The 110054-nt window shown below is 62.2% G+C and carries 113 protein-coding genes, 4 tRNA genes and 2 pseudogenes (1 of these 119 only partly in view); 57 read left to right on the forward strand and 62 right to left on the reverse strand.

Going from position 1 to position 110054, the window contains the following annotated elements; all coding sequences use genetic code 11:
• The 6 genes from B9A31_RS05505 to B9A31_RS05530 form a co-directional block, all read right to left on the reverse strand.
• A protein-coding gene (locus tag B9A31_RS05505; protein ID WP_016711508.1) for a ribosomal protein uL16 3-hydroxylase crosses the window boundary here: on the reverse strand, positions 1-871 show its 5' portion. It extends 296 nt beyond the left edge of the window; 871 of the gene's 1167 nt are visible here — the first part of the coding sequence; it begins with the start codon at positions 869-871; its stop codon lies off the left edge, out of view.
• 81 nt (positions 872-952) lie between these two features.
• Positions 953-2323 (reverse strand): adenylosuccinate lyase, encoded by a 1371-nt coding sequence (gene purB, locus B9A31_RS05510; RefSeq protein ID WP_033693092.1) that lies wholly within the window; start codon positions 2321-2323, stop codon positions 953-955.
• 103 nt (positions 2324-2426) lie between these two features.
• Positions 2427-3053 carry a high frequency lysogenization protein HflD gene (gene hflD / locus B9A31_RS05515; protein ID WP_016711506.1) on the reverse strand — a complete coding sequence of 209 codons (627 nt, stop codon included), beginning with the start codon at positions 3051-3053 and terminating at the stop codon, positions 2427-2429.
• Positions 3050-4174, reverse strand: coding sequence for a tRNA 2-thiouridine(34) synthase MnmA (gene mnmA / locus B9A31_RS05520; RefSeq protein ID WP_016711505.1), 1125 nt, complete (start codon positions 4172-4174; stop codon positions 3050-3052). Before mnmA ends, hflD begins: the two co-directional genes overlap by 4 nt.
• Before the next feature lie 59 nt (positions 4175-4233).
• Positions 4234-4674 carry an NUDIX hydrolase gene (locus B9A31_RS05525; RefSeq protein ID WP_016711504.1) on the reverse strand — a complete coding sequence of 147 codons (441 nt, stop codon included), beginning with the start codon at positions 4672-4674 and terminating at the stop codon, positions 4234-4236.
• A 103-nt stretch (positions 4675-4777) separates the two neighbouring features.
• Positions 4778-7003: an NADP-dependent isocitrate dehydrogenase gene (locus tag B9A31_RS05530; RefSeq protein ID WP_019096725.1), complete on the reverse strand. Its 2226-nt coding sequence runs from the start codon at positions 7001-7003 to the stop codon at positions 4778-4780.
• A 414-nt stretch (positions 7004-7417) separates the two neighbouring features.
• On the opposite strand from B9A31_RS05530, the gene icd reads away from it, so the two are divergent.
• Positions 7418-8674, forward strand: coding sequence for an NADP-dependent isocitrate dehydrogenase (gene icd, locus B9A31_RS05535; RefSeq protein WP_027608788.1), 1257 nt, complete (start codon positions 7418-7420; stop codon positions 8672-8674).
• A 69-nt stretch (positions 8675-8743) separates the two neighbouring features.
• Here icd and cspD read toward each other — a convergent pair whose 3' ends face one another.
• Positions 8744-9004, reverse strand: coding sequence for a cold shock domain-containing protein CspD (gene cspD / locus B9A31_RS05540; RefSeq protein ID WP_019096726.1), 261 nt, complete (start codon positions 9002-9004; stop codon positions 8744-8746).
• Between the two features lie 230 nt (positions 9005-9234).
• Here cspD and clpS point away from each other — a divergent pair, with 230 nt between their 5' ends.
• Both clpS and clpA read left to right on the forward strand, forming a co-directional pair.
• Positions 9235-9597, forward strand: a complete 363-nt coding sequence (gene clpS, locus B9A31_RS05545) for an ATP-dependent Clp protease adapter ClpS (RefSeq protein ID WP_013973290.1) — start codon at positions 9235-9237, stop codon at positions 9595-9597.
• A gap of 30 nt (positions 9598-9627) precedes the next feature.
• Positions 9628-11898, forward strand: a complete 2271-nt coding sequence (clpA, locus tag B9A31_RS05550) for an ATP-dependent Clp protease ATP-binding subunit ClpA (RefSeq protein WP_019096727.1) — start codon at positions 9628-9630, stop codon at positions 11896-11898.
• Between the two features lie 158 nt (positions 11899-12056).
• On the opposite strand, the gene infA is transcribed toward clpA, so the two are convergent.
• From infA to aat, 3 genes are all read right to left on the reverse strand, one after another.
• Entirely contained in the window at positions 12057-12275 is a 219-nt protein-coding gene (infA, locus tag B9A31_RS05555; RefSeq protein ID WP_002553999.1) for a translation initiation factor IF-1, read from the reverse strand.
• A gap of 101 nt (positions 12276-12376) precedes the next feature.
• Positions 12377-13084, reverse strand: a complete 708-nt coding sequence (locus B9A31_RS05560) for an arginyltransferase (RefSeq protein ID WP_016711499.1) — start codon at positions 13082-13084, stop codon at positions 12377-12379.
• 56 nt (positions 13085-13140) lie between these two features.
• Positions 13141-13821: a leucyl/phenylalanyl-tRNA--protein transferase gene (aat, locus tag B9A31_RS05565; protein ID WP_019096728.1), complete on the reverse strand. Its 681-nt coding sequence runs from the start codon at positions 13819-13821 to the stop codon at positions 13141-13143.
• A 297-nt stretch (positions 13822-14118) separates the two neighbouring features.
• Between aat and B9A31_RS05570 the strand changes: the two genes are divergently transcribed.
• The 6 genes from B9A31_RS05570 (at position 14119) to cysG (ending at position 21781) form a co-directional block, all read left to right on the forward strand.
• Entirely contained in the window at positions 14119-16683 is a 2565-nt protein-coding gene (locus B9A31_RS05570) for a DNA translocase FtsK (RefSeq protein ID WP_371059034.1), read from the forward strand.
• Between the two features lie 62 nt (positions 16684-16745).
• Entirely contained in the window at positions 16746-17369 is a 624-nt protein-coding gene (gene lolA, locus B9A31_RS05575) for an outer membrane lipoprotein periplasmic chaperone LolA (RefSeq protein ID WP_019096729.1), read from the forward strand.
• Between the two features lie 12 nt (positions 17370-17381).
• Positions 17382-18707: a replication-associated recombination protein A gene (locus tag B9A31_RS05580; RefSeq protein ID WP_025753662.1), complete on the forward strand. Its 1326-nt coding sequence runs from the start codon at positions 17382-17384 to the stop codon at positions 18705-18707.
• Entirely contained in the window at positions 18704-19078 is a 375-nt protein-coding gene (gene crcB, locus B9A31_RS05585; RefSeq protein WP_019096731.1) for a fluoride efflux transporter CrcB, read from the forward strand. The genes B9A31_RS05580 and crcB overlap by 4 nt, the downstream gene beginning before the upstream one ends.
• 30 nt (positions 19079-19108) lie before the next feature.
• Positions 19109-20389 carry a serine--tRNA ligase gene (gene serS, locus B9A31_RS05590; protein ID WP_084296727.1) on the forward strand — a complete coding sequence of 427 codons (1281 nt, stop codon included), beginning with the start codon at positions 19109-19111 and terminating at the stop codon, positions 20387-20389.
• Complete coding sequence (cysG, locus tag B9A31_RS05595) at positions 20390-21781, forward strand: siroheme synthase CysG (protein ID WP_016711492.1); 1392 nt, start codon at positions 20390-20392, stop codon at positions 21779-21781.
• A gap of 33 nt (positions 21782-21814) precedes the next feature.
• Here the strand turns inward: cysG and B9A31_RS05600 are convergent, their stop codons facing one another.
• The 8 genes from B9A31_RS05600 to B9A31_RS05640 form a co-directional block, all read right to left on the reverse strand.
• Positions 21815-22774 carry a glutathione S-transferase family protein gene (locus B9A31_RS05600; RefSeq protein ID WP_027615035.1) on the reverse strand — a complete coding sequence of 320 codons (960 nt, stop codon included), beginning with the start codon at positions 22772-22774 and terminating at the stop codon, positions 21815-21817.
• Between the two features lie 96 nt (positions 22775-22870).
• Positions 22871-23872, reverse strand: a complete 1002-nt coding sequence (locus B9A31_RS05605; RefSeq protein WP_084296728.1) for a glycosyl transferase family protein — start codon at positions 23870-23872, stop codon at positions 22871-22873.
• Positions 23869-24204 (reverse strand): TusE/DsrC/DsvC family sulfur relay protein, encoded by a 336-nt coding sequence (locus B9A31_RS05610; protein WP_025753665.1) that lies wholly within the window; start codon positions 24202-24204, stop codon positions 23869-23871. Before B9A31_RS05610 ends, B9A31_RS05605 begins: the two co-directional genes overlap by 4 nt.
• Entirely contained in the window at positions 24201-24497 is a 297-nt protein-coding gene (gene tusB / locus B9A31_RS05615) for a sulfurtransferase complex subunit TusB (protein ID WP_019096733.1), read from the reverse strand. Before tusB ends, B9A31_RS05610 begins: the two co-directional genes overlap by 4 nt.
• Positions 24497-24856 carry a sulfurtransferase complex subunit TusC gene (gene tusC, locus B9A31_RS05620; protein ID WP_027608790.1) on the reverse strand — a complete coding sequence of 120 codons (360 nt, stop codon included), beginning with the start codon at positions 24854-24856 and terminating at the stop codon, positions 24497-24499. The genes tusB and tusC overlap by 1 nt, the downstream gene beginning before the upstream one ends.
• Position 24857: 1 nt before the next feature.
• Positions 24858-25250, reverse strand: coding sequence for a sulfurtransferase complex subunit TusD (tusD, locus tag B9A31_RS05625; RefSeq protein WP_084296729.1), 393 nt, complete (start codon positions 25248-25250; stop codon positions 24858-24860).
• A 96-nt stretch (positions 25251-25346) separates the two neighbouring features.
• Positions 25347-26726 (reverse strand): nucleobase:cation symporter-2 family protein, encoded by a 1380-nt coding sequence (locus B9A31_RS05630; RefSeq protein ID WP_019096736.1) that lies wholly within the window; start codon positions 26724-26726, stop codon positions 25347-25349.
• A 204-nt stretch (positions 26727-26930) separates the two neighbouring features.
• Positions 26931-27602: a Bax inhibitor-1/YccA family protein gene (locus tag B9A31_RS05640; protein ID WP_003251184.1), complete on the reverse strand. Its 672-nt coding sequence runs from the start codon at positions 27600-27602 to the stop codon at positions 26931-26933.
• Positions 27603-27736: 134 nt separating this feature from the next.
• Between B9A31_RS05640 and B9A31_RS05645 the strand changes: the two genes are divergently transcribed.
• From B9A31_RS05645 to arfB, 3 genes are all read left to right on the forward strand, one after another.
• Positions 27737-27824: transfer RNA gene (locus B9A31_RS05645), tRNA-Ser, on the forward strand.
• 90 nt (positions 27825-27914) lie between these two features.
• Positions 27915-28163, forward strand: coding sequence for an entry exclusion lipoprotein TrbK (gene trbK / locus B9A31_RS05650; protein ID WP_019096737.1), 249 nt, complete (start codon positions 27915-27917; stop codon positions 28161-28163).
• Between the two features lie 342 nt (positions 28164-28505).
• Positions 28506-28919, forward strand: a complete 414-nt coding sequence (arfB, locus tag B9A31_RS05655) for an alternative ribosome rescue aminoacyl-tRNA hydrolase ArfB (protein WP_016711483.1) — start codon at positions 28506-28508, stop codon at positions 28917-28919.
• 143 nt (positions 28920-29062) lie between these two features.
• Here the strand turns inward: arfB and B9A31_RS05660 are convergent, their stop codons facing one another.
• Both B9A31_RS05660 and B9A31_RS05665 read right to left on the reverse strand, forming a co-directional pair.
• A complete protein-coding gene (locus B9A31_RS05660) occupies positions 29063-29704 on the reverse strand; it encodes a 3-oxoacid CoA-transferase subunit B (protein WP_084296730.1) in 642 nt (213 codons plus the stop codon).
• 8 nt (positions 29705-29712) lie between these two features.
• A complete protein-coding gene (locus tag B9A31_RS05665) occupies positions 29713-30408 on the reverse strand; it encodes a 3-oxoacid CoA-transferase subunit A (protein ID WP_026020319.1) in 696 nt (231 codons plus the stop codon).
• A gap of 1904 nt (positions 30409-32312) precedes the next feature.
• Here B9A31_RS05665 and B9A31_RS27670 point away from each other — a divergent pair.
• From B9A31_RS27670 to B9A31_RS05680, 3 genes are all read left to right on the forward strand, one after another.
• Positions 32313-32972, forward strand: coding sequence for a methyl-accepting chemotaxis protein (locus B9A31_RS27670; RefSeq protein ID WP_371104840.1), 660 nt, complete (start codon positions 32313-32315; stop codon positions 32970-32972).
• 17 nt (positions 32973-32989) lie between these two features.
• The gene (locus B9A31_RS05675) at positions 32990-33169 is read left to right on the forward strand and encodes a hypothetical protein (protein ID WP_016711479.1); all 180 of its coding nucleotides are present in this window, start codon (positions 32990-32992) and stop codon (positions 33167-33169) included.
• Positions 33170-33286: 117 nt separating this feature from the next.
• Entirely contained in the window at positions 33287-34177 is an 891-nt protein-coding gene (locus B9A31_RS05680) for a LysR substrate-binding domain-containing protein (RefSeq protein ID WP_025753674.1), read from the forward strand.
• 53 nt (positions 34178-34230) lie between these two features.
• Here the strand turns inward: B9A31_RS05680 and B9A31_RS05685 are convergent, their stop codons facing one another.
• On the reverse strand, positions 34231-35451 hold the full coding sequence (locus B9A31_RS05685; protein ID WP_019096742.1) for an amidohydrolase family protein: 1221 nt from the start codon (positions 35449-35451) through the stop codon (positions 34231-34233).
• 286 nt (positions 35452-35737) lie between these two features.
• On the opposite strand from B9A31_RS05685, the gene B9A31_RS05690 reads away from it, so the two are divergent.
• Positions 35738-36892: an MFS transporter gene (locus B9A31_RS05690; protein WP_019096743.1), complete on the forward strand. Its 1155-nt coding sequence runs from the start codon at positions 35738-35740 to the stop codon at positions 36890-36892.
• A 30-nt stretch (positions 36893-36922) separates the two neighbouring features.
• Here the strand turns inward: B9A31_RS05690 and B9A31_RS05695 are convergent, their stop codons facing one another.
• From B9A31_RS05695 to B9A31_RS05705, 3 genes are all read right to left on the reverse strand, one after another.
• A complete protein-coding gene (locus tag B9A31_RS05695; RefSeq protein ID WP_084296732.1) occupies positions 36923-37816 on the reverse strand; it encodes an SMP-30/gluconolactonase/LRE family protein in 894 nt (297 codons plus the stop codon).
• 26 nt (positions 37817-37842) lie between these two features.
• Positions 37843-38661 carry an NAD-dependent epimerase/dehydratase family protein gene (locus B9A31_RS05700; protein WP_019096745.1) on the reverse strand — a complete coding sequence of 273 codons (819 nt, stop codon included), beginning with the start codon at positions 38659-38661 and terminating at the stop codon, positions 37843-37845.
• 75 nt (positions 38662-38736) lie between these two features.
• Entirely contained in the window at positions 38737-39462 is a 726-nt protein-coding gene (locus B9A31_RS05705; RefSeq protein ID WP_016711473.1) for an oligogalacturonate-specific porin KdgM family protein, read from the reverse strand.
• Between the two features lie 343 nt (positions 39463-39805).
• Here B9A31_RS05705 and B9A31_RS05710 point away from each other — a divergent pair, with 343 nt between their 5' ends.
• The 8 genes from B9A31_RS05710 (at position 39806) to B9A31_RS05745 (ending at position 49829) form a co-directional block, all read left to right on the forward strand.
• Complete coding sequence (locus tag B9A31_RS05710; RefSeq protein ID WP_019096746.1) at positions 39806-40960, forward strand: mandelate racemase family protein; 1155 nt, start codon at positions 39806-39808, stop codon at positions 40958-40960.
• Positions 40961-41028: 68 nt separating this feature from the next.
• The gene (locus B9A31_RS05715) at positions 41029-42639 is read left to right on the forward strand and encodes an ABC transporter substrate-binding protein (protein WP_027615028.1); all 1611 of its coding nucleotides are present in this window, start codon (positions 41029-41031) and stop codon (positions 42637-42639) included.
• A gap of 68 nt (positions 42640-42707) precedes the next feature.
• The gene (locus tag B9A31_RS05720) at positions 42708-43721 is read left to right on the forward strand and encodes an ABC transporter permease (RefSeq protein WP_016711470.1); all 1014 of its coding nucleotides are present in this window, start codon (positions 42708-42710) and stop codon (positions 43719-43721) included.
• Between the two features lie 50 nt (positions 43722-43771).
• The gene (locus tag B9A31_RS05725; RefSeq protein ID WP_019096748.1) at positions 43772-45382 is read left to right on the forward strand and encodes an ABC transporter substrate-binding protein; all 1611 of its coding nucleotides are present in this window, start codon (positions 43772-43774) and stop codon (positions 45380-45382) included.
• Positions 45383-45444: 62 nt separating this feature from the next.
• On the forward strand, positions 45445-46359 hold the full coding sequence (locus tag B9A31_RS05730; RefSeq protein ID WP_016711468.1) for an ABC transporter permease: 915 nt from the start codon (positions 45445-45447) through the stop codon (positions 46357-46359).
• An 11-nt stretch (positions 46360-46370) separates the two neighbouring features.
• Complete coding sequence (locus tag B9A31_RS05735) at positions 46371-47210, forward strand: ABC transporter ATP-binding protein (protein ID WP_025753683.1); 840 nt, start codon at positions 46371-46373, stop codon at positions 47208-47210.
• A gap of 11 nt (positions 47211-47221) precedes the next feature.
• Complete coding sequence (locus B9A31_RS05740; RefSeq protein WP_025753685.1) at positions 47222-47998, forward strand: ABC transporter ATP-binding protein; 777 nt, start codon at positions 47222-47224, stop codon at positions 47996-47998.
• A gap of 28 nt (positions 47999-48026) precedes the next feature.
• Positions 48027-49829: a glycosyl hydrolase family 28 protein gene (locus tag B9A31_RS05745; protein WP_027608842.1), complete on the forward strand. Its 1803-nt coding sequence runs from the start codon at positions 48027-48029 to the stop codon at positions 49827-49829.
• A 2-nt stretch (positions 49830-49831) separates the two neighbouring features.
• Here the strand turns inward: B9A31_RS05745 and B9A31_RS05750 are convergent, their stop codons facing one another.
• Complete coding sequence (locus B9A31_RS05750; RefSeq protein WP_019096750.1) at positions 49832-50578, reverse strand: FadR/GntR family transcriptional regulator; 747 nt, start codon at positions 50576-50578, stop codon at positions 49832-49834.
• A 96-nt stretch (positions 50579-50674) separates the two neighbouring features.
• Here B9A31_RS05750 and B9A31_RS05755 point away from each other — a divergent pair, with 96 nt between their 5' ends.
• Positions 50675-51382 (forward strand): FadR/GntR family transcriptional regulator, encoded by a 708-nt coding sequence (locus tag B9A31_RS05755; RefSeq protein ID WP_027608843.1) that lies wholly within the window; start codon positions 50675-50677, stop codon positions 51380-51382.
• 98 nt (positions 51383-51480) lie between these two features.
• Here the strand turns inward: B9A31_RS05755 and B9A31_RS05760 are convergent, their stop codons facing one another.
• A complete protein-coding gene (locus tag B9A31_RS05760; protein WP_027608844.1) occupies positions 51481-52443 on the reverse strand; it encodes an XdhC family protein in 963 nt (320 codons plus the stop codon).
• A 105-nt stretch (positions 52444-52548) separates the two neighbouring features.
• Between B9A31_RS05760 and B9A31_RS05765 the strand changes: the two genes are divergently transcribed.
• Positions 52549-53187, forward strand: coding sequence for a TetR family transcriptional regulator (locus B9A31_RS05765; RefSeq protein WP_019096753.1), 639 nt, complete (start codon positions 52549-52551; stop codon positions 53185-53187).
• A gap of 3 nt (positions 53188-53190) precedes the next feature.
• Here B9A31_RS05765 and B9A31_RS05770 read toward each other — a convergent pair whose 3' ends face one another.
• The 4 genes from B9A31_RS05770 to B9A31_RS05785 all read right to left on the reverse strand — a co-directional run bounded on the left by B9A31_RS05770 (position 53191) and on the right by B9A31_RS05785 (position 58989).
• Entirely contained in the window at positions 53191-56754 is a 3564-nt protein-coding gene (locus B9A31_RS05770) for a molybdopterin cofactor-binding domain-containing protein (protein WP_084296733.1), read from the reverse strand.
• The gene (locus B9A31_RS05775) at positions 56751-57224 is read right to left on the reverse strand and encodes a (2Fe-2S)-binding protein (RefSeq protein ID WP_019096755.1); all 474 of its coding nucleotides are present in this window, start codon (positions 57222-57224) and stop codon (positions 56751-56753) included. The genes B9A31_RS05770 and B9A31_RS05775 overlap by 4 nt, the downstream gene beginning before the upstream one ends.
• A 165-nt stretch (positions 57225-57389) precedes the next feature.
• Positions 57390-57866, reverse strand: a complete 477-nt coding sequence (locus B9A31_RS05780) for a MarR family winged helix-turn-helix transcriptional regulator (RefSeq protein WP_019096756.1) — start codon at positions 57864-57866, stop codon at positions 57390-57392.
• A 70-nt stretch (positions 57867-57936) separates the two neighbouring features.
• A complete protein-coding gene (locus tag B9A31_RS05785) occupies positions 57937-58989 on the reverse strand; it encodes a 2,5-dihydroxypyridine 5,6-dioxygenase (RefSeq protein WP_016711459.1) in 1053 nt (350 codons plus the stop codon).
• Between the two features lie 330 nt (positions 58990-59319).
• Between B9A31_RS05785 and nicC the strand changes: the two genes are divergently transcribed.
• From nicC to B9A31_RS05815, 6 genes are all read left to right on the forward strand, one after another.
• Positions 59320-60468 carry a 6-hydroxynicotinate 3-monooxygenase gene (gene nicC / locus B9A31_RS05790; RefSeq protein ID WP_019096757.1) on the forward strand — a complete coding sequence of 383 codons (1149 nt, stop codon included), beginning with the start codon at positions 59320-59322 and terminating at the stop codon, positions 60466-60468.
• Positions 60465-61271, forward strand: coding sequence for an N-formylmaleamate deformylase (nicD, locus tag B9A31_RS05795; RefSeq protein WP_019096758.1), 807 nt, complete (start codon positions 60465-60467; stop codon positions 61269-61271). The genes nicC and nicD overlap by 4 nt, the downstream gene beginning before the upstream one ends.
• 13 nt (positions 61272-61284) lie before the next feature.
• The gene (locus B9A31_RS05800; protein WP_019096759.1) at positions 61285-62037 is read left to right on the forward strand and encodes a maleate cis-trans isomerase family protein; all 753 of its coding nucleotides are present in this window, start codon (positions 61285-61287) and stop codon (positions 62035-62037) included.
• Between the two features lie 15 nt (positions 62038-62052).
• The gene (locus B9A31_RS05805) at positions 62053-62694 is read left to right on the forward strand and encodes an N-carbamoylsarcosine amidohydrolase (protein WP_016711455.1); all 642 of its coding nucleotides are present in this window, start codon (positions 62053-62055) and stop codon (positions 62692-62694) included.
• 208 nt (positions 62695-62902) lie between these two features.
• A complete protein-coding gene (locus tag B9A31_RS05810; RefSeq protein WP_019096760.1) occupies positions 62903-64216 on the forward strand; it encodes an MFS transporter in 1314 nt (437 codons plus the stop codon).
• Positions 64217-64355: 139 nt separating this feature from the next.
• Positions 64356-65648 (forward strand): OprD family porin, encoded by a 1293-nt coding sequence (locus B9A31_RS05815; protein ID WP_084296734.1) that lies wholly within the window; start codon positions 64356-64358, stop codon positions 65646-65648.
• Between the two features lie 92 nt (positions 65649-65740).
• Here the strand turns inward: B9A31_RS05815 and B9A31_RS05820 are convergent, their stop codons facing one another.
• Both B9A31_RS05820 and B9A31_RS05825 read right to left on the reverse strand, forming a co-directional pair.
• Positions 65741-65926 (reverse strand): hypothetical protein, encoded by a 186-nt coding sequence (locus tag B9A31_RS05820; RefSeq protein ID WP_019096762.1) that lies wholly within the window; start codon positions 65924-65926, stop codon positions 65741-65743.
• A gap of 290 nt (positions 65927-66216) precedes the next feature.
• Entirely contained in the window at positions 66217-67260 is a 1044-nt protein-coding gene (locus tag B9A31_RS05825; RefSeq protein WP_019096763.1) for an alpha/beta fold hydrolase, read from the reverse strand.
• A 207-nt stretch (positions 67261-67467) separates the two neighbouring features.
• Here B9A31_RS05825 and B9A31_RS05830 point away from each other — a divergent pair, with 207 nt between their 5' ends.
• Positions 67468-67824 (forward strand): SH3 domain-containing protein, encoded by a 357-nt coding sequence (locus tag B9A31_RS05830; protein ID WP_019096764.1) that lies wholly within the window; start codon positions 67468-67470, stop codon positions 67822-67824.
• A gap of 334 nt (positions 67825-68158) precedes the next feature.
• Here the strand turns inward: B9A31_RS05830 and B9A31_RS05835 are convergent, their stop codons facing one another.
• Positions 68159-69064 (reverse strand): LysR family transcriptional regulator, encoded by a 906-nt coding sequence (locus tag B9A31_RS05835; RefSeq protein WP_019096765.1) that lies wholly within the window; start codon positions 69062-69064, stop codon positions 68159-68161.
• Between the two features lie 100 nt (positions 69065-69164).
• Between B9A31_RS05835 and B9A31_RS05840 the strand changes: the two genes are divergently transcribed.
• Positions 69165-69926, forward strand: coding sequence for a sulfite exporter TauE/SafE family protein (locus B9A31_RS05840; RefSeq protein ID WP_084296735.1), 762 nt, complete (start codon positions 69165-69167; stop codon positions 69924-69926).
• A gap of 1 nt (position 69927) precedes the next feature.
• On the opposite strand, the gene B9A31_RS05845 is transcribed toward B9A31_RS05840, so the two are convergent.
• The 4 genes from B9A31_RS05845 to B9A31_RS05860 form a co-directional block, all read right to left on the reverse strand.
• On the reverse strand, positions 69928-71352 hold the full coding sequence (locus B9A31_RS05845; protein WP_025753698.1) for a GGDEF domain-containing protein: 1425 nt from the start codon (positions 71350-71352) through the stop codon (positions 69928-69930).
• A 137-nt stretch (positions 71353-71489) separates the two neighbouring features.
• On the reverse strand, positions 71490-73319 hold the full coding sequence (locus B9A31_RS05850; protein WP_016711447.1) for an SLC13 family permease: 1830 nt from the start codon (positions 73317-73319) through the stop codon (positions 71490-71492).
• Between the two features lie 138 nt (positions 73320-73457).
• Positions 73458-73847 (reverse strand): glycine zipper domain-containing protein, encoded by a 390-nt coding sequence (locus B9A31_RS05855; RefSeq protein WP_025753699.1) that lies wholly within the window; start codon positions 73845-73847, stop codon positions 73458-73460.
• Positions 73848-73920: 73 nt separating this feature from the next.
• Positions 73921-74112, reverse strand: coding sequence for a hypothetical protein (locus tag B9A31_RS05860; protein ID WP_016711445.1), 192 nt, complete (start codon positions 74110-74112; stop codon positions 73921-73923).
• A 224-nt stretch (positions 74113-74336) separates the two neighbouring features.
• On the opposite strand from B9A31_RS05860, the gene B9A31_RS05865 reads away from it, so the two are divergent.
• Positions 74337-75497 (forward strand): GGDEF domain-containing protein, encoded by a 1161-nt coding sequence (locus tag B9A31_RS05865; protein ID WP_025753701.1) that lies wholly within the window; start codon positions 74337-74339, stop codon positions 75495-75497.
• Between the two features lies 1 nt (position 75498).
• Here the strand turns inward: B9A31_RS05865 and B9A31_RS05870 are convergent, their stop codons facing one another.
• Complete coding sequence (locus tag B9A31_RS05870; protein WP_019098348.1) at positions 75499-75789, reverse strand: RcnB family protein; 291 nt, start codon at positions 75787-75789, stop codon at positions 75499-75501.
• Between the two features lie 114 nt (positions 75790-75903).
• Between B9A31_RS05870 and B9A31_RS05875 the strand changes: the two genes are divergently transcribed.
• Both B9A31_RS05875 and B9A31_RS05880 read left to right on the forward strand, forming a co-directional pair.
• The gene (locus B9A31_RS05875) at positions 75904-76254 is read left to right on the forward strand and encodes a hypothetical protein (RefSeq protein ID WP_016711442.1); all 351 of its coding nucleotides are present in this window, start codon (positions 75904-75906) and stop codon (positions 76252-76254) included.
• 226 nt (positions 76255-76480) lie between these two features.
• The gene (locus tag B9A31_RS05880; protein ID WP_019098346.1) at positions 76481-77302 is read left to right on the forward strand and encodes a class I SAM-dependent methyltransferase; all 822 of its coding nucleotides are present in this window, start codon (positions 76481-76483) and stop codon (positions 77300-77302) included.
• Here B9A31_RS05880 and B9A31_RS05885 read toward each other — a convergent pair whose 3' ends face one another.
• From B9A31_RS05885 to B9A31_RS05900, 4 genes are all read right to left on the reverse strand, one after another.
• Complete coding sequence (locus B9A31_RS05885) at positions 77303-78070, reverse strand: SDR family oxidoreductase (protein WP_016711440.1); 768 nt, start codon at positions 78068-78070, stop codon at positions 77303-77305. It lies immediately after the preceding gene.
• A 36-nt stretch (positions 78071-78106) separates the two neighbouring features.
• Positions 78107-79174: a phosphotransferase family protein gene (locus B9A31_RS05890; RefSeq protein ID WP_025753702.1), complete on the reverse strand. Its 1068-nt coding sequence runs from the start codon at positions 79172-79174 to the stop codon at positions 78107-78109.
• 184 nt (positions 79175-79358) lie between these two features.
• A complete protein-coding gene (locus tag B9A31_RS05895; RefSeq protein WP_016487959.1) occupies positions 79359-79676 on the reverse strand; it encodes an SCP2 sterol-binding domain-containing protein in 318 nt (105 codons plus the stop codon).
• A 57-nt stretch (positions 79677-79733) separates the two neighbouring features.
• A complete protein-coding gene (locus B9A31_RS05900; RefSeq protein WP_025753703.1) occupies positions 79734-80444 on the reverse strand; it encodes a histidine phosphatase family protein in 711 nt (236 codons plus the stop codon).
• A gap of 197 nt (positions 80445-80641) precedes the next feature.
• Between B9A31_RS05900 and sohB the strand changes: the two genes are divergently transcribed.
• Entirely contained in the window at positions 80642-81661 is a 1020-nt protein-coding gene (gene sohB / locus B9A31_RS05905; RefSeq protein WP_019096524.1) for a protease SohB, read from the forward strand.
• Positions 81662-81815: 154 nt separating this feature from the next.
• Positions 81816-81889 (forward strand) — tRNA-Cys (locus tag B9A31_RS05910).
• Between the two features lie 97 nt (positions 81890-81986).
• On the opposite strand, the pseudogene B9A31_RS05915 reads toward B9A31_RS05910, so the two are convergent.
• Positions 81987-82202, reverse strand: a pseudogene (locus tag B9A31_RS05915) (integrase); the annotation flags it as partial.
• 45 nt (positions 82203-82247) lie between these two features.
• Positions 82248-82364 (reverse strand): annotated as a pseudogene (locus B9A31_RS26925) (DUF159 family protein); the annotation flags it as partial.
• A gap of 239 nt (positions 82365-82603) precedes the next feature.
• Here B9A31_RS26925 and B9A31_RS27675 point away from each other — a divergent pair.
• Positions 82604-82789, forward strand: coding sequence for a hypothetical protein (locus B9A31_RS27675; protein WP_016711433.1), 186 nt, complete (start codon positions 82604-82606; stop codon positions 82787-82789).
• A gap of 516 nt (positions 82790-83305) precedes the next feature.
• On the opposite strand, the gene B9A31_RS27390 is transcribed toward B9A31_RS27675, so the two are convergent.
• The 3 genes from B9A31_RS27390 to adhP all read right to left on the reverse strand — a co-directional run bounded on the left by B9A31_RS27390 (position 83306) and on the right by adhP (position 85113).
• Positions 83306-83542 (reverse strand): hypothetical protein, encoded by a 237-nt coding sequence (locus tag B9A31_RS27390; protein WP_081717231.1) that lies wholly within the window; start codon positions 83540-83542, stop codon positions 83306-83308.
• 264 nt (positions 83543-83806) lie between these two features.
• Positions 83807-84013 carry a DUF6434 domain-containing protein gene (locus B9A31_RS05930; protein ID WP_019096526.1) on the reverse strand — a complete coding sequence of 69 codons (207 nt, stop codon included), beginning with the start codon at positions 84011-84013 and terminating at the stop codon, positions 83807-83809.
• Between the two features lie 89 nt (positions 84014-84102).
• Complete coding sequence (gene adhP, locus B9A31_RS05935; protein WP_019096527.1) at positions 84103-85113, reverse strand: alcohol dehydrogenase AdhP; 1011 nt, start codon at positions 85111-85113, stop codon at positions 84103-84105.
• 383 nt (positions 85114-85496) lie between these two features.
• Here adhP and B9A31_RS05940 point away from each other — a divergent pair, with 383 nt between their 5' ends.
• Positions 85497-85694, forward strand: coding sequence for a hypothetical protein (locus B9A31_RS05940; RefSeq protein WP_016711430.1), 198 nt, complete (start codon positions 85497-85499; stop codon positions 85692-85694).
• Between the two features lies 1 nt (position 85695).
• Here the strand turns inward: B9A31_RS05940 and B9A31_RS05945 are convergent, their stop codons facing one another.
• Positions 85696-86109, reverse strand: coding sequence for a DoxX family protein (locus B9A31_RS05945; protein WP_027615020.1), 414 nt, complete (start codon positions 86107-86109; stop codon positions 85696-85698).
• 104 nt (positions 86110-86213) lie between these two features.
• Positions 86214-86298: transfer RNA gene (locus tag B9A31_RS05950), tRNA-Leu, on the reverse strand.
• Positions 86299-86499: 201 nt separating this feature from the next.
• On the opposite strand from B9A31_RS05950, the gene B9A31_RS05955 reads away from it, so the two are divergent.
• The 4 genes from B9A31_RS05955 (at position 86500) to B9A31_RS05970 (ending at position 89831) form a co-directional block, all read left to right on the forward strand.
• Complete coding sequence (locus tag B9A31_RS05955; protein WP_019096529.1) at positions 86500-86769, forward strand: hypothetical protein; 270 nt, start codon at positions 86500-86502, stop codon at positions 86767-86769.
• A gap of 84 nt (positions 86770-86853) precedes the next feature.
• On the forward strand, positions 86854-88014 hold the full coding sequence (locus B9A31_RS05960) for a two-component system sensor histidine kinase NtrB (protein ID WP_019096530.1): 1161 nt from the start codon (positions 86854-86856) through the stop codon (positions 88012-88014).
• 5 nt (positions 88015-88019) lie between these two features.
• A complete protein-coding gene (locus B9A31_RS05965; RefSeq protein ID WP_019096531.1) occupies positions 88020-89465 on the forward strand; it encodes an ATPase domain-containing protein in 1446 nt (481 codons plus the stop codon).
• Positions 89466-89477: 12 nt separating this feature from the next.
• Positions 89478-89831 (forward strand): response regulator, encoded by a 354-nt coding sequence (locus B9A31_RS05970; RefSeq protein ID WP_016711425.1) that lies wholly within the window; start codon positions 89478-89480, stop codon positions 89829-89831.
• A 45-nt stretch (positions 89832-89876) separates the two neighbouring features.
• On the opposite strand, the gene csrA is transcribed toward B9A31_RS05970, so the two are convergent.
• The 8 genes from csrA to B9A31_RS06005 all read right to left on the reverse strand — a co-directional run bounded on the left by csrA (position 89877) and on the right by B9A31_RS06005 (position 95640).
• On the reverse strand, positions 89877-90074 hold the full coding sequence (csrA, locus tag B9A31_RS05975; RefSeq protein WP_004375914.1) for a carbon storage regulator CsrA: 198 nt from the start codon (positions 90072-90074) through the stop codon (positions 89877-89879).
• 253 nt (positions 90075-90327) lie between these two features.
• Positions 90328-91350 (reverse strand): DNA topoisomerase IB, encoded by a 1023-nt coding sequence (locus tag B9A31_RS05980; RefSeq protein WP_019096532.1) that lies wholly within the window; start codon positions 91348-91350, stop codon positions 90328-90330.
• Positions 91351-91407: 57 nt separating this feature from the next.
• Positions 91408-92499: a molybdenum ABC transporter ATP-binding protein gene (modC, locus tag B9A31_RS05985; protein WP_025753707.1), complete on the reverse strand. Its 1092-nt coding sequence runs from the start codon at positions 92497-92499 to the stop codon at positions 91408-91410.
• A 1-nt stretch (position 92500) separates the two neighbouring features.
• Positions 92501-93181: a molybdate ABC transporter permease subunit gene (gene modB / locus B9A31_RS05990; protein ID WP_016487935.1), complete on the reverse strand. Its 681-nt coding sequence runs from the start codon at positions 93179-93181 to the stop codon at positions 92501-92503.
• Positions 93181-93939, reverse strand: coding sequence for a molybdate ABC transporter substrate-binding protein (gene modA, locus B9A31_RS05995; RefSeq protein WP_025753708.1), 759 nt, complete (start codon positions 93937-93939; stop codon positions 93181-93183). Before modA ends, modB begins: the two co-directional genes overlap by 1 nt.
• A 70-nt stretch (positions 93940-94009) precedes the next feature.
• Positions 94010-95107: an NAD(P)H-dependent flavin oxidoreductase gene (locus B9A31_RS06000; RefSeq protein ID WP_019096534.1), complete on the reverse strand. Its 1098-nt coding sequence runs from the start codon at positions 95105-95107 to the stop codon at positions 94010-94012.
• Positions 95108-95158: 51 nt separating this feature from the next.
• A complete protein-coding gene (locus B9A31_RS27240) occupies positions 95159-95329 on the reverse strand; it encodes a hypothetical protein (RefSeq protein WP_012051910.1) in 171 nt (56 codons plus the stop codon).
• A gap of 8 nt (positions 95330-95337) precedes the next feature.
• The gene (locus B9A31_RS06005; protein ID WP_003250918.1) at positions 95338-95640 is read right to left on the reverse strand and encodes a DUF1883 domain-containing protein; all 303 of its coding nucleotides are present in this window, start codon (positions 95638-95640) and stop codon (positions 95338-95340) included.
• A 159-nt stretch (positions 95641-95799) separates the two neighbouring features.
• Between B9A31_RS06005 and B9A31_RS06010 the strand changes: the two genes are divergently transcribed.
• From B9A31_RS06010 to B9A31_RS06045, 8 genes are all read left to right on the forward strand, one after another.
• Positions 95800-96159: a hypothetical protein gene (locus B9A31_RS06010; RefSeq protein ID WP_019096535.1), complete on the forward strand. Its 360-nt coding sequence runs from the start codon at positions 95800-95802 to the stop codon at positions 96157-96159.
• A gap of 77 nt (positions 96160-96236) precedes the next feature.
• On the forward strand, positions 96237-96887 hold the full coding sequence (locus B9A31_RS06015; protein ID WP_027608852.1) for a c-type cytochrome: 651 nt from the start codon (positions 96237-96239) through the stop codon (positions 96885-96887).
• On the forward strand, positions 96884-97798 hold the full coding sequence (locus B9A31_RS06020) for a c-type cytochrome (protein WP_027608853.1): 915 nt from the start codon (positions 96884-96886) through the stop codon (positions 97796-97798). Before B9A31_RS06015 ends, B9A31_RS06020 begins: the two co-directional genes overlap by 4 nt.
• A 251-nt stretch (positions 97799-98049) precedes the next feature.
• Positions 98050-98889: a UTP--glucose-1-phosphate uridylyltransferase GalU gene (gene galU / locus B9A31_RS06025; RefSeq protein ID WP_016711416.1), complete on the forward strand. Its 840-nt coding sequence runs from the start codon at positions 98050-98052 to the stop codon at positions 98887-98889.
• 97 nt (positions 98890-98986) lie between these two features.
• Entirely contained in the window at positions 98987-100342 is a 1356-nt protein-coding gene (gene gorA / locus B9A31_RS06030; RefSeq protein ID WP_084296737.1) for a glutathione-disulfide reductase, read from the forward strand.
• 206 nt (positions 100343-100548) lie between these two features.
• Entirely contained in the window at positions 100549-101112 is a 564-nt protein-coding gene (ahpC, locus tag B9A31_RS06035) for an alkyl hydroperoxide reductase subunit C (RefSeq protein WP_003250537.1), read from the forward strand.
• Between the two features lie 126 nt (positions 101113-101238).
• A complete protein-coding gene (gene ahpF, locus B9A31_RS06040) occupies positions 101239-102801 on the forward strand; it encodes an alkyl hydroperoxide reductase subunit F (protein ID WP_025753711.1) in 1563 nt (520 codons plus the stop codon).
• Between the two features lie 155 nt (positions 102802-102956).
• Complete coding sequence (locus B9A31_RS06045; RefSeq protein WP_016711413.1) at positions 102957-103145, forward strand: hypothetical protein; 189 nt, start codon at positions 102957-102959, stop codon at positions 103143-103145.
• Between the two features lie 4 nt (positions 103146-103149).
• Here the strand turns inward: B9A31_RS06045 and B9A31_RS06050 are convergent, their stop codons facing one another.
• The 3 genes from B9A31_RS06050 to nhaR all read right to left on the reverse strand — a co-directional run bounded on the left by B9A31_RS06050 (position 103150) and on the right by nhaR (position 106082).
• Positions 103150-103797 carry a YceH family protein gene (locus B9A31_RS06050; RefSeq protein ID WP_025753712.1) on the reverse strand — a complete coding sequence of 216 codons (648 nt, stop codon included), beginning with the start codon at positions 103795-103797 and terminating at the stop codon, positions 103150-103152.
• Positions 103798-103886: 89 nt separating this feature from the next.
• A complete protein-coding gene (sstT, locus tag B9A31_RS06055; RefSeq protein WP_019096847.1) occupies positions 103887-105098 on the reverse strand; it encodes a serine/threonine transporter SstT in 1212 nt (403 codons plus the stop codon).
• 90 nt (positions 105099-105188) lie between these two features.
• Positions 105189-106082 carry a transcriptional activator NhaR gene (gene nhaR / locus B9A31_RS06060; protein ID WP_019096846.1) on the reverse strand — a complete coding sequence of 298 codons (894 nt, stop codon included), beginning with the start codon at positions 106080-106082 and terminating at the stop codon, positions 105189-105191.
• 131 nt (positions 106083-106213) lie between these two features.
• Between nhaR and B9A31_RS06065 the strand changes: the two genes are divergently transcribed.
• Both B9A31_RS06065 and B9A31_RS06070 read left to right on the forward strand, forming a co-directional pair.
• A complete protein-coding gene (locus tag B9A31_RS06065) occupies positions 106214-106453 on the forward strand; it encodes a hypothetical protein (RefSeq protein ID WP_019096845.1) in 240 nt (79 codons plus the stop codon).
• Between the two features lie 29 nt (positions 106454-106482).
• The gene (locus tag B9A31_RS06070; protein WP_019096844.1) at positions 106483-107235 is read left to right on the forward strand and encodes a TerC family protein; all 753 of its coding nucleotides are present in this window, start codon (positions 106483-106485) and stop codon (positions 107233-107235) included.
• Positions 107236-107280: 45 nt separating this feature from the next.
• Here the strand turns inward: B9A31_RS06070 and B9A31_RS27245 are convergent, their stop codons facing one another.
• Complete coding sequence (locus tag B9A31_RS27245) at positions 107281-107457, reverse strand: hypothetical protein (protein WP_019096843.1); 177 nt, start codon at positions 107455-107457, stop codon at positions 107281-107283.
• A gap of 223 nt (positions 107458-107680) precedes the next feature.
• On the opposite strand from B9A31_RS27245, the gene B9A31_RS06075 reads away from it, so the two are divergent.
• Positions 107681-108358, forward strand: coding sequence for a peptidase C39 family protein (locus tag B9A31_RS06075; RefSeq protein ID WP_084296738.1), 678 nt, complete (start codon positions 107681-107683; stop codon positions 108356-108358).
• A 58-nt stretch (positions 108359-108416) separates the two neighbouring features.
• Here B9A31_RS06075 and B9A31_RS06080 read toward each other — a convergent pair whose 3' ends face one another.
• Positions 108417-109700 (reverse strand): NAD(P)/FAD-dependent oxidoreductase, encoded by a 1284-nt coding sequence (locus B9A31_RS06080; protein WP_009682777.1) that lies wholly within the window; start codon positions 109698-109700, stop codon positions 108417-108419.
• A 203-nt stretch (positions 109701-109903) separates the two neighbouring features.
• On the opposite strand from B9A31_RS06080, the gene B9A31_RS06085 reads away from it, so the two are divergent.
• Positions 109904-109980, forward strand: a tRNA-Val gene (locus tag B9A31_RS06085).
• Positions 109981-110054 lie beyond the last annotated feature (74 nt).

The raw sequence follows: 110054 nt of genomic DNA on the forward strand, positions 1-110054 counted from the left end.
TCTGCTCGGGGTAACGCGGCTCGGTCATGAACTGACCGAACCAGGTCAGCAGCAGGTCCTTGTCGTTCATGTGCTTGTCGAGCAGCGCCTTGAGGCGGTCGAGGGCGTCGTGCTGGATCTGGTGCGGGTCGCTGGCCGGCTGGGCGTCGGCATCGCTGTAGCGCTCTTCGTCAGGCAGGAACTGGCCCAGGAAGTCGGTGAAGTGGGTCAGCACTTCGGCGGCGCTTGGGGCGCGGAAGCCGACCGAGTAGGTCAGGCAGTCGTCCACGGCCACGCCGTAGTGGGCCAGGCGCGGTGGCAGGTAGAGCATGTCGCCTGGCTCCAGGGTCCATTCTTCGCTCTGCTCGAACTCGGCCAGGATACGCAGGTCGGCGTGCTCCAGCAGCGGGCTGTCGCTGCTGCACATCTGGCCGATCTTCCAGTTACGCTGGCCGTGGCCCTGCAGCAGGAAGACGTCGTAGTTGTCGAAATGCGGGCCAACGCTGCCACCCGGGGCGGCGAAGCTGATCATCACGTCATCGATACGCCAGCTGGGCAGGAAGCGGAAGTTTTCCAGCAGTTCGGCCACTTCCGGGACGAACTGGTCCACGGCCTGTACCAGCAGGGTCCAGTCTTTTTCTGGCAGCTCGGCGAAGGTGTCTTCGTTGAACGGGCCGCGGCGCAGCTCCCACGGGTGGGCGCCGTGCTCCAGCACGATACGCGACTCGACTTCGTCTTCCAGGGCCAGGCCGGCCAGTTCGTCGGGGTCGATGGGGCTGATGAAGTCCGGGAAGGCCTGGCGCACCAGCAGCGGCTTCTTCTGCCAGTAGTCGCGCATGAATTCGCGGGCCGAGATGCCGCCGAGCAGCTGCAGTGGAGTATCAGGATTCATGTTCAACCTATTGAAAAAACGTAATTTTCGTACGGGAATAAAAACGCCCGGCCAGGCCGGGCGTTGTACGCGACGGTCAGCTTAGATGCGTTTGGCCTGTGCTGCCGCGTTACCGATGTAGGTAGCGGGGGTCAGCAGCTTGAGCTCGGCCTTGGCGTCGGCTGGCATGTCCAGGCCGTCGATGAAGGTCAGCAGTGCGTCCGGGGTGATGCCCTTGCCACGGGTCAGCTCTTTGAGCTTCTCGTAGGGGTTTTCGATGTTGAAGCGGCGCATCACGGTCTGGATCGGCTCGGCCAGCACTTCCCAGCAGGCGTCCAGGTCGGCGGCGATGCGGGCTTCGTTCACTTCCAGCTTGCCGATGCCTTTCAGGCTGGCTTCGTAGGCGATGACGCTGTGGGCAAAGCCCACGCCCAGGTTACGCAGCACGGTGGAGTCGGTCAGGTCACGCTGCCAGCGCGAGATCGGCAGCTTGCTGGCCAGGTGCTGGAACAGCGCGTTGGCGATACCCAGGTTGCCTTCGGAGTTTTCGAAGTCGATCGGGTTGACCTTGTGCGGCATGGTCGACGAGCCGATTTCGCCAGCGACGGTCTTCTGCTTGAAGTAGCCCAGCGAGATGTAGCCCCACACATCACGGTCGAAGTCGATCAGGATGGTGTTGAAGCGGGCAATGGCGTCGAACAGCTCGGCGATGTAGTCGTGCGGCTCGATCTGGGTGGTGTACGGGTTGAACTGCAGGCCCAGCTCGTCTTCGATGAAGGCGCGGGCGTTCTGCTCCCAGTCGATCTGCGAGTAGGCCGACAGGTGGGCGTTGTAGTTGCCCACGGCGCCGTTGATCTTGCCCAGCAGCGGCACGGCGGCAACCTGGGCGATCTGGCGCTCCAGGCGGTACACCACGTTGGCCAGTTCTTTGCCCAGGGTGGTCGGCGAGGCTGGCTGGCCGTGGGTGCGCGACAGCATCGGCACGTCGGCGTGGGCGTGGGCCAGGGCACGGATGGCGTCGGCGATCTGGCGCATCAGCGGCAGCAGCACGTCGTCACGGCCGGCGCGCAGCATCAGGGCGTGGGACAGGTTGTTGATGTCCTCGCTGGTGCAGGCGAAGTGGATGAATTCGCTGACCTTGGCCAGCTCAGGCAGCTTGGCGGCCTGCTCCTTGAGGAGGTATTCGATCGCCTTGACGTCGTGGTTGGTGGTGCGCTCGATTTCCTTGACCCGCTCGGCGTGTTCCAGCTTGAAATCGGTGGCCAGGCTGTCCAGCAGGGCGTTGGCTTCGGCGGAGAACGCCGGCACTTCGCCGATCTGCGGGTGGGCGGCCAGGCGCTGCAGCCAGCGCACTTCGACCAGGGCGCGGAAACGGATCAGGCCGAATTCGCTGAAAATGGGGCGCAAGGCCTGGGTTTTGCCGGCATATCGGCCGTCTACAGGGGAAACCGCAGTGAGCGAAGAAAGCTGCATGGGGTGTTCTCGGACAGTCAGGCTTTTGGAAGGGCGCATATCATACATGAAAATCGCGCCCGAGTCGGGTGGCTGACCAAAGGTCGGGCCTATAAAAGCGTCTTCAGGAAGGCGAACGCATCATGTCGTACAGTTCGTTCAGCAACTTGCGTCGGCTGAACACCAGCTGCCAGCGGTGCCCGCCCAGCTGGCGCCACAGGCGCGCGGCGCGGATGCCGGCCAGCAGCAGGGCACGGATCTTGGAAGCGTTGCTGGCCTGCTGCAGGAAACGCATGTCGCCATGCACCTGGATGCGCTGGCGCAAGGTGCTGAGCGTGTCCTGGTACAAGGCTCCACTGGAAGCAATGACGTTTTCATGAACCAGGCCGAAATGCTCGGCCTGGGACTGGATTTGCGGCAAACGGTTGCCGATGGTGTCGAGCAGGTCGCCACGCTTGTTCAGCTGACGCTCCAGGCCCAGCATCGACAGGGCATAGCGCAGCGGCTCGCGCTGCAGGCTGCTGGGGTCGCGCTCCAGGGCGCCTGCCAGTGCACGGTAGCCGTCGCGCAGGTTCAGGTCGTCGCCGCCGAACACCTCCAGGGTGTCCTTGGGGTCACGCACCAGCAAACTGCCGAGCATGCAGCCAATGTTGGCCTCGCTGGCCTGGCCGGTGCGGGCGATACGGTCAACCAGCACGGCAGCCTGGAATACACCGCCCAGGGCAATCAATTGCTCCTGCAGGTTGCTCATGCGCGCGGGCTCCACGGCTCGGCGGCTTCGATCACACCACCGCCCAGGCACACTTCGCCGTCGTAGAACACCACCGACTGGCCCGGGGTGACGGCGCGCTGCGGCTCGTCGAACACGGCGCGGTAGCCGGTTTCGGTCAGCTCAAGGGTGCATTGCTGGTCGCTCTGGCGGTAACGCACCTTGGCAGTCAGCTGGCGTGGGCGGCTGAGGTCGATCGGGTTGACCCAGAAAATTTCCGAGGCGAGCAGGGCGCGGGAGAACAGCCATGGGTGTTCGTTGCCCTGGCCGACCACCAGCACGTTGCGGGTCAGGTCCTTGTGCAGCACGTACCACGGCTCGTCACCGGCGTCTTTCAGGCCACCAATCCCCAGGCCCTGGCGCTGGCCGATGGTGTGGTACATCAGGCCATGGTGGCGGCCGATCACTTCACCTTCGGTGGTTTCGATATCGCCCGGCTGGGCCGGCAGATACTGCTTGAGGAAGTCGCTGAAACGGCGCTCGCCAATGAAGCAGATGCCGGTGGAGTCCTTTTTCTTGGCGGTGGCCAGGCCGTGCTTTTCGGCGATGGCGCGCACCTCGGGCTTTTCCAGTTCGCCGACCGGGAACAGGGTGCGGGCGATTTCCTTGCCGCCGACGGCGTGCAGGAAGTAGCTCTGGTCCTTGTTCGGGTCCAGGCCCTTGAGCAGTTCGGTGATCTCACCGGTGTCGCGGCGGCGTACGTAGTGGCCGGTGGCGATCAGGTCGGCACCCAGCGACAGGGCGTAGTCGAGAAACGCCTTGAACTTGATTTCGCGGTTGCAGAGGATGTCTGGGTTGGGCGTGCGGCCAGCCTTGTACTCTTCAAGGAAGTGCTCGAACACGTTGTCCCAGTATTCGGCGGCGAAGTTGGCGGTGTGCAGCTTGATGCCGATGCGGTCGCACACGGCCTGGGCATCGGCCAGGTCTTCGCGGGCGGTGCAGTATTCGGTGCCGTCGTCTTCTTCCCAGTTCTTCATGAACAGCCCTTCCACCTGGTAGCCCTGCTCCATGAGCAGAAGGGCGGAGACGGAAGAGTCCACGCCGCCGGACATGCCGACGATGACGCGGGTCTTGGCGGGGTCTTTGAGTGCTGGGCTGGTCATGGGTACCGGTGTGTATCAGAGGGGAAAAACGCCGATTCTATCAAACCCGCGACGTTGCGTCAGTCGCGTAGCAATTCGAGGCTGTGCAAGGGGCCTTTGAGGTAGTCGTCGAGGCAGCGCGGCACCAGCTCGCTGCGCCAGCGCGTGGGGTCGGCCAACAGTTCGTCTTGGCTCAGCCACACGGCGCGGACGATGTCGCTGTCCAGGGCCAGGTCGGCATGGTGGCGCACGGGGCGGGCGGCAAAGCAGATGCGCTGGTAGGTCACGCCGTTGCTGGGGGCGGTGTAGAGGTAGATGCCGACTACACCGGTGAGCTCGACTTCCCAGGCGGTTTCTTCCAGGGTTTCGCGCAGGGCGGCCTGGGGCAGGGTCTCGTTGGGTTCCAGGTGGCCGGCGGGTTGGTTGAAGACGTGCTGGTTGGCTTTGAATTCTTCGACGAAGAGGAACTTGCCTTCGTGTTCGACGATAGTGGCGACGGTGATGTGGGGTTGCCAGGTCATTGGTGAGTCCTTTTGCATGATTGGGCCGCAAAGCGGTCTCATTTCCCAGAAAGCACAAACCCCGGTGCGTGGCCGGGGTTTGCGTTGTTACTTCAAGCGAACCTTACAGGGCGGCAATGGCGCTGTTCAGGGTCTGGCTTGGGCGCATCACCTTGGCGGTCAGCTCGGCATCCGGGGCATAGTAGCCACCGATGTCGGCTGGCTTGCCCTGAACGGCGTTGAGCTCGGCGACGATAGTCTCCTCGTTCTCGGTCAGGGTTTTTGCCAGCGGGGCGAAGCGTGCCTGCAGGGCAGCGTCGTCAGTCTGGGCAGCCAGGGCCTGGGCCCAGTACAGGGTCAGGTAGAAGTGGCTGCCGCGGTTGTCGATACCGCCAACTTTGCGCGAAGGCGACTTGTTGGTGTCGAGGAACTTGCCGGTAGCCTGGTCCAGGGTGTTGGCCAGAACCTTGGCACGCGGGTTGTCGTAGGTGTTGCCCAGGTGCTCCAGGGAAGCGGCCAGGGCCAGGAACTCACCCAGCGAGTCCCAACGCAGGAAGTTCTCTTCAACCAGCTGCTGCACGTGCTTCGGAGCCGAACCGCCGGCGCCGGTTTCGAACAGACCACCGCCGTTCATCAGTGGCACGATCGACAGCATCTTGGCGCTGGTGCCCAGTTCCATGATCGGGAACAGGTCGGTCAGGTAGTCACGCAGCACGTTGCCGGTCACCGAGATGGTGTCCTTGCCTTCGCGGATGCGGGCCAGGGAGAACTTGATGGCGTCGACCGGAGCCAGAACGCGGATGTCCAGGCCGGTGGTGTCGTGATCTTTCAGGTACTTCTGCACCTTCTCGATCATCACGCCGTCGTGGGCGCGGGCCGGGTCCAGCCAGAACACCGCAGGGGTGTTGCTCAGGCGGGCACGGTTGACGGCCAGCTTGACCCAGTCCTGGATCGGCGCGTCTTTGGTCTGGCACATGCGGAAGATGTCGCCAGCTTCGACGTTCTGCTCAAGTACGACGTTACCTTTGCCATCGACCACGCGCACAACGCCGTCGGCCTTGATCTGGAAGGTCTTGTCGTGGGAGCCGTACTCTTCGGCCTTTTGCGCCATCAGGCCAACGTTCGGCACGCTGCCCATGGTGGTTGGGTCGAAGGCGCCGTTTTTCTTGCAGTCTTCGATGGTGGCCTGGTAGATGCCAGCGTAGCAACGGTCCGGGATCACGGCCTTGGCGTCTTGCAGTTCGCCAGCGGTGTTCCACATCTTGCCCGAGTCACGGATCATGGCCGGCATCGAAGCGTCGACGATGACGTCGCTCGGTACGTGCAGGTTGGTGATGCCTTTGTCGGAGTTGACCATGGCCAGGGCTGGGCGCTGGGCGTACAGGGCCTGGATGTCGGCTTCGATTTCGGCCTGCTTGTCGGCTGGCAGGTCCTTGATGCGGGCGTACAGGTCGCCGATGCCGTTGTTGGCGTTGAAGCCTACTTCAGCCAGTGCGGCGGCGTGTTTGGCCAGCACGTCGTTGTAGAACTCTTCTACGATGACGCCGAACATGATCGGGTCGGAAACCTTCATCATGGTCGCTTTCAGGTGCACCGACAGCAGTACGCCGGAGGCCTTGGCATCGGCGATCTGCTCGGCGATGAAGGCTTTCAGGGCCTTGCGGCTCATGGTGGCGCAGTCGATGATTTCGGCGGCCTTGACGGCGGTCTTTTCTTTCAGGACGGTGGTGTTGCCGTCTTTGGCAACCAGCTCGATGCGCAGGCTGTCGTCAGCTTCGATCAGGGCAGCTTTTTCGCTGCCGTAGAAGTCGCCCTGGGTCATGTGGGCAACGTGCGACTTGGAGTCGGCGGCCCAGGCGCCCATCTTGTGTGGGTGCTTGCGGGCGTAGTTCTTCACCGACAGCGGCGCGCGGCGGTCGGAGTTGCCTTCGCGCAGCACCGGGTTCACGGCGGAACCCTTGATGCGGTCGTAGCGGGCGCGGGACTCTTTCTCGTCCGCGGTGGCCGGCTCGTCGGCGTAGTCAGGAATGTTGAAGCCCTTGCCTTGCAGTTCCTTGATCGCGGCTTTGAGCTGCGGTACCGAGGCGCTGATGTTCGGCAGCTTGATGATGTTGGCTTCAGGGGTGGTAGCCAGCTGGCCCAGTTCCGCCAGGTGATCGCCTACTCGCTTCTCTGCGCCCAGTTGCTCCGGGAAGGCGGCAAGGATACGGCCGGCCAGGGAGATGTCGCGGGTTTCGACGGCGATGTCAGCCGAAGCGGTGAAGGCTTCGACGATCGGCAGCAGCGAGTAAGTGGCGAGGGCGGGGGCTTCGTCGGTGAAGGTATAGATGATCTTGGAACGGGTGGGCATGCGGGTTAACTCTCTGTGTGCTGAGCGTGCTCGAGTCTCGTGGTGCGCAGGGTAGGCGCATCGCCCTGGCAACGCCATGAGCGGAAAGTCGAGAGGCTGCGAGCGGTGATGGTGGATGCATCAGTCGAGCGTCAAGTGCTGAGCTGCGGTAACAGCCCAGGCTTTACGGCCATTCATGGCCTAGGGCGGTCCGCATTTTCCTGGGATTCGCCCCGATGACCCTTCGGTCGCGGCGGAGTATACCAAACCATTCGGGCTAATCAGCAAGGCCAAGTGATATCGGCCCATTTATAAGACCAAAGACTAAGCGGCAATGTGGCGGGTTGTCGCATGCCTTGCAGGTCGGCAGATGTGGTTTAGGCTCATTGCATCGCATGATGTCCAAACCACACCCGACAGCGGAGTAGTGCAAGCATGGGATACCAGAAAATCAAGGTTCCGACCGACGGCACCAAGATCACCGTCAATGCAGACCATTCGCTTAACGTGCCTGACCACCCGATCATTCCTTACATCGAAGGTGACGGGATCGGCGTCGATGTTTCGCCCGTGATGATCAAGGTGGTCGATGCCGCCGTGCAGAAGGCCTACGGCGGCAAGCGCAAGATTGCCTGGATGGAAGTGTACGCTGGCGAGAAGGCCACCCAGGTGTATGACCAGGACACCTGGCTGCCTCAGGAAACCCTCGACGCCGTGCGTGATTACGTGGTGTCGATCAAAGGCCCGCTGACTACTCCGGTGGGTGGCGGCATCCGCTCGCTCAACGTGGCGCTGCGCCAGCAACTGGACCTGTATGTGTGCCTGCGCCCGGTGCTGTGGTTCCAGGGTGTACCGAGCCCGGTGAAAAAGCCTGGCGACGTCGACATGGTGATCTTCCGTGAGAACTCCGAGGATATCTATGCCGGCATCGAGTGGAAGGCCGGCTCGCCCGAGGCCAACAAGGTGATCAAGTTCCTCAAGGAGGAAATGGGCGTCACCAAGATCCGCTTCGACCAGGACTGCGGCATTGGCGTGAAGCCGGTCTCGAAAGAAGGCACCAAGCGCCTGGTGCGCAAGGCCCTGCAATACGTGGTGGACAATGACCGCGAGTCGCTGACCCTGGTGCACAAAGGCAACATCATGAAGTTCACCGAAGGTGCCTTCAAAGACTGGGGGTACGAAGTGGCCCGGGATGAGTTTGGCGCCGAACTGCTCGATGGCGGCCCGTGGATGAAGTTCAAGAACCCCAAGACCGGCCGCGAGGTGATCGTCAAGGACGCCATCGCCGACGCCATGCTGCAGCAGATTCTGCTGCGCCCGGCCGAGTACGACGTGATCGCCACCCTCAACCTCAACGGTGACTACCTGTCCGACGCGCTGGCGGCGGAGGTAGGCGGTATCGGTATCGCGCCGGGCGCCAACCTGTCCGACACCGTGGCCATGTTCGAGGCCACCCACGGCACTGCGCCCAAGTATGCCGGGCAAGACAAGGTCAACCCGGGGTCGGTGATCCTGTCTGCAGAGATGATGTTGCGGCACATGGGCTGGACCGAGGCGGCCGACCTGATCATCAAGGGCACCAATGGCGCGATTGCGGCCAAGACCGTGACCTACGACTTCGAGCGGCTGATGGACGGGGCGACGCTGGTGAGCAGCTCAGGCTTTGGTGATGAAATGATCAAGCACATGTAAGGCAAGAGAAAACCGGTCGCCAGGGTAAAAGGGCGACCGGTTTTTTCGTACTACGACACGGGGCGGCGATCAGGCGCGTACGGTTTCGCTTGCGGCCTGGCCTTGGGCTTTGGCAGCCGCAGCGGCAGCGGCGTCCATTATCTTCACCGCGTGCAGGCCTTTGGGGCCCTGGATGATCTCGAACTCCACGGCCTGGCCCGCCTTCAGTGTCTTGTATCCGTCCATCTGGATGGCCGAGTAATGAGCGAAAAGGTCATCGGATTTACCTTCCTCGTTGATGAATCCGTAGCCCTTGGCATTGTTGAACCACTTGACTTTACCGCTTGCCATCCCTATGTCCCTCTGCAAAGGACTCCATCACTGGAGTATCATCCACTTCATCCGCATACGAACCTTGCGAAAAATCTGGTTGACTGCGCGGATCTTTATCGACCACGGTGGGTTCTTATTGGTTGTAACACCGTTTTACCGATAGTCAAGGTCGCCCGGCGCCTGCGCCATTCGTGGCCTGTGCGGTCAACCCACAACCTTAACCTGACGCTCATGATGAAATTCTTTCCATGCATGCACCTAGTGAGATTCGACTAACATTCAATCAGGATCGCCCGCAATCGAATGAGGACGACGGCTCAGGTCTTGCAGTTCAGGAAGCCAAGCCGATCCTGCAGGCGCCACCGATGTACAAGGTGGTTTTGTTCAACGATGACTACACGCCGATGGATTTCGTCGTCGAAGTGCTCGAGACGTTCTTCAATCTGAACCGCGAGCTGGCGACCAAGATCATGCTGACCGTCCACACCGAAGGGCGGGCAGTGTGCGGATTGTTTACCCGTGACATCGCCGAAACAAAGGCTATGCAGGTCAACCAATACGCCAGGGAAAGCCAGCATCCGCTACTCTGTGAAATCGAGAAGGACGGTTAATCGCCGACCACTTGGGTATGAGGTGAAGCTATGTTAAACCGCGAGCTCGAAGTCACCCTCAATCTTGCCTTCAAGGAGGCCCGTTCGAAGCGTCATGAGTTCATGACCGTCGAGCATCTGCTGCTGGCACTCCTTGACAATGAGGCTGCCGCGACCGTTCTGCGCGCCTGTGGCGCCAATCTCGACAAGCTCAAGCACGACCTGCAAGAGTTCATCGATTCCACTACGCCGCTGATTCCTGTCAACGACGAAGACCGTGAAACCCAGCCGACTCTGGGCTTCCAGCGGGTGCTGCAGCGTGCCGTGTTCCACGTGCAAAGCTCTGGCAAGCGCGAAGTGACCGGCGCCAACGTGCTGGTGGCGATCTTCAGCGAACAGGAAAGCCAGGCTGTGTTCCTGCTGAAGCAGCAGAGCGTGGCCCGCATCGACGTGGTCAACTACATCGCCCATGGCATCTCCAAGGTGCCGGGGCATGGTTCGCAATCTGAAAGCGACCAGGACATGCAGGACGACGAGGGTGGTGAAACCTCCTCTTCGAGTAATCCGCTCGACGCCTATGCCAGCAACCTGAACGAGCTGGCCCGTGCTGGTCGTATCGACCCGCTGGTGGGCCGCGAACAGGAAGTGGAGCGCGTGGCGCAAATCCTGGCACGCCGGCGCAAGAACAACCCGTTGCTGGTGGGTGAGGCGGGCGTCGGCAAGACGGCTATCGCCGAAGGCCTGGCCAAGCGCATTGTCGATGGCCAGGTGCCCGACCTGTTGGCACAAAGCGTGGTGTATTCCCTTGACCTGGGCGCGCTGCTGGCCGGTACCAAATACCGTGGCGACTTCGAGAAGCGCTTCAAGGCGCTGCTCGGCGAGCTGCGCAAGCGCCCGCAGGCGATCCTGTTCATCGACGAAATCCACACCATCATCGGTGCCGGTGCGGCATCGGGCGGGGTGATGGATGCCTCCAACCTGCTCAAGCCGCTGCTGTCGTCGGGTGAGATCCGTTGCATCGGCTCGACCACCTTCCAGGAATTCCGCGGCATCTTCGAGAAGGACCGCGCCCTGGCACGCCGCTTCCAGAAGGTGGATGTCAGCGAGCCGTCGGTCGAAGACACCGTGGGCATTCTGCGCGGCCTGAAAGGGCGCTTCGAGAGCCATCACAACATCGAGTACAGCGACGAAGCCCTGCGCGCCGCCGCGGAACTGGCCTCGCGCTACATCAATGACCGGCACATGCCGGACAAGGCCATCGATGTGATCGACGAAGCCGGTGCCTACCAGCGCCTGCAGCCGGAGGCCATGCGCGTCAAACGCATCGATGTGCCTCAAGTCGAGGACATCGTCGCCAAGATCGCGCGGATTCCGCCGAAGCACGTCACCAGCTCCGACAAGGAACTGCTGCGTAACCTTGAACGTGACCTGAAGCTGACCGTGTTCGGCCAGGACCAGGCCATCGACTCGCTGGCTACTGCCATCAAGCTGTCCCGTGCTGGCCTGAAGTCGCCAGACAAGCCTGTCGGTTCATTCCTGTTCGCCGGCCCTACCGGCGTCGGCAAGACCGAAGCGGCGCGCCAGCTGGCCAAGGCGCTGGGCGTTGAGTTGGTGCGGTTCGACATGTCCGAGTACATGGAGCGCCACACCGTATCGCGTCTGATCGGTGCGCCTCCTGGTTACGTAGGGTTCGACCAGGGTGGCTTGCTGACTGAGGCGATTACCAAGCAACCGCACTGCGTATTGCTGCTCGACGAAATCGAGAAGGCCCACCCGGAAGTCTTCAACCTGCTGCTGCAGGTGATGGACCACGGTACCTTGACCGACAACAACGGGCGCAAGGCCGACTTCCGTAACGTGATCCTGATCATGACCACCAACGCTGGCGCGGAAACGGCAGCGCGGGCCTCGATCGGCTTCACCCATCAGGACCATGCGTCCGATGCCATGGAAGTGATCCGCAAGAGCTTCACGCCAGAGTTCCGCAACCGCCTGGATACCATTATCCAGTTCGGCCGCCTGAGCACCGAGACGATCAAGAGCATCGTCGACAAGTTCCTTATCGAACTGCAGGCGCAGCTGGAAGACAAGCGTGTGCTGCTGGAAGTCAGCGATGCCGCACGCGGCTGGCTGGCGGTGTCGGGCTACGACGTGCAGATGGGGGCGCGGCCGATGGCGCGGCTGATCCAGGACAAGATCAAGCGGCCGCTGGCCGAGGAGATCCTGTTTGGCGAACTGGCCGAGCATGGTGGTGTGGTGCACGTCGACCTGCGCGATGGCGAACTGGTGTTCGACTTCGAGACCACGGCTGAGGTGGCGTGATACAAGGGCCGCTTTGCGGCCTATCGCGAGCTATGCTCGCTCCTGCGGGGGGTATCGCGACCCCATGTAGGAGCGAGCGCAGCTCGCGATGGCCGCGACGCGGTTCTGACAGGTACAAAAAAGCCCGGCACATGGCCGGGCTTTTTCATGGCTTGAGCTTAGCGCGCACGGTAAGTGATGCGGCCCTTGCTCAGGTCGTATGGGGTCAGTTCGACGCGGACCTTGTCGCCAGTGAGAATACGGATGTAGTTCTTGCGCATCTTTCCGGAGATGTGCGCGGTTACGACGTGCCCGTTTTCCAACTCCACGCGGAACATGGTGTTGGGCAGGGTGTCGACGACAGTACCTTCCATTTCGAAGCTGTCTTCTTTCGACATGCAGTAGAGCCCTCGGATCCAGTGTTGGCCCGACGCATATCCGCATCGGGCAAAAAAGTGGCGTGGATTATGCCCGAAAACTGCGTGTCAAGCCAATGCTTTCAGTTGAGGGTGACCCAGCGCTGGTTTATCAGCAATTCGATGGGCCGATACTGCGTCTTGTAGTTCATTTTCTTGCAGTTCTTGATCCAGTAACCCAGGTATACCGCCTCCAGGTCCTGGCGCAGGGCTTCGGTGATTTGCCACAGGATGGCAAAGCGGCCCAGGCTGCGTCGCTCTTCGTCCGGTTCGTAGAAGGTGTACACCGCCGACAGGCCGTTGGGCAGCAGGTCGCATACGGCCACTGCCATCAAGCGGCCTTCCAGGCGGAACTCGTAGAACCAGCAGAACGGCAGGTCGCGCACCAGAAAGGTGGAAAACTGGTCGCGGCTGGGCGGGTACATGTCACCGTCGGCGTGGCGTGTTTCGATATAGCGCCGGTACAGCTCGAAGTACTCTTCCTTGAACGTTGGGCGCGCCGCCGTCACGGTCAGGTCGGCATTGCGCTTGAGGATGCGCCGTTGCTGGCGGTTGGGGATAAAGCGCGCCGCCGGGATGCGTGCCGGCACGCAGGCGTTGCAGTTCTGGCAGTGCGGGCGGTACAGATGGTCACCACTGCGGCGGAAGCCCATTTCCGACAGGTCGGCGTACACGTTAACGTCCATCGGCTGGCTGGGGTCGAGGAACAGCGTGGTGGCCTGCTCCTCGGGCAGGTAGCTGCAGGAGTGGGGCTGAGTGGCATAAAACTTCAACCGCGCCAACTCTGTCATGATCAACCCCCTCGGTGAGACTTTGTTTTAAGTGTAAGCCAGCTACGGGAACTCGCCTAGGCAACCCACGTGGCGCTGTTGGGCTGGTCGAGGTGGCGTGCCAGGTAGCCGGCGAATTCGGCGCGGCTGATGGCGTGGGCGCCCAGGCTGTGCAGGTGGTTGGTGGGCATCTGGCAGTCGATCAGCACAAACCCGGCCTGGCGCAGGTGGTTGACCAAGGTCACGAAGCCGACCTTGGAGGCGTTGTCGGCGCGGCTGAACATCGATTCACCGAAGAACAGCTGGCCCATGGCCAGGCCATACAGGCCGCCGACCAGTTCGCCGTCCTGGCGCACTTCCACCGAGTGGGCAATGCCGCGTCGGTGCAGTTCGCAGTAGGCGTTGCGCATGGTGTCGGTGATCCAGGTGCCGTCGGCGTAGTCGCGTGGCGCGGCGCAGGCGGCGATTACAGCCGGGAAGTCGGTGTCGAAGCTGACCTGGTAGCGGCCTTGGCGCATCAGCTTGGCCAGTGAGCGTGATACGTGCAACTGGTCGGGCAACAGCACCGTGCGCGGGTCGGGTGACCACCACAGGATCGGTTGGCCATCCTGGTACCACGGGAAGCAACCGTGACGATAGGCCTGGACCAGGCGCTCGGGGGTAAGGTCGCCGCCGGCGGCCAGCAGGCCGTTGGGGTCGTGCAGGGCCTTTTCCAGGGGCGGGAAGGTCAGCGAGTCGCGGGTCAGCCAGGTAAGCATGGTCTATCGTGCGGTGGGGGAGGGGAGAGGGCAGCATGGCTTGCACGCATGGCAGGGTCAATGGTTGTGGCTTCTTTGCGGGGGATGAATTCAGGCAATTTCCTACACATTCATGAAACCGCAGGCACCATCCGCTACATTTGCTGTCACACCTGTGCAAAAACACAGCATAAGCCTTTGTCACAAAAGAAAATGCATGCTCAAATTGCAGGTATATGAAAGTCGCCCCCGGCCAAACCCCCATACGGCGTGCCGCCATGGCGGCTGTCGGGCAGTAATGTTAAAAGTAGTGGTTCATTGGCCGCACCGCCGGCCGATCACTATTGGACGCGCAGCACGCGCAGGAATAGACGCGTTTTGAAGAAATCCACCGCAACCCCAGCTCCCTTGCCCGTGCCCCTGTGGCGGCAGCAGCTGCATTATCGCCTCAAGGAAGGTGCGTTGATCGCTGTCGGCGCCCTGTGCCTGTACCTGTGGATGGCCCTGCTGACCTACGACACCTCGGACCCGGGCTTCAGCCACACCGCCACCGTCGACCAGGTGCAGAACGCCGCCGGGCGTGCTGGCGCCTACTTCGCCGATATCCTGTTCATGGTGCTGGGTTACTTCGCCTATATCTTCCCGCTGCTGCTGGCGGTGAAGACCTGGCAGATCTTCCGCGAACGCCACCAGCCGTGGGACTGGAGTGGCTGGCTGTTCTCCTGGCGGTTGATCGGCCTGGTGTTTCTGGTGTTGTCTGGGGCGGCGCTGGCGCATATCCACTTCCACCCGCCGGCGAGCCTGCCGTTCTCTGCAGGTGGCGCATTGGGCGAAAGCCTTGGTGACCTGGCGCGCAACCTGCTGAACGTGCAGGGCAGCACGCTGATGTTCATTGCCTTGTTCCTGTTCGGCCTGACGGTGTTCACCGACTTGTCGTGGTTCAAGGTGATGGACCTGACCGGCAAGATCACCCTCGACCTGTTCGAGCTGGTGCAGGGCGCCGCCAACCGTTGGTGGGAAGCCCGCAACGAGCGCAAACGCCTGGAGGCGCAACTGCGCGAGGATGAGCCGGTGATCAAGCCCGCGCCGATGGCTGCCGAGAAGCGTGAGCCGGCCAAGCCGGCGTTGCGTGAGCGCATTTTCAAACGTGAAGAAGCGCCGGCCCCAGTCGTTGAGCCCCGTGAGCCGACGCTTGGTCGTGAGCCTGTTGTGCCACCACGTGAGGCCGCCCGTGAGCCCGTAGTGCCCCGTGAAACCGTGGTCCCGCGCGAGCAGCACGCCGCCCCGACCATCGTGCCACCCGCCGCCGCCAAGGCCCCGGAGCCGAGCAAGCGGGTGATGAAGGAGAAGCAGGCACCGCTGTTCATCGACAGCGCGGTAGAAGGCACCTTGCCGTCGATTTCCATCCTCGACCCTGCCGAGCAGAAGAAGATCGAGTATTCGCCAGAGTCCCTGGCCGGTGTCGGCCAACTGCTGGAAATCAAACTCAAGGAATTCGGTGTAGAAGTGGCGGTGGACTCGATCCACCCCGGCCCGGTGATTACCCGTTACGAAATCCAGCCGGCCGCTGGCGTGAAGGTCAGCCGCATCGCCAACCTGGCCAAGGACCTGGCGCGCTCGCTGGCCGTGACCAGTGTGCGCGTGGTCGAGGTGATCCCCGGCAAGACCACCGTGGGTATCGAGATCCCCAACGAAAACCGGCAGATGGTGCGCTTCTCCGAGGTGCTGGCCACCCCGCAGTACGACGAGCAGAAGTCCCCGGTCACACTGGCCCTGGGCCACGACATCGGCGGCAAGCCGGTGATTACCGACCTGGCCAAGATGCCCCACCTGCTGGTGGCCGGTACTACCGGCTCCGGTAAGTCGGTGGGTGTGAACGCGATGATTCTGTCGATTCTGTTCAAGTCGAGCCCGGAAGACGCGCGGCTGATCATGATCGACCCGAAAATGCTCGAACTGTCGATCTACGAAGGCATCCCGCACCTGCTGTGCCCGGTGGTCACCGACATGAAGGACGCCGCCAACGCCCTGCGCTGGAGCGTGGCCGAGATGGAACGGCGCTACAAGCTGATGGCGGCCATGGGCGTGCGTAACCTGGCCGGCTTCAACCGCAAGATCAAGGACGCCCAGGAAGCTGGCGAAATCATCCACGACCCTCTGTACCGCCGCGAGAGCATGGACGACGAGCCGCCAGCGCTGAAAACCTTGCCGACCATCGTGGTGGTGGTGGACGAGTTCGCCGACATGATGATGATCGTCGGCAAGAAGGTCGAAGAGCTGATCGCCCGTATCGCCCAGAAGGCGCGGGCAGCCGGTATCCACCTGATTCTCGCCACCCAGCGCCCGTCGGTGGATGTCATTACCGGCCTGATCAAGGCCAACATCCCGACCCGCATGGCGTTCCAGGTGTCGAGCAAGATCGACTCACGCACCATCATCGACCAGGGTGGTGCAGAGCAGCTGTTGGGTCATGGTGACATGCTGTACATGCCACCGGGCACCAGCCTGCCAATCCGCGTCCACGGTGCGTTCGTTTCCGACGACGAAGTGCACCGTACGGTCGAGGCGTGGAAGCTGCGTGGCGCGCCGGATTACAACGACGACATCCTCAACGGTGTGGAAGAAGCCGGCAGTGGCTTCGATGGCGGCGGCGGTGGTGGTGGTGATGGTGAAGATTCGGAGAGCGACGCCCTGTATGATGAGGCCGTGCAATTCGTGCTGGAAAGCCGCCGCGCGTCCATCTCGGCAGTGCAGCGCAAGCTGAAAATCGGTTACAACCGCGCCGCCCGCATGATCGAAGCCATGGAAATGGCCGGTGTGGTCACCCCCATGAACAGCAACGGCTCGCGGGAAGTGATTGCCCCGGGCGGCCCGCGCGACTGAAGAACACCTTGCCGGGCGCCAACGGTGGCGCCCGGCCTTTTCAATGCTCAATGAGGATTCCCATGCGCGCGATTCGCATGCTGTTGGTTTCTGCCCTGACCCTGGGCTCGGTTACTGCTTATGCCGGTGAGCAAGACGTACAACGCCTGACCCAGCTGCTGGAAAAGTCGCAGACCATCGAGGCCAATTTCTCCCAGCTGACCCTCGGCGCCGATGGCACCAGCCTGCAGGAAACCTCGGGCAAGATGGCGGTCAAGCGCCCGGGCCTGTTCTACTGGCACACTGATGCGCCGCAGGAGCAGGTCGTGGTTTCGGACGGAAAGAACGTCACCCTGTGGGACCCGGATCTGGAACAGGCCACCATCAAGAAGCTCGATGTGCGACTGAACCAGACCCCTGCGCTGCTGCTGTCCGGTGATGTGTCGAAGATCAGCCAGAGTTTCGACATTGCTTCCAAGGAGCAGGGCGAGGTGATGGACTTCACCCTCAAGCCGAAGACCAAGGACACCCTGTTCGACTCGCTGCGCGTGTCGTTCCGCAAAGGCCTGATCAATGACATGCAGCTGATCGACAGTGTCGGCCAGCGCACCAACATCCTGTTCAATGGCGTCAAGGCCAACCAGGCGGTGCCGGACAGCCAGTTCAAGTTCGACATCCCCAAAGGCGCGGACGTGATCAAGGAGTAACCAGAGCCCGTCATGGACCTGTTTCGAAGCGAACCCGTCGCCCAGCCCCTGGCCGCTCGCCTGCGCCCGTCCAACCTGGACGAGTACGTGGGCCAGGAGCACCTGCTGGCGCGCGGTAAGCCGTTGCGCGAGGCGCTGGAGCAGGGTGCGCTGCACTCGATGATCTTCTGGGGGCCGCCGGGGGTGGGCAAGACCACCCTTGCGCGGCTGCTGGCGCAGTTTTGTGACGCGCATTTCGAAACCGTGTCGGCGGTACTGGCCGGGGTGAAAGAGATCCGCCAGGCCGTTGAAGTGGCCAAGCAGCAGGCCGGCCAATATGGCCGCCGCACCATCCTGTTCGTCGACGAAGTGCACCGCTTCAACAAGTCGCAGCAGGATGCCTTTTTGCCCTACGTGGAAGACGGCACGCTGCTGTTCATCGGTGCCACCACTGAAAACCCCTCCTTCGAGCTGAACAACGCGTTGCTGTCGCGGGCGCGGGTGTATGTGCTCAAAAGTCTGGACGAGGCGGCATTGCGCAAGCTGGTGAACCGTGCGCTGACCGAGGAGCGCGGGCTGGGCAAGCGCAACCTGCGGGTGGGCGACGACGCCTTCAAGATGCTGATGGCTGCCGCCGATGGCGATGGGCGGCGCATGCTCAACTTCCTTGAGAACGCCTCGGACCTGGCCGAAGACGGCAGCGAGATTGACGTCGAGATGCTGCAAAGCCTGCTCGGCGATAGCCGCCGTCGTTTCGACAAGGGGGGTGAGGCGTTCTACGACCAGATCTCCGCGCTGCACAAGTCGGTGCGCGGCTCCAACCCCGATGGCGCCCTGTACTGGTTTGCGCGCATGCTCGACGGCGGTTGCGACCCGCTGTACATCGCCCGCCGCGTGGTGCGCATGGCCAGCGAGGATATCGGTAACGCCGACCCGCGAGCCCTCAGCCTGTGCTTGGCGGCGTGGGACGTGCAGGAACGCCTGGGCAGTCCCGAAGGCGAGCTGGCCGTGGCCCAGGCCATCACCTACCTGGCCTGTGCGCCGAAGAGCAACGCGGTGTACATGGGCTTCAAGACCGCCCTGCGTGAAGCGGCCGAACATGGCTCGCTGGAGGTGCCACTGCACTTGCGCAACGCCCCGACCAAGCTGATGAAACAGCTGGGCTATGGTGACGAGTACCGCTACGCCCATGATGAACCCGACGCTTATGCCGCCGGTGAAGATTACTTCCCTGATGAACTGGAGCCGCGTCAGTACTACCAGCCAGTGCCCCGTGGCCTGGAACTGAAGATTGGCGAGAAGCTACGCCACCTGGCCGAGCTCGACCGCAACAGCCCCCGTCAACGGAGAAAACCGTGATTGCACTCATCGCTGCGGTCAGCGCGGGCGGTATCGCCGGTACCTTGTTGCGCTTCGCTACCGCCAACTGGGTAGCGGCCCACTGGCCACGGCACTTCTATGCCGGTACGCTGGCGGTCAACCTGGTTGGCTGCCTGCTGATCGGCCTGCTCTACGGCCTGTTCCTGCACAAGCCGCTGGCGCCGGTCGAGCTGCGCGCCGGCCTGATTGTCGGCTTCCTCGGCGGCCTGACAACCTTTTCCTCCTTCTCGCTCGATACCGTGCGCCTGATGGAAAGCGGGCAGGTGCCCCTTGCCTTGGGCTATACCAGTATCAGCGTGGTGGGCGGGCTGCTCGCGACCTGGGTCGGCCTGTCCCTGACCCGATTCTGAACCAACACCTACTTATAACGAGAGAACGATATGCTCGATTCCAAACTGTTACGCGGCCAACTTCAGGAAGTGGCGGATCGCCTGGCCTCCCGTGGCTTCAGCCTGGATGTCGCGCGCATCGAATCACTGGAAGAGCGCCGCAAGGCAGTGCAGACTCGCACCGAGCATCTGCAAGCCGAGCGCAACGCCCGTTCCAAGTCCATCGGACAGGCCAAGGCCAAGGGCGAAGACATCGCGCCATTGATGGCCGACGTCGAACGCATGGCCAATGAACTGGCTGCTGGCAAGACCGAACTGGACGCCATCCAGGCCGAACTGGACGGTATCCTGCTGACCATCCCCAACCTGCCGGACGCCAGCGTACCGGTCGGTGCCAGCGAAGACGACAACGTCGAAGTGCGCCGTTGGGGCACGCCGAAGGCCTTCGACTTCGAAATCAAGGACCACGTCGCCTTGGGCGAAGTCAGCGGTGGGCTGGACTTCGAAGCCGCTGCCAAGCTGTCTGGCGCCCGTTTTGCGGTGCTGCGTGGCCCTATCGCACGCCTGCACCGCGCCCTGGCGCAATTCATGATCAACCTGCACACCGGCGAGCACGGCTACGAGGAGCACTACACCCCGTACCTGGTGCAGGCCCCGGCCCTTCAAGGCACCGGCCAGCTACCGAAGTTCGAGGAAGACCTGTTCAAGATCACTCGCGAAGGTGAGGCGGACTTCTATCTGATCCCGACCGCCGAAGTGTCGCTGACTAACCTGGTGGCCGGTGAAATCCTCGACGCCAAGCAGCTGCCGCTGAAACTGGTTGCCCACACCCCGTGTTTCCGCAGTGAAGCCGGTGCTTCCGGCCGTGACACCCGCGGCATGATTCGCCAGCACCAGTTCGACAAGGTCGAGATGGTGCAGGTGGTAGAGCCGGCCAAGTCGATGGAAGCCCTGGAAGGCCTGACCGCCAACGCCGAGCGCGTACTGCAGCTGCTGGAGCTGCCATACCGCGTGCTGGCCCTGTGCACCGGCGACATGGGCTTTGGCGCCGTCAAAACCTACGACCTGGAAGTGTGGGTGCCGAGCCAGGACAAGTACCGCGAAATCAGCTCGTGCTCCAACTGCGGCGACTTCCAGGCGCGCCGCATGCAGGCCCGCTGGCGCAACCCGGAAACCGGCAAGCCAGAGCTGGTGCACACCCTCAACGGCTCCGGTCTGGCGGTAGGCCGTACCCTGGTTGCCGTGTTGGAAAATTACCAGCAGGCCGATGGTTCGATCCGGGTGCCGGAAGTGCTGAAACCGTACATGGGCGGCGTCGAGGTTATCCGCTAAATGGATTACCTGCCGCTGTTCCACAAGCTGCAAGGCGGCCGTGTGCTGGTCGTCGGTGGCGGTGAGATCGCTTTGCGCAAGGCGCGCTTGCTGGCGGATGCCGGTAGCGTGCTGCGCGTGGTGGCGCCGGATGTCGACGGCCAGTTGGCCGCGTTGGCCCGGGAAGGTGGCGGTGAGGTGCTGGTGCGTGGCTATCAGGCCGCCGACCTGGTCGGCTGCCGGTTGGTGATTGCGGCGACCGACGATCCTGGGCTGAACGCCCAGGTGTCGGCGGATGCGCAGGCCCTTAGCCTGCCAGTCAATGTGGTGGACGCACCGGCCCTGTGCACGGTGATCTTCCCGGCGATTGTCGACCGTTCACCCTTGGTGATTGCGGTTTCCAGTGGCGGTGACGCCCCGGTGCTGGCGCGGTTGATTCGCGCCAAGCTGGAGGCCTGGATTCCGTCGGCCTATGGTGAGCTGGCCGGGCTGGCAGCGCGTTTCCGGCACAAGGTCAAATCCTTGTACCCGGATGTCAACCAGCGCCGGGGCTTCTGGGAAACCGTGTTCCAGGGGCCGATTGCCGAGCGCCAGCTGGCTGGGCAGGGCGCTGAGGCCGAACGCCTGTTGCAGGCGATGGTCGACGGCGCGCCGGTGCAGCAGGGGGGGGAGGTGTACTTGGTAGGTGCGGGCCCGGGTGATCCGGACTTGCTTACCTTCCGTGCCTTGCGCCTGATGCAGCAGGCTGACGTGGTGCTTTACGACCGCCTGGTAGCCCCCGCGATCATCGAGATGTGCCGGCGTGATGCCGAGCGTATCTACGTGGGCAAGCGTCGCGCCGACCATGCCGTGCCGCAGGATCAGATCAACCGTCTGCTGGTCGATTTGGCTCAGCAGGGCAAGCGTGTGCTGCGGCTGAAAGGTGGCGATCCGTTCATCTTCGGCCGGGGTGGCGAAGAGATCGAAGAGCTGGCCGAGCATGGCATCCCGTTCCAGGTGGTGCCGGGCATTACCGCGGCCAGTGGCTGCTCCGCCTATGGCGGTATTCCGCTGACTCACCGCGACTACGCTCAGTCGGTGCGCTTCGTAACCGGCCACCTTAAGGATGGCACCAGCAACCTGCCGTGGAATGATCTGGTAGCGCCGGCACAGACCTTGGTGTTCTACATGGGGTTGGTGGGGTTGCCGACCATCTGTGCCGAGCTGATTCGTCATGGGCGGGCGGCCAGTACGCCGGCTGCGTTGGTTCAGCAGGGCACTACGCGTAATCAGCGGGTGTTCACCGGTACCCTGGCGGATTTGCCGGAGCTGGTGGCGCGGCATGAAGTGCATGCGCCGACCCTGGTAATTGTGGGGGAAGTGGTGCAACTGCGTGAAAAGCTGGCCTGGTTCGAAGGGGCGCAAAACAGCTGATATCGTTGGGGCTGCAAAGCAGCCCCGGCTATCTTAAGCCTGCCAAATCCCTTTACCTGCCAACCGCTCCCGATCATGTGCCAGGCTGAAGTCTTGCAACGGCCCTTTGGGCACGATCCCGGTCGGGTTGATGGTCTTGTGGCTCATGTAATAGTGCTTCTGGATATGCTCCATATCCACCGTGCCCGCCACCCCAGGCCACTGATACAGCTCGCGAAGCCAGTTCGACAGGTTGTGATAGTCGCTCAGACGGCGCAGGTTGCACTTGAAGTGCCCGTGGTACACGGCATCGAAGCGCACCAGCGTGGTAAACAGGCGCACATCGGCTTCGGTCAGGTATTCACCTGCCAGGTAGCGATTGCGGCTTAGCACGTCTTCCAGATAGTCCAGCTCATTGAACACATCGTCGAACGCCGCTTCGTACGCCTCCTGCGTGGTGGCAAAGCCTGCACGGTACACGCCGTTGTTCACGGCCGGGTAGATGCGCTCGTTAAGCGCCTCGATGGTTGGGCGCAGCGGTTCGGGGTACAGGTCCAGTGTATTGCCGGTCAGCTCGTTGAACGCGCTGTTGAAGATGCGGATGATTTCCGACGATTCATTGTTGACGATGCGCTTCTCTTTCTTGTCCCACAGCACGGGTACAGTCACGCGGCCGGTGTAGTGCGGGTCATCCTGGGTGTAGCGCTGGTGCAGGTACTGTAAGGCGTCGAGGTGGTCGCCCGTGGAGCCTTGCTGCACATCGAAGGTCCAGCCGTGATCCTGCATCAGCCAACTCACTACCGACACATCGAGCAAGGGCTCCAGGCCTTTGAGGGCGCGGACAATCAGGGTGCGGTGGGCCCATGGGCAGGCCAGCGAGACGTACAGGTGGTAGCGGCCGGCCTCAGGGGCGGGCAGTTGGTTACGGCGTTGGGCGTTTTCGCGTTTGAACGTGCCGTCCTTGCCGTTTTCATACCACTGATCATGCCAGCGGCCGTCGATCAAAAGGCCCATGAGTGAGCTCCTCGGAACAAAGGTGTTTGTCGTTGGAGCCCAGTCTAGGCCAAATCGTTCGAATAAATAGCGCAAATAACCGGGGGTTATGATCGGTTAAATCGATTTGTTGCGTGTCTCCCAATAGCCTTGGGCGGTTGTGAAGGCCTGCTCGCGGTCCTGCCCCAGGCCACGCAGGGCCAGGGCCATGGTGGCGATCAGGGCCTTCTCGCCATAACTGTCTTCAACTTCGCCCCGCCAGAACGCCAGCAAGTGTTCGGCTTGCAGGCTGGCCGGCTTCACATGGCGGCGTTCGCTCAGCGCTGGCCACTCTTCGTCCCACGCTTCGCCTGCCGTGGTGCCGTACAGGTGGCTGATGACATCGGGGTTTACTTCGATCTCGCCGCCATCGCCCTTGATTACCACCGCATGGTCGCCCAGCAGGCGGCTAGCCTCGCGGTGCACGGCCTGGTAGCCGGGGTGGAAGATACTTTGCAGGCCACAGCGTGCGCCCAGCGGGTTAAGCACACGCGCCAGTGAGTGGATGGGTGAGCGCAGGCCGAGGGTGTTGCGCAGGTCGATCATGCGCTGCAATTGCGGCGCCCAGTCGTGCAGCGGGAAAAACGCCAGCTGATGCTGGTCGAGGGTGCTGCCGACAGCGGCCCAGTTGCGGCACAGCGGGATTTGCAGCAGGTCGAGCAGTTGCTCGGTGTACATGCGCCCGGCGGTGTGTGCGCCGCCACCGTGCATCAGGATGCGCACGCCGTTGCCGGCCAGGCATTTGGCCGCCAGCAGGTACCAGGGCAGGTGGCGCTTTTTGCCGGCGTAGGTGGGCCAGTCCAGGTCTACCGCAATGTTCGGCGCGTGCAGGTGAGCGCGTAGCGCTTCGGTGAAGCCCGCCAGCTCTTCGGCGCTTTCTTCCTTGTGGCGCAGCAGCATCAGGAAGGCACCCAGCTGGGTGTCTTCGACCTTGCCTTCCAGCAACAGGGTCATGGCCGCGCGGGCTTCTTCACGGGTCAGGCCACGCGCGCCGCGTTTGCCTTTGCCGAGAATGCGCACGAATTCGGCGAACGGGTGTTCGGCCGGGGTTACCAGGGTAAGTGGGCGAGGTTCGTTCATATGCAATTGGTCGGCTTGGGCAGGCCCGCCAGCTTGGCGGCAAGTTTGGCGGGGGTGCCGTTGAACAGGCGATTCAGGTGGGGGCTGTTGCCCTTTTCCGGGCCCAGCTTCAGGGCTGTGTACTTGATCAGCGGGCGTGTGGCTGGAGACAGCTGGTACTCCTGGTAGAACTGGCGCAGTAGTTCGAGGATTTCCCAGTGGTCAGCGGTCAACGGGATGCCCTCGCGCTCGGCCAAGGCCTCGGCGGCAGCGTGGGACCAGTCTTGCAGGTCGACCAGGAAGCCGTCCTTGTCCAGGGCGATCGCTCGATCGCCGATGATGAGGTTATTCATAGCCAGCTGTTGACCTTGTCGTAGTGCAGCGACAGTTCGACGAACCCGGCGTAGTCCACGGACTTGGCCAGGTCGTTGCCGACTGCGCGGGCCTGCACGTCTTCTTCCAGGGCGTACAGGCGCTGGGCCAGGCCGGCAGCTTGCAGCAGGTGGTGCGGCTCGCTGCCGCTGCGCAAGGCATACACCGCATCGCCGCACAGCAGCAGCGCGTCGTCGGCACCGAGCAGGCGCAGGCAGCTGGCCAGGCGCTCGTCGCCGAACGGGGAGTGGGCAATTACATGCAGGGTCGTCATCAGAGCGTTACCACCTGGTCGAAACGGGCGATCAGCGCGGTTAGCGCTGCGTCATCGAGCACTTGCACCGGCAGCTTCAGGGCGTCGGCTGCCAGGCCTCGGCGGGTGAGGCTGTGACTACAAGCGAACAACTCTTCAACGCCAAACATGGGGAGTGCTTGCAGGTTGGCGGCAAGGTTCTTCTGCTGCACGGCGGTGGGTTGCTGGTCTAGGGCGAGCTGGAAAACGCCATCGTCGAGGAACAGCATGCCCAGCGGCAAGTCGAACGCGCCGCCGGCGAGAGCGATGTCCAGCGCTTCGCGGGCGGATGGGCCGTTCCACGGTGCCTGACGGCTGATGATCAGTAGAGATTTGGCCATTTCAGTCGCCTCCGAAGCAGACAAGGCGGTCGGCAACTTGCGCGGCCTCATGCAATTGGCCAAGCCCAGACAATTCCCAGGGTTTGGGCAGGTTCACGGCCGGGCGCTGGTAGCGGTTGGCCTCGGCCTCGTCGAGCACGCCACGGCGCAGGGCGGCAGCGATACACACCACGGCGTCCAGTTGGTGAGCCTCGATGAAGGCGCGCCACTGGCCCGCCACATCCAGTTCGTCCTGGGGCGCGACCACGTTGGCCGAGGCACTGTGCACCCCGTCCTGATAGAAGAACAACCGGGCAATCTCATGCCCGCTGGTCAGTACCGCCTCGGCATAGCGCAAGGCGCGCCGCGAGGAAGGCGCATGGGCCGGAGAGAACACCGCGATAGCGAATTTCATGGGTAACTCGTGCAAAGGAATGGTGCCATGATAAAACAAAAAAGCCCGCGCCCGCTTGTGCATGGCGGGGCGGGCTTTCTGTCAGGGCTGAAAGGCTCAGGCGTGTTCCTTGCTCTCCGGCAGGAACCAGTTCAATACCAGGGCACAGATACCGCCCGTGGCTACACCCGACTCCAGCACATTGCGGATCGCCGCCGGCATATGCGCCAGGAATTCCGGCACCTGTGCCACACCCAGGCCCAAGGCCAGCGAAACCGCAATAATCAGCAGTGCGCGGCGGTCCAGCCGAGTGCTAGCCAGAATATTGATCCCCGAAGCCGCAACTGCACCGAACATCACCATGGCCGCCCCACCCAGCACCGGCTCCGGCACCGCCTGAATCACCCCGGCAACGCTCGGGAACAGGCCCAGCAGTACCAGCATCACGGCAATCCAGATACCGATATGGCGGCTGGCAATACCGGTCAGCTGAATCACGCCGTTGTTCTGCGCAAAGATCGAGCTGGGGAAGGTGTTGAACAGGCCAGCCAGCAGTGAGTTGGCCCCGTTGACCAGCACGCCGCCCTTGATCCGCTGCATCCACACCGGCCCTTCGACCGGCTGGTGCGACACCTTGCTGGTGGCGGTAACGTCACCGATGGCTTCCAGCGACGTCACCAGGTAAATCACCAGCATTGGAATGAACAGCGCCCACGAGAAGCCCAAACCAAAGTGCAGTGGCGTAGGCACCTGGAACAGCGCGGCTTCATGCATGCCAGTGAAGTCCAGGCGGCCCATGTAACCGGCCAACGCATAACCAACCGCCAAGGCGATGACGATGGCGCAGCTGCGCATCCACACCACCGGGACTCGGTTGAGGATCACGATAATCGCCAGTACCACGCCCGACAGCAGCAGGTTATCGCCATTGGCGAAGGTGCCGTTGGCCATGGCGCCAAAACCGCCACCCATGCTGATCAGGCCGACCTTGATTAGCGTCAGGCCGATCATCAACACCACGATGCCGGTCACCAACGGGGTGATAAGACGCTTTACGAAGGGCAGGATGCGCGAAACGCCCATCTCCACGAACGAGCCTGCGATCACCACGCCGAAGATAGCCGCCATCACGCCTTCTACCGGCGTGCCTTGCTTGACCATCAGCGCACCGCCAGCAATCAGCGGCCCGACGAAGTTGAAGCTGGTGCCCTGAACAATCAGCAGCCCGGCGCCGAACGGCCCGAAGCGCTTGCACTGGACGAAGGTGGCAATCCCCGAGATCACCAGCGACATGGAAACGATCAGGTTGGTATCACGCGCCGAAACACCCAGCGCCTGGCAGATCAGCAGGCCAGGGGTCACGATCGGCACGATGATCGCCAGCAGGTGCTGCAGGGCCGCCAGCAGGCCGATCACCAGCCGTGGCTTGTCTTCTAGGCCAAGCACCAGTTCGTTGGCAGGCGCCGCCGCGCCTGGGCTGTGTTCGTGTGAGCTCATTGCTGGAAGCTGCCCCGGAAGAAAAAAGGAGCGCATTCTAAGGGGTGATGGCGGATTGCGGTAGAGAAAAGCACGATGGCGGCATGATCGGCGACCATACGTCTAATTATCTGACTTTTTGGTCAGTTATTGGTTGTGCTTTCCGGGGCTTGGTAGCGCCCACAAAAAAGCCCGCCGAAGCGGGCTTTCTCGCACATTCATCAATCAGTCATCACGGCCCATGATGCCGAACAGCTGCAGCAGGCTGACAAACAGGTTGTAGATCGACACATACAGGCTGATGGTCGCCATGATGTAGTTACGCTCGCCACCATGAATGATCGCGCTGGTCTGGAACAGGATGCACACCGACGAGAACAGCACGAAGCCAGCGCTGATCGCCAGTTGCAGGCCGCTGATCTGGAAGAAGAAGCTGGCCACGACAGCACCCAGCAGAACGAAGAAGCCAGCAGTGATGAAGCCACTGAGGAAGCTCATGTCCTTGCGGGTGATCAGCACATAGGCCGACAGACCACCAAACACCAGCGCAGTCATGGCAAACGCGGAGCTGACCACTTCAGCGCCACCGGCCATGCCCAGGTAGCGGTTGAGGATCGGGCCGAGGATGAAGCCCATGAAGCCGGTGAGAGCAAAGGTAGACACCAGGCCCCAGGCCGAATCACGCAGTTTGTTGGTGAGGAAGAACAGCCCGTAGAAGCCGATCAGCACCACGAACACGTTCGGGTAGCCGACGCGCATCTGCTGGGCGACGAAGGCCATGACACCGCTGAAGGCGAGGGTAAGTGCCAGCAGGCTGTACGTGTTGCGCAGGACCTTGCTGATCTCCTGCTGCTCGACCTGCTGGCCGTGGTGTACGGCGTAATCCTGTTCGCGCATGGCGACACTCCTTGGTAAAACCTGTGGTTTCGAACGTTCAGATGCTAGGAGTCTATCAGAGCTCCCGCAACCCGCGACACAGAGAGTTTGACAGCGTGTTTCATTACGGTATTATGGCGGCCGCAAAACGAGCTGGAAGCGTGGCCGAGTGGTTTAAGGCAACGGTCTTGAAAACCGTCGATGGGCAACTATCCTAGAGTTCGAATCTCTACGCTTCCGCCATATTCAAAGCCCTGATTATTCAGGGCTTTTTGCGTTTTTGGGGCCTGTAAAAAGGGCCTATGGAACAGGTCAATTCAAAGGAGTGAGTGGATGTACGTCGTGTCGTTTACCCGTTTGGTTGCAGCCCTTGGCATGATGATGAGCCTGGGGGCAGTTGCAGAAGACAGGGTGCCCGAGCCCAATAAAGCCAATTGCTCGGGTGAAACCTATGAGCAGATCCTGGCCAGCCTTTCCAAGGAATGGGACCGCAATGAGTTCATCGCGAACTGCAAGAGCTTCCATGCAGCCAGAAAGATGACCGAATGGAAGTTCGAAAAAAGTCCGCCTGACGACTTTTAAGTCGAGAGAAGCCCTGAGTTCATCAGGGTTTTCGCGTTATGGCTTGCGCAAAATCACATCAATTCGATGCCAGTTGACCGTTCCGGAATCGATGACCATGACTGGTTCGGTACCTTTCCATCCGTGTATGGCGCAAACCGTAATGCCAGAGGGTAGTAAATTGACGGGGCCCGATTGGTGGCTTGATTGTTTCCACGGGTTACCGGCCTGGTTACGAAAACCTCACCAGTGCTGGTACAGTCTCTGTGTAGGCTGTGCCTCCTCACAAATCCTGTCATTCGCACTCGGAAGCCGCTGTTCCTGAATCGTCTGGAGCATGGGTGGAATTACAAGGGCCATGTCATGCTGACCATCTCCAACAACGTGCATCTGCCGGATGCCGAAATCGAGCTGACCTACATCCGTGCGCAAGGCGCGGGTGGGCAGAATGTCAACAAGGTGTCCAGCGCCGTGCACCTGCGCTTCGACATCCCGGCCTCATCGTTGCCCGAGTTTTACAAAGAGCGGCTGCTGGCGCTGCGTGACAGTCGCATCACCGGTGACGGCGTGTTGATCATCAAGGCCCAGCAATACCGCACGCAGGAGCAGAACCGTGCTGACGCATTGGCGCGTCTTGCCGAGTTGGTCATCGCTGCCGGCAAGACCGAGAAGAAACGCCGCCCCACCAAGCCGACCCTCGGCTCGAAGACCCGCCGCCTTGAAGGCAAAGCCAGGCGGAGCACCGTCAAGGCGGGGCGGGGCAAGGTGGAGTTTTAGTGCGGGTGGTGGAACGTTGCTGGCAAGTGTCGGTATCGCCTGAGTGAACAATGACAGTGGCTGTTGGTTGGGGCCATGGGGCTGCTAGGCAGCCCATCGCAGGCAAGCCACCGAGATTGCGTCTTGCCAGAAGGTTTCGCCGATCACTTGATCAGCGGCACACCACTCAACGCCTGCAACTCGTCAAAGTCGATATCCGCACAGATCTCGACCACTTTCAGCCCTTCTGGCGTCACTTCCAGCACAGCCAAATCGGTGTAGATGCGGCTCACGCAACCAATACCCGTCAGCGGATAAGTGCACTCAGGTACCAGCTTGCTTTCGCCGCTCTTGGTCAGGTGGTCCATCATCACGAATACCTGGCGGGCGCCGGTGGCCAGGTCCATTGCGCCGCCTACGGCCGGGATCGAACCTTCGGCACCGGTGTGCCAGTTGGCCAGGTCGCCCTTCACCGACACCTGGAAGGCGCCCAGTACGGCGATGTCCAGGTGGCCGCCGCGCATCATCGAGAACGAGTCGGCATGGTGGAAGAAGGCACCGCCAGTCAGCAGGGTCACGTGCTGCTTGCCGGCGTTGATCAGGTCATCGTCTTCCTCGCCCGGCGCCGGGCTTGGGCCCATGCCCAGCAGGCCGTTTTCACTGTGCAGGAACACTTCCTTGTCGCCCAGGTAGTTGGCCACCAGGGTGGGTGCGCCAATGCCCAAGTTGACGTAGGCACCTTCCTGAATGTCTGCGGCCACGCGTTGGGCCATCTCGGTGCGGGAGAGCTTTTTGGTGATGGTCATGGCAGGCCTCAGACAGCGTTGGCGATCGAAGAAGCGGCAGCACCGGTAACGGCGACCACGCGCTGGACGAAGATACCCGGAGTGATGATGTGTTCCGGGTCCAGTTCACCGAGTTCGACAACCTGGTCGACCTGGGCGATGGCGGTCTTGGCGGCCATGGCCATGATCGGGCCGAAGTTGCGGGCGGCCTTGCGGTAGGTCAGGTTGCCCCAGCGGTCGCCCTTGTGCGCCTTGATCAGCGCGAAGTCGGCGTGCAGCGGCATTTCCAGCACGTACATGCGGCCGTCGATTTCACGGGTTTCCTTGCCTTCGGCCAGCAGGGTGCCGTAGCCGGTCGGCGAGAAGAACGCACCGATGCCCGAACCCGCTGCGCGGATGCGCTCGGCCAGGTTGCCTTGCGGCACCACTTCCAGCTCGATCTTGCCGGCGCGGTACAGTTCGTCGAACACGTAGGAGTCGGACTGGCGCGGGAACGAGCAGACCACCTTGCGCACGCTGCCCGCCATGAGCAGGGCGGCCAGGCCGATCTCGCCGTTACCGGCGTTGTTGCTGATGATGGTCAGGTCGCGGGCACCGGTGGCGATCAGGCCGTCGATCAGCTCGGACGGCATGCCCGCCGTGCCAAAGCCACCGACCATGATGGTCGAACCGTCGGTAATCCCTTCCACCGCGCTGGCGATGGACTCGTACGTTTTATTGATCAAGGCGAGCTCCTGGTTGTTCCTGGAGTTGTGGTTGTCGGGCTGGCCGGAGCGCATGACGCGATGGGGCCTGTCAGCGCTTGAAATGACTTGCTGACTTTCGCTATAGCGTGCCGCAAGATAGGGCAACAGTAGAGGGGGTTTGGCTGAATTTGTGCGATTATCGAACTGTTGTGCGATGTGCGAGCAGTTTCGGAAACTATTTGCCCCACTAAAATTGAACGTGTTATCCCTTTGTTGTTGCCCCTCGCTGGTGCGCTCTGCGCTTCTCTGCCACGGTTCTGCACTGATCAAGTGCAAACAGCTCGCGAAATCACCGAATAATCACCCCAGCCGCGTTGGCGTGCGACTTGCTATCAAATTGCCATTCGATGTCGCGTATGGTGAAAATAATGTCGCTTTCCAGTGGTTCGATGCAGTTGTCGTCGCGTGAGAAGGGCTGGCTGCCGTGGTTTGGTAAAACCGGCGAATTCAGCATGGGCTGGGCGTGCCGCCTTAACCGGGCCAGTTACCCGCAGCTCGAGCAAACCTTCGAAGCCATCGCCCACACCCGTGTGCAGTTGCTGCATGAGTGGGCGTGCGAGCAGTGGGAGCATCTGGCCGAGCTGGCCGATCAACTGGCGCCCGGGCTCGCTCAAGTCGATAGCGCGATGTTGCGCAGCACGCTGGCCCAGGCCGAGGACTTTTCCGAACTGTTTGTCGTCGATGCCCACGGCACTGTCATCGCTTCGACCTGGCCCCAGCGTGGCACGCCGCGTATCGAGCATATGTCAGCCCTGGCACAAGGGCTGAAAGCCCCCTTCCTGCACGGGCCCTACAGCGACCCACTGACCTTGCAGATCGGCCCGTCATCCTCGCGCTTTCACGACGAAGTCACGCTGATGTTCTACCAGCCCCTCAGGTACGCGGGCAAAGTGCTCGGTTGCCTGTGCGGCCGGGTGCCCAACGACGTGCTGGGCGATCTGATCCAGCGCGAGGCCGGGCATATTTACCCCGAGTCGGGTGACAACTACCTGTTCATGGCGCAATCGCGCTTCGACCTTGCCATTCAGCCTGGCACCGCGCTGTCCCGCTCGCGGTTCGAAGACGCCACCTTCACCCATGGCGAAAACCTCAAAAGCGGCGTGCGCACGCCCTGGACCACGGTGCAGGTGCAGCGCCATACCGAACTGGAACTGCGCTTCACCGACCCCTCCACGCGGGAACTGCACCCTGGCGTAAGGGAGACGATAAGGCGTGGTGAAAACCTGTTCGTGACCTACCCCGGTTATTCGGATTATCGCCACGTGCCGGTGGTGGGCAAGGGCGTAACGTTCCAGTTGCCGGGCTCACCCGACCGCTGGGGCATGATGTGCGAGGCAGACCTGGAGGAGGTCTACCGCAGGCGCTCGCTGAGCTACGGTTTGATGAAGCCCTATGTGGCGATCATGGCGGGCCTGTTCGGCTGCAACTACCTGGTGCAGCACTGTGCAGGCCTGCCGCAAGGGCTGAACGACGCGATCGAGGCCGCGAGCATGCTCGGCGCCACGTTGCTGTTCGGTGTGCTCGGGCCCAAGCGCCTGGCGGCCAGGCTGAATGGCATGAGCGGCGTGCTGCGCACCATCGCCGAGGGAGAAGGCAACCTGCGCCAGCGCCTGGACACCAGCACCTTGGCCAACGACGAAAGCGGCGACATGGCGCGCTGGATCAACAGCTTCATCGACCGCCTGGACGCGGTGGTGGGGCAGGTGGTCAAGGCCAGCCGTACCGTCGGCAGCACCAACCAGATGATGCTCGGGCGCAGCCAGGAAGCCAGCGTGAGCTCCGCCGATGTGGCCGACGCCGTGCACCAGATGATGATCATCATGGAAGAGCAGCTTGGCGAGTTGCAGCAGGCTTCGGTCAGTGCCGAGCAGATGAAGCAGGCCATGGACGAAGTGGTCAGCCGCGCGCGCGAGCAGTACCTGGCGGTGCAGGCGGGCACGCAGTCGATCCGCGATGTGGTGGCGCGCTCGTCGTCCAGTGTGCAGCGGCTCGACAGCCGCATGGTCGAGATCGACAACATTACCGGGTTGATCAGCGAAATCACCAACCAGACCAACCTGCTGGCGCTCAATGCCGCCATCGAGGCGGCGCGCGCCGGGGAGCATGGCCGTGGCTTTGCAGTGGTGGCCGACGAAGTGCGTAGCCTGGCCGCGCGTACCTCGCGTGCCGCCGACGATATTCGCCATATGGTCGAAAGCCTGCAGGGCGAAACCCGTCAGGCCGTAAGCTTCATGGAGCAGGGCGTGCAGGACGTCGACAACAGTCTGCGCCTCGCCGAGGACGCCTCTTCGGAAAATGTGCAACTGCACCAGGCGGTGGAGGGCATGTTCGCCATCATCCAGCAGCTCAACCGGCGCAGTGTGGAATACGGCAAGACCATCGACCAGGTCAACCAGTCCTCCAGCGAGATGCGCCAGACAGCAGTGGTGCTGCAGAGCAGTGCGCAGAAGGTGAAAGTGGATGCCGGCAAGTTGCAGAAGCTGGTGGGGCAGTTCGAAGTCAGCGATGATGGCGCACGGGGCGCTGTCCCGATCTCTGCTTAGTACACCTGGAAGACTACATGAACAAACTGATCCTCCCTGTCGCCATCTTCGTAAGCGTAATTGCCGCTGGGAAGGCATCCGAGCACTTCGGCCTGGAAGGGGGCTGGAAAATAGGCGTGTTGTGTCTGGTGGCAGGTGCTGTTCAAATCGTGGTGACGCGTTTTCAACGCGCACCCCGCAAAAACGCTCAATCGTAAGCCCTGGACATCACTCGTGCGCACGCACAAAGCGCACCTCGCATCAGGGCAATGCCTAATGCACGCCTGCTTCAGGCATCATGCAGCAAGCCCCATTCCAAAAGCTGAACCCGCCAAATGTCAGAATCCACCAACCCTAATCGCGCCATCTACGACCTGGACATGCTCCGCACCGTGGTCATGGTGGCCGACTGCGGCAGTTTCACCACCGCCGCAGCCCGCCTGCATTCCACCCAGTCCACGGTCAGCCAGAAGGTGCGCCGGCTGGAGGAACTGGTCGGCCAGCAACTGCTAGACCGCAGCAACCGCGAAGTGCACCCGACCGACGCCGGTGAAACCCTGCTGCGTTACGCACGGCATTTGCTGGCGGTGAGTAATCAGCTGACCGAGGCCATGTCGGGCGGGGTGACGGTGACCGTGCGGATCGGCCTGCCGGACGATTTTGTCGCGGGCAAGACGATGCAGGCGCTGGCAGCATTCAACCGGCGCAACCCGACGGTGAAGCTGGAGATTACCGGTGGGTTGAGCCGCGATTTGATGAGCACCTACGACCGTGGCGAGCTGGACCTGGTGTTGATCAAGCAGCGGCGCCACAGCCGCGAGGCGAATGCCTGCCAGCCGGAGCGCATCGAGTGGATCGACAGCGCGCAGTACCCGTGTTTTGCCCAGGACCCGATTCCGCTGGTGACCTTTCCGCCACGCGGGTTGTACCGGGATGACATGATCAGTGCGGTCGAGGCCATGGGGCGCAGTTGGCGCATTGCATTCACCAGTTCGAGCCTGGCAGGGATTCAGGAGGCGGTGGCCAATGGGCTGGGGGTGAGCCTGTTGCCATCGCGGGTGGTGACGGCGGGGCATCGGGTGCTGGGGGTGGAAGAAGGGTTCAAGCCGATCAAAGTGTTTGAGGCGGCGATTTTTCATCGGCCTACGGCGGATCCGATGGTTATGGCGTTGGCCGAAATTCTGATAGGTATTTTGCGGGCAGAAGCAGAGGAAATCTTGGTCTAGTGGCTGTCAGTCAGGGCCATGGGGCTGCATGGCAGCCCCAGGATTTTTGCCTGTCAGTGGCGGCGCAGTTCGGCAGCAAACTGCGCAGCCTCCAACTGCAACTGCGCAGGCCCGCCCCAGAACGCCCCGTGGCGCACGATCACCCGCTCATGAATGGCAGCCGCCACCGCCGCAGCGGCATTCGGTGCCTTGAACAGGATGAAGCTGGCTTCATTGCCCACCTTCAAGCCGTAGTCCTGTTTACCCATCACGCCGGCACCCGCCTCGGTCGCCATGTGCAACGCTACCCGCAGTTCCTCGTCGGTGTTGAAGCCTGAGCGGTAGCTGACCAGCATGGCCCGTTGCAGCATGTCGCCGTTGCCGTAGGGCCACCAGGCATCCTGGATGTTGTCGTTGCCGGTAAACACCCGCACGCCGCCGTTACGCAGGCGCAGGACGGGGGGAAAAGCATGCTCGCCGGGGGCGTTGGTCATGATGGAAATGCCGGCGCCAGCCAGCACTTCGGCGGTGCGGTCGACCACGGCATCGGATACGTCGCCCAGCCCATAGGCGTGGCTGACCGCCACCAGGCCTTGCATGCCCAGTGCCTGGGTGCGGGCAGCGATGCGTTCGAGTTGGGCGATACAGATATCGCCAGGCTCATGCAGGTGGATGTCGACCTTCACCCCATGTCGGTCGGCGATGCCGAACACGATGTCGAGCTGGCCATCGGCATCGCCATCAAGGGTGGTCGGGTCGATGCCGCCGACCACCTGCACGCCTTCGCGGATGGCCGCTTCCATCACTTCAGCAGTGCCGGGGCAGGTCACCACGCCGGCCTGGGGGAAGGCCACCAGTTGGATGTCGATCAGGTCTTTCCACATGTCCCGGGCTTCGAGCATGGCATGCAGGTTGGTAAGGCCGGTGGTGGCGTCCACGTCCACATGGCAACGCATGGCCAGGGTGCCAAACGAGGCTGCCTGGCGCATCAGCGCATCGGCGCGCTCGACGATGGGCGGGGCGCTGGCCAGTTCGCGTTTTTCCACGGCCAGGCGTTCGCGCAGGCTGGCCACGGGTTGGTGCGGGTGCCAGCGGTCACCGACGAAGCTTTTATCCAGGTGGATGTGGCCATCGACAAAGCCCGGCAGCGCCAGCAGGCCTTCGAGGTCGATGGTTTCGCGGGCGGGCGTGCTGGCGCGTTGCGGGCCGATGTGGCTGATGCGGCCATTGCTTACGGCAATGTTCAGAGGCAGGCCATCGGCGTCGATGGCGTTGATGAACTCACGGTCGTTCATGGTTGGGCCTTTTTTACTAACGGCTTGGGTGACGTACCACGGTAGGGCGGATGCGGGCATGTCTCCAATTAATTATCAGGATCGACAGCAGTGCGTTTCTGGATACAGGCAGTGGAGGTTGGCCTGCATTAAAAAGCCCACTGAAGTGGATTCCGATAATTAACTTTCAAAGCCTTCGATCTCGGCACAGGATTGATCGCGTGACCCGTCCGACCGCTTGCTGCGGCGTGTTCCGGGCACGTCATCACACACAATAAAAAAACAAATGCCGTGTCGGAGTCCTTCCATGATCAATGATTCCAAGCTGCTGCGTGCCGCCTTGATTTTCATTGCCTGTACTTCATTCATCGTCTGTGGTGTGCAACCCATTTTCATGGGTTTGGTCACGGAACAACTGAGCCTGTCGCTCGATCAGCAGGGCTGGGTGGTGTCGGTCGAGATGATCGGCATGGCCCTGGGCACCTTGCTATGCCCGCTGCTGATGAAGCGCCATGGCGGGCGTAGCCTTTGCCTGTTCGTGGGGGCGCTGTGCGTGGTGTTGAGCATTGCGACCGCCTTTGCCACCACCCATAACGTGTTGCTGATTGTGCGCCTGGCCGCAGGCACCTGTGCGGGGCTGGTGTATGCCTACGCGGTGTCTACGCTGGGACGTTTGCCCAATCAGGACCGATCGTTCGGGTTGATGCTGTTGCTGCAAACCCCCGAGTACTCGCTGTTTTCCGCTGCATTGCCGTTGCTGGCCGCGCAGAGCGGCACGGTGACCGCTTTGTGCGCGTTCGGCTTGTGGTACTTGCTGATCTGCGGCGCCAGCCTGGTATTGCCGCGCCGTCCCACGGCGTTGCTGGCCAGTGGCGAAGGCTCACCTGCCCAGGGCGGTTCAGCGCGTACAGGGCGTACGGCGCTGGTGGGCATGCTGTTCATGCAGATCGCCATTTACTGTGTGTGGGGCTTCATCGACCAGCTGGCGCGAGACCAAGGCATCAGCGGCGTCGACATCGGTTGGGCGTTCGGCCTGTCGGCCATTGGCGGCCTGCCAGGGGCAGGGCTGCCAAGCCTGCTGGGGGCGCGGGTCAACCGCCAACTGATGATTGCTGTGGGGCTGGTGGCGGTATTCATTTCCATCGCCATGCTCACGGGCCATACCCGCACACCGATGCAGTTGTTCGTGGCGTTGTTGCTGATCAACTTTGGCTGGGTGCTGTCACTGTCGTACTACATGGCGCTGATCACCACCAACGACCCGACCGGCAAGCTGACGCCGCTGGTCAGTATTACGTTGATGGGGGCGGCTGCCGCGACGCCGGCACTGATTGCCACGCTGGTGGAGGGCTCAAACCAGCAGTTGATATTCCTGTTGGGGACGGGGGCGCTGGTCATTGCCTTTGCTGTGACGTGCCTGGGGGCAGGGAGCAAGGGGTTGCGCAGCAAGGTAGCTTGCTGAGCATCGCCCCTGAAACAGCACTGCCAGGCTTCAGCCCCTGGCAATGGGCTCCGGCAAACCTTTCACGCCTGGGTTCAATGCGAACACGCCGCCGGCCAGTGGCTGGTCGCTCAGATCGATGCCTTGTGGGCAAATCGACGTCACGAACAGCGTATCCAGCTGCGGGCCGCCGAATGCGCACATGGTCGGTTTCTTCACCGGTAGCGGCAGGGCGCGGTCCAGTTTCCCTTCGGGGGTGAAGCGCAGTACCTGGCCGGCATCGATCGCGCAGATCCAATAGCAACCTTCGGCATCCACCGCGGCCCCGTCCGGTCGGCCCGCGTGCTGGTTCATGTCGACGAAGATTCGGCGGTTGTGCGGTGTGCCGCTGTCGATGTCGTAGTCGAAGGCCCAGATCAGCTGGACGCTTGGGTGTGAGTCGGAGATATACAGTGTTTTGCCGTCCGGGCTGAAGGCCATGCCGTTGGGCACGATCAGCTTGTCCAGTCGTGCTTGCAATGGTTTTACTGTTGCGTCTGCCGTCGCGTCATATCGGTAAAGTGCTCCCACCGGCTCGGCGCCCATGTTTGTTTGCATCGTACCGGCCCAGAAGCGCCCTTGGCGGTCACAGCGCCCGTCATTGAAGCGCATGCCGGGCCTGGCGTGTTCGACACTGGCACGTTTGTCGGCCAGCAGGCGGCCGTCTGCCTGAGGGGTGAGGTGGAAGATCCCGCTCTCCTGAGCCCCCAGCCAATGGCCTTGGTGGCTGCGGACAATGCAGCCCAGCATTTCGTCTGCGGTCCAGTGAGTTGTCTGGCCGTCTATCTGCCAGCGGTGCAGGCGACCTGCCGGTATATCCACCCAGTACAAGGCATTTTCCTGCGGGTGCCAGACCGGGCTCTCGCCCGTGGCATTGCGTACGTCGATGATCAGTTCGGCTGTCATGGAAGCAGTCTGCGCTCTATCAGGGTTCAGTCGCCAAAAGGGCCGGCAGCGGTGAAGGCGCCACCTTGCAGCTGGGCCGTCGGGTCATTTGCTGCGGGTTTTGGCTGCTGCTCCAGGGCCGGGCGGAAGCGTTCGGCGCTGTCCTTGGGGTTGAAACCCAGGTGTGCGGCATGGCGGTTGCTCCACCACAGGTCGCGGTTGGCCGAGACGCCATACACCACGGTGTGGCCAACGTTCTCGGCCAGCAATGCGCGCTCCACCAGGTGTGCCAGGTCTCCGTAGCTCAGCCAGGTGGACAACATGCGCACATTGCGGGGTTCGGGGAATGAAGAGCCGATGCGCAGGCTGACCGTTTCGATGCCGTAGCGATGGAAGTAGAACGTCGCCAGGTCTTCGCCGTAGGCCTTCGACAGTCCGTAATAGCAGTCTGGCCGGCGCGGCGAATGCGCATCCACTTGTTCGTCCTGGGGGTAAAAGCCGGTGACATGGTTGGAGCTGGCAAACACCACGCGTTTTATGCCGTGCTTACGGGCGGCCTCATAGATGTGGAAGGTGCCAACGATGTTGGCTTGCAGAATCTCTTCGAAGGCACGCTCGGTGGAGATGCCGCCCAGGTGCACGATGGCGTCCACATCCTTGGCCAGGGCCAGTACGCCGGCCTTGTCCGCCAGGTCGCAATTGATGGTTTCTTCATGCTCGCCCGTAGCTGTTGCCATGGGGCTGATGTCCGATGCGCGCACGATGGTGGCGTGCGCTTGCAGTGCTTCGCGAAGCACTAGCCCGAGCCCGCCGGCGGCACCGGTGAGCAGCAGGCGGTTGAAGGGTTTGCGTGTAGTCGTGGTCATTGTATAGCGGCCTTTTACTGAAACGGCATCAAGGTGCCGTGCAAGAACGACACCGGCATGGGCGGGCGGTTGCCCTTACAGGAAGTTGTACTGGATACCGAGGCGCCAACGGGCCTGGCGATCGTCCGTGTAGCTGTTGACCTTGATGTCACCCACTTCCATGAACGGTGCCCACTGCTTGTTGAGCTTGTACTTGATGATCAGGTTCTGCTCGTAGTCGCGCTTCTTGTTGTCGTAGCGGATGTAGTCGGTGGTGAAGTGGATGTACTGGTACTCGAATGCCCACGGGCCGCTGGGGGTATAGCCGAGCCAGCCTTCAAGGCGGGTGGTGTTCTGGTCGTCCTTGGCGCGGTCAGCCTTGCTGTGGTCGACCTGATCCCGGTCGAGGCTACGTGCATCGTGGCGCACGCGGGTGGCGACATACCAGGTGTCGCTGAGCTTGTAGCTGTACTTCAAGCCGAATTTGTAGGTAGTCGCATCCTTGGAACTGTCCATCTGGAAGGCGGGGGTCCAGGTCGACTTGGGGCTGGTCTTGTAGTTGTAGTCCACGGTGAACTCGTGGCCGTTGTTGACCATGTTGTCGTAGGCGACGTCTTCGCGGTCGCCGGCAGTCTTGTATTTGATTTCTGCGGCAAACCCCAGGCCGCTGTCCTTGCGGTAACTCAGCTTTATCCGGTCGGAGTGAATGCTGTCGTCTTCGGTGAAGCCGTGCCGGTAGTTGATGCTGGCGGAGTCCGCGCAGGCGTAGAACGACAAGCCGAGCGTACTGGCGGCGATGAGGCGGCGAAGTGTGATGTTCATGCGATCTCTTTTTTTGTTTTTGTTGAGGACGTGATGAGGCGTGTGAGCAAGGTGGGGTGAGGTGGTGAGCGCTCCGTGATTTTTCAAATAAGTTATCGTACGACTGTGAGACTGTCTACGAATTATTGAAATGTTGTCTGATCACTTGCTTGGATAGCTCTATTTCGGTGTTTTCGGCCATTGAAAAGCCTCTTGATGGGGGGCTCATGATTGCCATGAGCATCATGAATCGGGGCTTTTCGCGACTGTAAAGTCGTGCTTTTCAAATGTTGTATGATGACGTAGGATGGCCTCCAGAGCGTGACTCACCCGCCACAAATCCAATAAGAAGGCTCAGACGTCCATGATCATTACTGCTGTAAACGTCCAGGTGTTTTCCTACCCCACGCGCCGCGCCGTAGACAGCGCCGGCCATGCCCACCCAGGTGATGTGACCCAGGCCAGAATGGCCCTGCTGCGCATCAGGACCGAGTGCGGCAGCGAAGGCTATGCGCTGGGTGCGCCCGAACTCATTCGCCCTTATGTGCTGGATAACTTCGTGCGCAAGGTGCTGGTTGGCGCCAATGCCTTCGACCGAGAAAAAATCTGGCACGACCTGGCCCACTGGCAGCGCGGCAGCGCCAGCCAGCTGACTGACCGCGCCCTGGCGCTGGTCGAGCAGGCACTGTGGGACTGGGCCGGGCGCAAGCTGAACCTGCCGGTGCACAAGCTGATTGGTGGCTACCGCGACAAGGTGCCGGCCTATGGCTCGACCATGTGCGGTGATGAGTTGCCGGGCGGCCTGTCGACGCCGGAGGAGTACGGTCGCTTCGCCGAAACCCTGGTCAAGCGCGGCTACAAGGCCATCAAGCTGCACACCTGGATGCCACCGGTGTCGTTCGCGCCCAGCGTGAGCATGGACATCAAGGCATGCGCCGCCGTACGCGAGGCCGTGGGGCCGGACATCGCGCTGATGATCGATGGTTATCACTGGTACAGCCGTACCGAAGCCCTCACCATCGGCCGCGCCCTGGAAAAGCTCGACTTCGCCTGGTTCGAAGAGCCGATGATGGAAGATTCCGCCGAGTCCTACGCCTGGCTGGCCGGGCAGCTGGACATCCCGGTGCTTGGCCCGGAAAGCCTCGGTGGCAAGCACCTGAGCCGGGCCAGCTGGGTGAAGAACGATGTGTGCGACATCCTGCGAGCGGGGGTTGCCGGTGTGGGGGGCATTGCACCGTGCCTGAAGGTTGCGCACATGGCCGAATCGTTCGGCATGGATTGCGAGATCCATGGCAACGGTGCCGCCAACCTGGCGGTCGTGGGGGCGATCAAGAACTGCACTTGGTACGAGCGCGGCCTGCTGCACCCGTACCTTGACTATGACGAGGTACCTGCCTACCTCAAACGCCTGGTCGACCCGATGGACGAAGACGGTTTCGTGCACCTGTCGAACTTGCCGGGCCTGGGTGAGGACATCGACTTCGACTACGTCGAAACCAATACGCTGCAGAGCTTCTGATTCGTCATGGCGGCACGCGTCGCTGCGTGCCGCCCGAGCGTCCAATAACTATAAGAAGGCGATCTCACATGAGCGTTATCCCCACACTCTGGGCGGGGGTCTTTGCTGCGTCTCTGGCGCTGACCTCGGTACCTGCTGCTTTCGCGAAAACCCCGGCAGATCAGTTGATCGTCGGCATGAGCATGATCAATCTGCTGTCTCTCGACCCGGCGGCGGCCACCGGGCTGGATGTATCCGAGGTCAATGCCAACCTCTACGACATGCTGCTGGTGCAGGACGTGCGTCAGCCGGACCGACTGCTGCCGGCGCTGGCTGAAAGCTGGCAGGTCAGCGATGACCGCAAGACCCTCACGTTCAACCTGCGCAAGGGCGTGACGTTCCAGTCCGGTAACCCGCTAAGTGCCGAGGATGTCGCCTGGTCGCTGCAGCGTGTACTCAAACTCAACCTGGCCTTGGCGTCGACCTGGAAGGCCTACGGGTTTTCGGCGGACAATGTCGACCAGCACATGCGCGCTGTCGATGACGCTACTTTCGTCATCGAGCTGCCACGGCCGACTGACCCGTTGCTGGTGCTCAATACCCTGGCTACCTCGCCCAGCGCTTTCATCCTCGACCGCAAGGTGGTGCAGCAGCACCAGAAGGGCGATGACATGGGCGGTGCCTGGCTGACCACCCACGCGGCGGGCAGCGGGCCGTTCGCGCTCAAGGAGTGGCGCGCCAACGATGTCATCCTGATGAACCGTTTTGACGGGTACTGGGGCGGCCCGGCCAAGCTCAAGCGCATCGTCATGCGCAACATGACCGAGTCGCAGTCACTGCGCTTGATGGTGGAGCGGGGTGACCTGGACCTGGCCAAGGGCATGTCCGCGCCAGACATCGAGGCGCTGGAGAAGTCTGACAACGTTCGCACCCAGACCGTGCAGCGCGGGACCCTGTACTACGTGGCCCTCAGCGTGAAGAACAAGCCCTACGACGATGTGCGCGTGCGCCGAGCGGTGCGTTCGCTGATCGACTATCAAGGCATCAACCAGACGGTGATGCCGCACTATGGCCAGCTCAATCAGCGCCCGCTACCGCTTGGCCTGCCAGCACGGCTGGATGATCCGGGCTATGCCCTGAACGTGGCCGAAGCGAAAAAGCTGCTGGCCGAAGCCGGTTACCCCGAGGGTTTCAAGACCACCATCCGCGTGCTCACCGAGCCGCCCTTCATCAACATTGCGTCCAGCCTGCAGTCGACCCTGGCCCAGGCCGGTATCAAGGCCACCATCGTCACCGGTACCGGCAACCAGATCTACGGCGCCATGCGTGAGCGCAGCTTCGACATCCTGGTCGGGCGCGGTGGTGGTGGCGCTGAGCGGCACCCGCATTCAAGCCTGCGCACCCTGGTGTACAACCCGGACAACCGTGACGAAGCCAAGCTGAGCAACTTCCAGGGCTGGCGTACCTCGTTCTACAGCCCCGAGCTGAACCGCCTGATCGAGCAGGCGGAAGTCGAGCCCGACAAGGCGCAGCAGCTGGCTCAGTACCAGCAAATCCAGAAAACCCTGGACGAGCAGGTGGGGGGCATCCTGCCTGTGTCGCAGATGACCGACACCGTGGTGCTCTACCACGATGTGCAGGACTACCAGGGCCATACCGCGGCCACCACCCGTTACAAAGACGTCTACAAGTCGCGTTGAGGCAAAGCCTGCGTGATTGGTGAATGCTTTTTCAGGAGCTTGTTATGTTTGCTTCGACTGCCTCTGTAATGGGTGCCCGTGTCTCGGGCACCGCTCGCCGGGCCAGCACGGTGCTGGTGACTTTGCTTGGCCTGCTGGCGCTGACGTTCTTCATCGGACGGGTCATGCCGCTGGACCCGGTGCTGGCAGTGGTCGGCCCGGATGCCGACAGCTCCACCTACGACCAGGTATACCGGGCGATGGGCCTGGACAAACCGATCTGGGTCCAGTTCGGGCTGTACCTGAACGACTTGCTACACGGTGATTTCGGCAATGCGCTGCTCACCGGCCACCCGGTGCTCGAAGACATCAAACGCGTCTTCCCGGCCACCATTGAACTGGCGACCCTGGCAATCCTGTTCGGCGTGCTGATCGGCCTGCCGTTGGGGGTGGTCGCGGCCAGTAACCAGGGCCGGGTCGGCGACCACGTGGCGCGGGTGATTACCCTGTTCGGCTATTCCACGCCCATCTTCTGGGTCGGCATGATGGGGCTGCTGGTGTTCTACGCCTGGTTGGGCTGGGCAGGTGGGGCAGGGCGTATCGACCTGGCCTATGACGGCATGGTCGATGAGGTTACCGGCCTGCTGCTGATCGACACGGCGCTGGCGCGTGACTGGGAGGCCTTCACCAGCGCGTTGCGCCATATCGTCCTGCCGGCGTTGATCCTGGGGCTGAACTCGGTGGCCTACATCAGCCGCATGACCCGCAGCTTCATGCTCGAGCAGCTGTCGCAGGAATACATCATCACCGCCAGGGTCAAGGGGCTGTCACGCCGCCAGGTGGTCTGGAACCACGCGTTCCGCAACATCCTCGTGCAGTTGCTCACGGTGGTCGCCCTGGCCTATGGCTCGTTGCTGGAGGGGGCGGTGCTGATCGAAACCGTATTTGCCTGGCCCGGTTTCGGTCAGTACCTCACCAGCAGCCTGATGCTCGGTGACATGAACGCGGTGATGGGCTGCGTGTTGATCATCGGCCTGATCTTCGTCGCACTCAACCTGATCAGCGATGCCCTGTACAAGGTGTTCGACCCCAGGACCCGCTAGCCCCCAATCAGCGTGAACACATTGAATAACTATAAAAAGAAGGATGCCCCATGAAGACTGTATTCCCGCCGCTGCGCATGGCTGTGCTGGGCGCGGTGCTGCTGCTCGGCCCGCTCGCTGCGGTGCAGGCGAAAACCCCTGCCGACCAGTTGATCGTCGGCATGAGCATGGTCAACCTGTTCTCCATCGACCCGGCCAACGCGCCCGGCCTGGATGCCTCTGGCATCAATGCCAACCTCTACGACACGCTCATCAAGCGCGACCAGGGCAACCCGGAGAAGCACCTGCCACAACTGGCCGAACGCTGGGACGTCAGTGAAGACGGCAAGCAGATTACCTTCCGCCTGCGCACTGATGTCACGTTCCATTCCGGCAACCCGCTCACTGCCGAGGATGTGGCCTGGTCGCTGTACCGGGTGATGAAGCTCAACTATGGCTTGGCCACCACTTGGAAGGCCTACGGCTACAGTGTCGAAAACATTCAAACGCTGATCCGCGCGACCGACAGCCATACCTTGGTGGTCGACCTGCCGCAGCCGGTAGACCCTTTGCTGGTGATCGACTCGTTGGCCGTGTCACCCAGCGCTGTGGTGGTCGACCGCCAGCAAGTGCTCGAGCATGAGAAGAATGGTGACCTGGGCGCGGCCTGGCTGGTCACCAACGAAGCCGGCAGCGGGCCGTTCACCCTGACCAAATGGAGCGCCAACGATGCGCTGGTGATGACCCGCTTCGACGGTTACTGGGCAGGCCCGGCCAAGATGAAACGGGTGCTGGTGCGTCACATGACCGAGTCGCAGTCGCTGCGCCTGATGCTCGAACGCGGCGACCTGGACCTGGCCTACGGCATGGCGGCGCCGGATATCAAGGCCATTGAAAGCTCGGACCAACTCCAGGTGCAGGCTCTGCAGCGCGGCACCCTGTACTACGTGGCAATGAGCATGAAGCAGCCGGAGTTTGCCAACCGCAAAGTCCGCGAAGCGGTGCGCAACCTGATCGACTACCAGGGCCTGGACCAGCAGGTGATGCCGCATTACGGCAAGCTCAACCAGCAACCGATGCAGCTTGGGCTCGAGGCTCGGTTGCCAGACCCTGGCTACAAGCTGGATGTTGCCAAAGCCAAGGCGCTGTTGGCCGAGGCGGGCTACCCACAAGGTTTCAGCACAACCATCCGCACGCTGTCCGAACCGCCCTTCATCGATATCGCCGCACGCATGCAGTCGACCCTGGCCGAAGGTGGCATCAAGGCCAGTATCGTCACCGGTACCGGCAACCAGGTGTATGGCGCCATGCGCGCCCGCAACTTTGAAATGATCGTGGCGCGGGGCGCCGAGCGTTACCCGCACCCGTATTTCAGCCTGCGCACCTTCGTCTACAACCCCGACAACAGTGACAGCGCTGGCTTGCCCAACTTCCAGGGCTGGCGCGCGTCGTTCTTCAGCCCCCCGCTGAATGACCTGATCGACCGGGTAGGTGTCGAGCGCGATGCGGCCAAACGCCTGGGCATGTACCAGCAGGCGCAGAAGCTGTACGACGAGGAGGTGGGGCCAATCATGATGATTTCCCAGATGACCGACACCGCCGTGAGCGCAGCCGACGTCAAGGGCTTCAGCGGCGATGACGCCGAAGCCACCCGCTACCTGGGCGTCTACAAGCAACGTTGAGAACCGCCTGGGGCACCTGCGGGTACCCCGAGTGGCCATGATTCCACATCGAGAACATGCCGATGATTGCCAACATCTCTTCTACCGAAACCACCGCCAAGCGGCAGGCCGACGCCCCCGCGTCCAGCCTTGAGGCCCTTGGCAAAAGCAGCCTTCGGGTGCTGCGCCTGCTGGTGCGCAACCCGATGACCCTGGCAGGCCTGCTGGTGGCCTTGCTGCTGGTCGTGGTGGCGGCGTTCGCGCCGTGGATCGCCACCCACGACCCGGTCATCCAGAACCTGGCCAACGCCTTGCAGGCACCCAGCGCCGCGCACTGGTTCGGCACCGACGAATACGGCCGGGACATCTTCAGTCGGCTGGTCTACGGTGCCCGCATCACCCTCTACATCATCGCCCTGGTGACGATCATCGTCGGCCCCATCGGGCTGTTCATCGGCACGGTGTCGGGCTATTTCGGCGGCATTGTCGATACCGTGTTCATGCGCGTCACCGACATTTTCATTTCGTTCCCCAGCCTGGTGCTGGCGCTGGCCTTCATCGCTGCACTGGGCCCTGGCCTTGAGCATGCGGTGGTGGCTATCGCGTTAACCTCCTGGCCACCGATCGCACGGCTGGCCCGCGCCGAAACCCTGTCGCTGCGCAAGGCCGACTTCGTGGTGGCCGTCGAGCTGCAGGGCGCGTCGTCGACCCGCATCATCCTGCGCCACATCGTGCCGATGTGCCTGTCGTCGGTGATCATCCGCCTGACCATGAACATGGCCGGCATCATCCTCACGGCGGCGGCGCTGGGCTTCCTCGGCCTGGGTGCGCAGGCGCCGTTGCCGGAGTGGGGGGCGATGATCTCCACGGGGCGGCGCTACATGCTCGAGTGCTGGTGGCTGGTAGCGGTACCCGGTGCGGCAATCATGCTGGTGAGCCTGGCGTTCAACCTGCTGGGCGATGGCCTGCGGGACATTCTCGACCCGCGTAGCGAATAACCGGAGGCTTTATGTCAGCGCTCAAACTCAATGTCGAATCGCTCAATGTGCGCTTCGTCAACGGCAAGAAAGTGATGCACGCGGTGCGTGACGTGTCGTTCACCCTGGGCCGGGAAAAGCTCGCCATCGTCGGTGAGTCCGGCTCGGGCAAGTCCACGGTTGGCCGCAGCTTGCTCAAGCTGCACCCTGGCAGCGCGCAGATCACCGCAAACGCCCTGCAGTTCGGCGATGTCGACCTGCTCAGTGCCAGCGAAAAGGCCATGCAGAAAATCCGCGGCCAGCGTATTTCGATGATCATGCAAGACCCCAAGTACTCGCTCAATCCGGTGGTGCGCGTTGGCGACCAGATTGCCGAGGCCTACCTGGCACACCACAAGGCCAGCCGCAGCGAGGCCCGTGAACGGGTGCTGCAGATGCTCGACAAGGTGCATATCCGCGACCCGAAGCGCGTCTACAACCTTTATCCGCATGAGGTGAGCGGCGGCATGGGCCAGCGCATCATGATCGCGATGATGGTCATCACCAACCCGGAAGTGATCATTGCCGACGAACCGACCTCGGCGCTGGATGTGTCGGTACGCCAGCAGGTGCTCAACGTGCTCGAAGAGCTGGTGGTAGAGCAGCAGATGGGGCTGATTTTCGTCAGCCACGACCTGAACCTGGTGCGCAATTACTGTGACCGGGTGCTGGTGATGTATGCCGGGCGCGTGGTGGAGTCGCTGGCGGCCAGTGACCTGCACCGTGCCGAACACCCCTACACCCGAGGCCTGCTGGCCGCCTTGCCAAGCATGGACAACCGCCGCCCGCGTTTGCCTGTGTTGCAACGCGACCCGCTGTGGCTCTCCTGCTGAGGTAACTGACCATGTCCATGATCCAAGCACACGCGTTGAACCTGAGCTTTGGCGTTGGCGCCGCGCTCAACCAGGTGCTGCACAATGTCGACCTGAGTGTCGAAGATGGCGAGTCCTTTGGCCTGGTAGGGGAGTCCGGCTCTGGCAAGACCACGGTGCTGCGCTGCCTGGCCGGCCAGTACCGGCACTGGAGCGGGGCCCTGAGCATCGACGGTGTACCGTTGCAGCACAAGCTTCCCAAGGAGCACTTTCGCAAGGTGCAGATGGTGTTCCAGGATCCCTATGGCTCGCTGCACCCGCGCCATACCATCGACACTGCACTGCGCGAGCCGTTGGTGATCCACGGCATGGATGAGCGCAACGATCGCATCAACGACATCCTCATCAAGGTAGGCCTCAACGACAGCTACCGTTACCGCTACCCGCACCAGTTGTCTGGCGGCCAGCGTCAGCGGGTGGCTATCGCCCGGGCGTTGATCCTTGAGCCCAGGGTGCTGTTGCTCGATGAGCCCACGTCGGCCCTCGATGTGTCGGTGCAGGCAGAGATCCTCAACCTGCTGTCGGACCTGCGTCAGCGCGAGAAGCTTACCTACCTGATGGTGACTCACGACCTGGGCGTGGTCAGCCACCTGTGCGACAAGGTCGCGGTGATGCAGCAGGGGCGTATCGTCGAGCAACTGGACTGTCGGGCACTGAGCCAGGACCAGGCCACCCACGATTACACCCGAATGCTGGTGCAAGCCAGCCGCGACTTCAGCGCGGACGCCGCCCCGGCCCTGTCGGCCTGAACCCGGCAATTACAAGGAAGACAAGAACATGCCGAATGCCAACCCTGCGCCCGTTTGGCGGGTGCGTGCTGCCGTGGCTGCCCTGGCCATGGGCAGCAGCTTGCCACTGTGGGCCGTAGAGGCCCCTGCAAAGGTCCAGGTGCCGACGCTGGCCTACGACGACCGGCAGATCATCCTGGTGTGGGAAAAGCCCGCCAGCCATGCCGAAATCGTCGACTACCACGTGTATGCCAATGGCAGATTGCTGGGGGCCAGCAACGCCAACAACGATCAGGTGTCACCGGCCAAACCCTACATTGACCGGTTCTACGAGCAGGACCTGCACAACTTCCACCACCGCATCGCCATTCACAGCTTCACCGCCCAGGGGCTTGCACCCGATACCGAGTACCGCTTCACCGTGCGCTCGGTCGATCGCCATGGCAAAGAGTCTGCTGACAGCCCCGTGGTGGTGCAGCGAACCACCGACGTACCGGCACTGTTCAACGTGCAGCGCTACGGCGCCAAGGGCGATGGCAAGGCGCTCGACACGGCTGCCATTCAGCGCGCCATCGATGCGTGCAGCAAGGGCTGCAAGGTGTTGCTGCCTGCCGGTACGTACAAGAGCGGGGCGCTCTACCTCAAGAGCGACATGACCCTGGAAATCGCCGAGGGCGCTACCCTGTTGGGTTCCGAACGTGCCGAGGACTACCCACGCCAGGGCTATATCCAGTACCCGTATTCCACCACCGTGCGCCCGGCTTCGCTGATCAATGCCTTACCGCGCGACCCGCATGCGCACCAGGCCTTCGAGAACATCCGCATCGTCGGCAAGGGCACCATCGACGGCAATGGCTGGAAGCGTAACCCGGACGTGGTCGACGAGCGCGGGCGAGCCTTGCCCTTCTACCTGCCCAGCGACAACACCCGCTATATGCACGATGGCGTGCTGGCCAAGGCGCAGGTGGCGCGGGCGGTGGCCGAGGGCATGAACGTCAAGGATGCCTACGGGCAGATGCGCTCGTCGCTGATCACCCTGCGCAATGTGACAAACGTGTTCTATGGCGGCTTCACGGTGGTGAACCCGGCCTATCACGGCATCATGAACCTGGAAACGCAGAATGTGGTGCTGGCCAACACCACGCACCGTACTTACGACGCCAACAACGGCGACGGTATCGAGTTTGCCAACAGTCGTGGCGCGCTGGTATTCAACAACTTCTTCGACACCGGTGACGACTGCGTCAACTTCGCCGCCGGTACCGGGGCGGATGCGGTCCACCAGAAGGCGCAGGAGGATGCCTGGATCTTCAACAACTATTTCCGCAAAGGCCATGGCATGGTCGTGGCGGGCAGCCATACCGGCGCGTGGATTCAGAACATCCTGGCAGAGGACAACGTCTCGGATGGTACCGATGCCGGGCTGCGCATGAAAAGCACCAACTTCATGGGCGGTGGTGCGCGTTACGTCACCTTCCGTGATTCGGCCATCCGCAACACAGCGAAACAGGCCTTCATCTTCACCCTGGATTACAACGACCCGAATGCCAAGCTCGATTACAAACGTTCGACGGTGGCGGGGCAGTTTCGGGATATCACGGTCAGTGACGTAAGCGTGGAAAACGCCCGCACCGCCGCCATCGAGGTGAAAGGCGATAGCGGTCATGGCGCCTGGCACCAGGGGTTGGTGTTCGAGCGGGTGCGCTTCAGTGGGCCGGCCCCGGTGAAGATCGATGGCCTGAAGGATTCGCGCTTCGACGGGCTGCGCTTCACCGAGACCGGTGGCGCCAACCCTTGGCAGGTACAGGGCAGCCAAGGGCTTGCCTACACGGACGTAGAGCCCGCACCGTAGCCTCAGGCCTCGCTGTAGAATGCCTGTAGCCGTTGCGCCTCCCGCAGGCGCATACGGCTGTTGCTCAGGTGCAGGTACATGGCGGCGCGCGCCGCGTCGACCTGGCGGCTGGCAATGGCGTCGTAGATCTGCTGATGTTCGGCGTTGATGCCGGCCAGGTAGGTGCTGCGGTTGCTCTGCCCGGTGTAGGCAGAGTTCATGCGCGTGCGGGGGATCATCTTGGTGCCCAGATGCTTCATGATGTCGATCAGGTACTGGTTGCCTGCGGCCTTGGCGATTTTAAGGTGGAACTGGAAATCGGCGTTGGTCGTGCTGCCGGACTTTTCCGGGCCTTGCATCAGCGCCTCCAATGCTTGCTGCAATTCTTCGAGCGCTTGCGGCGTGGCCCGTTCGGCGGCCATGCCGGCGGCTTGCACTTCAAGGCTGAGGCGGTATTCCAGCAGGTCGAGCACATCGGACAGCAGGCTGATGGTTGCCGGCCCTACGTTGAAGCTCTCCGGTGCCGGCATGTCCAGCACGAAGGTGCCCACACCGTGGCGGGTCTCGACCAGGCCCGCTGCCTGCATGCGCGACAACGCTTCGCGTACTACCGAGCGGCTGACACCTTCGGTTTCGATCAGCGTCGCTTCGGTTGGCAGTTTGTCACCACGCTTGAGTGTGCCCTCGCGCATGCGTTGGGCAAAGCGTTCGACCAGCGCTTCAGCTAGGCGGCGGGGCGGTTGGGTGGGGCGGGTGGTAGGGTCCGGCATTGCTGTGCTCTTGTGTGGGCAGCGGCCAGTATAGTGCGTTTTGGCCCCGGGCAGCGGGTATACTCCGGGCTCTTCCGTATTGCAAAGGTTCGCCCAATGGCTGCTGCCCCCCCGGAAAAACGCCTGAATCTCGCACAGCAACTGGTGCATGACCTGTCGAAGCAGATTCTCTCGGGTGAATTGCCGGCGGGCAGCAAATTGCCCACCGAAGAAGCCGTGACCAAAGCGCGGGGCGTAAGCCGTACCGTGGTGCGCGAGGCCATGTCACGGTTGCAGGCCGAAGGCCTGGTAGAAACCCGCCGTGGTATCGGCACCTTCGTGGTAGACGCCATCCCGGCAGGTGACTTCCAGAGTGCCAGCCCCGGAATGGGCGGTGCATACAACGCGGTGGCGATCATCGAGTTGCGGCTTTGCCTTGAGGTCGAGGCGGCCGCCATTGCTGCCCAGCGTGCAACCCCGGAGCAACTGGCTGCCATGCGTGCGGCGCTCGATGGGGCCGTCGATACGCAGTCTGTGCCCTGCATGCGTACCGACTTCGAGTTTCACTTGCAGATAGCCCAATGCACGGGCAACAGCTTTTTCATCGACACCATGACCCACCTTGGGCATACCTTGCTGGCGGCGGCCCCGCCAGCAGTATCAGGGGGTGATGCCGAGCAGCGGGCACTGGAAGCGCGGGAGCGCGAGCAAGTGCATGCCGCGATCACCCGCAAGGATGCCGGTGCTGCCCGTGCTGCCATGCGGCTGCACCTGATGAACTGCCTGACACGCGCTCACCAGAGGGATAAGGATTTTTACAAGTGATCAAAGTTACAACAGGTTCATTCTATGCAGTGGTTGCGTAAACTGTTACGCCTATGCTGGCGTGCATATGCGAGTCTACCCATCTCGTTTAGTGCCGCTCACAGCGCATCCCGCGCCTTGCCCCGGTACACCCTCAGCACATCCGCCATCACCGCCAGCGCGATCTCCGCTGGCGACTTGCTGCCCAGGTCCAGCCCGATAGGCATGTGCAGTCGCTCTATCTGCTTGGCGGTCAACCCGCCTATCCGCTGTAACCGCTCGGCACGCCGGGCCGAGGTGGCCGCCGAGCCCATCGCCCCGATGTAGAACGCCGGGGTATGCACCGCCTCCATCAACGCCAGGTCATCGATTTTCGGGTCGTGGGTCAGCGCCACCACGGCTGTCGCTGCATGGCAACCACCCGCCGCGATAAACAGTGAGGGCAGCACCCGATGCATCTGTGCGCCCTCTATCTCGACATGCGCCATCTCCTCACGCGGGTCGCAGGCGATGACTTCGCAGCCCAGCGTGCGGGCAATGTCAGCGCAGGCTTCGGCGACGGGCGACAGCCCGGCCAGCACCAGCCGTAGTACGGGGCCGACGCCAATATGCACGGCGCTTTCGTCCATGCGCACGGCCACGCTGTTGTCGCCATGCAAGCTGAAATCACCTGCCGGCAAACTGACCTTGCGCGTCACCCGCTGCTGGCCCAACAGCGCCCCTTGCAGCGATTGCAGGTGTTCCAGCCATGCGCCGTCCGCCTGTCGCCGCTCCACCAGCACCACCAATACGCCACCGCAAGGTAGGCGCAAGCGCCGGCTCTGCTCCTGGCCATCGCCATAGCGCACCACCTGTGCCTGCTGGGTAAATGCACCTTGCGCCAGGTTGCCGAGAAATTCCTCTTCGACACAGCCGCCAGACAATGAACCGACCCAATCCTGCGCGCTGCGGCAAGCCAGCATCGCCCCAGGCGAGCGAGGGGCCGAGCCATAAGTGGACAACACCGTGCACAGCCACACCGTGTCCCCGGCCCTGGCCCATTGCAGGGCTTTGTCGATCACCTGCAGGTCGAGATGCTGCATGCTCCGTTACCTCGCTCATATCGTCTCAGCCCAGCCGAAAAAGCCGCGCAATGGCCCAACGTCTGTGGCAGTGTTGGGTATCTGGCCAGCCCCACAGGGACCGACATGCAAACTCGCAAAACCGGTGTACGCGCCCAACAGGCCGACCGCACCCGGGACAACATCCTCAAGGCCGCGGTGAAGGTCTTCAGCAAGGAAGGCTTCACCGGTGGGCGTATCGAGCAGATCTCCACGCTGGCCAAGTCCAACGACCGGATGATCTATTACTACTTCGGCAACAAGGAGAAGCTGTTCATCAGTGTACTGGAGCACATCTACGCCAGCTTCAACCAGGCCGAAGCCAAGCTGCGCATCGACCTCGACGACCCGGAAAAAGCCCTGCGTGAGCTAGTGGCGTTCATCTGGGATTACTACGTGCGCCACCCCGAATTCGTCACCATTCTTGCCACCGAGAACCTTCACCAGGGCCAGCACGCGCGCAAGTCGCAAAACCTCAAGGCATTGTCTGGCGAGGCGGTCGGCGTGCTGCGGCCGATCATCGAGGCGGGCCAGGCCAAGGGCCTGTTCCGCAACGACATCGACATCACCCACGCCTACCTGATGATTGCCTCGCTCTGCTATTTCTATAATTCCAACCGCCATACCCTCAGCTCGTTCCTGGCCGTGGACCTGGCCGACCAGCAGGCCAAGGCCGATTGGCTGGCCTTCATCAGCGACCTGGCCCTGCGCGGGTTGCGCCGCTGACCCTCAGTGGCTGCCAGGGTTGGCGCGTATGTGCGCGGCCTTGGCTGCCAGCCCTTGCCAGGCCGGTTTGTCGGCGGCGAAGCGCTGGCGCAGGTAGGCCGCCAGGTCGGCGACCTGGCGGTCCGACAGGCTGTCCTTGAAGCCGGGCATGTAGCCAAGGTCTCGGGTTGCCGGGGTGGGTATGCCGTGCAGTACCACGCGCAGCAGGTTGTCCGGCAGGTCGCTGTGGACGTTGCTGTTCACCGCCATCGACGGGCTGACACCCAACAGCTTCGGCCCCAGGCCATCGCTGTGGCAGGCCAGGCACGCGCCCTTGAATACCCGCTCACCGTTGCTCAGCGACACCTGGATATCCGTTTGCGGTGCAGCGTTGGCTGCAAGCGTCGCAGGCTCGCCGTCGAGCGAGCTGAGGTAATGGGCGATGGCGCGTACATCGCTTTTGGGCAATGTGGCCAGCTCGCTGACCACTGGCCCCATCGGGCCTGCCGCCACACCGTGCTTTTCGGAAAAACCGGTGCTCAGGTAGGTGAACAGTTCGTCTTCGCTCCAAGGCGTTGCCGACTTGCCCAGGGCATTCAGTGCCGGGGCTTCCCAGCCGTCGACCCTGCCGCCGGCAAGGTAGCTGCCGCCGCCTTTCTCCGCCCCCATCAAATTGCGTGGCGAGTGGCAGGCCGTGCAATGGCCCAGTCCGTCGACCAGATAAGCGCCACGGTTCCACTGCGCACTGCGTTGCGGGTCGGGCTGGTACTCGCCGCGTTGCAAAAACAGCGCATTCCAGCCCGCCATCAGCGGCCGCTGGTTGAACGGGAAGCGCATGTCGTTGGCGGGCGCCGCTTGGCGTACCGGGGTTTGCGACATCAGGTAGGCGTACAGCGCCTGCATGTCGGCATCGTTGATGTTGCGAAACGAGGTGTAGGGGAAGGCCGGGTAGAGGTGCCGGCCATCGCGGCTGATGCCTTCGCGCATGGCCCGCTCGAAGGCGGCGAATGACCAGCGACCAATACCGGTTTCCGGGTCGGGGGTGATGTTGGTGCTGTACAGCGTCCCGAACGGCGTTTCCATCGCCAGCCCCCCCGCATTGACCTTGCCGCCGCTGACCGTGTGGCACACGGCGCAGTCACCGGCTGCCGCCACCTGGCGCCCGCGTTCGAGCATCGCCGCGCTCCAGCTGCCGGCACCAGGCGGGGTTACCGGGGCGATTTCAGCGCGCCAGGGCAGGGCGGTGGCGAGCATGCCCAGGGCTGCGCCGAATACCCCGGCCAGCGAGCCGAACCACCACTTCGAGCGCTTCTTTGTGGGGTGTTCCTGTGTGGGGGCATCAGGCTCCTGGCCCTCGCCACCGAGCGCTGCGCGCACCCGTTCCGCCGTAATCGGCAGTTCGCGAAAGCGGATGCCGGTGGCGTCGAAAATAGCGTTGGCGATGGCGGCCGCGCTGGGTACCGAGGCCGACTCGCCACTGCCCATCGGCGGTTCGTGCTGGCGCGGCAGCATCATCACGTCAATGGCTGGCAACTCGGGGAAGGTCAGGATCGGGTAGCCGCCCCATTCCTTGCTGGCCACCGTCGACTCCTCAAAGCTGACTTGTTCCTTGAGCACGCGGCTGGTGGACTGGATGACGTTGCCGTGTATCTGGTGTCGCACGCCCTCCGGGTTGACCATCATCCCGGCATCGTGGCCAATCACCACACGGGTGACGGCGACCTCGCCGGTGCGCCGGTCTACCGCGACATCAGCCACCCACGCTGCCCAGGCCGCGCCGAAGCCGGGAAACTTGCTGTGGATGTAGCGTGCATAGGCAAAGCCCCTGCCACGCAGTACGTCACCTTCGGCTTGCGTTTGCATGGGCTGGGTATGCGGCTGCCATGCGGCGCGTTCGGCGGTGGCCTTGATCAGGTCGATGGCGCGCGGGTCGGACAGGTGCTTGAGGCGGTATTCGACCGGGTCTACACCCGCCGCGAAGGCCAGCTCATCGATGTACGACTCGTGGGCGAAGCTGTTGGGCATGGCCGATACACCGCGCATCCACGAGGCGCGCACCAGCGGCGTCATGTCGTTGATGGTGACGCGCATGTGCTCGTAGTCATACGGCGGGATCGAGGTACGGTCGCCCATCTCGAACAGTGCCGGCACCGGTTCCACGGCGCCGGTCAGTAGCAGCGCCAGGGTTGGGGCGCCGTTGGACGGGTAGCTGGTCTGGAAGTCGTAGGCGGCCACGCTGCCATCGGCGTTCAGGCCGCCGTCGATCTCCATCAGCTGCGCGGTACCTTTGGGCTCCCACACATGTTCCTGCTCGCGCGTCAGCTGCACCCGCACCGGGCGCTGCACGGCACGCGACAGCAGCACCGCATCGGCACACACATCGTCGGCGCAGTTGCGGCCATAGCAGCCAGCAGCCTCCATGCGGATGATTTCGATGCGGTCTTCGGCGCATTCCAGCAGCCAGGCCAGGTCGGCGCGCAGCAGGTGCGGGTTTTGCGTGCCGGACCACACGCGGATCTGGTTATCGGTGAAGTCGGCCAGCGCGCACGACGGGCCAATAGAAGCATGCAACTGGTACGGCCACAGGTAGCTGCGGCTCAGGCGTTGGCTGGCATTGGCGATGCCGCCGTCGACATCGCCCTTGTCCAGCACGGTGCGCTGCACCCGCGGGTTGTCGCGGATGGCCTGGGCAACATCGCTGAGGTCAGGCAGCTTGGCGGTAAAGGGCTTCCAGCTGACCTTCAGGTCATGGGCGGCGCGAATGGCCTGCTCCTCGCGCTCGGCCACCACACCGACAAAGTCACGGATGACCACCACCGCGACCACACCGGGCACGTGGGCGATGGAGGCTTCATCGACCGCCAGCAGGCTGTTGCCGACGAAGTCGCCGCTGTCGTGGCCGGCGTAGGGTGGGCGGATGACCCGGCCGTGCAGCATGTCGGGCAGGCGCATGTCATGCACGTAGGTCAGCTCGCCAGTGGCCTTGCCGGGGATGTCCACCCGTGCGGCACTGCGCCCGACCAGGCGGTAGTCCTCAATGGCCTTGAGCGGCGCATCGTCGGCGATGTACAGCTGGTGGTTTTCGCCTTGCACCAGTTCGGCAAAGCTCAGCGTGCTGCCGTTGCTGGCGATTACCGCGCCTTCTTCAATGCGCAGGGCTTCGGGGGCGCAAGCAAGCCGTTGCGCGGCCTGTTGCAGCAAGAAGCGCCGCGCCGTGGCCGCGGCCTTGCGCAAAGGTACGGCGGAAATCTGCAAGGTGGCGCTGGCAATGGTTGCGCCCTGGTTCGGCGCCCGTTCGGTGTCACCCAAAACCATGTGAACCTGGTCCATGCGCAGGTCCAGCTCTTCAGCAACGATCTGTGCCAGTGAGGTGCGAATGCCGGTGCCCAGGTCGACGTGGCCGTTGAAGGCGTAGACCAGGCCGTCGTCGCTGACGGCGATGAACAATGCCAGTTCGCGTTCCTTGACCACGGGCGTCACGCCCTTGGCCACGGGGCCGGAAGGCGGGGTGATCTGGTCGACGATCAGCAACACGCCGGTCTTGGCCAGCAACTGGTCGCGGCTGGGCACCTGTTGAGAGTGGTTCATGCTTTGCTCCGGGTCTGGGCAGCGCGGCGCACGGCGCGCAGGATTTCGACGTGGGTGCCGCAGCGGCACAGATTGCCGCGCAGTTCATTGCGGATCTGTTCGTCGCTGGGGTTCGGGATGCGGTCGAGCAAGGCCTTGGCGGTCATGATCATGCCGTTCATGCAGTAACCGCACTGGGCGGCCTGTTCGTCGATGAACGCCTGTTGCACTGCGTGCGGCGCGGCCTTGCTGCCCAGCCCTTCGAGGGTGGTGATGTCACGGCCCTCGGCGCCGGCCAAGGGGATGACACACGAGCGTGCAGCCACGCCGTCGATGATCACCGTGCACGCCCCGCATTCGCCCAGGCCGCAGCCGTACTTGGGGCCGTTCAGGCACAGGTCGTTGCGCAGGACCAGCAGCAGCGGTGTGTCGGGCGCGGCGCTGGTTTCGACGGCTTGGCCGTTGACCCGCAGGGAGAGGGTTGTTTGCATTATTGGCTCATCTCTGGAGGTTGCTTGCGCTACCGAAGGACACAAACGGGGAGAGAAGTTCGGTAAGTACTCACTACATGAAATGAGTGAGCAAGAAGCAGGCCAGGGATGATTTTTTGGGGGGCAGTTGTGACTGGGGCTGCGTAGCAGCCCCAAAGCTTGAGGTCAGCCGGCGTTCTCGCCGCTGTCGATCATCTTGCGCAGCAGGTACAGGATGGCCACACGCTCACCGGCATTCAGGCTGCCCATGCTCAACTCGCTGATCTGCCGGGCGCAGGGGATCATTTCGTCCAGCAAGGCAGCGCCATTGTCGGTGAGCTCGACGATAACCTTGCGCCGGTCGCTGGGATCTGGCGACAACTGCACCAGTTCGCGTGCCTTCAAACGGTCGACGATGCCGCGGATGGTTGCCTGGTCCACCGCAGTCGCCTTGATCAGCTCGGCCTGGGAGCTGGGGCCGTGGTCGCGCAGGGCGCACAGGGTGACGAACTGGATCGAGGTCAGCTGCGGGTCGCAAGCCTGCTGCTGGAAGATCGCCGTGTGCCGCTGGTAGGCCTTGCGCAGCAAGTGGCCGACCTGTTCGGTAACGTCATAGGGTGTGTTGTCGAGCGGGGCGCTGCTGGGGGTGGTTTTTATCGACATAGAATGGCTTGGGCTGGGTGGAAAGAGGCTGGCCGGCCGCCAAGAGCGGAGCGCCCGGCCAGTATAACCCCTATCGCGCCCGCGACTCCTCTGGTGCGACCACGTCGCCGGCCAGGACCACGGCTTGGTCATCCAGGTAGATGTCGCAATTGCGCAGCGGAATGTCCAGGTGGCACGGGGTCTTGCGCTTGCCGCCGACCTCGGTGTTGGGGCCGGTGGAGAACAGGAAGTTGCCGTAGAAGGCCCGGGCGTCCATGCACATGCCATCGTTGCGGTCGTGCAGGCCCATGGCCGTCCACTGCGCGCGTGGCTGCAGGCCCCAGCCGATGTGCGAAATGCCATACACCTCGGGGTCGTTGAAGTACTTCATGTAGTCGCGCAGGTACTCGGCCTCGAAGCCGCCATGAATGCCGGTGATGAAGCCTTTCTCTATCTCCAGGGTGATGCGCTCGCGGCAGTAGTTCTTGAACGGCAGGATGATGTCGCCCACGTCCAGCACCAGTGTGCCCTCGGCGCTGTCCTCGTTCGGCCAGGTGAACAGAAAGCCGCTCGGCCAGTGGTCCCAGCGCCCCGGCTCGTCGGCATAGCCGTATTCGGTCACGGCCGGGTACTGGCCAAGCGGGGCGTGGAAGTCGCTGCCGGCCTTGGACCGCACATGCAGGCTGCGCGCCTGCTTCAGCAGGGTTTCGGCAGCCAGCACGCGGCGTTTATCGTCCTCGGTGGGCAGCATGCGCGCCAGCACTTCCGGCGGCTCCACAGCCAGCAGAATACGCGTGCCGGTCTTGAGGATCTGCTCCTGCTCGGGGGAGTGCAGCAACATCATGGTGTCGACGATCAGGTCTGCCGCCTCCAGTGCCCGTTGCGCCGCCAGGTTGCCGGTAAGTGCGGTGTCGCCGCAGTAGGCGGTCATGTCGTTGCCCATCGCCGTGGGGTGGTTGAACGCGGGCAGCTCCACCGCATACACCTTGGCCTTCAGGCGCTGCGCAGCTTCCATCGCCGCGTTGACCGTGCGCGGGTCGGAGTAGTGGCTCTTGAGCACGGCGACGCTCTGCGTCTCGTCCACGCGGGAAAGCTTCAGTACGTGCTCGAACATCTGGGTCAGTTGCGCATTGCTCACCGGCATCGGGGTTCTCCTGGGCGGCGTTGATGGGGGAGAGGTGTTGCACCAAGGCAGTGCCCGGCGCTTCATCTCAGTGCAAATTAATAGTGTGTACACCCTACTTTTGCAGATGAAAGCGCATCCCGCCGGTAAGCGCAAGTTATCTGTAAAACGTTACCTATCCACACATACGCCCAGTTATTACGGTAACAGGGCTTTGGCTGCACGTTTCGATCAGCTGTTTGAAAAATATTTGCCTGCCCCTCTTTTCAAAATTCAATTGCAGCGTATACGCTCTAAATCGTCAGGCGGTCGAACCGCTGGCCACACATCAGAACAAGAGGAGAGATACCCATGCGGGGTAGGCAGAAAATCGCAATCGTCGGTGCGGGTCTGGGTGGGGCAGCCGCCGCCACGTTGCTGCAACAGGCCGGGTTCGATGTCGAGGTGTTCGAACAGGCGCCGGAATTCACCCGCCTTGGCGCGGGCATTCATATCGGCCCTAACGTGATGAAAATCTTCCGCCGCATGGGGCTGGAGCAGAAGCTGGAGCTGATGGGCTCGCACCCGGACTTCTGGTTCAGCCGCGACGGCAATACCGGTGATTACCTGTCGCGCATTCCGCTGGGCGAATACGCCCGTCGCGAGTACGGCGCCGCCTACATCACCATTCACCGTGGCGACCTGCACGCGCTGCAGATCGACGCGATCAAACCGGGCACCGTGCACTTCGGCAAGCGCCTGCAAAAGATTGTCGACGAAGGCGACCAGGTGCGCCTGGACTTCGCCGACGGCACGCACACCGTGGCTGATATCGTCATCGGTGCCGATGGCATCCACTCGAAAATCCGCGAAGAGCTGCTAGGCGCCGAAGCGCCGAACTACAGCGGCTGGGTCGCGCACCGGGCACTGATCCGCGGGGTGAACCTGGCGCAGCATGCCGATGTGTTCGAGCCCTGCGTGAAGTGGTGGTCCGAAGACCGCCACATGATGGTCTACTACACCACCGGCAAGCGTGACGAGTATTACTTCGTCACCGGTGTGCCGCATGAAGCCTGGGACTTCCAGGGCGCCTACGTGGACAGCAGCCAGGAGGAAATGCGCGCCGCCTTCGAGGGCTACCATCCCACTGTGCAAAAGCTGATCGACGCGACCGAATCGATCACCAAGTGGCCACTGCGCAACCGCAACCCGTTGCCGCTGTGGAGCCGTGGCCGGCTGGTCATGCTGGGTGACGCCTGCCACCCGATGAAGCCGCACATGGCCCAGGGCGCCTGCATGGCTATCGAGGATGCGGCCATGCTGACCCGCTGCCTGCAAGAGACCGGGCTGTCCGACCACCGCACTGCGTTCGCCCTGTACGAGGCCAACCGCAAGGAGCGGGCATCGCAGGTGCAGTCGGTATCCAACGCCAACACCTGGCTCTACACCCAGGAAGACCCGGCCTGGGTCTATGGCTACGACCTCTACGGGCAGCCGCTTAAAAGCGGGGAGGCGGCATGAGTACCTTCGTCGCCGGCGGCAACGTCAGCGCCAATGGCATCCGCCAGCATTTTCTGCGCTACGGCGGCAAGGGCCAGGCGCTGATCCTGGTGCCGGGCATCACCAGCCCGGCGGTTACCTGGGGCTTCGTGGCCGAGCGCCTTGGCCAGTACTTCGATACCTATGTGCTGGATGTGCGTGGGCGTGGGTTGTCGGAGAGCGGGCCTGGGCTGGATTACGGCACCGACGCCTGTGCCGCAGACATCCCCGCGTTTGCTGCTGCGCTGGGCCTGGGCAGCTATCACCTGGTCGGGCATTCGATGGGGGCGCGCTTTGCCATTCGTGCTGCTGCCCAAGGGGCGCCGGGGTTGCAGCGGCTGGTGCTGGTCGACCCGCCGGTTTCCGGGCCGGGGCGCCGCGCCTACCCGAGCAAGTTGCCGTGGTATGTCGACTCGATCCGCCTGGCCACGGTTGGCATGAGCGGCGACGACATGCGCGCCTTCTGTGCCACCTGGAGCGACGAGCAACTGGCCCTGCGCGCCGAGTGGCTGCACACCTGTTACGAGCCGGCAATCGTGCGCGCCTTCGATGACTTCCACGAGGTGGATATCCACCAGGACCTGCCTGCCGTGCGCCAGCCGACGCTGCTGATGGTGGCGGGGCGCGGCGGGGTGATCGAGCCCCGCGACATAGCCGAAATCCGCGAGCTGAAGCCGGATATCCAGGTGGTACGGGTAGACAACGCCGGCCACATGATCCCTTGGGATGACCTTGAAGGCTTCTTCGCCGCCTTTGGCGACTTCCTCGACCAACCCCTTGTCTGACGGAGCACGAGACATGACCCAGCTATACCGCATCGGCCAGATCGTGCCGAGTTCCAACACCACCATGGAAACCGAGATCCCGGCGATGCTCAATGCACGCCAGGCCATCCGCCCCGAGCGCTTCACCTTCCATTCCAGCCGCATGCGCATGAAGCAGGTGAAGAAGGAAGAGCTGGCCGCGATGGACGCCGAGTCCGACCGCTGCGCCGTGGAGCTGTCCGACGCCAAGGTCGATGTGCTGGGCTACGCCTGCCTGGTGGCGATCATGGCCATGGGCCTGGGTTACCACCGCCAATCGGAAAAACGCCTGCAGCAGGCCACCGCCGACAATGATGCGTTGGCGCCGGTCATCACCAGTGCCGGTGCGCTGGTAGAAGCGTTGCATGTGATGAAGGCCAAGCGCATTGCCATCGTCGCCCCGTACATGAAACCGCTGACCGAACTGGTGGTGAACTACATCCGCGAGGAAGGCTTTGACGTGCAGGACTGGCGCGCGCTGGAAATCCCCGACAACCTCGCCGTGGCTCGCCACGACCCGGCCAACCTGCCAGGCATCGTCGCCGGCATGAACCTGGAAGGCGTGGATGTGGTGGTGCTTTCGGCCTGCGTGCAGATGCAGTCGCTGCCAGCTGTGGCCAAGGTCGAGGCGCAAACCGGCAAGCCAGTGGTTACCGCGGCCATCGCCACCACCTACGCCATGCTCAAGGCGCTGGACCTGGAGCCGATCGTGCCGGGTGCTGGTGCCTTGCTGTCGGGTGCTTACTGAAACCGGGAGGCGGACATGAGCGACACACAAAGCGCCCGTGACAACTATCAAGGGGTCTGGGGCCAGCGCATTGGCTTCGGCCGCAAGCCAGCCCTGTTGATGATCGACTTCATGCAGGGTTACACCACGCCTGGCGCTCCGCTGTATGCCCCGGGTGTTGTCGCGGCGGTCGAGCAGGCTGCCGGCCTGCTGGCGCTGGCCCGCGACTGCGGTACCCTGGTGGTGCACACCAACATTCGCTACCAGCCGCCACATTTTGCCGACGGCGGTGTGTGGGTGCGCAAGGCGCCAGTGATGAAGGACATGGTCGAAGGCAACCCGCTGGCTGCCTTCTGCGAGGCCGTCGCACCGCAGGCGGGGGAGGTGGTGTTGAGCAAGCAGTACGCCAGTGCCTTCTTCGGCACTAGCCTGGCCCCGCTGCTGCATGCACAAGGGATCGATACCGTGGTGCTGGCCGGCTGCTCCACCAGCGGCTGCATCCGTGCCAGTGCGGTTGACGCCATGCAGCACGGCTTTCGAACCATCGTGGTGCGCGAGTGCGTAGGTGACCGCCACAACGACCCGCATGAAGCCAACCTGTTCGACATCGACAGCAAGTATGGGGACGTCGTCACCCGGCAGGACGCCATGCAACACCTGCGGCACCTGGCCGGCTGAACGCCGGGCAGCCCTTACCCAATAACAATCAAGGAACGGTGCCGGAAGCCCGTCCATGACCGCCTGCTGTCCGGGCGGTCGCCCCGCAGGAGCACTCGGGGTCTTCAGGCGTTGCCAGGGCGCGCCGCGTATAGTGCGCGGGGTGCCCGGCGCGTCGAAAACTGCTGGCCTTAAAACAACCACAAAGTCGCCCGCCAGGAGACAGGAAATGCCAATTGCGAATGCAACCACGGTCCACAGTGACATCGACCATGGCACCAAAGCGCTGTACAGCAAGATCACCTGGAGGCTAATACCCTTCCTGTGCTTCTGCTACCTCGCTGCGTACCTCGACCGCATCAACGTCGGTTTCGCCAAGCTGCAAATGCTCGAAGACCTGCAGTTCAGTACTGCAGCCTACGGCTTGGGTGCCGGTCTGTTCTTCGTCGGTTACATCATTTTCGAAGTGCCGAGCAACCTGATCCTGCAGCGCGTTGGCGCCAAGCTGTGGATCGCCCGCATCATGATCACCTGGGGCTTGCTGTCGGCCTGCACCATGTTCGTCAGCACCACCACCCAGTTCTACATCCTGCGGTTTCTGCTCGGGGCTGCCGAGGCTGGCTTCCTGCCGGGCGTGTTGTACTACCTGACCATGTGGTACCCCACCTACCGGCGAGGGCGCATCATTGCCCTGTTCATGATCGGCTTGCCGTTGTCCAGCGTGATTGGCGGGCCGATTTCTGGCTGGATCATGGGGCATTTCGACCAGGTGCATGGACTGCATGGCTGGCAGTGGCTGTTCCTGCTGGAGGCGATCCCCAGCGTGCTGCTTGGCATCCTCACGTTCTGGGCACTGCCCAACCACTTCCAGCAGGCCAAGTGGCTGTCGGATGACGACAAGGCCCAGCTGGCGGCAGACCTGGCCGCTGACGATGCCGAGGGCAAAGACAGCAAGCACAGCTTCCGCGACGGCTTCTTCAACCTGAAGGTGTGGATGCTGGGAGGTATCGATTTCTCGATCCTGCTCAGCGCCTATGCCATGGGCTTCTGGATGCCGACCTTCATCCGCGATGCGGGCGTCAGCGACACCTTCCACATTGGCCTGCTCACGGCCATCCCGAGCCTGGCCGCGCTGGCCGGCATGCTGATGATCGGGGCCAGCTCCGATCGCCACCGCGAGCGCCGCTGGCACATCATCGTGCCGTTCATCATCGGTGCGATTGCCATGGCCAGCAGTACCTTGTTCAGCCAGAACCTGGTGATGACCGTGGTGCTGTTCGCCATCGCTTCGGCGGCCATCATTGGCGCAGTGCCGGTGTTCTTCAGCCTACCGGCCACCTTCCTCAAGGGCACGGCTGCGGCTACCGGCTTCGCCCTGGCTTGCTCGGTGGCCAATATCGCCGGCCTGGTCAGCAACTCGCTGATGGGCCTGGTCACTGACCTGACCGGTACTTCTCACGCGGCACTGTGGGTGTTTGCCGGCTGCCTGATTCTCAGCTGCTTCCTGGTTATTGCCTTGCCGGCGAAGCTGGTCAACCGCTAGCGGCCCAGCGCTTCACGCAATGGCAGAGCAGGCGGGCCGGGTGCCCGCCTGCCAACCCTCTCTCAAAGCAACCCGCACGTCGGTGGCCGTTCAAGGCCACCGCGCCGGGTGGCTGTTGCCCGAATCCAGGAGTAGCCCCATGCAAGGTTCCACTGCACCGCGTTTTTCTTCGTCTGCGCGCCTGGCCGGCGGTTGTATTGCCGCCGCGCTGTGTGCCGAGGCTTCGGCTGAAGAGGCCGGTTTCATCGAAGGCGCCCGTGCCACGCTGCAGGCGCGCAATTACTTTTTCAGCCGTGACTACGCTGACATCAAGGGGGCGAGCACCCAATCGCGTACCCAGGAGTGGGCGCAGGGTTTCATCTTCAATGCCAGCTCCGGCTATACCCAGGGCACGCTGGGCGTCGGTGTCGATGTTACCGGCCTGCTTGGCTTCAAGCTCGACAGCAGCCCGGCGCATGCCAAGTCCGGCTTGTTGCCCAGCCTGGACAGCGGTAAGTCGGCGGACGAGTACAGCCGCCTGGGTGCGGCGATCAAGTTCAAGGTGTCGCAGACCGAGTTGAAGGTGGGCGAGTTGATGCCCAACCTGCCTGTGCTGCTGTTCAGCGACCTGCGCCTGCTGCCGCCAACCTACCAAGGGGCGATGCTGGAGTCCCGCGAGTTTGCCGGGCTGACCCTGAATGCCGGGCAGTTCCGCTCCACCAGCTTGCGTGACTCGTCCAACAGCCAGAAGATGTACGCGCTGGTCAACGATCCGATCAATCCGGCGCGGCTGGCACGCTTTACCAGCGACCGTTTCAACTACGTGGGTGCCGACTATGCCTTCAACGACAACCGCACCAGTGTTGGCGTATGGCAGGCGCAGCTGGAAGACATCTACCAGCAGCGCTTCTACAGCTTCAAGCATGCCGAGCCGTTGGGTGACTGGACGCTGGGGGTGAATGCCGGCTACTTCGATGCCCGCGAGGACGGGCGCAAGATTGCCGGCGATTACGACAATCACGCACTGTTCAGCCTGTTCTCAGCCAAGACCGGCGGGCATACCTTCTATGTGGGGTACCAGCAGATTGGCGGTGATGACGGCTTTATCCAGGTGGGCGCCAACACCAACCCGATGGGCAACACGCTGCCGACCTACGAGTTTTCGGCGCCGGGGGAGCGGTCGTGGCAGGTGCGGCACGACTATAACTTTGTCGCCTTGGGCATTCCGGGCCTGACGTCAACCTTGCGCTATGTGAAGGGGCGGGATGTGGACACCGGGCTGGGCTTTGAAGGGCGAGATCGCGAGCGTGATCTGGACCTGGCCTATGTGGTGCAAAGCGGGCCGTTGGCAGGATTGGGGATACGGGTGCGCAATGTGATGGCGCGTTCCAATTACCGCACGGACATTGATGAGAACCGGCTGATCCTGAGTTACACGGTCAAGCTGTTCTGAGGGTGCAGATGCTCTAAAAACCTGCCCGCTCCCACAGGTTTGCGCTGGTTTCAGCTTCAGCGTAATCCTGTGGGGCCAGGAAAGGGTACAGCTCACTGCAAGGTCACGGGCTTGAAGCTATCCGGTAACTGCTGGATAGCCGCCTCTATCTTGGCGATCAGTTCAGCCAACTCGTCCGCCTCGTTGTGCTTACCCTCCTTTTTCAGGCGATCGCGCTCAAGGCGCAGGTTCAGCAAATTTTTCTGCAGCTTCAGGGCCGAGGCATTGTACGGGTCCATGCTTTTCTCACACTGTGGGCTTCCGTGCCGTTGTAGGAAAATCGGACCGTAGCAGCTCGATTTTGCTGCAGAAACTGATGTTTCATACAGGGAAATCCCTTCGAGGCGAATACTCCTACGTTGCGCGGTAAAAGATCCTACAAGCTGCATTTCAAATCGTTTCATTCAATCTTGGCTGAGCCCCGCGTGATACCTAGCCACAACGGGGTTTCGTCCCTACAGGCTCTCGACAATTTCCTGTAAATGGTTTGCCATGCCCTTCGAAACGTCGTGTAGCAATTGCTTGCGCGTTAGAAGTGGTCCGCATCCACGACCGCCTGTGCAAACGCTTTTGGCGCTTCCTGCGGCAGGTTGTGGCCAATGCCACCGCTGATCAGCCGGTACTCGTATTTGCCGGTAAAGCGCTTTGCATACGCTTCTGCAGGCGGGTGTGGGGCGCCGTTGGCATCGCCCTCCAGAGCAATGGTCGGTACAGTGATGCCGGGGAAGCGGGCCAGCTTGGCTTCCAGCGGGTCATAGCGGGTTTCGCCTTGGGCCAGCCCCAGCCGCCAGCGGTAGTTGTGCACGGTAATCGCCACTTGATCGGGGTTATCCAGGGCCTGGGCGCTGCGCTCGAACGTGGCGTCATCGAAAGCCCACTTGGGCGAGGCGGTTTGCCAGATCAGTTTGGCGAAGGCATGGCGGTTCTGCTCGTAGCCCGCCTGGCCGCGTGGGGTGGCGAAGTAGTACTGGTACCACCACTGCAGTTCGGCGCTGGGTGGCAGCGGCGCCTTGGCGGCTTCCTGGCTGCTGATCAGGTAGCCGCTGACCGAGACCAAGGCCTTCACCCGCTCTGGCCACAGCGCAGAGACAATGTCGGCAGTACGCGCACCCCAGTCGAAACCGGCGAGTACTGCACGCTGGATATGCAGCGCGTCCATGAATGCGACGACATCGCTGGCCAGGGCGGTGGGTTGGGCATTGCGTGGCGTTGCCGCAGACAGGAAGCGGGTTTGGCCGTAGCCGCGCACGTAGGGCACCAACACCCGGTAACCTTTTGCCGCCAGGGCAGGTGCAACTTCCTCGAAGCTATGAATGTCGTAGGGCCAGCCGTGCAGCAGGATCACCACCGGGCCATCGGTGGGGCCTTGTTCCACGTAAGCCACATCGAGCACGCCTGCGTTGATGTGTTTCAGAGGGCCGAACCTGTCGGCCACTGCGCTTGCTGGCTGGGGCTGTACGGGGGCGGCGGTGGCGATGGCCGTCGCCATCAGCCCGAGCGGCAGCACGGTGCAGGCCAGCAGGGCGTGGTTGAAGCGGCGTGACAGGGTGTGGGTCGAGTGGCGGGCAGGCATCGGGCATCTCCTTGGCATGAGCCATTGGGGCGGGTTGATGTGTGCCAGTAAAGTTGACGGCTGTATCGCCGATATGTCCGATTGACCCGTTGGAGACGTGCTTGTGTATCAGGTCTCAATGGGTACACATAACGATACAAACGCGGTGCAGCGGTGGTTTTTCCGCTGTTGCACCGATCGAAGGTTTACCCGGCCAAGGAGAGGCCCATGCATTACGTTGTGATTGAACCCCATCGCAGTGAATACCCGCGGCCCATCCGCTTCGCCAAGGGCACGCTGCTGAACATCGGGCCACGCTACGAAGGCGAGCCAGGCTGGCAGGACTGGTACCTGTGCACCTGCAGTGGTCAGGAACCTGGCTGGGTACCGGCCCAGTTGATCGAGCGGATCAGCGTGTGCCAGGGCAGGGCACTGGACAATTACTCAGCGCATGAGCTCGATGCCGACCCCGGGCAGCGGGTGCAGATGCTGCGCCCGCTCAACGGGTGGGTCTGGTGCCGTCGCCATGGCAATGGCGAACTGGGCTGGCTGCCTGCGGAAAAGCTTCAGCAGGTTTCCATCTGATCCGCTTTTTTTCCACAAAGCTGAATCTGTAACCGTATCAGCCCAAGGCCGAGAATATGCCCATTCCCGCATCACAACTGTAGAGGTTCCAATGGGCAAGCTGGCGCTATTCCTGGGTGGTTTTCTGCTACTGACCATTCTGATTGGTCTTCTTGGCACGATTCCGCCAAGCTGAGGTTCAACGTTCACCCGCGCATGGGATAAGTCATTCTTTGCGCTGGGAAATCTGTCCACAAAAAACGTGGGTAGGTCTGTGGATAAAGTGCTGTAAGCCAAGCCCACGGCGGGCTCTGTTAAATTGAGCAGAAATTGAACAGCCGTTTCAGTGGCTGTTTCATTGGGCCATGCCGGCTCGGCGCAGGGCCGCCAGCAAGTCACGTACCCGTGCCGGCAGCTCGCCGGCAGGGTATAGCGCGTGCATCTGCGGGTCCTGCCCGCTGCTGGAGGTCAGGCGGTACTGGGGGCACACCCGCACCAGGCGCCCGGTTTTGACCTGCGCTTCGCCAACCCAGGCGGCCAGGCGGGCGATACCGGCACCGGCCAGGGTGCTGTGGTACACCGCATCGCCCGAACCCAGGCGCAGCCTGGGCCTGGGGCGCAGGCTGGTGATCTGGCCATCACGGCAGAAATGCCAGGCCTTGAGGATGCGTGGCGCGGTATGCAGGATCAGCGTATGGCCCTCCAGGTCTTCCGGGTGTTGCGGTGTGCCGGCCAGGCTCAGGTAGGCGGGGCTGGCATACAGGTGGCGCTGATAGGGCCAAAGCGGGTAGCCGATCAGCTCGCTCGATTGGGGAAAGGCGCCGCGCACCACGAAATCGAATTTGCCTTGCAGTGGGTCGAGGGCTTCGTCGCTGTACTGCACGTCGAGGGTCACTTGCGGGTGGTCGCGAGAAAACTCGGCAAGCACCTGCGGCAACACATGCTCCCCCAGCAACTGCGGCACGGCAAAGCGGATCCAGCCCTGGGCATTGCCGCTGAGCGCGGCCAGTTCGTCGGCCGCATCGCGTTGCACATCCAGCAAGCGCTCGGCGTGCGGCAACAGTCGCTCGCCGGCTTCGGTCAAGGTCACGGCGTTGGCGTTTCGGTTGAGCAGCTTGCTTCCGGCGTTGTCTTCCAGGGTTTGTACAGCCCGGGTAACGGCGCTGGGGGAACGCCCCAGTGCGCGGGCGGCGGCGACGAAGCTGCGCTTGTGTGCCACGCTGACGAACGCCTGGATTTCCCGCAGCATGTCCAATGCCATCGCCTGCTCCTTGTTGCAGTTTTCGCAATATGGCATTTCAACACAAGCGCGGTACTTTGATTAGCCTTGCAGGCGTCTTCTCTGCCTCTGGGCCTGCATCATGATGGATATCGCTGTACTTTCCGTGTTCGCTTTTGCCGCTGGGCTGATCGATGCCGCCGTGGGGGGTGGTGGGCTGATCCAGATCCCGGCCTTGTTCAATGTGCTGCCCGCCGCACAGCCAGCGGCATTGCTCGGCAGCAACAAGCTGGCATCGGTGTGCGGCACGGCCTTCGCGGCGCGGTCGTTTATCCGCAAGGTGACGCTGGACTGGGGGCTGATCGTACCCGCTGCACTCAGCGCCTTTGTCATGTCGTTCGCCGGTGCCGCCACGGTGTCGCTGGTGCCGCCCAGCGTGATGCGCCCGGCGGTGCTGGTGCTGATTGTGCTGATGGCCATCTACACCTTCTGCAAGAAAGACTTCGGCACCCTGCACAAGCCTGCGCAAATCGGCCGCAAGGAGCAGTGCCTGGCGGTGCTGATCGGCGGTGCGATCGGTTTTTACGACGGCCTGTTCGGCCCGGGCACCGGTAGCTTCCTGATCTTCCTGTTCATCCGCTTCTTTGCCCTGGACTTCCTGCACGCCTCGGCGTCGGCCAAGGTGGTGAACATCGCCACCAACCTGGCGGCACTGGTGTTCTTCGTGCCGACGAGCAACGTGTTGTATGCCATCGCCCTGCCCATGGCGGTGTGCAACATCCTGGGCGCGCTGACCGGTACCTGGCTGGCAGTGCGCAAGGGCGCCGGCTTTGTCCGCGGGCTGTTCCTGGTGCTGTTGTGCGTGCTGATCGCCAAGCTGTCGTGGGACTTGCTGGCCGGTTGACTCAGATCACCTGGCGCTGCGCCTCGGCCTGCTCGACGCGATTGCGGCCATGGGCCTTGGCCCGGTACAGCGCCTGGTCGGCGCTTGCCAGCAGCGCGTCCAGGCTGGGGGCCGGGTGGTCGGCGTCGCAGCCGGCCAGGCCGATACTGACGGTAATCTGCAGGCGCTGGTCGGCCTGCACCACATGCAGGTCCTGTACAGCGCGGCGCAGGCGTTCGGCGGTGAACTTGGCCCGTTCTGGCGCAAGGCCCGGGAGGATGACGACGAACTCCTCGCCACCCAGGCGCGCGAGCAGCTCATCGTTGTGCAACTGGTCTTGCAAGGTGCTGGCGAACTGGCGCAGCACCTGGTCACCGACCGCGTGGCCGTGGGCATCGTTGATCGACTTGAAATGGTCGATGTCCAGCATCATCAGGGTTAGCGGCAGCGCCTGGGCATGCTGCTGGCGGCTGTCCAGCAACGCGTTGGCGCGGCGGGTAAAGGCACTGCGGGTGAGCACGCCGGTAAGGTGGTCGATGGTAGCCTGGTGCGCCAGGCGGGCCATCAGGCTGCGGTTGGCCTGGCTGACGCAGGCCACCACCAGCGGGCCAAGCACCAGCATGGCGATGCCCAGGCGCGCCGACATCAGCGTGGTCACCCCTGGCTCGCTTTGCGGCACGCTAAAGTGCATGAGATTTTGCGCCACCGCCACAATCAAGGTACTGCCGGCGGTGAGTGCCAGCAGCGAAACCATGAAGGGCGAATAGGTCCAGGCACACCACAGCAAGGCGGCAATCGGGAAGGCAATGGCCCCGGGGCCGCCAAAGGCAATGCTGAACGCCAGCGAGGCCAGCAGCACCAGCAGCGGTGCCAGGCGGATGGCCTGGGCACCACCGCGCACCAAGGCCCGCACCGAGGGCGCAGTAAGCAGCACCGGCAGCACCAGCACGCTGGTCGAGAACTGTTCGCTGAACCAGGCCAGCCAAGTGGCGCGCAACGATTGTTGGAACCAGGGCGCGGCCATTGCCGCCGCCATGCTGGCCGCCACCATGGCGGCAGCGGCGCAGGCGGCAAATACGCTGAGTACGCCGTGCGGGGTACGCATGCGTCGGTGCAGGCGCGGCAAGCGCGACAGCAATTGCCAGAGGGTCACCACCACGCCCAGGTTGCACAGATTGAACCACATGGCCGGGGCCCAGGCGCTGCCGCACAGCAGGTCGGCACCGACCATGGCCAGCCAGACGAGGCCAAAGCCGGTAAGCGTGGCCTGACGAGGGTAGCGCAGCAGTACACCGGCCAATACGGCATTCACCGGCCAGAACAGCGACAGCGATTCGATCGGGCGTGCCAGGATACCGCCCAGGGTGAGGGCAAAGGTCAGGCAGAGCAGAATGACGTAAGGCAACAAGCGCGATTGGGCAGCAAAAACCATGGGCTCGACCGGCAAGCGGAAACGAAATCCAGGACAACGCCTTGAAGCACCTGGGGCAATGACCCGCAGTGTGTTTCGTCAGGGCAGTTGATGTCAATCTGCCGCGATCGGTCGAGATAATGCCAAATTGCCTTCATTCCTCGGTTGTGTCGTCACAGCCCGAAGAACCAAGGCACCATCAACACGGTCACCAGCATTACCAGCAGGGTGAACGGTACGCCGATTTTGACGAAGTCGGCGAAACGGTACTGCCCCGGGCCCAGCACCAGCGTATTGACCGGCGATGACACCGGCGTCATGAACGCCGCCGATGCGGCCAACGCCACCGTCATGGCGAACGGGTAGGGCGACATCCCCAGCTGTGTAGCGGTACTGACAGCCACCGGCGCCATCAGTACCGCAGTGGCCGTATTGGAAATGAACAGGCCAATCACCGCCGTGACGGCAAACAGGCAGGCGAGAATGGCACTGGGGCCGGCCCCGCCCAGCACGCTGACCAGCCCGCTCACCGCCAGGTCGATGCCGCCGGTTTTCTGCAGCGCCTGGGCAAAGGGCAGCATGCCGACGATCAGCACCAGGCTTTGCCAATGAATGGCCCGATAAGCGCTGTTCATGTCGATGCAACGGCCGGCGCCCATCAGCAGGCAACCGATCAGCGCCGCCATGACATTGGGCACGGCACCGCTGACCATCAGCCCGACCATCACCGCCAGGCTCAACAGTGCTTGCGGCGCGCGGGTGCGGGCGGGCGCCACCTGGTCGATTTCGGCAGGCAGGCTCAGCACCAGGAAGTCCCTGGGCTTGCTTTGCAGCTGGCGTACGGCCTTCCATGGGCCGACTACCAGCAGCGTGTCGCCAAGGCGCAGCTTTTCTTCCACCAGTTGGTCTTCGATCGCTGCCTGCTCGCGGCGCAGGCCGACCACATTGAGGTCGAAGCGGGTACGGAAGGCCAGTTCGAGAATGCTCTTGCCAATCAGCTGCGACCCGGGTGGTAGCGAGACCTCGGCCATGCCCAGTTCCTGGGACTGGTCGATGAAATAGGCGGCCTTGAAGTGAAGTGGCTCCAGTTGCATGGTCTGGCACAGGCTGCGCAGGTCGTCGCGATTGGCGAACAGGTCGAGCAGCAGCACGTCGCCCTGGTGCAGCACGGTGCTGGAATCGGCAGCCATCACCCGCGTGGTGAACTTGTGCTGGCGTTCGATACCGATCACGTTGGCGCCGTGTCGGGTACGCAGCTCCAGCTCGCCGAGGGTGTGGCCGATCAGCGGCGAGTGGGGGCGGATGCGCAGGCGCCGTTCGCGGCCGTTGAGCTTGTAGTCCAGCACCAGGTCCAGCAGTGTCCGGCGGGTTTCCACGCGGCCGTCCTTGCGTACTTCGCCGTTGAGCCAGTGGCGGGTCAGCAGCATGTAGCCGATGCCCAGCACCAGCACCACCAGGCCAAACGGGGTAAAGCTGAAGAAGCTGAAACCGGCTTCGCCATTGCGCACCAGCTCGCTGTGCACCACCACGTTGGGCGGTGTGGCCACCAGGCTGAGCATGCCGCTGATCAGGCCGGCGAACGCCAGTGGCATCATCAGGCGGCTGGGCGAGAGTTTCAGGCGTGCGGCGATACTGAGCACCACCGGGATGAAGATGGCCACCACGCCGGTGGAGCTCATGATCGAGCCCAGCCCGGCCACCGCCACCATCAGCAGCACCAGCAGGCGCGCCTCGCTGTTGCCGGCCCGCTCGCTCATCCATTCGCCGATGCGGTAGGCAATGCCGGTGCGCACCAGGCCTTCGCCAATCACGAACAGGGCGGCGATCAGCACCACGTTGGGGTCGCTGAAGCCGGCCAGGGCTTGCTCGACGGTGAGGATGCCGAGCAGCGGCAGGGCGAGAATCACCAGCAGTGCGACCACGTCCATGCGCGGGCGGTTGATGACGAACAGGAGGATGACGATGGCCAGCAGGCCGAGGACCCAGAGCAGCTCTTGGTTCATGGGGAGGGGGTGTTCCTTCACACAGGGGCACGATAGACAGTAGCAGCCAGTGTGCCAGCTTGTGATGAAGGGGGTGTTGATGTGCTGCAGGGTTTGCCAAACAAAAGGGGCCGCATTGCGGCCCCTTGGGTCACCGGATCAGTGACGGTGACGGCGGTGCTTCTTGCTGCCGTTATTGTCGCCCAGGTGGTTGCCGATGGCACCACCGGCCGCGCCGCCCAAGCCGGCACCGACGGTAGAGCCGGTCTTGCCGCCCACCGCGCCGCCCAGCAGCGAGCCGCCGGCCGAGCCCAGGCCACCGCCGATGGCGGCTTCGGTACGGTTGCCCTTGCGTGCACCTACCGCACTGCCGGCTGCGCCGCCGAGGCCGGCGCCGATGGCCGCCCCGGTCTTGCCACCGATCGATTGACCGACAACGTTACCCAGGGCACCACCCAGGCCACCGCCAATGGCGGCAGTACCGTCACCGGCGAAAGCGCCCTGGCACAGCAGCAGGCCGAGGGCAAGGGAAGGCAGAGTCAGACGCATGATACGAACCTCAAAGGAGTCATCAGGTTAAGGTGCCGCGCAACGGGCGGCGGGTCAGGGGTGCAAAGACGCTTCAGCGGTAGTAGCGGTCACCGCGGTACTGGCGATTGTCATCGTCATCATCGTCGCGGTCATGGCGATGGTGGTGCCGATGGTCACGGTCGCGGTCACGCCAGCCGTCGTCGTCGTCATGGTAGCGATGGCTGTGGCAGCCTGCGGTCAGCAGGACAACAGCAACCAGCGAAAGGCTTGCAAGGCGGGTCATCACGATATAGGTCCTTGATCCGCAATGGTTTACAGGGCACTTGCTGAGACTGGGAATGATCCATTTGGTTTCCCTGGCAGGCAAAAATTTGTCGCGCCAGTGATGAGCGGCGTGCTTCTGGGCTGCTGTTCTGTCCCATTCGGTCATGGTCGAGCCGGTAATACACCTCTAGACTGTGGGGTAAGCCGCAGGCAAGACGGCAATTTGCCACACAGTGAATCATGATGATCGCCCATACCCCCACGTTGTTCGCCGCCGTTGCCTTGGTTGCAACCATTCTGGCCTTCTGCCTGTTGCTGGTCGGGCGCAGTAACCGCCGTGACAACCTTTCACTCACGGGATGTGGGTTGCTGGTGCATGCCCTGGCCTATGTCTGCTACACCGCCTACGCCCAGGCCCCGCTGTGGCTCAGCTATGGCCTGGGCAACAGCCTGTTGTCGCTGGCCTTGGCGTTCTATACAGCCAGCCTGTTTCGGGTGCGTCAGCAGGTGGTGCCTTGGCGCAGTATCTTCATTATCCCGGCGTGCATGCTGGTGGGGTTGATGCTGCTGCTCGATACGGTGGAGCCACGTATGCTGCTGGCAACGCTGGTGCTGATGCTGCAGTGTTCGATGATTCTGTACTGGGCGCGACGCTATGCCGAGCGGCCGGGCAAGGCCCACTTGCTGCTGCAGATCGGTGCGTTGATCAGCTTGGTCGGCCTGGGCATGCGTGGGGTGGCGGTGGCCAATGGCACGGCGGTGGAGTTGCGCTATGACACCAGCAACCTCAAGCAGAGCATTTCGGTGGCGATTGGCACCGCCACGGTAATGATGTATTCGATCGGGCTGGTGTTGATGGCCAAGGAGCGCAGCGAATCCCGCTTGCAGCACCTGGCCCTGCACGATGTGCTGACCGGCACGCTGAACCGCAGGGCGATCCTTGAGCGCTTTGCCGTGGAACTGGACCAGGCTCGCCAGCAGCAGGGCAGCCTGGCTGTGGCGATGATCGACATCGACCATTTCAAGCGCATCAACGACCTGTACGGGCACCTGGCAGGTGACGAGGTGCTGTGCCATTGCGTGCGCCAGTTGCAACAGCGGCTGCGCCAAGGTGACTGCCTGGGCCGATATGGTGGTGAGGAGTTCCTGTTGCTGCTGCCGGGCACTGACCGCAACGGGGCGATGGCTGCGCTGCAAGGGCTGCGTGAGGCCATTGCGCGCAACCCGGCGAGTTTTGCCGGTGACCAGATCGAATTGCGCTTCAGCGTTGGCTTGTGGTGCGGCGTGCCTGGGCTCAAGGACAGTACCGCCAGCCTGTTGGCCCAGGCTGACGCAGCGCTTTACCAAGCCAAGGCCGCCGGGCGCAATACGGTGCATCTGGCGGCAATGGCCGAAGCGGGTTGACTCACGACGCCGGCTGGATTGCCAGCACTACGCCGTTGGTGATCTGTACCAGTACAAAGTGCCCGCCCATGCGTACCCAGTGGCTTTCTTTTTCGGGCTTGGGCAGGCCCTTGGCTTGCCAGTCCTGGATGGCCTGATCGTCTCGTTTGTACTGGTCCGGCGCCTTGTCACCCACCTTGAGTTCGCGATTGTGTGTTTCCGGCGCGGTGACGCTTTCTTCGCTGGAAGGGGCGGCGTTCGCCGCCAGGGGTAGGCAGGGTAGGGCCGCGAGCAGCAGATAGTGCAGTTTCATGGGGTATTCCTCTTGGCTATGTGTCTTATCTGCGACAGCGGCAGGTGTGTGGCAATTCACTCGCGATGCATGCCAGTGCTAGAGTCGCCTTCTTTTTTACCCTGAGGATGGAACATGCGTGCGATTCTGCCGATGGCCGCAGCACTGATGCTGGTCGGTTGTGCTTCTGCGACCATGGAGACGGCCCGCGGCGGCAAGCCGACGGCGCAGCTCGATTCGCACAAGGCGCCAGAACTGGTGGCCCAGTGCATCCAGTTCAGCTGGCAGGAAGAGAAGGTGTTCGGCGACGATGCCAGTGGCTATCTGGAGCCGCGCAAGCAGGGCGGGTTTACCGTGTATACCCGCGAAGCCGAAGCGTTCGTGGATGTTTACCCGCAGGCGGGTGGGGCGCGGGTTGACTATTACGCGCAGAAGCATGACGGCGTGGCATTGCAGCGCCGGGCGGCAGCGGCTACCTGTTTGTAACCGCTTGGAGTGGCCTGTTTTGGCCTCATCGCCGGCAAGCCAGCTCCCACAGGTGTTGCGCAAGCCTTCAGCATTGTGCGGTCCCTGGGGGCGCTGGCTTGCCGGCGACGGGCTGCAGAGCGGCCCCAGTGGCGCGAGCGGGGCTTTACAATTTTTAGCAAGGCAGTGGTGACGCAGGGAACGTGGTAACGGCTAGCATCAGCCGTTACCACTCAAGGACGACACCATGGATCGCTCACTGCAACTCAACCGTGCCAGCTGGGACGAACGCGCTGCGCTACACGCTGCCTCCAAGGACTACGAAGTCGAGCTTCTGGTCCAGCGCCCCGGGCACCTTTCCGAAACTGTCCGCTTCGACCTGCCATTGCTAGGCGATATCAAAGGGCTGAACGCTGTTCACCTGCAGTGCCACATCGGTACCGATACGCTCTCGCTGGCGCGCCTTGGCGCCCAGGTCTGTGGCCTGGACTATTCCGCAGCTTCGCTGGCCGAAGCGCGTGCACTGGCCAAACGTTGCGCGGTGCCCATCGAGTACGTCGAGTCTGACGTCTATGCTGCCGACAAGGTGCTGCCGGCAGGCACGTTCGACCTGGTTTATACCGGTATCGGCGCACTGTGCTGGTTGCCTCGCATCGAGCCGTGGGCGCGTACAGTGGCAGCACTGTTGAAACCACGCGGGCGGCTGTTCCTGCGCGATGGGCACCCGATGCTGATGGCCGTCAACGAGGACCACCATGACCGCCTGCAGCTCGAATACCCGTATTTCGAGCACGAAGCGCCGACGGTGTGGCACAACGACCAGACTTACGTCGAAACCGAACAGCGCCTTGCCCACACCGAAACCCATGAATGGAACCACGGCCTGGGCGAAGTGGTGACTGCCTTGCTGGCGCATGGGCTGCAACTGACGGCACTGGTCGAGCACCAGAGCATCCCCTGGGAGGCGCTGCCGGGGCAGATGGTCAAGGGCAGTGACGGTGAGTATCGCTTGCGCGAGCAGCCCGCCCGTCTGCCCTTGAGCTACACCTTGGTGGCGATCAAAGCGTGATCAGGACAGGTAGCCGCCGTCTACATTGAGTGCCGTGCCGGTGGTGTAGCTGGACGCATCGCTGGCCAGGTACAACACTGCGCCGGCCATTTCTTTTGGGTCGGCCACCCGCTTGAGCGGGATCTGCTGCAGTGCGGCGTTCAGGATGGCGTCGTTCTTCACCAGTGCCGAGGCGAACTTGGTGTCGGTCAGGCCCGGCAACAGCGCGTTGCAGCGAATGCCAAACTGGGCGCACTCCTTGGCGAAGACCTTGGTCATGTTGATTACCGCTGCCTTGGTTACCGAATAGATCCCCTGGAAGTGGCCGGGCGACACCCCGTTGATGGACGCCACGTTGATGATGCTGCCACCGCCGTGCTCACGCATCAGCTTGCCAGCTTCCACCGACATGAAGAAGTAGCCGCGTATGTTCACGTCCACGGTCTTCTGGAAGGCGTTCGGGTCAGTATCCAGCACGTTGCAGAACTGCGGGTTGGTAGCCGCGTTGTTGACCAGCACGTCCAGTCGCCCGAACTGCTCGCGAATGCCGGCGAACACCTGCTGGATCTGCTCCAGTTCACCGATGTGGCAGGCCACCGCCGTGGCCTTGCCACCGGCGGCGATGATGGCGTCGGCCACCTGCTGGCAACCGTCGAGCTTGCGGCTGGAAACGATCACATGGGCGCCTTGCTGTGCCAGCAAGTGGGCGATGGCCTCGCCAATGCCACGGCTGGCACCGGAAACGAAGGCAATCTTGCCGTCGAGGTCGAACAGGTGGGTCTTGGACATGCTGTTTTCCTTGTTATCCGTCGTCGTGGTCGGTGCTCAGAGCCTGGACTTGGCAATGACCTGGAGGGTCATCTGCTCCAGCAAACGGTTCATGTGGATGAACTGGGCGAAGCGCTTGTCCTGAGTCTGGCCGTGGAAATAGCGGTAATAGATTTGCTGGACGATGCCGGCCAGGCGGAACAGGCCATAGCAATAGTAGTAATCGAAGTTGTCGAGCTGGATGCCCGCTCGCTTGGCGTAGTAATCGACGAACTGGCGACGGGTAAGCATGCCGGGTGCATTGCTCGGCTGGCGGCGCATCAGTTGCACGGGGGCCGGGTCGTCGGCCTCGATCCAGTAGGCCAGGCTGTTGCCCAGGTCCATCAGCGGGTCACCCAGGGTGGCCATTTCCCAGTCCAGTACCCCGATGATGCGCATGGGGTTGTCGGCGTCGAGGATCACGTTGTCGAAGCGGTAATCGTTGTGCACGATGCCGGGCTTCGGGTGGTCGGCGGGCATCTTGTCGTGCAACCAGGCGATCACCTGTTCCCAGCGCGGGGCATCCGGGGTAAGGGCTTTTTCGTAGCGGCTGGTCCAGCCCTCGATCTGGCGTTGCACATAGCCTTCCGGCTTGCCCAGGTCGGCCAGGCCGCAGGCGTTGTAGTCCACCTGGTGCAACTCGACCAGGCGGTCGATGAAGCTTTTGCACAGGGCCTCGGTGCGGCTGGCGTCCAGGTTCAGTTCGGCAGGGATATCCGAGCGCAGAATGATGCCCTTGACCCGCTCCATCACGTAGAACTCACCGCCGATCAGGCTGCTGTCGGTGCAGTGCACATAGGCCTTGGGGCAGTAGGGGAAGCCTTTGTTCAGCTGGTTCAGGATACGGAACTCGCGGCCCATGTCGTGGGCCGACTTGGCTTTCTGCCCGAACGGTGGGCGGCGCAGTACGAAGTCACGGCCCGGGTAGCTGACCAGGTAGGTGAGGTTGGAGGCGCCACCCGGGAACTGGCTGATGCTGGGCAGGCCATCCAGGCCGGGGATATTGGCCTTGAGGTAAGGGGCGATGACGGCCGCGTCGAGTTCTTCGCCGGGGCGTACCTGGGTGGACTGGTCGGTGAGCGTCATGCGTTTTCCTTATTCTCGATCGCAAGGACTATTGGCTAATCTAATGGCCTGCCCGGGCTGGAACAAGCGTGCCAGGTGCCATATAGGTGCGGGTGTTGCCGGTGGATCACTGCACCGAATGCCGGGCAAAAAAAAACCGAAGCCGCGAGGGCTTCGGTTTTCGATCATCCGGAATCCCCAGCCCTCAGGACGGGAACAGCTCGCTGAGTTTCATCGACAGCATCATGTCGCCTTCAACGCGCAGCTTGCCGCCCATGAAGGCCTGCATGCCGTCGGTTTCGCCACTGACGATACCCTTCAGGGTTTCGCTGTCCATTACCAGGGTGCAGTTGGCATCCGGGTTTTCGCCTTCCTGCAGGTCGCAGGTGCCGTCTTTGACGATCAGCGCGTACTGCTTGCCTTCGTCGGTGATGTTGAAGCCGAACACCAGGTCCAGGCCGGCGGCAGCGGATGGGTTGAACTTCTCTTGCATCTTTTTGACGGCATCAGCTACGGAGGTCATGGCGCATTCCTTATAGAGTGATTTACACGTCCCCGCAGGGACACAACAAAGCCGGGCTTATCGATAGGTGACAAACTCCGGCGCCCTCAACAGCTGCACATGGGCTTGGCTGTTGAAGGAAGCCAGTGCCACGTCGCGGCCGCGGAACTTCAGCTGGCTGAGCGACGTGTTGATGATCTGCCAGTTCAGCGCGAACGCCTGGCTGGGGGTGATACGGGTAACCAGGTGGAGCAGGGCGGCAATGGTGCCGCCCGAGGTGAAAATGGCGATATTGTCGCCGCTGCCGGCGGTATCCAGTACGCGTTGCAGCCCACCCTGTACGCGGGCAGTAAAAGCTTGCCAGGTTTCCAGGCCGTCGTCGGCATGCTCCCCGTCGTGCCAGCGCTGCACCATCAAGGCGAACAGGCGCTGGAACTCGCTGCGGTGCTGCGCAGCATTGCGCAGGATGTGCAGGGCGTTTGGCTCTTGCGGCAGCAGCTCGGGCAACAGGGCACGGATGACGCCGTCGGCATCGAACTCATTGAACGCCGCGTCGGTCTCAACCGCCGGCACCGGGCAGCCGTTGGCCTGCAAGGCCTCCAGGGCAAGGCGCGCGGTATCCTGCTGACGGCGCAGGTCGCCTGCCACGCAGCGGTGCAGCCGCACACCCAGTTGGGCAAGGTGCTCACCCAGGGCCTGGCTCTGGCGCACGCCCACGGGGGAGAGAACGTCGTAGTCATCGGCACCGAAGGAGGCTTGGCCATGTCGGATCAGGTAGAGGTTGCCCACGAAAGGTTCCGGCCTGTTGGAGGTTGCTGCGAGGTTAGGATGCGCCACACGGGCTGTCAACGAAAAAACATACAAGCGTTTGAAAAGGTTGTTTGAAAGATGTTGCCAGCGTTTGCACCGGCTGGCAGCACCTCGGGTGCAACGGTATGCTTGCAACAGTTACGCGCCGCCGTGGCGCAGGTATTTAAGGAGTCAACGTGGAGTTTCTTGCCGAATACGCAAGCTTTCTCGCCAAAACCGCCACCCTGGTCATCGCCATCCTGGTGGTGCTGTCAGCCATCGCCGGGCTGCGCGGCAAGGGGCGGCGCAAATCGGGGGGGCAATTACAGGTCACCCGCCTGAACGAGTTCTACAAGGACCTGCGCGAGCGCCTGGAGTCCGGCCTGCTGGACAAGGCCCAGCTCAAGGCCTTGCGCAAACAGCAGGCCAAGGCGGAAAAACGGCAGAAGAAGGGCAAGGCCGAGGAAAAGGGCCGGGTCTTCGTGCTGGATTTCGATGGCGACATCAAGGCCTCGGCCACTGAAAGCCTGCGTAACGAAATCACCGCGCTACTGACCCTCGCCACACCGCGTGACGAAGTGGTGCTGCGCCTGGAGAGTGGCGGTGGCCTGGTGCACAGCTACGGCCTGGCAGCTTCGCAGCTGGCGCGCATTCGTCAGGCTGGCATCCCGCTGACCGTGTGCATCGACAAGGTGGCCGCCAGCGGTGGTTACATGATGGCCTGCATCGGCGAGAAGATCGTCAGTGCGCCGTTCGCCGTGCTGGGTTCGATCGGCGTGGTGGCGCAGCTGCCTAACGTCAACCGCCTGTTGAAGAAGCATGACATCGACTTCGAAGTGCTGACTGCTGGCGAGTACAAACGTACCCTCACCGTGTTTGGCGAAAACACCGAGAAGGGCCGGGAGAAGTTCCAGGAAGACCTGGACATCACCCACCAGCTGTTCAAGGACTTCGTTGCACGCTACCGTCCACAGTTGCACATTGACGAAGTGGCCACCGGCGAAGTCTGGCTCGGGGTTGCGGCACTCAACCGAAAGCTGGTGGACGAACTGCAGACCAGCGACGAATACCTCAGCGAGCGTGCGCGCAATGCCAACCTTTTCCACCTGCACTATGCCGAACGCAAGAGCCTGCAGGAACGCATCGGCATGGCGGCGAGCGGCACGGTGGAGAACACGGTGGTAGGTTTGTGGAGTAAACTCGGGCGTCTGCGCTAACACCTTGAACCCGTTGAAATTTTTTTTCGTTCAGGGGGTTGCAAGGTTAAAGGAATGAAGACATAATGGCGCCCATCGAAACGCAGCAAACTTTGAAAAAGGTTCAGCGTTTCAAGGAGATAGCAAAGCGCAAGCAGCTAGATCCGACCTTTGAGGCCGAGTAGCAAAGTGGTTATGCTCCGGATTGCAAATCCGTCTACGCCGGTTCGATTCCGACCTCGGCCTCCACCATTCGAAAGCCCCGCAGACTAACGTCTGCGGGGTTTTTATTTATGGGTCAAAAAAGCCAAGAGTTCCGAAACTTTTGGCATGGAGTTTAAAAAACTCAGCCTTTGGAGAGCTTGGCGATGGCGCCAACGCGACGATAAACGCGCTCGGCGATCCCCTCTTTTGAGTGATCCAGCAGCAGGCTTGCAGCGCTCAGGTCGTTGATCTCGGATGCTGCCTTCGGTCTGATGTTGCGGAACTGGAACTGGGCGATACGGTTGGCCAGATCCGGCTTTTTCTCGACCTCGGCCTTCACTCTGGCATCCTCTCGGGCTGCGTGAGTACCACCAAGCCCAGGACTGTGGCGCACCGCTAAGGAGATAAGCTTGGCACCTTGGTTGCGTACATTCCCTACGGCGGCGCTCACCCGGTACCATTCAAAGGCGTCGGCCGGTTCGCTCAAGTTGAGCACCAGTTGCTCTGCATGCTCGCTCGGCGATTCTCACGCTACTGCTGCAGTACTGGAACTGACGCTAGCCACAGACCAGGCTCATGCAGCTTGTCAGCGGCGGCGGCTGGTTAGGCATGCGGGGTTTTCGAAAGAACCTGCCGAGTTTTGCGTTGAATAGGCTGGTAATTTTCAGTATCTGGCTCTTATTCATACGGAATCTGTCAATAGCCTGTATAGTGACTGCGTAGCCGTGTTTTGCGGCTGCTCACTATGAGGTTGCTTTTATGCTCCAGGCCATATCCCCCGAGACGCAGCGTGCCCATGAGCGCTTGAATGAACAGACTCAATTGTTCGTCAAGCTGGGAGGCCAAATTGAAAGCGTTCCTGCAGGAGTCAGCGGGGTGCTAGCTAGCAAGCCGAAGTCTGTTTGGACCAACCCTCAAACGGCCAAGTCCATCCACAAGCGATAGCGCGTCAAAGTGCACTACTTGGTTGCTTCATTGCGAACGCGAGGGCTCAAGTATGTTTGATGCGCCAAGTGATTTAGATATTTCTGGGTGGATTGGAGTCAGCGAGACGGAAGTAGCTTTTTACCGGGGTAGTATGTTTCGATTGAAGGATGATTCGTGGCTCATCCATTTTTCTTTCGCAATGCTCCGAGCGCTACGCCAGAGGCTTACTGACGGTTTACCCTCCTTGTCACAGTTGAAAACCAGGCGACAGGCGTATGAGTGAGTTGGATTGAGCGTACGATCCTGACGCGGTGCCGTTCGGAGAAAAGCAGCAGGCAGATAGAGTTGTACGAAGTGGCAGAAAACTACACCTAGCGCCGCTAATCCACGCAGCCCATCAAGGTGTGAGTAACGTTCGTTCATCGGTAGGCCTTCGTTTGGGTCGCGCGACTCTATTCGCAACACTAGAGTTTCCCAATACTTCGGCCACCTCAATCAAAAAACACGGTGGAATCGCAGCCTTGCGCATCCGTTCTAGCCTTCAGGCAAGGTTACGCCACAGACAAAATCACGCGACCCCAGGCGATGCGAGCCGAACTCCACGACGTAACCTTCCCCTCGGCGCTTTGCCTCTGCTTCGGCCGTCTTCTGATCGGCATAGACGTCGACAAAATGCCATGGATGCCTGTCTCTCAGAACGCCCCATCCCAGAACCCAGCCCGCTCTGGAAGGATCTGGCGGTAGATGCTTGGCCAAGCTTCGAATCGACATGCCCATCTCCTCGTGTGTACAGGCTCGATGCTGCATCTTGAGCACTTATTTTGAACCGCACCACCCATACGTGGGTCATCAGAAGGGAGGGCGGTAAAGACGCTCCGGTTCCCTCACCACGTATTGAAATGTTCACAAGCTAAGGTTGAGCTCAAGCCCATTCCACCAGCGAGGTCGTCAGGAAATGGATTATTCCAGCATGGTTGAAGCGTTGGACAAGATGTTGGAGAAAGCAGCTGCAACGCAGGTGCCCGCCAATGAAAGTCAGCGATGCATCCGTAACCATTCATCCGCGACGTCTCCCATAGTGGACGGCGTGCCGCTCTTGATCCACGCCATGAAGGCTCCGTCGAACTTGAATGCCTGGCCACACTCGCCGAGTAGAAACTGACGCACCTTCTGCGTGTTGCGGTAGTGCTTGTCCAAGGGCGTGGTGCGGGTAATCGGCCCAGCGTGCCAGTCGAAGCTCATGGTCTGTTCCTTGACTATGAAAAGGGCAAAAGCCCGTGAATGATCATCCACGGGCTTTTGGTCGTTCGAAATGATCGGCCTTCAGGCTATCAACCTTCGAACTGGATCACCATGCGGCCTTTGATCTTGCCTTCCAGCATCTCGTCGAAGATCTGGTTGATGTCCTCGATCGGCCGCAGGGTTACCTTGGGCACTACTTTGCCTTCAGCGGCGAACTGGAAGGCCTCTTGCAGGTCTTGCCGTGTGCCGACCAACGAGCCAACCACTTCGATCCCGTCCAGCACCAGGCGGGGGATATTCAGGTCCATGGACTCTGACGGAAGCCCCACGGCAACCAGGCGGCCGCCTGCGCGTAGCGCGTCCACGGCCGAGTTGAAGGCGGCTTTGGCAACGGCGGTAACCACAGCAGCATGGGCGCCCCCGGTCTTGGCCTGGATGACCTTCGCGGCGTCTTCGGTGCGCGAGTTGATAACCAGGTCGGCGCCCATTTCGCTGGCGAAGCGCAGTTGCTCTTCATTGACGTCAATGGCGATCACTTTGGCGTTGAACACGTTCTTGGCGTATTGCAGCGCCAGGTTGCCCAGGCCGCCGAGGCCGTAGATGGCGATCCATTGGCCTGGGCGGATGTTGGAGATTTTTACCGCCTTGTAGGTGGTCACGCCGGCGCAGGTAACGCTGCTGGCGGCGGCGGAGTCGAGGCCGTCAGGTACTTTGACCGAATAGTCGGCTTTGACGATGCAGGCTTCTGCCATGCCGCCGTCTACGGTGTACCCGGAATTCTTCACTTCGCGGCACAGGGTTTCGTTGCCGCTGGTGCAATAGTCGCAATGCCCGCACCCCTGATAAAACCATGCCACGCTGGCGCGGTCGCCCGGCTTGAGCGAGGTAACGCCCGGCCCGACTTCCTGGACCACGCCGATGCCTTCGTGGCCCAGCACGACGCCGGTCTTGTCACCGAAGTCGCCATTTTTTACATGCAGGTCGGTGTGGCACACACCGCAGCATTGCATCTTCAGCAGCGCTTCACCGTGTTCGAGGGGGCGCAGGGTTTTCTCAACCACATCCACGCGACGGCCTGGCGCAACAACAGCAGCTTTCATATGAGCCTCCGTGTCTATCCGAGTGAGCTTGGGTTATCGCTGGGTTAGCATAGCCCTTGCGTCGCCAGGCAAAACTGCTTCAGGTCATGGAGTGCGTTAGCGCCATAAAAAGAAAAGCCCGCGGCAATGATGCGGCGGGCTGCAAGAACGTACGGAGCAGGGTCAGTGTGCCCATCCGTTTGTCAGTATTTCGTGAAGTGCAGGTCATGAGGGTGTCATGTGGGTAAAAGCATAAAAAAGCCCGCCATGAGCGGCGGGCAAAAGACGTTTGAAGGGAGAGCCTGCAGGTTGCGCCCGGCTGGTTAACCCAGGATTAAGTGGCAACGCATTGACCTTGGAACCTGATCAGCCTATACAGGCCTGCCATCACGCCAGGAGCCAGCATGCACGACGAAGACGACCTGCACGAACCCGAGCACGATCACCTGCTCGACCATGAGTTTCTCTACGACGACGTGGAGCACGAGGCAGATGCCCAAGGCGCCGAGGATGAAGTGGAAGAAGACGAGGAAACGCTGGATGACCTCGATGACGAGGAGCGGGATCACCCAGCCTGGTTCGACGATTGCGAAGACGACTGACCTAGCGGCCGTCCAACGAGAAGCGCCCTGGGCCGCTCACGGCCAGCATTAGCAGGCCGCCCATGATGGCGAGGTTTTTCAGGAACTGGGTCATGTTGGCACTGCGCTCGGGGTCGACCATGTTCCAGAACGGGTGGCCCAACAGCGCCGTGCCCAGCACGAACAGTGCGAACAGGAACGCCAGTGGCCGGGTATAGAAGCCCAGGATCAGCAGGATGCCGACCACGAACTCCATGAGCACGGCAATCGCTGCCGCCAGCATGGGGGCAGGGGCACCCAGCGAGGTCATGTAGCCGACCGTGCCGTCAAAGCCGGTCAGCTTGGCCCAGCCAGACAAGACGAACAGGATCATCAGCAGCACGCGGGCTATCAGGATAATGATGTCGCGTTGGCCATCGAACAGGGAGTAGCGCATGGCGGCGTTCCAGTGGACGAGTACAAGTTCCACTCTAGCAGCTGCGCGGGACATTGCCGGCAGGCAGCAAAAAGGCGCCGCAAGGGCGCCTTTTCAACGAAGTTTGGTGCGAGTGGCGGGACTCGAACCCGCAAGGCTCACGCCGACAGATTTTAAGTCTGCTGTGTATACCAATTCCACCACACTCGCACGCTTGAAGGGGTCGTAACGACCAGCTCGCTTCTAAGCAGAAGGGCTTCGCAATCAAGCGCGCTTTATAACCCATTGTTATAGTTGAGTCAACTGCAGCACCTATGATCAACAGAGTGAAGGGTCGAGCGAACGGGTAATTGACACCTTGCTGTCATTACGCCACTGTTACCCTTTTATTGGATCCAAGAGTATGCGGCGATGACTCAGTCTGACGGTTGCGAGCGTGTCGTGCGCCCACGGCTGTTCTGGCGGCTGCTGTTTGCGCAGGTGATCGTGTTGGGCGCTTTTCTCTACCTCAGCCTGGTCAGCCTGGGTGTTTACCTGCTGATGTTGGGGTTCGATGCCGAACATCCGCAGCGGCTGATGGCCCTGGCAGGTGGCGGGGTTATCATGCTGGTTGGCCTGTGGCTGCTGAAAGTCGCCATGCCGCGACGCATCAGCCCGATACTGGTCGAGCCTGAACGGTGACCCACGGTAGCTGCACGGCTGTTTGTCGCCGGGCGTGTTCGGCTAAGCTCATTTTGTTCCTCCCGCTGTACCAGTGGAGCTTGCATGGTTTCAGCTGACTGCCCCGACCACCCCGTCATGCCTGCCCACCGCTACGAGCAGCTGGTTCAGTCGGTGGTGGACTACGCCATCTACATGCTTGACCCTGCCGGCCATGTGGTGTCGTGGAATGCCGGTGCGCAACGGATCAAGGGTTACCGCGCCGATGAAGTGATCGGCAAGCATTTCTCGCTGTTCTTCACGCCGCAGGACTGTGCCGACGGCCGCCCGGAGCGCTTGTTGCGCCAGGCGCTGGAGCAGGGTGTAGCGCAGGATGAAGGGTGGCGCGTGCGCAAGGATGGTACACAGTTCTGGGCCTTGGCGGCGCTGGACGTGATCCGCGACGACCAGGGCCAGATCATCGGCCTGGCCAAAGTTACCCGGGACATCACGGACCGCCGCGAGTCGGCGATGCAACTGGACGCGGTGCGCGCCCAGCTGTTCCAGGCACAGAAACTGGAGGCCCTCGGCCAACTGACTGGCGGGCTGGCGCATGACTTCAACAACATGCTGACCATCATCATCAGTTCGGCGCGCCTGGCGATAGCCACCCAGGACCCGGCGCGTGCCCAGCGCATGCTGCAACATATTCTGGATGCCGGGCAGCGAGGCACTGAACTGACCCAGCAACTGCTCAGCTTTGCCCGCCACCGCAAACTCGATGTGGCGTGTGTAGCGCCGGCAGACCTTGTAGCTGCCACGCGTGGGCTCCTGGAACATGCCCTGCCCAGTTCGATTGACCTGCAGGTGCAGTTGCAGGCGGACTTGCCGCTGATCGAAGTGGATGCCGGGCAATTGCAGATGGTGCTGCTGAACCTGTTGTTCAACGCCCGCGATGCCATCGCAGGGGAGGGCCGGATAGGCTTGTCGGCCGAAGTAGTCGAACTGGCGGGCGACGTGGAAGGGTTGCAAGGCCGTTTCGTGCGTTTTGTGGTGGCAGACAGCGGCGAAGGCATTGCGCCTGAGGTATTGCCACGCATCTTCGAGCCGTTCTTCACGACCAAACCTTTCGGCAAGGGCACTGGCTTGGGCCTTAGCCAGGTATATGGCTTTGCCAGGCAGAGCGGCGGCGCCATTTTTGTCGACAGTGAGCCCGGCCACGGAACTTCCATGCAACTTTACTTGCCAACGTATCAGGACAAGACCCACAGCAATCTCGACAGGTGAGCATCATGGCACAGGCACTCAGGCGGCTGGTGACGGGTATCGAAGGGCTCGATGCCTTGCTCAAGGGTGGCTTGGTAGCCGGTGCCTCCTACATCATTCAGGGCCCACCGGGTGCGGGCAAGACCATTCTCGCCAACCAGCTGGCCTGCGGCCATGTACGCGGCGGTGGCCGGGTGCTGGTGGCCACCTTGCTGAGCGAGTCGCATGAGCGGCTGTTCCAGTACCTGGGCACGCTGGACTTCTTCGACCCTTCGCTGGTCGGCGACCAGATCCAGTTTGTCAGTGCCTTCGACACCCTTGAGCAGGAAGGGCTGGATGCCGTTGTGCGGCTGTTGCGCCAGGAAATCGCCCGGCAGCAGGCCAGCTTGCTGATCGTCGACGGTGTACTCAATGCCCGGGTGCGCGCGGAAACTGCGCTGGACACCAAGAAGTTCGTCTCCGAGCTACAGGGTCATGCGGCCTTCGCCGGCTGCACGGTGCTGCTGCTCACCAGCGCACGGCTGGACGAGGGCAGCCCGGAACACACCATGGTCGATGGCGTGATCGAGTTGGGTGAGCAACTGGTGGGCAGCCGCGCCGTGCGCCATATCCAGCTGCGCAAGACGCGCGGCAGTGGGGCGTTGTCGGGGCGCCATGAGTGCCTTATCGATGAAAGCGGCATGCATGTCTACCCGCGCCTTGAGGCGTTGTTCAGCCACCCCAGCCAGCTGGGCAGCACCATTCCTGCTCGCATCAGCAGCGGTGTGCCAAGCCTGGATGAAATGCTCGACGGCGGCCTGTCCACGGGGTCGGTCAGCTTGCTGATCGGGCCTTCGGGTATTGGCAAGACATCCTTGGGGCTGGCCTTTCTGGGGGCCAGCACTGCGCAAGCGCCGGGGCTGCATTTCGGCTTCTACGAAACCCCCGAACGCCTGCGTAGCAAGGCTGCATCGCTGGGTTACGACTTTGCAGCGATGGAACGCGCCGGCAGCCTGCAGCTGTGCTGGCAACCGACCACCGAAGGTTTGTTGGACCAGGTAGGGGCGCGCCTGCTCGAACGTGTCGAGGCGCAGGGCTGCAAGCGCGTGCTGATTGATAGCCTCGGGGCGTTCAGCCGACTGGCTGTTGACCCGGCGCGTCTCAATGCATTTTTCCGCGCCTTGACCGGTGAACTGCGCGCGCGTGATGTGAGCGTGATGCTGACCTGGGAAATGCGCGATATCTTCGGCTCGGAAATCAGCGCCCCGGCCCCGGACCTGTCGAGCATCGTCGACAACCTGATGCTGATGCGCTTCGTCGAGCTGGATTCGCAGCTGCGGCGCATGCTGTCGATCCTCAAGGTGCGTGACAGTCACCATGACCCTGCTTTGCACGAACTGCTGATGGGGCCGCAAGGCATTAGCCTGCGCAAGGCGTTCGAAGGCGCCTGTGGCGTGCTCTCGGGAACGCCGGTGCCGCAAGGGGGCGGGTGACGGAGCAGGCCCATGAACACCATCCTGATCGTCGATGACGAGTACCTGATTGCCGATATCCTCGGTTTTGCCCTGGAGGACGAAGGCTACCTGGTGGAAAAGGCGAGCAATGGCTGCAAGGCGCTGGAAGCGCTGAAGGAGAAGCGTGTTCAGCTGGTCATCACCGATTACATGATGCCGCTGCTAAACGGTGAAGAGCTGGTGCGCTCGATGCGTGAAGACCCGGCCTTGAGCGAGTTACCGGTCATCCTCATGAGCGGCGCACAGGCCAACCAGGGATGCCCGGAACTGTTCGCCGCCGTGTTCGACAAACCGTTCGACATGGACTGTATGGTCGCCAAGGTGCACGAACTGCTCGGCACCTGAGGCGTGGGGCGATCAAGCGCGTCCGTGCGGCTTGAGGCAGGTCGCTCAGTGCGAGTCGTCGTGCTTTTCCGGGGCCGGGCTGCCGGCCTGGATGCGCTTGAAGATTTCTTCGCGATGAACCTGAACATCTTTCGGTGCATCGATCCCGATCCTCACCTGCATCCCTTTGACGCCCAGAATGGTGACTTTGATGTCATCGTTGATGACGATGCTTTCGCCAACCTTGCGGGTGAGTATCAGCATGTAGATCTCCTTGGTGATGTAAAAGACCGCCAGGCTAATTGCCTTGGCGGCGGGAGCGGGTCCCTCTTCCTTCTCATTAAAGACGCTTTCGGCGGATAGTAATTCCCCGACAGACAAATTCTGTTGCGAGTCTTCAGTTGCAGGTGCCGAAGCAAACCGTCAGCGTTTTGCCGGTCAAGGTGCTCGGTGGCAAGAATAGGGCGCTTGGCGGCCAATGGGAAATTTCTTCGCATCATGGGGTGAATAGACAGGCTTAATGGTCATCCTGTTCCTCAAGTGCCTGCAGAAATATCAGCAATGCCACTTCTTCGGGGTCCAGCCCTTTGCGCACTCGGCTTTTCGGCAAGTTGGCCAGGCGCCCCAAGGCATAGTGCTCAAGTACCGCAGGATGTATATAACAACGCCTGCACACTGCGGGCGTATTGCCAAGGCGTTTGGCGACCTGGCGGACTACTGCGGCGACCTGGCGTTTGGCCTCGGCGTCCGGCTCCCAGGCCAAGGGCTTCAGCAGGTCCAGGGCCAGGCTGCTGCCGGCCCAGGTGCGGTAGTCCTTGGCGGTGAAGTCGGCGCCGGTCAGCTGCTGCAGAAACTGGTTGACCTCGCTGGAGCCGACGCTGTGGCGCTGGCCGTCCTCATCCAGGTATTGAAACAGTGCCTGTCCGGGCAGCTCCATGCAGCGTTTGAGCAGGCTGGCAAGCCGCCGATCGTTGAGGGTGACGTTGTGCTCCACGCCGCGCTTGCCGCGGAACTGGAAGCGGATGGTGCTGCCTTTGATCTGCACATGACGGTTGCGCAGGGTGGTCAGACCATACGACTGGTTGTCGCGCAGGTAGCGTTGATTACCAATGCGGATCAGGGTGTGGTCGAGCAAGCTCACTACCAGCGCCATCACTTTTTCCCGGTCCAGGCCTGGCCGTGCCAGGTGGCTCTCCAGTTGTGCGCGCAGTTCAGGCAGGGCCTGGGCAAAGGCCAGCATACGCCCATACTTGTGCTGGTCGCGCAGCTCGCGCCACTGCGTGTGGTAGCGATACTGCTTGCGGCCACGCGCGTCGCGGCCGGTTGCTTGCAGGTGGCCCTGTGGGTCGGGGCATATCCACACATCCGTGTAGGCCGGCGGAATCACCAGCGAAGCGATACGGGCGAGGGTTTCGCTGTCGCGAACCCGTTGGCCATCGGTATCCAGGTAGATGAAACGGTCGCGCCAGCGTCTCCGGGTCAGGCCCGGCTGGCTGTCGTCAACGTAGTGCAGGGTGCGTGGCAGGGGGCAGTCGAGCATGGGCGGCAGGCCTCGATCAAGTCACTGATCAATGGACAACGCCCGTGTAAAGGATGCTCAGCCCAACAGGGCCACCGACTTGATCTGGGCAAACAGCGCCTGGCCCGGGTGCAGGCCGAGCTGGTCTGCCGAGAAGCGGGTGATGCGGGCGAGCAAGGCATTGCCGCCGGCATCCAGGCTCACCAGCACATGGGCCGGGTTATCGGCCGGGCGGCTTTCGCGCACACGCACCGGCAGGCGGTTGAGAATGCTCGATGTGCTGTCAGCCGTCAGCGCCAGGCTGACGTCCCGGGCCTGCACCTTGACCCGCAGGGTACTGCCCATCACATGTGCCGTGTGGGCGATGCGCAACAGCGGCCCGCCGCTGCCGGGCAGGCGCAGGTCGAGCAGGTCGTAGTGCGGGTCATGCCCCACCACCATGCCGTCGAAGACGACGCCGGCATCCTCGCCCTGGGCCAATGACAGATCCAGGCGTGCCAGGGTTTCGCCGATCGGGCCGCTGGCCACCGCCTTGCCTTGCTCCAGCAGTACCAGGTGGTCGGCCAGGCGTGCCACTTCATCCTGGGCGTGGCTGACATACACCAGTGGAATGTCCAGTTCGTCGTGCAGGCGCTCCAGGTAGGGCAGGATCTCGCGCTTGCGCGGCCCGTCCAGGGCCGCCAGAGGCTCGTCCATCAACAGCAGGCGCGGGCTGCTGAGCAGGGCGCGGGCAATGCCCACCCGCTGCGCTTCGCCGCCAGACAAGGTGGCAGGACGGCGTTCCAGCAAGTGGCCGATGCCCAGCAACTGGCACGCCTGCTCCAGGCTGACCTTGCGCTCGGCAGCCGCCACCCGGCGCCAGCCGAATTCCAGGTTGCCGCGCACCGACAGGTGCGGGAACAGGCTGGCCTCCTGGAACACATAGCCAACCGGGCGCAGGTGCGGTGCCTGGAAGTAGCCGCGGGCACTGTCTTCCCAGACTTCGCCGTTAACCTCGATGTAGGCGCTGGCGGCCCGTTCCAGCCCGGCCAGGCAGCGCAGGCAGCTGGTCTTGCCAGAGCCCGAGTGGCCGAACAGCGCGCTGATGCCGCGCCCCGGAAGGTGCAGGTCGACGTCCAGGGTAAAGTCGTCGCGCGCCAGGATCAGGCGCGCCACAATCGATGCGGTCATCTCAGCTCCAGCCAGCTTTGCCACGGCGCCCGGCGTACAACAGGAGCAGCACCAGGAAAGAGAACACCAGCATGGCACCGGCCAGCCAGTGGGCTTGTGAATACTCCATGGCCTCGACGTGATCGAAGATCTGCACCGAAACCACGCGGGTCTTGTCGGGGATGTTGCCGCCAATCATCAGCACCACGCCAAACTCGCCGACGGTGTGGGCAAAGCCAAGAATGCTGGCGGTGACGAAGCCGGGACGGGCCAGTGGCAGCACCACATGCACGAAAGTGTCCCACGGGCTGGCGCGCAGGGTGGCAGCGACTTCCAGTGGGCGCTGGCCGATCGCACCAAAGGCATTTTGCAACGGCTGCACCACGAACGGCATGGAATACACCGTTGAACCGATCACCAGGCCCGTGAAGCTGAACACCACGCTGCCCAAGCCAAGCGCCTGGGTAGCCTGACCGAGCCAGCCGTGCGGGCCGAGGGCGATCAGCAGGTAAAAGCCGATCACCGTCGGTGGCAATACCAGTGGCAGTGCCACCACCGCACCCACCGGCCCGCGCAGCCATGAGCGCGTGCGCGCCAGCCACCAGGCGATGGGGGTGCCGATAACCAGCAGGATCAGGGTGGTCAGGCTGGCCAGTTTAACGGTCAGCCAGATTGCCCCCAGGTCACTGGCATCCAGTGGCATCAGCGTTCATAGCCGTAGGACTTGATTACCGCTGCGGCTTTTGGGCCTTTCAGGTATTCGACCAGCGCCTTGGCGGCGGCGTTGTCCTTGCCTTTGTTGAGGATTACGGCGTCCTGGCGGATCGGGTCGTGCAGGTTGGCTGGTACGATCCAGGCCGAGCCACTGGTCACCTTGCCGTCCTTGTAGATCTGCGACAGGGCGACGAAGCCCAGTTCGGCATTGCCGGTGGAGACGAACTGGAAGGCCTGGGTGATGTTCTGGCCTTCGACGATCTTGCCTTTGGTGGCTTCGGTGAGCTTCAGCTTGTCCAGCACCTGGGTGGCGGCCAGGCCGTAGGGTGCCGCTTTCGGGTTGGCGATCGACAGGTGTTGGTAGGTGTTTTTCTTCAGTACTTCACCCTTGGCATCTACGTAGCCTTCTTTGGCCGACCACAGGGCGAGGGTGCCGATGGCGTAGGTAAAGCGCGAACCGGGGACGATCTCCTTTTCGTCTTCAAGCTTTTTCGGGGTGGTGTCGTCAGCGGCGAGAAACACTTCGAACGGTGCGCCGTTCTTGATCTGGGCATAGAACTGCCCGGTGGCGCCATAGGCGGCGACCAGCTTGTGACCGGTGTCTTTCTCGAAGTCCTTGGCAATGGCCTGGATAGGGGCTGTGAAGTTGGCTGCGACCGCGACCTGTACCTCATCGGCCCAGGCAGTGTTGAAGGCGAGCAGGCTGGCCAGGGCGGTGAAGGCCGGGAGGGACGGGCGGATACGCATGAAAACAGCTCCTTGGGGTTATCGTTATATCCTGAACTATATAGCGATAGGCCATTTGCGGGGAAGAGGGTCAGCCTGCTGAAGCAGAAGCCTGACGACAAACAACGGCCAGCGCCTTTTCGGCAATCGCCCGGGTCAAATCCCCGGCCGGCATGTGCCGCCCTAGCCGCAGCGCCTGTCCCGACCACAAGTTGCTGAAATCACTGTTGCCCTGCGGCTCGGTAATCGCCCGCAATGGCATCAATGCCCCACCCGCCAGCGGGAAGCGCGGTGCAAGCGCGCTCATCGGCCCCAGCTCACGCATGATGCGGTTGTTGATGCCACGCGCCGGGCGCCCGGTAAACAGGTTGGTCAACGCGGTCTCGCTGGCAGGGGCACTGTCCAGGGCCTTGCGATGAGCCGGCGAAACCTTGGCCTCGGGGCAGAACAGGTAAGCGGTTCCGATCTGGACAGCCGAAGCGCCCAACGCCAGTGCCGCCACCAGGCCGCGGTGGTCACCGATACCGCCAGCGGCGATGACCGGCACACTGACCGCATCCACTGCCTGCGGCACCAGGGCGAAGGTGCCGATCTGGCTGGTGATGTCATCGCTAAGGAACATGCCGCGGTGGCCACCGGCTTCGTACCCCATGGCAATGATTGCGTCACAACCGCGGCGTTCCAGCCAAACCGCTTCTTCCACCGTGGTGGCGCTGGACAGCACCTTGGCACCACTGGCCTTCACCCGTTGCAACAGTTCAGCCTGCGGCAGGCCGAAGTGAAAGCTGACCACTTCCGGGCGCAGTTGCTCGACCAGCTGGCAGCTTTGCTCATCGAACGGCGCACGGTTGGACACCGGCGTGGGTGCCGAAAAGTCGGCCCCCGTTTCGCTGTAATAAGGCGCCAGGGCCTGCTTCCAGCGTACATCGCGCGCGCTGTCGGGCGCGGGCGGCTGGTGGCAGAAAAAGTTCAGGTTCAGCGGGCGGCCCGGGCAACCGGCGCGGAATGCGGCGATTTCCGCGCGTATCTGTTCGCCGGTAAGCATGGCGCAGGGCAGGGCGCCCAGCCCGCCTGCCAGGCCCACGGCGATGGCCATGGGCGAGCCTGTCGCGCCGGCCATGGGGGCCTGGAGAATGGGCAGTTCGATGCCCAGCAGGTCGAGGATTCGGCGGTCGGGCCAGTGGCTCATGCGGTTCTCCATGTGCGGGGCGGGCGGCGCTACAGGGGCTTGAAGCGGGTTTTACAAGGCCTTGCTGACCTGGATGTCGCTGATCTTCTCGGCGTCTTCGCCGTGGATCTTGCGCAGGGCTTCCAGGGCTTGTTCCTGAGAGGCATCTGGCATGAGTGCGAAGTCCCAGCGGCGCTGGCCGTCGAGCTTGTATTTGATGACGTACTTGATGGTCTGGGTCATGGGGGGCCTTACCTGAGTTTCGACGACGAACGACGGATGATCTTGATCTTGTGGGTCAGGGTCGGCTTGCGGGTGACCGAGATCGGGCGGGTGGTGACGGTATCGATGGTGATGTTCCAGAAGCCCGTGCTGGGTACGGTGATTTTCGCCGGGAACTTCTCGAAATGGCCGCCGTGGTAAGTGTGACGGCCGCCATTCTTGAAGCTGCGGAAGTTGGCGTCGTTCATCAGGCGGATATTGCAGCGCTGGGAGCACTCGATGACGACGATGTCGTCCTCGTTCAGGTGCTCGCGCTGGTGTACGAATTTCATGTGATGCTCCGCAAGGTTTGGATCTGCAAAGGCAAAAGATACCACGATGTGCCGTTACACTGCCGCGCTGTTCACCCGGCGCAGATAATTCTGCCAAAGCAGGGAGCAAAACCGCCCGGCTGTGGTCGAACCCAACTCTTGAAGGCAGAGGTGTTGCAAATGAAGTGGATGGTGGCCGCGTTAGCGGTGACGCTCGGTGGCTGCGTGAGCGTTACGGAGCTGGAGCAATCACGCGAAACGCTGGATGTGATTTCTGGCAAGAGCCCGCGTGAATATGCCGACTGTGTCAAGCAGAAGCTGGCCGATACCCGCGACCCGCTGACTGAAGAGCAGCGCGGTGACGGCCTGCGGCTGATCGTGCCGCAAAAGCTCACGTCGGGTGCCGGGCCGGCAGCGCTTGTGGATATCGACAAGCGTGGCAGCGGTAGCAGCATCAAGCTGCGCGAACGGCTGAACAACTTCCCCCTGCGCCTGGGCGATGTGCGCACCGCCGCCACCCAGTGCATCTCCGGACATTGATCTGAGGCAACGGACCTTCCGTTCTTTGCTTATATGTTTTAGGCCTAAACATATAACAAAAGAAAAGGAGTTTCGTGATGACACCGTTGAGACGCGTCGTGATCGGCAGCCTGCTGATCCTGGCCTGGCCGGTGGCGCATGCCGCCGATGGCCATAAAATCTTCACCCAGGGTGGGGCCAACCCCGCCGCCATGGCCTGCCTCGGCTGCCATGGCCCGGACGGCAAGGGTATTGCTGCTGCCGGCTTCCCTCGTTTGGCGGGGCTACCGGCCGGTTACCTCAGCAAGCAATTGCATGACTGGCGCAACGGCAGCCGCAAGCAGCCGGTGATGGAGCCGTTGGCCAAGGCCCTGAGCGACGATGAAATCAAGGCGGTCAGCCTGTACCTGGCCAGCCTGCCGGCAGACCCCGTTGGCGACCTGCGCCGCCAGCAGATTGCCGATGACCCTACCACTCGCATGGCCCTCTACGGGGACTGGAGCCGGCAGATTCCCGGCTGCGTGCAGTGTCACGGCCCCGGTGGTGGCGGGGTTGGCGAGCACTTCCCGCCCTTGGCCGGCCAGCCCGCCAGTTACCTGGTGGCGCAGCTCAATGCCTGGCGCGACGGTAGCCGCAGCAATGACCCCAACCAGCTGATGGTCGGCGTGGCCAAGGCCATGACCGATGACGAGATCAAGGCCGTTGCCGAGTTCTTCGCCCACCCCGTCAGCCAGGAGGTCAAGCCATGAAACCGATGATTCCAGCCTTGTTGCTGCTGGCCATGGGCAGCGCCCAAGCCGCGCCGATCGCCATGGAAGACCAGTCGCAGTTGAAGGTGCCCGATGTGCAGGTCGCGCCGCAGTTCATGCCGCCCGCCGAAAGCGAGTTGCCTGACAATGCCTTTGGCAAGATGGTGCGTGAAGGCCACGCTTTGTTCGTCGACACCCGTCGTTTGATGCCAGAGGCCGTGGGCAACGGCATGAACTGCAGCAACTGCCACCTTGATCAGGGGCGGTTAGCCCATTCGGCACCGTTGTGGGGCGCGTACCCGATGTACCCCGCGTACCGCAAGAAGAATGACAAGGTGAACACCTACGCCGAGCGTATTCAGGGGTGTTTCCAGTTCAGCATGAATGGCAAGCCGCCTGCTGCCGACAGCCCGCAGATGACAGCGCTGGCCGTGTACTCGTACTGGCTTTCGACCAAGGCACCCACCGGCGTGGAGATTGCCGGGCGTGGTTACCCTGAGGTGCCGCAACCCAAGGGTGGCTACAACTTCAAGCGTGGCCAGCAGGTGTACCGCGAGCAATGCGCGATTTGCCATGGTGACAGCGGCGAAGGGCAGAAGGTGGCGGGCGAATACGTGATGCCACCGCTGTGGGGCAAGGATTCCTACAACTGGGGCGCCGGCATGCACCGTATCAATACGGCGGCGTCGTTCATCAAGTACAACATGCCGCTGGGCAAACCGGGCAGCCTCAGTGACCAGCAGGCCTGGGACGTGGCGGCGTGGATCAACCGTCATGAACGGCCTCAGGACCCACGTCTGGTGGAGGGCTCCATCGAGAAGACGCGGGTGAAGTTTCATGCCAATGATGGCGTGAACCTGTATGGGCAGAAGGTTGACGGGGTGCTGGTCGGGCAGGGCACGGGTAGTTGATCGGGGCCTGTGGCGGCCTCTTCGCGGCGGTTCGATGCCTCGATAAACCCGCGAAAAGGCCGGTACAGGCAACATCATTTTGCTTTGATCCATCCGTCATGTATGACCGCAATATTTACGATCCGCCGGAACTATCTACACTGGGATATCTCTATGATGGCATCGGTCGATACCAGGGGGCATTGTAAGGTGACTGCCGCCTGATTAGACTGCGCCGAATTCCACAGGCCTAGCCTTTTGTAAGGACGTTTATGATCAAGAAATGCTTGTTCCCGGCAGCCGGCTACGGTACTCGCTTCCTGCCCGCTACCAAAGCCATGCCCAAGGAAATGCTGCCGGTGGTCAACAAGCCACTGATCCAGTATGGCGTTGAAGAAGCATTGGATGCTGGTCTGAACGAGATCTCCATCGTGACCGGTCGCGGCAAGCGCGCGCTGGAAGATCACTTCGACATCAGCTACGAGCTGGAAAACCAGATCAAGGGCACCGACAAGGAAAAATACCTGGTCGGCATCCGTCGCCTGCTCGACGAGTGCTCGTTCTCCTACACCCGCCAGACCGAAATGAAGGGCCTGGGCCACGCCATCCTGACCGGTCGCCCGCTGATCGGCGACGAGCCGTTCGCCGTGGTGCTGGCGGATGACCTGTGCGTCAACCTCGAAGGTGAAGGCGTGTTGGCGCAAATGGTTGCGCTGTACAAGAAGTATCGCTGCTCGATCGTCGCCATCCAGGAAGTCGATCCGCAGGAAACCAACAAGTACGGCGTCATCGCCGGTGAAGAGATCAAGGACGGCATCTTCCGTGTCGACGCCATGGTCGAGAAGCCGAAGCCTGAAGATGCCCCATCGAACCTGGCAATCATCGGCCGTTACATCCTGACCCCGGACATCTTCGAGAAGATCGAACAGACCGAACCTGGCAAAGGCGGCGAGATCCAGATCACCGATGCCCTGATGAAGCAAGCGGCCGAAGGCAACGTGATCGCCTACAAGTTCAAGGGCAAGCGTTTCGACTGCGGTGGTGCCGAGGGCTACATCGAGGCGACCAACTTCTGCTTCGAGAACTTCTACAAGGCTGGCAAGGCTTACTGATAAGCCCTGCTGGTACAAGAGCCACCCTTCGGGGTGGCTTTTTTGTTTGCGGCGGCCAACGGCGTTATGCTGGGCGCCTGCCTAGGAGACTGAATACATGGCCTACGATTTTGATCTGTTTGTGATTGGCGCCGGTTCTGGCGGTGTGCGCGCGGCGCGCTTTGCCGCCGGCTTTGGCGCAAAGGTGGCTGTGGCCGAAAGCCGCTACCTGGGCGGTACCTGCGTCAACGTTGGCTGTGTACCGAAAAAGTTACTGGTGTACGGCGCCCATGTCGCTGACGAACTCGAGCAGGCCGCAGGGTTTGGCTGGACCTTGGAAGAGGGGCATTTCGACTGGGGTACCCTGATTGCCAACAAAAATCGCGAGATCGAGCGCCTCAACGCCATCTACCGCAACCTGTTGGTCAATAGCGGTGTGACCCTGCTGCAGGGCCATGCGCGGCTGACCGGCGCCAATGAAGTGGAAGTCGAAGGCCAGCGCTACACGGCCAAGCAGATCCTGATCGCCACCGGTGGCTGGCCACAGGTGCCGGACATCCCGGGTAAGGAGCTGGCTATCACCTCCAACGAAGCCTTCTACCTCAAAGACCTGCCACGACGGGTGTTGGTAGTGGGGGGCGGTTACATCGCCGTCGAGTTCGCCGGTATCTTCCAGGGCCTGGGGGCCGATACCACGCTGCTCTATCGAGGCGACCTGTTCCTGCGCGGCTTCGATGGCTCGGTGCGCACGCACTTGAAGGAAGAGCTGGAAAAGCGCGGCCTGAACTTGCAGTTCAACGCCGACATCCAGCGCATCGACAAGCTGGAAGATGGCAGCCTCAAGGCCACGTTGAAAGACGGCTCCGAGTTGGTCGCAGATTGTGTGTTCTACGCAACAGGCCGGCGCCCGATGCTGGACAACCTGGGCCTTGAGAACACTGGCGTAGAGCTTGATGCGCGCGGCTACATCCGCGTTGACGCGCAATACCAGACCACCGCGCCGTCGATCCTGGCGATTGGCGACGTGATCGGCCGTGTGCAGCTGACGCCGGTGGCCCTGGCCGAAGGCATGGCCGTGGCGCGGCGCCTGTTCAAGCCTGAGCAATACCGCCCGGTGGACTACCAGAACATCCCCACCGCCGTGTTCAGCCAGCCACCGATTGGCACGGTTGGCCTGACCGAGGAGCAGGCGCTGGAGGCCGGGCATAAGGTGCAGGTCTTCGAAAGCCGCTTCCGCGCCATGAAGCTGACACTCACCGATATTCAGGAAAAGACCCTGATGAAGCTGGTGGTCGATGCCGACACCGACAAGGTGCTGGGCTGCCACATGGTGGGCCCTGACGCTGGCGAGATCATCCAGGGCCTGGGCATCGCCCTGAAGGCCGGAGCGACCAAGCAACAGTTCGACGAGACCATCGGCGTGCACCCGACGGCGGCTGAAGAGTTCGTGACCATGCGCACCGTTACCCGCTGATGCTACCGGCCTCATTGCCGGCTTGCCGGCAATGAGGCCCATGCGCGCCGCGCAATCCTTTGCTCAGCCGATTCCCTTCTATTAATAAACCTCGGTTATAGCCAAAACCAATCGCAAGCATGAGCTTTGCCAATGAGCCTTCAGCGGGATGATTAGTTAGGATTCTATCCATCAACTGATTCCAACCCCATGAAGGAGCGTCTCTCATGCCAATCATCAACAGCCAGGTCAAACCGTTCAACGCCACTGCCTACCACAAAGGCGAGTTCGTTCAGGTCAGCGAAGCCGACCTGAAAGGCAAGTGGTCTGTCGTGTTCTTCTACCCGGCCGACTTCACCTTCGTATGCCCGACCGAGCTGGGTGACCTTGCTGACAACTACGCCGAGTTCCAGAAGCTGGGCGTGGAAATCTACGGTGTGTCCACCGACACCCACTTCACCCACAAAGCCTGGCACGACACCTCGGACACCATCGGCAAGATCGAATACCCGCTGATCGGTGACCCGACCCACGTCATCTCGCGCAACTTCGACGTGCTGATCGAAGAAGCCGGCCTGGCCGATCGCGGTACCTTCGTGATCAACCCGGAAGGCCAGATCAAGATCGTCGAACTGAACGACGGTGGTGTAGGCCGCGATGCTGCCGAACTGCTGCGTAAAGTGAAGGCTGCCCAGTACGTTGCCGCCCACCCAGGCGAAGTGTGCCCAGCCAAGTGGAAAGAAGGCGAAGCCACCCTGGCACCGTCGCTGGACCTGGTTGGCAAGATCTAAGGCCATGTGCATGTCGTGGGCGGTAGCCAGCCGCCAAAGCTGAAGTAGTCACCGCCCCGTAAAAGCGCCCGGGCGACGTCGCCTGGGCGTTTTTGTATCCGAGTTTTGAAAAAAGGAATCGCCCGTATGTTGGACGCCACGCTTAAATCGCAACTGAAAACCTACCTGGAGCGGGTCACCCAGCCGATCGAGATTGTTGCCTCCCTCGACGACGGCGCGAAGTCCCGCGAATTGCATGACCTGCTGGTGGAAATTGCCAGCCTGTCAACCTTGATTACCCTGCGCGCGGATGGTGATGACGCCCGTCGTCCATCGTTCTCGCTCAATCGCCCCAATGGCGAGATCAGCCTGCGCTTTGCCGGCATCCCCATGGGCCACGAATTCACCTCGCTGGTGCTGGCGCTGCTGCAAGTCGGCGGCCACCCGTCCAAGGCGAGTGCCGAAGTGATCGAGCAGATCCAGGCGCTGGAAGGCGAGTTCACCTTCGAAACCTACTTCTCGCTGTCGTGCCAGAACTGCCCGGATGTGGTTCAGGCGCTTAACCTGATGGCGGTGCTCAACCCCAATGTGCGCCATGTGGCCATCGACGGTGCGCTGTTCCAGGCAGAAGTGGAAGCGCGCAAGATCATGGCGGTGCCGAGCATCTACCTGAACGGTGAAGTGTTTGGCCAGGGCCGTATGGGCCTGGAAGAAATCCTCGGCAAGATCGACACCAACGCCGGTGCTCGCCAGGCCGAGAAGATCAACGCCAAGGACGCCTTTGATGTGCTGGTGGTCGGCGGTGGGCCAGCCGGCGCGGCAGCGGCTATTTACGCCGCACGTAAAGGCATCCGCACCGGCGTCGCCGCCGAGCGTTTTGGCGGCCAGGTGCTCGATACCCTGGCCATCGAGAACTTCATCTCGGTGCAGGAAACCGAAGGGCCGAAGTTGGCAACGGCGCTGGAAGAGCACGTCAAGCAGTACGACGTGGACATCATGAACCTGCAGCGCGGCGAAGCACTGATTCCGGCCACCGATGGTGGCCTGCATGAAGTACGCCTGGCCGGCGGCGCCTCGCTCAAGGCCAAGACCGTGATCCTGGCCACCGGCGCCCGCTGGCGCGAAATGAATGTGCCGGGCGAGCAGGAGTACCGTGCCCGTGGTGTCGCCTACTGCCCGCACTGTGATGGCCCGCTGTTCAAGGGCAAGCGCGTAGCGGTGATCGGTGGTGGCAACTCGGGCGTGGAAGCGGCCATCGACCTGGCCGGTATCGTCGCCCAGGTGACGCTGATCGAGTTCGACAGCCAACTGCGGGCTGATGCGGTGTTGCAGCGCAAACTGCACAGTTTGCCGAACGTGAAAGTGATCACCAGTGCGCTGACCACCGAAGTGTTGGGCAATGGTGAGAAAGTGACCGGCCTGCGTTACAAGGACCGCACCACCGACGAGCAGCATGAGGTGGCGCTGGAAGGCATCTTCGTGCAGATCGGCCTGCTGCCGAACACCGACTGGCTGAAAGGCACCGTCGAGCTGTCGCCGCGAGGTGAGATCATCGTCGATGCCAAGGGTCAGACCAGCATCCCGGGTGTGTTTGCGGCCGGTGACGTAACGACCGTGCCGTACAAGCAGATCGTGATTGCGGTGGGCGAGGGGGCCAAGGCCTCGCTGGCAGCCTTCGACCACCTGATCCGGACCTCGGCGCCGGCGTAAGCCTGTACCGGCCCTATCGCCGGCAAGCCAGCTCTCACAGGGTAATCACAGATTCCGAAACTGTGGTACGCCTGAGGGAGCTGGCTTGCCGGCGATAGGGCCTATGAGGTTCAAGGGTGTCTATGATGACTGAAGACCCCCTCAGGAAACCCACCATGACCCTGATCAGCCGCGAACCCTGGTGGTTAGTCCCTCCAAAGCCCGGGCAGAAAGAGCAAGACCTGCACTGGGGTTACCTGGAAATCTATGCCGACGGCCACACCGTGTTCGTCGACCAGCGCCCCAGTGACCGGGAGCTGGCCGAGCGCAAGAGCTGCCGCAACTTCCCCGACCCGGAGCCGTGACGGCTCAGCCTTCCAGCTCGGCCAGGCGTGCCTCCAGCGCCGCGATGCGGGCTTCCAGGGCTTCGATCCGGTCTTCCGACACACTGCCGCCACCGCTGCGCGCGCCACCTTCCTGCTGACGTGCAGCGAGGATCGCCTCGATTTCCGCCGGGTCGCCCAACGCATGGGTGTAGCGGTCTTCACGCTGGCCGGCCTGGCGCGGCAGGTGCAAGGCCAGATCCCGCGATATCAGACGTTCCAGCTGGTGCTGGATCTGCTCGGTGTCGTCGAAGTCGTGCAGGCGGTTACTGCGGGTCAGCAGTTCGTTGAGGGTTTGCGGGCCGCGCAGGAACATCAGGCCCATCAGCACCAGTTGGGCCGGTACCAGCTCCAGGGCCTTGTCTACCCGCTGTTCCCAGCGATCGGCACGGCTGCCCATCTGCAGGCGGGTCATGCCTTGCCCTTCGAGGGAACGCAGGGCTTGGCCGATCTGGCCTTGGGTAAGGTTCATCACCGGCTCGCGGCTGGTCTTCTGGTTACAGGCCAGGACCAGGGCATTGAGGGTCAGCGGGTAGCTTTCCGGGCTGGTGGCCTGCTTTTCGATCAGCGAGCCGAGAACGCGGATCTCGATGCTGTTGAAGCGGCCTTCACCTGCGGTTTCGTGTTCTGACATGGCCCTGTCTCAATGGCTGGGGAAAGGCCACTAGGGTAGGTAAAGCCACCGCGTAAGGCAATTGGGGCCGCGATGCGGCCCCAATAAGGTCAAGCGTTGCGTCGTTCTTCGGCTTGGCACGCCGCTGCCGTGAACAGCACATCGGTCGAAGAATTCAGCGCCGTTTCGGCCGAATCCTGCAGCACACCGATAATGAAGCCCACTGCTACCACTTGCATGGCAATTTCACTGGGGATGCCAAACAGGCTGCACGCCAGCGGAATCAACAGCAGCGAGCCCCCGGCCACGCCCGAGGCACCGCAGGCGCAAACGGCTGCCACTACGCTTAGCAGTACGGCCGTTGGCAGGTCCACGGGAATGCCCAAGGTATGCACCGCCGCCAGCGTCAGCACGGTAATGGTGATGGCCGCACCGGCCATGTTGATGGTGGCACCCAGCGGGATCGACACCGAGTAGGTGTCTTCGTGCAGACCAAGGCGCTCCGACAGGGCCAGGTTGACCGGGATGTTGGCCGCCGAACTGCGGGTGAAGAACGCGGTAATGCCGCTTTCGCGCAGGCACAGCAGGGTGAGTGGGTAGGGGTTGCGGCGGATTTTCCAGAACACGATCAGCGGGTTCATGATCAGTGCCACGAACAGCATGCAGCCAATCAGCACCGCGAGCAGGTGCAGGTAGCCGAACAGGGCGTCCAGGCCAGATTGCGCCAGAGTGGAACTGACCAGGCCGAAAATGCCCAGCGGGGCGAAACGGATGACAACCCGCACGATCAGCGTGACGCCGTTGGACAGGTCTTCGACCACGGTGCGGGTGGTTTCACCGGCATGACGCAGGGCCACGCCAAGGCCGATGGCCCAGGTGAGTATGCCGATGAAGTTGGCGTTGAGCAGGGCGTTGACCGGGTTGTCGACCGCGCTCAACAGCAAGTTTTGCATCACTTCAGCGATACCGCCCGGTGCGCTCAACGTGGCCTCGCCAGTACTGAGCGCCAGGTGGGACGGGAACAGCATGCTGGCGACCACGGCTACCACTGCCGCGGCGAAGGTGCCCAGCAGGTACAGCCATAGGATCGGCCGAATATGGGTTTCCTGGCCGTGGCGATGGTTGGCGATCGAGGCCATGACGAGGATGAACACCAGTACGGGCGCCACCGCCTTCAATGCGCTGACGAACACCTTGCCGAGGAAGGCCAGGTCGCGGGCGATGGCGGGCGCCAGAAGGGCCAAGGCAATACCGGCAAGCAGGCCAATGACGATCTGTGTCACCAGGCTGGTTCGGTTGAGTAGGCGAAGTACAGGGGACATGTGCAGCACAATCTCATTATTGTGAAAGGGCGCGACTTTAGCACAGAGCGCGGCGGCGCAGCCTCGGCTGTGTCGTCGCAGGGGCCAACGTCACCAATGAAACAACTCTCGCCGTGCGCCTTCAGTAATTGCCACGATCCCCGGGTGCTTGACCTTGCGTTCCACCGAAATGGCATAGAACGACTCATGCACGGCCTCGGTCTGCCCGATCAGTTCCACGCCATACTGGCGGCACACTTCGTCGGTAATCACGCTGGGGGCGACGAAAATGCCGCTGCCTGACTGCCCGAACGCCTGCATCAAGGCACTGTCATCGAACTCGCCCACGATCCGTGGCTGCACCTGTTGCTCGCCTAGCCAGCGCAGCAGGCGGCTGCGCACCACGGTCTCCTGGCCGGGAACGAGCAGCGGTGCATCCTGCAGGCAAGCCGGGAAGGGGCCGTCCAGCCGTTGTGCCAGCGTTGGGGTGGCGAAGAAGCTCAGCCCGCATTCGCCCAGCTTCTGGCTGTAGCCTTTGATGTCCAGGTGGCTGGGCATGGGGCTGTCGGAAATCACCAGGTCCAGGCGCTGGATGGCCAGGTCTGCCAGCAACCGCTCGAGTTTGTCTTCGCGGCAGTTGATGCGCAGCACCTCATCCAGCTCCATGGTCGGTGCCAGCAGGCGGTAGACGATGGATTTGGGCACCACGTCGGCCACCCCCACGCGAAACAGGATCTGCTCTTGCGGGCCGGCGCGCAGCATGGCTTCCAGCTCACCGCCGAGCTGGAACATCTGCTCGGCATAGACCAGCGCCTGGCGGCCTGTCTCGGTCAGCTCCAGCTGCCGGCCTGCACGCTGGAACAACTCCAGGCCATAGGTTTGCTCGAACAGGCTGATCTGCCCGCTGATGGTTTGTGGTGTGAGGTTGAGCTGTTCGCTGGCGCGGGTGATGCTGCCCGTCTTGGCCACGGCCCAGAAGTAATGCAGTTGGCGATAGTTGAGCACCGTCGGTCGCCCCGATTCGTAAAAACCGAAGTATACGCCATGAAAATACGAATTTTCCTGAACTATTGGCGTCTCTAGAATGCACGGCATCAGGCGCCATGCGCCGCCGGGATATTTCATACGAGGACACCATGCTACAACTCAAATCCATTGGCACCCCGTTGGTGCTGGCGTTGGCCCTGTTCACGCTTGCGGGTTGCGACCAGGCCGAGAAATCCGCCCAGCAAATGCTCGACCAGGCGGCGCAGTCGGCCAAGCAGGCGATCGACGACACCAACAAAGCCGCCCAGCAGGCCTTGAGTGAGGCCATCGGCAAGGGAGGCCACACGCCTGAAGATGCCGACAAGAAAAAAGACACTCAGGAAATCTGACCCCCAACCGCCGCTGCAGGATTTGAACAATGGAATACTTGCTGGAACTCGCCGCTAGCCCTACCGCCTGGGTTGCCCTGGCTACGCTGGTGGCCATGGAAGTTGTACTGGGCATCGACAACCTGATCTTCATTTCCATCCTGACCAACAAGCTGCCGGTGGAATACCGTTCCAAGGCGCGACGCATTGGTATCAGCATGGCCTTGGTCATGCGCCTGGCCTTGCTCAGCACGGTGGCCTGGATCGTTCAGCTGACCGACCCGGTGTTTGAAGTGTTCGGCAACGCCTTCTCATGGAAGGACGTGATCCTGATTGCCGGTGGCCTGTTCCTGCTGTGGAAGGCGACCAAGGAGATACACGAAAACGTCGACCCGCACGGCGCCAAGGAAGAAGCCAAGGTGTCGTCGACGGTTACCCTGGGCTTTGCGGCGGCGATCTTCCAGATTTTGCTGCTGGACATCGTCTTTTCGGTGGACAGCATCATCACCGCCGTGGGCATGACCGAGCACTTGCCGATCATGATCATTGCCGTTATCACGGCTGTAATCGTGATGATGGTGGCCGCCGACCCGCTGGCCAACTTCATCAATGACAACCCGACGGTGGTCATGCTGGCCCTGGGCTTCCTGATCATGATCGGTATGACATTGATCGCCGAAGGCTTTGGTGCCCATGTGCCGAAGGGGTATGTGTATGCGGCCATGGCGTTCTCGACCGCGATCGAGATCCTCAACATCCTGGCTCGCAGGGCGCGATTGAAGCGTGAGGCGGCTGAAGGTTGATAAACATACGGGGCGCCATGCGCCCCGTTTGCGGTTTCTGAACGCTTAGTGCACCCCGGCATGCCGCCGCGCCCGGCGCACAGGCAGCGGCTTGGCGGGGGCCTGCGGTGGCAGGTGGTGGTGGGAATGACGCCGCACGATACGCAGTACACCCCACAGCATGGCGGCTGCGACGCTCAGCCACATGCCCACCAGCATGAGGATTGCCATGGTCAGGCTCATCTGTGCCTCCATCTCCAAGGGCAGCGCACGGTCAGCCAGCGCTTGCCTTCCAGACACTGCTTTAGTCTAGCCCTTCGCCTGTGACGTTCCATCGAACAAAGGTCTATCTCTGGGTCCGATTCGCTCTAAGCCGCTGTCGGACTATACCCGCGCCGCTGTGGGACCTATGATCGTTGGCCAGAGCCGGGCGCTGCCTGCCTGGCGTTGAAACAAGCGAGCGCCCATGCAGCAACATTCCTTCAAAACCGTCCCACGTCGGCTGCTGGCTGCCTGCCTGATTGCGGCCAGCCTGGCCGGCTGTGCCAGTGCGCCACCCGCCAACCTCAAGGGCCTGCCGCAGCGTGTCGAGATCAGCAGCGTGCCGTTCTACCGTGGCAACGCCAACCACAGTGGCGCCATGGCCCTGGCCGCCGTGTTGTCGCAGCAGGGCGCGCCCATCACCCCGGGGCTGCTGGACAAGCCGTTGAACCTGCCTCAGGGCGCCGACGCGCTGGACACCGGCATTCCTCGCGTGGCGCGGGACTACGGCATGGTGGTGTACCCGCTGGACAAGCAGCTGGACGCGCTACTGGCCCAGGTGGCGGCTGGCAACCCGGTACTGCTGCGTTATGAGGACGGTTCGGCGTGGTGGGGCGAGCCGCGTTATGCGGTGCTGATCGGCTATGACCGTTACAAGCAACGGGTGCTGTTGCGCTCGGGCATGCACCGGCGGCAGGTGATGGCGTTCGATGACTTTGCCTCGGCGTGGGCGAAGCAGGGAAGTTGGGCGGTACTGGTACAGCCGCCACGGCAGCTGCCGGCCCAGGTGGATCGGCAGCGCTGGCTGCAGGCTGCGGATGAACTGGCGCGGGCGGGGCAGGAGATTGCGGCGAAGCAGGCCGTCAATAGCTTGAACAAATAGTTTTGCCTGTACCGGCCCTTTCGCGGGTAAACCCGCGAAGAGGCCAGTCCCGGCTACATCAGAAGCCCAGACGATCGCGCAGGCTGTAGTACCAGGCACCGATGGCGCTGAATGGCACGCGCAGCATCTGGCCACCCGGGAACGGGTAGTGCGGCAGGCCGGCGAAGGCGTCGAAACGCTCAGCCTGGCCACGCAGGGCCTCGGCCAGCACCTTGCCTGCCAGGTGGGTGTAGGTTACGCCGTGGCCCGAGCAGCCCTGGGAGTAGTAGATGTTGTCACCGATACGGCCAACCTGCGGCAGGCGCGACAGGGTCAGCAGGAAGTTACCGGTCCAGGCGTAATCGATCTTCACATTTTTCAGCTGCGGGAAGGCCTTGAGCATCTTCGGACGAATGATCGCCTCGATGTTGGCCGGGTCACGCGCGCCGTACACCACGCCGCCGCCGAAGATCAGGCGCTTGTCGCTGGTGAGGCGGTAGTAGTCGAGCAGGTAGTTGCAGTCTTCGACGCAGTAGTCCTGCGGCAGCAGGGTACGTGCCAGTTCTTCGCCCAGAGGCTCGGTGGTGATCACCTGGGTACCGCATGGCATGGACTTGGCGGCCAGTTCCGGTACCAGGTTGCCCAGGTAGGCGTTGCCGGCGACGATGATGAACTTGGCGCGTACTTTACCTTGTGGCGTGTGTACGACCGGGTTGGCACCACGTTCGATGCGCACCGCCGGGGTTTGCTCATAGATGATGCCGCCCAGCGACTCGACCGCAGCGGCTTCGCCCAAGGCCAGGTTGAGCGGGTGGATGTGGCCGCCGCTCATGTCCAGCATGCCGCCCACATAGCTGTCGCAGGCGACCACTTCGCGGATGCGCTTCTGGTCCATCAGCTCCAGCTGGTTGTGGCCGAAACGTTCCCACAGGCGCTTTTGCGACTCCAGGTGGCCCATCTGCTTGCTGGTGAGGGCGGCGAACACGCCACCGTCTTTCAGGTCGCACTGAATGTTGTACTTGGCCACGCGCTCACGAATGATGCGGCCGCCTTCGAAGGCCATGTGGCCCAGCAGTTGCGCCTGCTTGGGGCCAACGGTGCGTTCGATGACGTCGATGTCACGGCTGTAGCTGTTGACGATCTGGCCGCCGTTGCGGCCCGACGCGCCGAAGCCGACCTTGGCCGCTTCGACGATGCTTACCTTGAAGCCGTTTTCCAGCAGGAACAGGGCGCTGGACAGGCCGGTGTAGCCGGCGCCGATGATGCACACATCGGTTTCCACCTCACCCTGCAGCGCCGGACGTGGCGGCACCGGGTTGGCCGAGGCGGCGTAGTAGGACTGGGGGTAGGGGGTGTTAGCCATGCTGCAGGAACCTCGTGTTTTATATTTTTAACGAATGTACCGATGCTATCAATAATAATAAACACCCGCTAGTCGTCTGATGAAAATCCTTTACGGGCTACCTGCCAGCCCATCTATCTATAAAGAGTTTAAGATTCAGTAGCTTAGCGCGAAAAAAAGTGTTGACAGGGTTTTAGGAATGCGTAGAATGCGCACCACACGACAGGCACATAGCTCAGTTGGTTAGAGCACCACCTTGACATGGTGGGGGTCGTTGGTTCGAGTCCAATTGTGCCTACCAAATCGAAGAAGGGGTGATCCGCAGGGGTCACCCCTTTTTTCATTGCCCGGTTTCGGGTGCAGCAAACCGTTGCA

Source organism: Pseudomonas sp. URIL14HWK12:I5 (genome assembly GCF_900176445.1).
GTDB classification, from domain to species: Bacteria; Pseudomonadota; Gammaproteobacteria; order Pseudomonadales; family Pseudomonadaceae; genus Aquipseudomonas; species Aquipseudomonas monteilii.

Excerpts from the sequence above, each read along its gene's own strand:
- purB (WP_033693092.1), bottom strand. The coding sequence starts at position 2,323 with ATGCAGCTTTCTTCGCTCACTGCGGTTTCCCCTGTAGACGGCCGATAT.
- hflD (WP_016711506.1), bottom strand. The coding sequence starts at position 3,053 with ATGAGCAACCTGCAGGAGCAATTGATTGCCCTGGGCGGTGTATTCCAG.
- mnmA (WP_016711505.1), bottom strand. The coding sequence starts at position 4,174 with ATGACCAGCCCAGCACTCAAAGACCCCGCCAAGACCCGCGTCATCGTC.
- B9A31_RS05525 (WP_016711504.1), bottom strand. The coding sequence starts at position 4,674 with ATGACCTGGCAACCCCACATCACCGTCGCCACTATCGTCGAACACGAA.
- B9A31_RS05530 (WP_019096725.1), bottom strand. The coding sequence starts at position 7,003 with ATGCCCACCCGTTCCAAGATCATCTATACCTTCACCGACGAAGCCCCC.
- icd (WP_027608788.1), top strand. The coding sequence starts at position 7,418 with ATGGGATACCAGAAAATCAAGGTTCCGACCGACGGCACCAAGATCACC.
- cspD (WP_019096726.1), bottom strand. The coding sequence starts at position 9,004 with ATGGCAAGCGGTAAAGTCAAGTGGTTCAACAATGCCAAGGGCTACGGA.
- clpS (WP_013973290.1), top strand. The coding sequence starts at position 9,235 with ATGCATGCACCTAGTGAGATTCGACTAACATTCAATCAGGATCGCCCG.
- clpA (WP_019096727.1), top strand. The coding sequence starts at position 9,628 with ATGTTAAACCGCGAGCTCGAAGTCACCCTCAATCTTGCCTTCAAGGAG.
- infA (WP_002553999.1), bottom strand. The coding sequence starts at position 12,275 with ATGTCGAAAGAAGACAGCTTCGAAATGGAAGGTACTGTCGTCGACACC.
- B9A31_RS05560 (WP_016711499.1), bottom strand. The coding sequence starts at position 13,084 with ATGACAGAGTTGGCGCGGTTGAAGTTTTATGCCACTCAGCCCCACTCC.
- aat (WP_019096728.1), bottom strand. The coding sequence starts at position 13,821 with ATGCTTACCTGGCTGACCCGCGACTCGCTGACCTTCCCGCCCCTGGAA.
- lolA (WP_019096729.1), top strand. The coding sequence starts at position 16,746 with ATGCGCGCGATTCGCATGCTGTTGGTTTCTGCCCTGACCCTGGGCTCG.
- B9A31_RS05580 (WP_025753662.1), top strand. The coding sequence starts at position 17,382 with ATGGACCTGTTTCGAAGCGAACCCGTCGCCCAGCCCCTGGCCGCTCGC.
- serS (WP_084296727.1), top strand. The coding sequence starts at position 19,109 with ATGCTCGATTCCAAACTGTTACGCGGCCAACTTCAGGAAGTGGCGGAT.
- cysG (WP_016711492.1), top strand. The coding sequence starts at position 20,390 with ATGGATTACCTGCCGCTGTTCCACAAGCTGCAAGGCGGCCGTGTGCTG.
- B9A31_RS05600 (WP_027615035.1), bottom strand. The coding sequence starts at position 22,774 with ATGGGCCTTTTGATCGACGGCCGCTGGCATGATCAGTGGTATGAAAAC.
- B9A31_RS05605 (WP_084296728.1), bottom strand. The coding sequence starts at position 23,872 with ATGAACGAACCTCGCCCACTTACCCTGGTAACCCCGGCCGAACACCCG.
- B9A31_RS05610 (WP_025753665.1), bottom strand. The coding sequence starts at position 24,204 with ATGAATAACCTCATCATCGGCGATCGAGCGATCGCCCTGGACAAGGAC.
- tusB (WP_019096733.1), bottom strand. The coding sequence starts at position 24,497 with ATGACGACCCTGCATGTAATTGCCCACTCCCCGTTCGGCGACGAGCGC.
- tusC (WP_027608790.1), bottom strand. The coding sequence starts at position 24,856 with ATGGCCAAATCTCTACTGATCATCAGCCGTCAGGCACCGTGGAACGGC.
- tusD (WP_084296729.1), bottom strand. The coding sequence starts at position 25,250 with ATGAAATTCGCTATCGCGGTGTTCTCTCCGGCCCATGCGCCTTCCTCG.
- B9A31_RS05630 (WP_019096736.1), bottom strand. The coding sequence starts at position 26,726 with ATGAGCTCACACGAACACAGCCCAGGCGCGGCGGCGCCTGCCAACGAA.
- B9A31_RS05640 (WP_003251184.1), bottom strand. The coding sequence starts at position 27,602 with ATGCGCGAACAGGATTACGCCGTACACCACGGCCAGCAGGTCGAGCAG.
- trbK (WP_019096737.1), top strand. The coding sequence starts at position 27,915 with ATGTACGTCGTGTCGTTTACCCGTTTGGTTGCAGCCCTTGGCATGATG.
- arfB (WP_016711483.1), top strand. The coding sequence starts at position 28,506 with ATGCTGACCATCTCCAACAACGTGCATCTGCCGGATGCCGAAATCGAG.
- B9A31_RS05660 (WP_084296730.1), bottom strand. The coding sequence starts at position 29,704 with ATGACCATCACCAAAAAGCTCTCCCGCACCGAGATGGCCCAACGCGTG.
- B9A31_RS27670 (WP_371104840.1), top strand. The coding sequence starts at position 32,313 with ATGGACGAAGTGGTCAGCCGCGCGCGCGAGCAGTACCTGGCGGTGCAG.
- B9A31_RS05675 (WP_016711479.1), top strand. The coding sequence starts at position 32,990 with ATGAACAAACTGATCCTCCCTGTCGCCATCTTCGTAAGCGTAATTGCC.
- B9A31_RS05680 (WP_025753674.1), top strand. The coding sequence starts at position 33,287 with ATGTCAGAATCCACCAACCCTAATCGCGCCATCTACGACCTGGACATG.
- B9A31_RS05685 (WP_019096742.1), bottom strand. The coding sequence starts at position 35,451 with ATGAACGACCGTGAGTTCATCAACGCCATCGACGCCGATGGCCTGCCT.
- B9A31_RS05690 (WP_019096743.1), top strand. The coding sequence starts at position 35,738 with ATGATCAATGATTCCAAGCTGCTGCGTGCCGCCTTGATTTTCATTGCC.
- B9A31_RS05695 (WP_084296732.1), bottom strand. The coding sequence starts at position 37,816 with ATGACAGCCGAACTGATCATCGACGTACGCAATGCCACGGGCGAGAGC.
- B9A31_RS05700 (WP_019096745.1), bottom strand. The coding sequence starts at position 38,661 with ATGACCACGACTACACGCAAACCCTTCAACCGCCTGCTGCTCACCGGT.
- B9A31_RS05705 (WP_016711473.1), bottom strand. The coding sequence starts at position 39,462 with ATGAACATCACACTTCGCCGCCTCATCGCCGCCAGTACGCTCGGCTTG.
- B9A31_RS05710 (WP_019096746.1), top strand. The coding sequence starts at position 39,806 with ATGATCATTACTGCTGTAAACGTCCAGGTGTTTTCCTACCCCACGCGC.
- B9A31_RS05715 (WP_027615028.1), top strand. The coding sequence starts at position 41,029 with ATGAGCGTTATCCCCACACTCTGGGCGGGGGTCTTTGCTGCGTCTCTG.
- B9A31_RS05720 (WP_016711470.1), top strand. The coding sequence starts at position 42,708 with ATGGGTGCCCGTGTCTCGGGCACCGCTCGCCGGGCCAGCACGGTGCTG.
- B9A31_RS05725 (WP_019096748.1), top strand. The coding sequence starts at position 43,772 with ATGAAGACTGTATTCCCGCCGCTGCGCATGGCTGTGCTGGGCGCGGTG.
- B9A31_RS05730 (WP_016711468.1), top strand. The coding sequence starts at position 45,445 with ATGATTGCCAACATCTCTTCTACCGAAACCACCGCCAAGCGGCAGGCC.
- B9A31_RS05735 (WP_025753683.1), top strand. The coding sequence starts at position 46,371 with ATGTCAGCGCTCAAACTCAATGTCGAATCGCTCAATGTGCGCTTCGTC.
- B9A31_RS05740 (WP_025753685.1), top strand. The coding sequence starts at position 47,222 with ATGTCCATGATCCAAGCACACGCGTTGAACCTGAGCTTTGGCGTTGGC.
- B9A31_RS05745 (WP_027608842.1), top strand. The coding sequence starts at position 48,027 with ATGCCGAATGCCAACCCTGCGCCCGTTTGGCGGGTGCGTGCTGCCGTG.
- B9A31_RS05750 (WP_019096750.1), bottom strand. The coding sequence starts at position 50,578 with ATGCCGGACCCTACCACCCGCCCCACCCAACCGCCCCGCCGCCTAGCT.
- B9A31_RS05755 (WP_027608843.1), top strand. The coding sequence starts at position 50,675 with ATGGCTGCTGCCCCCCCGGAAAAACGCCTGAATCTCGCACAGCAACTG.
- B9A31_RS05760 (WP_027608844.1), bottom strand. The coding sequence starts at position 52,443 with ATGCAGCATCTCGACCTGCAGGTGATCGACAAAGCCCTGCAATGGGCC.
- B9A31_RS05765 (WP_019096753.1), top strand. The coding sequence starts at position 52,549 with ATGCAAACTCGCAAAACCGGTGTACGCGCCCAACAGGCCGACCGCACC.
- B9A31_RS05770 (WP_084296733.1), bottom strand. The coding sequence starts at position 56,754 with ATGAACCACTCTCAACAGGTGCCCAGCCGCGACCAGTTGCTGGCCAAG.
- B9A31_RS05775 (WP_019096755.1), bottom strand. The coding sequence starts at position 57,224 with ATGCAAACAACCCTCTCCCTGCGGGTCAACGGCCAAGCCGTCGAAACC.
- B9A31_RS05780 (WP_019096756.1), bottom strand. The coding sequence starts at position 57,866 with ATGTCGATAAAAACCACCCCCAGCAGCGCCCCGCTCGACAACACACCC.
- B9A31_RS05785 (WP_016711459.1), bottom strand. The coding sequence starts at position 58,989 with ATGCCGGTGAGCAATGCGCAACTGACCCAGATGTTCGAGCACGTACTG.
- nicC (WP_019096757.1), top strand. The coding sequence starts at position 59,320 with ATGCGGGGTAGGCAGAAAATCGCAATCGTCGGTGCGGGTCTGGGTGGG.
- nicD (WP_019096758.1), top strand. The coding sequence starts at position 60,465 with ATGAGTACCTTCGTCGCCGGCGGCAACGTCAGCGCCAATGGCATCCGC.
- B9A31_RS05800 (WP_019096759.1), top strand. The coding sequence starts at position 61,285 with ATGACCCAGCTATACCGCATCGGCCAGATCGTGCCGAGTTCCAACACC.
- B9A31_RS05805 (WP_016711455.1), top strand. The coding sequence starts at position 62,053 with ATGAGCGACACACAAAGCGCCCGTGACAACTATCAAGGGGTCTGGGGC.
- B9A31_RS05810 (WP_019096760.1), top strand. The coding sequence starts at position 62,903 with ATGCCAATTGCGAATGCAACCACGGTCCACAGTGACATCGACCATGGC.
- B9A31_RS05815 (WP_084296734.1), top strand. The coding sequence starts at position 64,356 with ATGCAAGGTTCCACTGCACCGCGTTTTTCTTCGTCTGCGCGCCTGGCC.
- B9A31_RS05820 (WP_019096762.1), bottom strand. The coding sequence starts at position 65,926 with ATGGACCCGTACAATGCCTCGGCCCTGAAGCTGCAGAAAAATTTGCTG.
- B9A31_RS05825 (WP_019096763.1), bottom strand. The coding sequence starts at position 67,260 with ATGCCTGCCCGCCACTCGACCCACACCCTGTCACGCCGCTTCAACCAC.
- B9A31_RS05830 (WP_019096764.1), top strand. The coding sequence starts at position 67,468 with ATGCATTACGTTGTGATTGAACCCCATCGCAGTGAATACCCGCGGCCC.
- B9A31_RS05835 (WP_019096765.1), bottom strand. The coding sequence starts at position 69,064 with ATGGCATTGGACATGCTGCGGGAAATCCAGGCGTTCGTCAGCGTGGCA.
- B9A31_RS05840 (WP_084296735.1), top strand. The coding sequence starts at position 69,165 with ATGATGGATATCGCTGTACTTTCCGTGTTCGCTTTTGCCGCTGGGCTG.
- B9A31_RS05850 (WP_016711447.1), bottom strand. The coding sequence starts at position 73,319 with ATGAACCAAGAGCTGCTCTGGGTCCTCGGCCTGCTGGCCATCGTCATC.
- B9A31_RS05855 (WP_025753699.1), bottom strand. The coding sequence starts at position 73,847 with ATGCGTCTGACTCTGCCTTCCCTTGCCCTCGGCCTGCTGCTGTGCCAG.
- B9A31_RS05860 (WP_016711445.1), bottom strand. The coding sequence starts at position 74,112 with ATGACCCGCCTTGCAAGCCTTTCGCTGGTTGCTGTTGTCCTGCTGACC.
- B9A31_RS05865 (WP_025753701.1), top strand. The coding sequence starts at position 74,337 with ATGATCGCCCATACCCCCACGTTGTTCGCCGCCGTTGCCTTGGTTGCA.
- B9A31_RS05870 (WP_019098348.1), bottom strand. The coding sequence starts at position 75,789 with ATGAAACTGCACTATCTGCTGCTCGCGGCCCTACCCTGCCTACCCCTG.
- B9A31_RS05875 (WP_016711442.1), top strand. The coding sequence starts at position 75,904 with ATGCGTGCGATTCTGCCGATGGCCGCAGCACTGATGCTGGTCGGTTGT.
- B9A31_RS05880 (WP_019098346.1), top strand. The coding sequence starts at position 76,481 with ATGGATCGCTCACTGCAACTCAACCGTGCCAGCTGGGACGAACGCGCT.
- B9A31_RS05885 (WP_016711440.1), bottom strand. The coding sequence starts at position 78,070 with ATGTCCAAGACCCACCTGTTCGACCTCGACGGCAAGATTGCCTTCGTT.
- B9A31_RS05890 (WP_025753702.1), bottom strand. The coding sequence starts at position 79,174 with ATGACGCTCACCGACCAGTCCACCCAGGTACGCCCCGGCGAAGAACTC.
- B9A31_RS05895 (WP_016487959.1), bottom strand. The coding sequence starts at position 79,676 with ATGACCTCCGTAGCTGATGCCGTCAAAAAGATGCAAGAGAAGTTCAAC.
- B9A31_RS27675 (WP_016711433.1), top strand. The coding sequence starts at position 82,604 with ATGCTCCAGGCCATATCCCCCGAGACGCAGCGTGCCCATGAGCGCTTG.
- B9A31_RS27390 (WP_081717231.1), bottom strand. The coding sequence starts at position 83,542 with ATGTCGATTCGAAGCTTGGCCAAGCATCTACCGCCAGATCCTTCCAGA.
- B9A31_RS05930 (WP_019096526.1), bottom strand. The coding sequence starts at position 84,013 with ATGAGCTTCGACTGGCACGCTGGGCCGATTACCCGCACCACGCCCTTG.
- adhP (WP_019096527.1), bottom strand. The coding sequence starts at position 85,113 with ATGAAAGCTGCTGTTGTTGCGCCAGGCCGTCGCGTGGATGTGGTTGAG.
- B9A31_RS05940 (WP_016711430.1), top strand. The coding sequence starts at position 85,497 with ATGCACGACGAAGACGACCTGCACGAACCCGAGCACGATCACCTGCTC.
- B9A31_RS05945 (WP_027615020.1), bottom strand. The coding sequence starts at position 86,109 with ATGCGCTACTCCCTGTTCGATGGCCAACGCGACATCATTATCCTGATA.
- B9A31_RS05955 (WP_019096529.1), top strand. The coding sequence starts at position 86,500 with ATGACTCAGTCTGACGGTTGCGAGCGTGTCGTGCGCCCACGGCTGTTC.
- B9A31_RS05960 (WP_019096530.1), top strand. The coding sequence starts at position 86,854 with ATGGTTTCAGCTGACTGCCCCGACCACCCCGTCATGCCTGCCCACCGC.
- B9A31_RS05965 (WP_019096531.1), top strand. The coding sequence starts at position 88,020 with ATGGCACAGGCACTCAGGCGGCTGGTGACGGGTATCGAAGGGCTCGAT.
- B9A31_RS05970 (WP_016711425.1), top strand. The coding sequence starts at position 89,478 with ATGAACACCATCCTGATCGTCGATGACGAGTACCTGATTGCCGATATC.
- csrA (WP_004375914.1), bottom strand. The coding sequence starts at position 90,074 with ATGCTGATACTCACCCGCAAGGTTGGCGAAAGCATCGTCATCAACGAT.
- B9A31_RS05980 (WP_019096532.1), bottom strand. The coding sequence starts at position 91,350 with ATGCTCGACTGCCCCCTGCCACGCACCCTGCACTACGTTGACGACAGC.
- modC (WP_025753707.1), bottom strand. The coding sequence starts at position 92,499 with ATGACCGCATCGATTGTGGCGCGCCTGATCCTGGCGCGCGACGACTTT.
- modB (WP_016487935.1), bottom strand. The coding sequence starts at position 93,181 with ATGCCACTGGATGCCAGTGACCTGGGGGCAATCTGGCTGACCGTTAAA.
- modA (WP_025753708.1), bottom strand. The coding sequence starts at position 93,939 with ATGCGTATCCGCCCGTCCCTCCCGGCCTTCACCGCCCTGGCCAGCCTG.
- B9A31_RS06000 (WP_019096534.1), bottom strand. The coding sequence starts at position 95,107 with ATGAGCCACTGGCCCGACCGCCGAATCCTCGACCTGCTGGGCATCGAA.
- B9A31_RS27240 (WP_012051910.1), bottom strand. The coding sequence starts at position 95,329 with ATGACCCAGACCATCAAGTACGTCATCAAATACAAGCTCGACGGCCAG.
- B9A31_RS06005 (WP_003250918.1), bottom strand. The coding sequence starts at position 95,640 with ATGAAATTCGTACACCAGCGCGAGCACCTGAACGAGGACGACATCGTC.
- B9A31_RS06010 (WP_019096535.1), top strand. The coding sequence starts at position 95,800 with ATGAAGTGGATGGTGGCCGCGTTAGCGGTGACGCTCGGTGGCTGCGTG.
- B9A31_RS06015 (WP_027608852.1), top strand. The coding sequence starts at position 96,237 with ATGACACCGTTGAGACGCGTCGTGATCGGCAGCCTGCTGATCCTGGCC.
- B9A31_RS06020 (WP_027608853.1), top strand. The coding sequence starts at position 96,884 with ATGAAACCGATGATTCCAGCCTTGTTGCTGCTGGCCATGGGCAGCGCC.
- galU (WP_016711416.1), top strand. The coding sequence starts at position 98,050 with ATGATCAAGAAATGCTTGTTCCCGGCAGCCGGCTACGGTACTCGCTTC.
- gorA (WP_084296737.1), top strand. The coding sequence starts at position 98,987 with ATGGCCTACGATTTTGATCTGTTTGTGATTGGCGCCGGTTCTGGCGGT.
- ahpC (WP_003250537.1), top strand. The coding sequence starts at position 100,549 with ATGCCAATCATCAACAGCCAGGTCAAACCGTTCAACGCCACTGCCTAC.
- ahpF (WP_025753711.1), top strand. The coding sequence starts at position 101,239 with ATGTTGGACGCCACGCTTAAATCGCAACTGAAAACCTACCTGGAGCGG.
- B9A31_RS06045 (WP_016711413.1), top strand. The coding sequence starts at position 102,957 with ATGACCCTGATCAGCCGCGAACCCTGGTGGTTAGTCCCTCCAAAGCCC.
- B9A31_RS06050 (WP_025753712.1), bottom strand. The coding sequence starts at position 103,797 with ATGTCAGAACACGAAACCGCAGGTGAAGGCCGCTTCAACAGCATCGAG.
- sstT (WP_019096847.1), bottom strand. The coding sequence starts at position 105,098 with ATGTCCCCTGTACTTCGCCTACTCAACCGAACCAGCCTGGTGACACAG.
- B9A31_RS06065 (WP_019096845.1), top strand. The coding sequence starts at position 106,214 with ATGCTACAACTCAAATCCATTGGCACCCCGTTGGTGCTGGCGTTGGCC.
- B9A31_RS06070 (WP_019096844.1), top strand. The coding sequence starts at position 106,483 with ATGGAATACTTGCTGGAACTCGCCGCTAGCCCTACCGCCTGGGTTGCC.
- B9A31_RS27245 (WP_019096843.1), bottom strand. The coding sequence starts at position 107,457 with ATGAGCCTGACCATGGCAATCCTCATGCTGGTGGGCATGTGGCTGAGC.
- B9A31_RS06075 (WP_084296738.1), top strand. The coding sequence starts at position 107,681 with ATGCAGCAACATTCCTTCAAAACCGTCCCACGTCGGCTGCTGGCTGCC.
- B9A31_RS06080 (WP_009682777.1), bottom strand. The coding sequence starts at position 109,700 with ATGGCTAACACCCCCTACCCCCAGTCCTACTACGCCGCCTCGGCCAAC.